101 protein-coding genes, 4 tRNA genes, 2 pseudogenes and 1 riboswitch (2 of these 108 only partly in view) are annotated in these 112,671 nt (G+C 70.8%); of the genes and pseudogenes, 36 read left to right on the top strand and 71 right to left on the bottom strand.

All coding sequences use genetic code 11. The features are described 5' to 3' along the window. The 8 genes from rplC to ABZ386_RS27355 all read right to left on the bottom strand — a co-directional run. Window positions 1-513: the 5' portion of a 50S ribosomal protein L3 gene (rplC, locus tag ABZ386_RS27390; protein ID WP_010036739.1), read on the bottom strand. 132 nt of this gene lie to the left of the window's left edge; 513 of the gene's 645 nt are visible here — the first part of the coding sequence; it begins with the start codon at window positions 511-513; its stop codon lies beyond the left edge, outside the window. Between the two features lie 17 nt (window positions 514-530). Then, entirely contained in the window at window positions 531-839 is a 309-nt protein-coding gene (gene rpsJ, locus ABZ386_RS27385) for a 30S ribosomal protein S10 (RefSeq protein ID WP_003948644.1), read from the bottom strand. Window positions 840-1,805: 966 nt separating this feature from the next. Then, complete coding sequence (locus tag ABZ386_RS27380; RefSeq protein WP_351337614.1) at window positions 1,806-2,099, bottom strand: hypothetical protein; 294 nt, start codon at window positions 2,097-2,099, stop codon at window positions 1,806-1,808. 218 nt (window positions 2,100-2,317) lie between these two features. Then, a complete protein-coding gene (tuf, locus tag ABZ386_RS27375) occupies window positions 2,318-3,511 on the bottom strand; it encodes an elongation factor Tu (RefSeq protein WP_003992342.1) in 1,194 nt (397 codons plus the stop codon). 157 nt (window positions 3,512-3,668) lie between these two features. After that, window positions 3,669-5,795 (bottom strand): elongation factor G, encoded by a 2,127-nt coding sequence (fusA, locus tag ABZ386_RS27370; protein ID WP_114254777.1) that lies wholly within the window; start codon window positions 5,793-5,795, stop codon window positions 3,669-3,671. Between the two features lie 39 nt (window positions 5,796-5,834). Next, entirely contained in the window at window positions 5,835-6,305 is a 471-nt protein-coding gene (gene rpsG, locus ABZ386_RS27365; protein WP_003998848.1) for a 30S ribosomal protein S7, read from the bottom strand. Between the two features lie 2 nt (window positions 6,306-6,307). Continuing rightward, complete coding sequence (rpsL, locus tag ABZ386_RS27360; protein WP_003948652.1) at window positions 6,308-6,679, bottom strand: 30S ribosomal protein S12; 372 nt, start codon at window positions 6,677-6,679, stop codon at window positions 6,308-6,310. A gap of 346 nt (window positions 6,680-7,025) precedes the next feature. Further along, window positions 7,026-7,547 carry a DUF1707 and DUF4190 domain-containing protein gene (locus ABZ386_RS27355; protein WP_351337619.1) on the bottom strand — a complete coding sequence of 174 codons (522 nt, stop codon included), beginning with the start codon at window positions 7,545-7,547 and terminating at the stop codon, window positions 7,026-7,028. A gap of 542 nt (window positions 7,548-8,089) precedes the next feature. Here ABZ386_RS27355 and ABZ386_RS27350 point away from each other — a divergent pair. Together ABZ386_RS27350 and ABZ386_RS27345 are read left to right on the top strand one after the other, a co-directional pair. After that, window positions 8,090-8,494, top strand: coding sequence for a hypothetical protein (locus ABZ386_RS27350; RefSeq protein WP_356614500.1), 405 nt, complete (start codon window positions 8,090-8,092; stop codon window positions 8,492-8,494). Between the two features lie 8 nt (window positions 8,495-8,502). After that, on the top strand, window positions 8,503-8,919 hold the full coding sequence (locus ABZ386_RS27345) for a hypothetical protein (protein ID WP_356614502.1): 417 nt from the start codon (window positions 8,503-8,505) through the stop codon (window positions 8,917-8,919). A 66-nt stretch (window positions 8,920-8,985) separates the two neighbouring features. Here the strand turns inward: ABZ386_RS27345 and ABZ386_RS27340 are convergent, their stop codons facing one another. From ABZ386_RS27340 to ABZ386_RS27290, 11 genes are all read right to left on the bottom strand, one after another. After that, complete coding sequence (locus tag ABZ386_RS27340) at window positions 8,986-12,885, bottom strand: DNA-directed RNA polymerase subunit beta' (RefSeq protein WP_114254774.1); 3,900 nt, start codon at window positions 12,883-12,885, stop codon at window positions 8,986-8,988. 97 nt (window positions 12,886-12,982) lie between these two features. Beyond that, the gene (rpoB, locus tag ABZ386_RS27335; protein ID WP_351337638.1) at window positions 12,983-16,468 is read right to left on the bottom strand and encodes a DNA-directed RNA polymerase subunit beta; all 3,486 of its coding nucleotides are present in this window, start codon (window positions 16,466-16,468) and stop codon (window positions 12,983-12,985) included. A 574-nt stretch (window positions 16,469-17,042) separates the two neighbouring features. Next, window positions 17,043-17,432: a 50S ribosomal protein L7/L12 gene (gene rplL, locus ABZ386_RS27330; protein ID WP_351337640.1), complete on the bottom strand. Its 390-nt coding sequence runs from the start codon at window positions 17,430-17,432 to the stop codon at window positions 17,043-17,045. A 114-nt stretch (window positions 17,433-17,546) separates the two neighbouring features. Then, window positions 17,547-18,077: a 50S ribosomal protein L10 gene (gene rplJ / locus ABZ386_RS27325; RefSeq protein ID WP_114254771.1), complete on the bottom strand. Its 531-nt coding sequence runs from the start codon at window positions 18,075-18,077 to the stop codon at window positions 17,547-17,549. A 312-nt stretch (window positions 18,078-18,389) separates the two neighbouring features. Beyond that, a complete protein-coding gene (locus tag ABZ386_RS27320) occupies window positions 18,390-19,220 on the bottom strand; it encodes a DUF1396 domain-containing protein (RefSeq protein WP_351337643.1) in 831 nt (276 codons plus the stop codon). 93 nt (window positions 19,221-19,313) lie between these two features. Further along, window positions 19,314-20,171 (bottom strand): hypothetical protein, encoded by an 858-nt coding sequence (locus tag ABZ386_RS27315; protein ID WP_358966244.1) that lies wholly within the window; start codon window positions 20,169-20,171, stop codon window positions 19,314-19,316. Between the two features lie 126 nt (window positions 20,172-20,297). Further along, on the bottom strand, window positions 20,298-21,023 hold the full coding sequence (rplA, locus tag ABZ386_RS27310) for a 50S ribosomal protein L1 (RefSeq protein ID WP_351337647.1): 726 nt from the start codon (window positions 21,021-21,023) through the stop codon (window positions 20,298-20,300). A 77-nt stretch (window positions 21,024-21,100) separates the two neighbouring features. After that, window positions 21,101-21,535: a 50S ribosomal protein L11 gene (rplK, locus tag ABZ386_RS27305; protein ID WP_003992325.1), complete on the bottom strand. Its 435-nt coding sequence runs from the start codon at window positions 21,533-21,535 to the stop codon at window positions 21,101-21,103. 198 nt (window positions 21,536-21,733) lie between these two features. After that, window positions 21,734-22,567, bottom strand: a complete 834-nt coding sequence (gene nusG, locus ABZ386_RS27300; RefSeq protein ID WP_351337649.1) for a transcription termination/antitermination protein NusG — start codon at window positions 22,565-22,567, stop codon at window positions 21,734-21,736. Window positions 22,568-22,647: 80 nt separating this feature from the next. Continuing rightward, on the bottom strand, window positions 22,648-22,932 hold the full coding sequence (gene secE, locus ABZ386_RS27295; protein WP_114254766.1) for a preprotein translocase subunit SecE: 285 nt from the start codon (window positions 22,930-22,932) through the stop codon (window positions 22,648-22,650). Window positions 22,933-23,040: 108 nt separating this feature from the next. Beyond that, window positions 23,041-23,113 (bottom strand) — tRNA-Trp (locus ABZ386_RS27290). 306 nt (window positions 23,114-23,419) lie between these two features. On the opposite strand from ABZ386_RS27290, the gene ABZ386_RS27285 reads away from it, so the two are divergent. Together ABZ386_RS27285 and ABZ386_RS27280 are read left to right on the top strand one after the other, a co-directional pair. Beyond that, window positions 23,420-24,646 (top strand): pyridoxal phosphate-dependent aminotransferase, encoded by a 1,227-nt coding sequence (locus ABZ386_RS27285; RefSeq protein WP_351337652.1) that lies wholly within the window; start codon window positions 23,420-23,422, stop codon window positions 24,644-24,646. Window positions 24,647-24,777: 131 nt separating this feature from the next. Beyond that, on the top strand, window positions 24,778-25,809 hold the full coding sequence (locus ABZ386_RS27280) for an adenosine deaminase (protein ID WP_351337655.1): 1,032 nt from the start codon (window positions 24,778-24,780) through the stop codon (window positions 25,807-25,809). Window positions 25,810-26,111: 302 nt separating this feature from the next. Here ABZ386_RS27280 and ABZ386_RS27275 read toward each other — a convergent pair whose 3' ends face one another. From ABZ386_RS27275 to ABZ386_RS27240, 8 genes are all read right to left on the bottom strand, one after another. Further along, window positions 26,112-27,167 carry a UDP-N-acetylmuramate dehydrogenase gene (locus ABZ386_RS27275; RefSeq protein WP_351337658.1) on the bottom strand — a complete coding sequence of 352 codons (1,056 nt, stop codon included), beginning with the start codon at window positions 27,165-27,167 and terminating at the stop codon, window positions 26,112-26,114. A 131-nt stretch (window positions 27,168-27,298) separates the two neighbouring features. After that, entirely contained in the window at window positions 27,299-28,735 is a 1,437-nt protein-coding gene (locus ABZ386_RS27270) for an MFS transporter (protein WP_351337661.1), read from the bottom strand. Between the two features lie 91 nt (window positions 28,736-28,826). Further along, window positions 28,827-29,396 (bottom strand): helix-turn-helix domain-containing protein, encoded by a 570-nt coding sequence (locus ABZ386_RS27265; RefSeq protein WP_351337663.1) that lies wholly within the window; start codon window positions 29,394-29,396, stop codon window positions 28,827-28,829. Between the two features lie 120 nt (window positions 29,397-29,516). Then, on the bottom strand, window positions 29,517-29,945 hold the full coding sequence (locus ABZ386_RS27260) for a MaoC family dehydratase (protein ID WP_114254760.1): 429 nt from the start codon (window positions 29,943-29,945) through the stop codon (window positions 29,517-29,519). 8 nt (window positions 29,946-29,953) lie between these two features. Further along, window positions 29,954-30,406 (bottom strand): MaoC family dehydratase N-terminal domain-containing protein, encoded by a 453-nt coding sequence (locus tag ABZ386_RS27255; protein ID WP_351337666.1) that lies wholly within the window; start codon window positions 30,404-30,406, stop codon window positions 29,954-29,956. 100 nt (window positions 30,407-30,506) lie between these two features. Then, window positions 30,507-30,671, bottom strand: a complete 165-nt coding sequence (gene rpmG, locus ABZ386_RS27250) for a 50S ribosomal protein L33 (RefSeq protein WP_003948671.1) — start codon at window positions 30,669-30,671, stop codon at window positions 30,507-30,509. An 87-nt stretch (window positions 30,672-30,758) separates the two neighbouring features. Further along, window positions 30,759-30,831: transfer RNA gene (locus tag ABZ386_RS27245), tRNA-Met, on the bottom strand. Between the two features lie 45 nt (window positions 30,832-30,876). Next, window positions 30,877-30,949: transfer RNA gene (locus tag ABZ386_RS27240), tRNA-Thr, on the bottom strand. 239 nt (window positions 30,950-31,188) lie between these two features. Between ABZ386_RS27240 and ABZ386_RS27235 the strand changes: the two genes are divergently transcribed. Both ABZ386_RS27235 and ABZ386_RS27230 read left to right on the top strand, forming a co-directional pair. After that, window positions 31,189-32,448 (top strand): amidohydrolase family protein, encoded by a 1,260-nt coding sequence (locus ABZ386_RS27235; protein WP_356614507.1) that lies wholly within the window; start codon window positions 31,189-31,191, stop codon window positions 32,446-32,448. Between the two features lie 66 nt (window positions 32,449-32,514). Then, window positions 32,515-33,171: an NAD(P)H-binding protein gene (locus ABZ386_RS27230; protein ID WP_351337669.1), complete on the top strand. Its 657-nt coding sequence runs from the start codon at window positions 32,515-32,517 to the stop codon at window positions 33,169-33,171. Window positions 33,172-33,226: 55 nt separating this feature from the next. On the opposite strand, the gene ABZ386_RS27225 is transcribed toward ABZ386_RS27230, so the two are convergent. Next, window positions 33,227-33,439, bottom strand: coding sequence for a hypothetical protein (locus tag ABZ386_RS27225; protein ID WP_358966242.1), 213 nt, complete (start codon window positions 33,437-33,439; stop codon window positions 33,227-33,229). Between the two features lie 90 nt (window positions 33,440-33,529). On the opposite strand from ABZ386_RS27225, the pseudogene ABZ386_RS27220 reads away from it, so the two are divergent. Together ABZ386_RS27220 and ABZ386_RS27215 are read left to right on the top strand one after the other, a co-directional pair. Then, window positions 33,530-33,807, top strand: a pseudogene (locus tag ABZ386_RS27220) (carboxypeptidase-like regulatory domain-containing protein); the annotation flags it as partial. 340 nt (window positions 33,808-34,147) lie between these two features. Then, on the top strand, window positions 34,148-35,101 hold the full coding sequence (locus ABZ386_RS27215) for a hypothetical protein (RefSeq protein ID WP_358966239.1): 954 nt from the start codon (window positions 34,148-34,150) through the stop codon (window positions 35,099-35,101). Window positions 35,102-35,108: 7 nt separating this feature from the next. On the opposite strand, the gene ABZ386_RS27210 is transcribed toward ABZ386_RS27215, so the two are convergent. Beyond that, entirely contained in the window at window positions 35,109-35,693 is a 585-nt protein-coding gene (locus ABZ386_RS27210; RefSeq protein ID WP_358966237.1) for a CAP domain-containing protein, read from the bottom strand. Between the two features lie 162 nt (window positions 35,694-35,855). On the opposite strand from ABZ386_RS27210, the gene ABZ386_RS27205 reads away from it, so the two are divergent. Further along, window positions 35,856-36,101, top strand: a complete 246-nt coding sequence (locus ABZ386_RS27205; RefSeq protein ID WP_355721223.1) for a hypothetical protein — start codon at window positions 35,856-35,858, stop codon at window positions 36,099-36,101. 92 nt (window positions 36,102-36,193) lie between these two features. On the opposite strand, the gene ABZ386_RS27200 is transcribed toward ABZ386_RS27205, so the two are convergent. The 3 genes from ABZ386_RS27200 to ABZ386_RS27190 all read right to left on the bottom strand — a co-directional run bounded on the left by ABZ386_RS27200 (window position 36,194) and on the right by ABZ386_RS27190 (window position 39,099). Next, window positions 36,194-36,955 carry an ABC transporter permease gene (locus tag ABZ386_RS27200; RefSeq protein ID WP_358966232.1) on the bottom strand — a complete coding sequence of 254 codons (762 nt, stop codon included), beginning with the start codon at window positions 36,953-36,955 and terminating at the stop codon, window positions 36,194-36,196. Next, window positions 36,952-37,836: an ABC transporter ATP-binding protein gene (locus tag ABZ386_RS27195; RefSeq protein WP_351337681.1), complete on the bottom strand. Its 885-nt coding sequence runs from the start codon at window positions 37,834-37,836 to the stop codon at window positions 36,952-36,954. The genes ABZ386_RS27200 and ABZ386_RS27195 overlap by 4 nt, the downstream gene beginning before the upstream one ends. A gap of 219 nt (window positions 37,837-38,055) precedes the next feature. Next, a complete protein-coding gene (locus tag ABZ386_RS27190; protein WP_114254753.1) occupies window positions 38,056-39,099 on the bottom strand; it encodes a polyprenyl synthetase family protein in 1,044 nt (347 codons plus the stop codon). Between the two features lie 374 nt (window positions 39,100-39,473). Between ABZ386_RS27190 and ABZ386_RS27185 the strand changes: the two genes are divergently transcribed. Continuing rightward, entirely contained in the window at window positions 39,474-40,136 is a 663-nt protein-coding gene (locus ABZ386_RS27185; protein WP_351337684.1) for an HNH endonuclease family protein, read from the top strand. A 187-nt stretch (window positions 40,137-40,323) separates the two neighbouring features. Here the strand turns inward: ABZ386_RS27185 and ABZ386_RS27180 are convergent. Beyond that, a tRNA-Tyr gene (locus ABZ386_RS27180) sits at window positions 40,324-40,405 on the bottom strand. 218 nt (window positions 40,406-40,623) lie between these two features. On the opposite strand from ABZ386_RS27180, the gene ABZ386_RS27175 reads away from it, so the two are divergent. Further along, window positions 40,624-41,112 (top strand): YajQ family cyclic di-GMP-binding protein, encoded by a 489-nt coding sequence (locus ABZ386_RS27175; protein ID WP_031118816.1) that lies wholly within the window; start codon window positions 40,624-40,626, stop codon window positions 41,110-41,112. A gap of 106 nt (window positions 41,113-41,218) precedes the next feature. Here ABZ386_RS27175 and ABZ386_RS27170 read toward each other — a convergent pair whose 3' ends face one another. The 13 genes from ABZ386_RS27170 to ABZ386_RS27110 form a co-directional block, all read right to left on the bottom strand. Next, window positions 41,219-41,485 carry a GlsB/YeaQ/YmgE family stress response membrane protein gene (locus tag ABZ386_RS27170; RefSeq protein ID WP_030234067.1) on the bottom strand — a complete coding sequence of 89 codons (267 nt, stop codon included), beginning with the start codon at window positions 41,483-41,485 and terminating at the stop codon, window positions 41,219-41,221. A gap of 433 nt (window positions 41,486-41,918) precedes the next feature. Then, window positions 41,919-42,311, bottom strand: a complete 393-nt coding sequence (locus ABZ386_RS27165) for a YccF domain-containing protein (protein ID WP_114254750.1) — start codon at window positions 42,309-42,311, stop codon at window positions 41,919-41,921. Further along, entirely contained in the window at window positions 42,308-43,171 is an 864-nt protein-coding gene (gene htpX / locus ABZ386_RS27160) for a zinc metalloprotease HtpX (RefSeq protein ID WP_114254749.1), read from the bottom strand. The genes ABZ386_RS27165 and htpX overlap by 4 nt, the downstream gene beginning before the upstream one ends. A 254-nt stretch (window positions 43,172-43,425) precedes the next feature. Next, window positions 43,426-44,952, bottom strand: coding sequence for an NADH-quinone oxidoreductase subunit N (locus ABZ386_RS27155; protein WP_356502723.1), 1,527 nt, complete (start codon window positions 44,950-44,952; stop codon window positions 43,426-43,428). Next, window positions 44,949-46,523, bottom strand: coding sequence for an NADH-quinone oxidoreductase subunit M (locus ABZ386_RS27150; RefSeq protein WP_351337691.1), 1,575 nt, complete (start codon window positions 46,521-46,523; stop codon window positions 44,949-44,951). The genes ABZ386_RS27155 and ABZ386_RS27150 overlap by 4 nt, the downstream gene beginning before the upstream one ends. 6 nt (window positions 46,524-46,529) lie before the next feature. Beyond that, entirely contained in the window at window positions 46,530-48,524 is a 1,995-nt protein-coding gene (locus tag ABZ386_RS27145; RefSeq protein ID WP_351337693.1) for an NADH-quinone oxidoreductase subunit L, read from the bottom strand. After that, window positions 48,521-48,919: an NADH-quinone oxidoreductase subunit NuoK gene (gene nuoK / locus ABZ386_RS27140; protein WP_351337696.1), complete on the bottom strand. Its 399-nt coding sequence runs from the start codon at window positions 48,917-48,919 to the stop codon at window positions 48,521-48,523. The genes ABZ386_RS27145 and nuoK (ABZ386_RS27140) overlap by 4 nt, the downstream gene beginning before the upstream one ends. Then, window positions 48,919-49,587 carry an NADH-quinone oxidoreductase subunit J gene (locus tag ABZ386_RS27135; RefSeq protein WP_355722489.1) on the bottom strand — a complete coding sequence of 223 codons (669 nt, stop codon included), beginning with the start codon at window positions 49,585-49,587 and terminating at the stop codon, window positions 48,919-48,921. The genes nuoK (ABZ386_RS27140) and ABZ386_RS27135 overlap by 1 nt, the downstream gene beginning before the upstream one ends. Next, window positions 49,584-50,246, bottom strand: coding sequence for an NADH-quinone oxidoreductase subunit I (locus ABZ386_RS27130; protein ID WP_351337701.1), 663 nt, complete (start codon window positions 50,244-50,246; stop codon window positions 49,584-49,586). The genes ABZ386_RS27135 and ABZ386_RS27130 overlap by 4 nt, the downstream gene beginning before the upstream one ends. 2 nt (window positions 50,247-50,248) lie before the next feature. Continuing rightward, window positions 50,249-51,217 carry a complex I subunit 1 family protein gene (locus ABZ386_RS27125; RefSeq protein WP_114254742.1) on the bottom strand — a complete coding sequence of 323 codons (969 nt, stop codon included), beginning with the start codon at window positions 51,215-51,217 and terminating at the stop codon, window positions 50,249-50,251. After that, complete coding sequence (locus ABZ386_RS27120) at window positions 51,214-52,611, bottom strand: NADH-quinone oxidoreductase subunit C (protein WP_358966227.1); 1,398 nt, start codon at window positions 52,609-52,611, stop codon at window positions 51,214-51,216. The genes ABZ386_RS27125 and ABZ386_RS27120 overlap by 4 nt, the downstream gene beginning before the upstream one ends. Further along, the gene (locus ABZ386_RS27115; RefSeq protein ID WP_351337708.1) at window positions 52,608-53,216 is read right to left on the bottom strand and encodes an NADH-quinone oxidoreductase subunit B family protein; all 609 of its coding nucleotides are present in this window, start codon (window positions 53,214-53,216) and stop codon (window positions 52,608-52,610) included. The genes ABZ386_RS27120 and ABZ386_RS27115 overlap by 4 nt, the downstream gene beginning before the upstream one ends. Continuing rightward, window positions 53,207-53,614, bottom strand: coding sequence for an NADH-quinone oxidoreductase subunit A (locus ABZ386_RS27110; protein WP_010041427.1), 408 nt, complete (start codon window positions 53,612-53,614; stop codon window positions 53,207-53,209). Before ABZ386_RS27110 ends, ABZ386_RS27115 begins: the two co-directional genes overlap by 10 nt. A 238-nt stretch (window positions 53,615-53,852) precedes the next feature. On the opposite strand from ABZ386_RS27110, the gene ABZ386_RS27105 reads away from it, so the two are divergent. The 5 genes from ABZ386_RS27105 to ABZ386_RS27085 all read left to right on the top strand — a co-directional run bounded on the left by ABZ386_RS27105 (window position 53,853) and on the right by ABZ386_RS27085 (window position 60,584). Then, the gene (locus ABZ386_RS27105; RefSeq protein ID WP_358966225.1) at window positions 53,853-55,091 is read left to right on the top strand and encodes a sensor domain-containing protein; all 1,239 of its coding nucleotides are present in this window, start codon (window positions 53,853-53,855) and stop codon (window positions 55,089-55,091) included. A gap of 110 nt (window positions 55,092-55,201) precedes the next feature. Beyond that, entirely contained in the window at window positions 55,202-56,563 is a 1,362-nt protein-coding gene (locus ABZ386_RS27100; RefSeq protein ID WP_355719716.1) for a sensor domain-containing protein, read from the top strand. 220 nt (window positions 56,564-56,783) lie between these two features. Further along, a complete protein-coding gene (locus ABZ386_RS27095) occupies window positions 56,784-57,455 on the top strand; it encodes a response regulator transcription factor (RefSeq protein ID WP_351337717.1) in 672 nt (223 codons plus the stop codon). A 158-nt stretch (window positions 57,456-57,613) separates the two neighbouring features. Beyond that, window positions 57,614-59,542, top strand: coding sequence for a 2-oxoacid:acceptor oxidoreductase subunit alpha (locus ABZ386_RS27090; protein ID WP_351337720.1), 1,929 nt, complete (start codon window positions 57,614-57,616; stop codon window positions 59,540-59,542). Beyond that, window positions 59,535-60,584: a 2-oxoacid:ferredoxin oxidoreductase subunit beta gene (locus tag ABZ386_RS27085; RefSeq protein WP_358966222.1), complete on the top strand. Its 1,050-nt coding sequence runs from the start codon at window positions 59,535-59,537 to the stop codon at window positions 60,582-60,584. The genes ABZ386_RS27090 and ABZ386_RS27085 overlap by 8 nt, the downstream gene beginning before the upstream one ends. A gap of 31 nt (window positions 60,585-60,615) precedes the next feature. Here ABZ386_RS27085 and ABZ386_RS27080 read toward each other — a convergent pair whose 3' ends face one another. Further along, window positions 60,616-60,996, bottom strand: coding sequence for a helix-turn-helix domain-containing protein (locus ABZ386_RS27080; RefSeq protein ID WP_114254735.1), 381 nt, complete (start codon window positions 60,994-60,996; stop codon window positions 60,616-60,618). A gap of 90 nt (window positions 60,997-61,086) precedes the next feature. Here ABZ386_RS27080 and ABZ386_RS27075 point away from each other — a divergent pair, with 90 nt between their 5' ends. Then, window positions 61,087-61,941, top strand: coding sequence for an SDR family oxidoreductase (locus ABZ386_RS27075; protein WP_358966220.1), 855 nt, complete (start codon window positions 61,087-61,089; stop codon window positions 61,939-61,941). Between the two features lie 128 nt (window positions 61,942-62,069). Further along, window positions 62,070-62,972, top strand: a pseudogene (gene rarD, locus ABZ386_RS27070) (EamA family transporter RarD); the annotation flags it as partial. On the opposite strand, the gene ABZ386_RS27065 reads toward rarD, so the two are convergent. Next, window positions 62,855-64,318 (bottom strand): MFS transporter, encoded by a 1,464-nt coding sequence (locus ABZ386_RS27065; protein WP_358966217.1) that lies wholly within the window; start codon window positions 64,316-64,318, stop codon window positions 62,855-62,857. The pseudogene rarD and the gene ABZ386_RS27065 sit on opposite strands and share 118 nt — an antisense overlap. A gap of 110 nt (window positions 64,319-64,428) precedes the next feature. Between ABZ386_RS27065 and ABZ386_RS27060 the strand changes: the two genes are divergently transcribed. Further along, a complete protein-coding gene (locus ABZ386_RS27060) occupies window positions 64,429-64,881 on the top strand; it encodes a helix-turn-helix domain-containing protein (RefSeq protein WP_351337731.1) in 453 nt (150 codons plus the stop codon). Here the strand turns inward: ABZ386_RS27060 and ABZ386_RS27055 are convergent. Beyond that, window positions 64,868-65,491: a CGNR zinc finger domain-containing protein gene (locus ABZ386_RS27055; protein ID WP_351337733.1), complete on the bottom strand. Its 624-nt coding sequence runs from the start codon at window positions 65,489-65,491 to the stop codon at window positions 64,868-64,870. The two genes, ABZ386_RS27060 and ABZ386_RS27055, sit on opposite strands and share 14 nt — an antisense overlap. A 21-nt stretch (window positions 65,492-65,512) precedes the next feature. On the opposite strand from ABZ386_RS27055, the gene ABZ386_RS27050 reads away from it, so the two are divergent. Continuing rightward, the gene (locus tag ABZ386_RS27050) at window positions 65,513-65,986 is read left to right on the top strand and encodes a VOC family protein (RefSeq protein ID WP_351337736.1); all 474 of its coding nucleotides are present in this window, start codon (window positions 65,513-65,515) and stop codon (window positions 65,984-65,986) included. A gap of 135 nt (window positions 65,987-66,121) precedes the next feature. Continuing rightward, window positions 66,122-67,072 (top strand): M28 family metallopeptidase, encoded by a 951-nt coding sequence (locus ABZ386_RS27045; protein ID WP_351337739.1) that lies wholly within the window; start codon window positions 66,122-66,124, stop codon window positions 67,070-67,072. Between the two features lie 48 nt (window positions 67,073-67,120). Here the strand turns inward: ABZ386_RS27045 and ABZ386_RS27040 are convergent, their stop codons facing one another. Continuing rightward, window positions 67,121-68,335 carry a tetratricopeptide repeat protein gene (locus ABZ386_RS27040; RefSeq protein WP_358966214.1) on the bottom strand — a complete coding sequence of 405 codons (1,215 nt, stop codon included), beginning with the start codon at window positions 68,333-68,335 and terminating at the stop codon, window positions 67,121-67,123. Window positions 68,336-68,507: 172 nt separating this feature from the next. Between ABZ386_RS27040 and ABZ386_RS27035 the strand changes: the two genes are divergently transcribed. Continuing rightward, on the top strand, window positions 68,508-69,011 hold the full coding sequence (locus ABZ386_RS27035) for a DUF6668 family protein (protein ID WP_351338063.1): 504 nt from the start codon (window positions 68,508-68,510) through the stop codon (window positions 69,009-69,011). 99 nt (window positions 69,012-69,110) lie between these two features. Then, window positions 69,111-69,692, top strand: a complete 582-nt coding sequence (locus ABZ386_RS27030; protein ID WP_351337745.1) for an NAD(P)H-dependent oxidoreductase — start codon at window positions 69,111-69,113, stop codon at window positions 69,690-69,692. Between the two features lie 21 nt (window positions 69,693-69,713). Here the strand turns inward: ABZ386_RS27030 and ABZ386_RS27025 are convergent, their stop codons facing one another. The 4 genes from ABZ386_RS27025 to ABZ386_RS27010 all read right to left on the bottom strand — a co-directional run bounded on the left by ABZ386_RS27025 (window position 69,714) and on the right by ABZ386_RS27010 (window position 74,106). After that, window positions 69,714-70,592, bottom strand: coding sequence for an ABC transporter permease (locus tag ABZ386_RS27025; protein WP_351337748.1), 879 nt, complete (start codon window positions 70,590-70,592; stop codon window positions 69,714-69,716). Beyond that, window positions 70,579-71,559: an ABC transporter ATP-binding protein gene (locus tag ABZ386_RS27020; protein ID WP_358966212.1), complete on the bottom strand. Its 981-nt coding sequence runs from the start codon at window positions 71,557-71,559 to the stop codon at window positions 70,579-70,581. Before ABZ386_RS27020 ends, ABZ386_RS27025 begins: the two co-directional genes overlap by 14 nt. A gap of 35 nt (window positions 71,560-71,594) precedes the next feature. Continuing rightward, the gene (locus tag ABZ386_RS27015; protein ID WP_355724188.1) at window positions 71,595-72,863 is read right to left on the bottom strand and encodes a DUF2092 domain-containing protein; all 1,269 of its coding nucleotides are present in this window, start codon (window positions 72,861-72,863) and stop codon (window positions 71,595-71,597) included. A 232-nt stretch (window positions 72,864-73,095) separates the two neighbouring features. Continuing rightward, window positions 73,096-74,106, bottom strand: coding sequence for a polyprenyl synthetase family protein (locus tag ABZ386_RS27010; protein WP_351337757.1), 1,011 nt, complete (start codon window positions 74,104-74,106; stop codon window positions 73,096-73,098). A 464-nt stretch (window positions 74,107-74,570) separates the two neighbouring features. Beyond that, a riboswitch (cyclic di-AMP (ydaO/yuaA leader) is annotated at window positions 74,571-74,749 on the top strand. 3 nt (window positions 74,750-74,752) lie between these two features. Between ABZ386_RS27010 and ABZ386_RS27005 the strand changes: the two genes are divergently transcribed. After that, window positions 74,753-75,535, top strand: coding sequence for a LysM peptidoglycan-binding domain-containing protein (locus ABZ386_RS27005; RefSeq protein ID WP_358966209.1), 783 nt, complete (start codon window positions 74,753-74,755; stop codon window positions 75,533-75,535). Here ABZ386_RS27005 and ABZ386_RS27000 read toward each other — a convergent pair. Beyond that, a complete protein-coding gene (locus ABZ386_RS27000; RefSeq protein WP_358966207.1) occupies window positions 75,499-76,347 on the bottom strand; it encodes an HAD family hydrolase in 849 nt (282 codons plus the stop codon). The two genes, ABZ386_RS27005 and ABZ386_RS27000, sit on opposite strands and share 37 nt — an antisense overlap. A gap of 195 nt (window positions 76,348-76,542) precedes the next feature. On the opposite strand from ABZ386_RS27000, the gene ABZ386_RS26995 reads away from it, so the two are divergent. The 3 genes from ABZ386_RS26995 (at window position 76,543) to ABZ386_RS26985 (ending at window position 79,881) form a co-directional block, all read left to right on the top strand. After that, on the top strand, window positions 76,543-77,604 hold the full coding sequence (locus ABZ386_RS26995; protein WP_351337765.1) for a GNAT family N-acetyltransferase: 1,062 nt from the start codon (window positions 76,543-76,545) through the stop codon (window positions 77,602-77,604). Window positions 77,605-77,668: 64 nt separating this feature from the next. Further along, complete coding sequence (locus tag ABZ386_RS26990) at window positions 77,669-78,958, top strand: glycosyltransferase (RefSeq protein ID WP_356502699.1); 1,290 nt, start codon at window positions 77,669-77,671, stop codon at window positions 78,956-78,958. A 167-nt stretch (window positions 78,959-79,125) separates the two neighbouring features. After that, window positions 79,126-79,881: a polysaccharide deacetylase family protein gene (locus ABZ386_RS26985; protein WP_358966203.1), complete on the top strand. Its 756-nt coding sequence runs from the start codon at window positions 79,126-79,128 to the stop codon at window positions 79,879-79,881. 6 nt (window positions 79,882-79,887) lie between these two features. Here ABZ386_RS26985 and ABZ386_RS26980 read toward each other — a convergent pair whose 3' ends face one another. From ABZ386_RS26980 to ABZ386_RS26960, 5 genes are all read right to left on the bottom strand, one after another. Further along, window positions 79,888-81,009: a glycosyl hydrolase gene (locus ABZ386_RS26980; protein ID WP_356614530.1), complete on the bottom strand. Its 1,122-nt coding sequence runs from the start codon at window positions 81,007-81,009 to the stop codon at window positions 79,888-79,890. 38 nt (window positions 81,010-81,047) lie between these two features. After that, complete coding sequence (locus tag ABZ386_RS26975; RefSeq protein WP_355724877.1) at window positions 81,048-81,488, bottom strand: hypothetical protein; 441 nt, start codon at window positions 81,486-81,488, stop codon at window positions 81,048-81,050. Beyond that, window positions 81,485-83,380, bottom strand: coding sequence for a glycosyltransferase (locus ABZ386_RS26970; RefSeq protein WP_358966200.1), 1,896 nt, complete (start codon window positions 83,378-83,380; stop codon window positions 81,485-81,487). Before ABZ386_RS26970 ends, ABZ386_RS26975 begins: the two co-directional genes overlap by 4 nt. Before the next feature lie 114 nt (window positions 83,381-83,494). Beyond that, the gene (locus ABZ386_RS26965) at window positions 83,495-85,837 is read right to left on the bottom strand and encodes an oligosaccharide flippase family protein (protein WP_358966197.1); all 2,343 of its coding nucleotides are present in this window, start codon (window positions 85,835-85,837) and stop codon (window positions 83,495-83,497) included. Between the two features lie 4 nt (window positions 85,838-85,841). Beyond that, window positions 85,842-87,089 carry a DegT/DnrJ/EryC1/StrS family aminotransferase gene (locus ABZ386_RS26960; RefSeq protein ID WP_356502691.1) on the bottom strand — a complete coding sequence of 416 codons (1,248 nt, stop codon included), beginning with the start codon at window positions 87,087-87,089 and terminating at the stop codon, window positions 85,842-85,844. Between the two features lie 319 nt (window positions 87,090-87,408). On the opposite strand from ABZ386_RS26960, the gene fahA reads away from it, so the two are divergent. The 8 genes from fahA to ABZ386_RS26920 all read left to right on the top strand — a co-directional run bounded on the left by fahA (window position 87,409) and on the right by ABZ386_RS26920 (window position 97,199). Beyond that, the gene (gene fahA, locus ABZ386_RS26955) at window positions 87,409-88,620 is read left to right on the top strand and encodes a fumarylacetoacetase (RefSeq protein WP_114254715.1); all 1,212 of its coding nucleotides are present in this window, start codon (window positions 87,409-87,411) and stop codon (window positions 88,618-88,620) included. A gap of 457 nt (window positions 88,621-89,077) precedes the next feature. Then, window positions 89,078-90,016, top strand: coding sequence for a M56 family metallopeptidase (locus tag ABZ386_RS26950; protein ID WP_358966319.1), 939 nt, complete (start codon window positions 89,078-89,080; stop codon window positions 90,014-90,016). Window positions 90,017-90,156: 140 nt separating this feature from the next. After that, on the top strand, window positions 90,157-90,945 hold the full coding sequence (locus tag ABZ386_RS26945; RefSeq protein ID WP_358966194.1) for a GntR family transcriptional regulator: 789 nt from the start codon (window positions 90,157-90,159) through the stop codon (window positions 90,943-90,945). A 33-nt stretch (window positions 90,946-90,978) separates the two neighbouring features. Continuing rightward, window positions 90,979-91,206, top strand: coding sequence for a ferredoxin family protein (locus ABZ386_RS26940; RefSeq protein ID WP_003992261.1), 228 nt, complete (start codon window positions 90,979-90,981; stop codon window positions 91,204-91,206). 30 nt (window positions 91,207-91,236) lie between these two features. Further along, window positions 91,237-92,577: an ABC transporter substrate-binding protein gene (locus ABZ386_RS26935; protein WP_358966317.1), complete on the top strand. Its 1,341-nt coding sequence runs from the start codon at window positions 91,237-91,239 to the stop codon at window positions 92,575-92,577. Next, window positions 92,574-93,497, top strand: coding sequence for an ABC transporter permease (locus ABZ386_RS26930; RefSeq protein ID WP_358966190.1), 924 nt, complete (start codon window positions 92,574-92,576; stop codon window positions 93,495-93,497). The genes ABZ386_RS26935 and ABZ386_RS26930 overlap by 4 nt, the downstream gene beginning before the upstream one ends. Continuing rightward, entirely contained in the window at window positions 93,481-94,284 is an 804-nt protein-coding gene (locus ABZ386_RS26925; protein WP_356614536.1) for an ABC transporter ATP-binding protein, read from the top strand. The genes ABZ386_RS26930 and ABZ386_RS26925 overlap by 17 nt, the downstream gene beginning before the upstream one ends. 47 nt (window positions 94,285-94,331) lie before the next feature. After that, window positions 94,332-97,199, top strand: coding sequence for a fumarate reductase/succinate dehydrogenase flavoprotein subunit (locus ABZ386_RS26920; protein WP_358966315.1), 2,868 nt, complete (start codon window positions 94,332-94,334; stop codon window positions 97,197-97,199). A gap of 196 nt (window positions 97,200-97,395) precedes the next feature. Here the strand turns inward: ABZ386_RS26920 and recQ are convergent, their stop codons facing one another. Then, on the bottom strand, window positions 97,396-99,480 hold the full coding sequence (gene recQ / locus ABZ386_RS26915) for a DNA helicase RecQ (RefSeq protein WP_358966187.1): 2,085 nt from the start codon (window positions 99,478-99,480) through the stop codon (window positions 97,396-97,398). A gap of 321 nt (window positions 99,481-99,801) precedes the next feature. Here recQ and ABZ386_RS26910 point away from each other — a divergent pair, with 321 nt between their 5' ends. Beyond that, a complete protein-coding gene (locus ABZ386_RS26910) occupies window positions 99,802-100,320 on the top strand; it encodes a hypothetical protein (protein ID WP_351337790.1) in 519 nt (172 codons plus the stop codon). Between the two features lie 63 nt (window positions 100,321-100,383). On the opposite strand, the gene nuoN is transcribed toward ABZ386_RS26910, so the two are convergent. The 10 genes in view from nuoN to nuoE are tightly spaced (at most 20 nt apart) and all read right to left on the bottom strand, a layout consistent with a single transcriptional unit that may run on beyond the window. Then, window positions 100,384-102,033 carry an NADH-quinone oxidoreductase subunit NuoN gene (nuoN, locus tag ABZ386_RS26905; protein ID WP_351337793.1) on the bottom strand — a complete coding sequence of 550 codons (1,650 nt, stop codon included), beginning with the start codon at window positions 102,031-102,033 and terminating at the stop codon, window positions 100,384-100,386. Further along, complete coding sequence (locus tag ABZ386_RS26900) at window positions 102,030-103,601, bottom strand: NADH-quinone oxidoreductase subunit M (RefSeq protein WP_355721517.1); 1,572 nt, start codon at window positions 103,599-103,601, stop codon at window positions 102,030-102,032. Before ABZ386_RS26900 ends, nuoN begins: the two co-directional genes overlap by 4 nt. A gap of 5 nt (window positions 103,602-103,606) precedes the next feature. Further along, the gene (gene nuoL / locus ABZ386_RS26895; RefSeq protein ID WP_351337799.1) at window positions 103,607-105,571 is read right to left on the bottom strand and encodes an NADH-quinone oxidoreductase subunit L; all 1,965 of its coding nucleotides are present in this window, start codon (window positions 105,569-105,571) and stop codon (window positions 103,607-103,609) included. A 15-nt stretch (window positions 105,572-105,586) separates the two neighbouring features. After that, complete coding sequence (gene nuoK, locus ABZ386_RS26890; protein ID WP_003992252.1) at window positions 105,587-105,886, bottom strand: NADH-quinone oxidoreductase subunit NuoK; 300 nt, start codon at window positions 105,884-105,886, stop codon at window positions 105,587-105,589. Further along, window positions 105,883-106,725: an NADH-quinone oxidoreductase subunit J gene (locus ABZ386_RS26885; RefSeq protein WP_356502683.1), complete on the bottom strand. Its 843-nt coding sequence runs from the start codon at window positions 106,723-106,725 to the stop codon at window positions 105,883-105,885. The genes nuoK (ABZ386_RS26890) and ABZ386_RS26885 overlap by 4 nt, the downstream gene beginning before the upstream one ends. Beyond that, window positions 106,722-107,387 (bottom strand): NADH-quinone oxidoreductase subunit NuoI, encoded by a 666-nt coding sequence (nuoI, locus tag ABZ386_RS26880; RefSeq protein WP_114254704.1) that lies wholly within the window; start codon window positions 107,385-107,387, stop codon window positions 106,722-106,724. Before nuoI ends, ABZ386_RS26885 begins: the two co-directional genes overlap by 4 nt. Next, entirely contained in the window at window positions 107,380-108,756 is a 1,377-nt protein-coding gene (gene nuoH / locus ABZ386_RS26875; RefSeq protein WP_358966184.1) for an NADH-quinone oxidoreductase subunit NuoH, read from the bottom strand. Before nuoH ends, nuoI begins: the two co-directional genes overlap by 8 nt. Window positions 108,757-108,776: 20 nt before the next feature. Continuing rightward, entirely contained in the window at window positions 108,777-111,281 is a 2,505-nt protein-coding gene (locus ABZ386_RS26870) for an NADH-quinone oxidoreductase subunit G (protein WP_356502681.1), read from the bottom strand. Next, window positions 111,278-112,627, bottom strand: a complete 1,350-nt coding sequence (gene nuoF, locus ABZ386_RS26865; RefSeq protein ID WP_351337809.1) for an NADH-quinone oxidoreductase subunit NuoF — start codon at window positions 112,625-112,627, stop codon at window positions 111,278-111,280. The genes ABZ386_RS26870 and nuoF overlap by 4 nt, the downstream gene beginning before the upstream one ends. After that, window positions 112,624-112,671, bottom strand: partial view of an NADH-quinone oxidoreductase subunit NuoE gene (nuoE, locus tag ABZ386_RS26860; RefSeq protein ID WP_351337811.1) — the end only. Its footprint extends 813 nt past the window's final position; the window shows 48 of its 861 coding nt (coding positions 814-861); its start codon lies beyond the right edge, outside the window — the gene reads right to left on this strand; the stop codon is at window positions 112,624-112,626. The genes nuoF and nuoE overlap by 4 nt, the downstream gene beginning before the upstream one ends.

Below are 112,671 nucleotides of genomic sequence, written 5' to 3'. Positions count from 1 at the left end.
GTTGCCCATGCGACCCGCCATGCGGAGGCCCTTGAACACACGGCCCGGGGTGGCGCAGCCACCGATGGAACCGGGGGAGCGGTGCTTGCGCTGGGTGCCGTGTCCGGCGCCGAGGCCACGGAAGTTGTGGCGCTTCATGACACCGGCGAAGCCCTTGCCCTTGCTCTTGCCGGTCACGTCGACCTTCACGCCGGCCTCGAACACCTCAGCGGTGATCTCCTGGCCGAGCGTGTACTCGGAGGCGTCCGCGGTGCGGATCTCGACGAGGTGGCGACGGGGGGTGACGTCGGCCTTGGCGAAGTGGCCCTTGAGGGGCTTGTTCACCTTGCGCGGGTCGATCTCGCCGAAAGCGATCTGGACGGACTCGTAGCCGTCGACATCGTTCGTACGGACCTGGGTGACGACGTTGGGGCCGGCCTTGACGACGGTGACCGGGACGACGCGGTTGTTCGCGTCCCACACCTGCGTCATGCCGAGCTTCTCGCCCAGGATGCCCTTGATCTGCTTAGCCATCTCTCAGATCACCGGCCTCAGAGCTTGATCTCGATGTCGACACCGGCCGGGAGGTCGAGTCGCATCAGAGAGTCAACGGTCTTGGGGGTGGGGTCGAGGATGTCGATCAGGCGCTTGTGCGTGCGCATCTCGAAGTGCTCGCGCGAGTCCTTGTACTTGTGCGGCGACTTGATGACGCAGTACACGTTCTTCTCAGTGGGCAGCGGCACCGGGCCCGCGACCGACGCACCAGTACGCGTCACCGTCTCGACGATCTTCTTCGCCGAGCTGTCGATGACCTCGTGGTCGTAGGCCTTGAGCCGGATGCGGATCTTCTGTCCCGCCATGGCTACTCAGTAGTCCTGTCTCTCTTACGCTCTGGAACCCGGTGGATTCCTTCTGCTGCCTTCGTTCCTCCGACCCACGCGGTCGGGCGTGTCGCGCTCCCGCTGACACGGATGTCCCTTGTTCGAACATCCCTGCGGGATTGCACACGGCCCTTCCGGAACCGCGAGCCGGGGGCGGAAGGCCCACCGGGTGCCTGGCCGGTGCCGCGCCGACGCTTCCCGGAAGATTCCCGTACGTCCGCCCCAGTGCTGCCGTGGTGGCAGTTAGGACGACGAGTACTGTGGGACTCGCTTCCGGTCCTCCCGGCGGGAGGCGCGCAGCATCAACACTCGACCGAGCAACTCGGACAGTCTGCCATATGGGGCAGGGGCGACGCCAATCGAGCCGGAGAGAATACCCCGAGGGTGACGTAGGTCAAACCGGGGACGCGCCCGGCGCACGCCGGAAGACCCGGGCCCGCCGGAGGAGCCGGCGATCACGGGGCCCCGGGAAGTCCTCCTCCAGGATCCAGTAGTCGCCCCCTTCGGTGTCCGCCCGCGCAGCCCCGGTGGCCACGCTCGGGGAGCGAGCGATGAGAAGCAGCTCGCCGTCCGGGGACCGCAGGGCAGAGACGTCGGAGCCCCGGTCAGCCGTACGGACAGCCAGCCTTGTGTCGTCCCGACGGCCACCAGACACATGACGTCTTCGGCCAGGAAGGACCACGCGCCGCGTCGTGGATCTCGAACTCGCCGGTCCGCGGAGCAGCTCCACACGGTCTCCGCGCCTGGGGCGCCGGCCCGCGCGGCGAGGTACGTCTTCCCTCTGCGGAAACCAGTCCCGCGTGCAGCCACCGGTCACTTACAACTCCGCCCGGACGCCTGGTTCTTCGAGAACGTGCCGGCACGACGGGCAGGCCGGTTCGGGCTGGCCGTGAACCGGATTGCCCGGCGCGCGGCGCCGGTCTCGGGCACCGATCGGGTCGCCGTTCAGGCACCGTCCCTCACCGGACTTGGCGCGGGCCGCGGCGTCTTCGGCTCCCTCCGGAGACCCTTCTTGCCGAGTCCCTTCGCCATGGCCGTGAGTTCGACCTTGTTCCGCACCGTCGCATGCACCCACCGCCCCTTGAACCACGGCGGCAACTTGCGGACAGGCACGAAAATCAGCGTGTCGTTGGCGGCGTCCTCAGCCAGGCCCTTGGGCCCCTCCACACGCCGCACGGCGTACAGGGACTTGCACTGCTCGTCGTCGCGGAACGAGAGATTGCCGCCGAGGATCCCCATGCACCCGTCACCCGTCACCCGAGCGCCCCTCGAGATATTCCTCCAGCGCTTTCTTGATGGAGGGTGTCGGTCTTCTGCGAGGTGATCACCAGGCGCACAGCGGCGGCTACCCTGCTGTCCCGGCCGCCCTCCTGAAGAGAAAGGGACCCGCACGACCGAAGTCGTACGGGCCCCTTCGAGCCACTCAGGTCAGTGGACCCTCAAGCCAGTCCGAAGACTCACTTGTTGATCTTGGTGACCTGGCCGGCGCCCACGGTCCGGCCACCCTCACGGATGGCGAACTTCAGGCCCTCCTCCATGGCGACGGGCTGGATGAGCTCCACCTTCATCTCGGTGTTGTCACCCGGCATGACCATCTCGGTGCCCTCGGGGAGGGTCACCACGCCGGTCACGTCCGTCGTACGGAAGTAGAACTGCGGGCGGTAGTTGTTGAAGAACGGCGTGTGGCGGCCACCCTCGTCCTTGGACAGGATGTAGGCCTGCGCCTCGAACTCCGTGTGCGGCGTGACCGAGCCCGGCTTGATGATGACCTGGCCGCGCTCGACGTCCTCGCGCTTGATGCCACGGAGGAGCAGACCGACGTTCTCACCGGCCTGGCCCTCGTCGAGCAGCTTGCGGAACATCTCGATGCCGGTGACCGTGGTGGTGGTCTTCTCCGGCTTGATGCCGATGATGTCGACGGTCTCGTTGACCTTCAGGACACCACGCTCGATACGGCCGGTGACGACCGTACCGCGACCGGTGATCGTGAAGACGTCCTCGATCGGCATGAGGAACGGCTTGTCGACGTCGCGCTCCGGCTCCGGGATCGCGGTGTCGACGGCGTTCATGAGCTCGAGGACGGAGTTGCCCCACTCCTTGTCGCCCTCGAGGGCCTTCAGAGCGGAGACCTTGACGACGGGAACGTCGTCGCCCGGGAACTCGTACTCGGAGAGCAGCTCACGGACCTCGAGCTCGACGAGCTCCAGGATCTCCTCGTCGTCCACCATGTCGGCCTTGTTCAGGGCGACGACGATGTACGGAACGCCGACCTGGCGGGCCAGGAGCACGTGCTCCTTGGTCTGCGGCATCGGGCCGTCGGTGGCGGCGACCACGAGGATGGCGCCGTCCATCTGCGCCGCACCCGTGATCATGTTCTTGATGTAGTCCGCGTGACCGGGGCAGTCGACGTGGGCGTAGTGACGCGTCTCGGTCTGGTACTCGACGTGCGCGATGGAGATGGTGATACCGCGCTGGCGCTCCTCAGGAGCCTTGTCGATCTGGTCGAAGGCCGAGGCCTCGTTCAGGTCCGGGTACGCGTCGTGCAGCACCTTGGTAATGGCGGCCGTGAGGGTCGTCTTACCGTGGTCGATGTGACCGATGGTGCCGATGTTGACGTGCGGCTTAGTCCGCTCGAACTTCGCCTTCGCCACTGGGGTCCTCCTGTGGAGTGGTTCTGGTACGCCTTACTCATCGGCGCCAGGTGATCTTTGCTGGAAAGCCCGGGCCCCTGGGGCACTCTCACCACGATTGCGGCGGAATGCCCCTCAAGGCTCCGGAGTCAAGCCTACGGCGTGTAGACGCGGTGCGTTACTCGCCCTTGGCCTTCGCGATGATCTCCTCGGCGACGTTCCGCGGAACCTCGGCGTAGGAGTCGAACTGCATGGAGTAGCTCGCACGGCCGGACGTCTTGCTGCGCAGGTCGCCGACGTAGCCGAACATCTCCGAAAGGGGCACGAGGCCCTTCACGACGCGGGCACCGGCCCGCTCCTCCATGGCCTGGATCTGACCACGGCGGGAGTTGATGTCGCCGATGACCTCACCCATGTAGTCCTCGGGCGTGGTGACCTCGACGGCCATCATCGGCTCGAGCAGCACGGGGCTGGCCTTGCGCGCGGCCTCCTTGAAGGCCTGCGAACCGGCGATCTTGAACGCGAGCTCGGAGGAGTCGACCTCGTGGTAGGCACCGTCGAGCAGCGTCACGCGGACACCGGTCATCTCGTAACCGGCGAGGATGCCGAACTGCATGGCCTCCTGCGCACCGGCGTCCACCGAAGGGATGTACTCCTTCGGCACACGGCCACCGGTCACCTTGTTGATGAACTCGTACGAGGCGTCGCCGCCCTCGATCGGCTCGATCGCGATGATGACGCGGGCGAACTGGCCGGTACCACCCGTCTGCTTCTTGTGGGTGAACTCGACCTTCTCGACGGCCTTGCGGATCGTCTCGCGGTAGGCGACCTGCGGCTTGCCGACGTTGGCCTCGACCTTGAACTCACGGCGCATGCGGTCGACCAGCACCTCGAGGTGCAGCTCGCCCATACCGCCGATGATGGTCTGGCCGGTCTCCTCGTCCGAGTGGACCTGGAAGGACGGGTCCTCCTCGGCCAGGCGCTGGATCGCGACGCCCAGCTTCTCCTGGTCGCCCTTCGACTTGGGCTCGATGGCGACCTGGATGACCGGCGCCGGGAAGTCCATGGACTCCAGGATCACCGGGTTCTTGTCGTCGGACAGCGTCTCACCGGTGGTGGTCTGCTTCAGGCCCATGACGGCGACGATGTCGCCGGCGCCCACCGACTCGATCTCCTCACGCTTGTTGGCGTGCATGCGGTAGATCTTGCCGATGCGCTCCTTCTTGCCCTTGACGGAGTTGAGCACCTGCGTGCCCGACTCCAGGCGGCCCGAGTAGACCCGGACGAAGGTGAGCTTGCCGAGGTGCGGGTCGCTCATGATCTTGAACGCGAGCGCGGCGAGGGGCTCCTCGTCCGACGGCTTGCGCGCGATGACCTGCTCCGGGTCCTTGACGTCGTGGCCCTCGATGGCCTCGACGTCGAGCGGGGTGGGCAGGTAGCGCACGACCGCGTCGAGCAGGGGCTGGACGCCCTTGTTCTTGAACGCGGTGCCGCAGAACACGGGGGTGACGGTGGTGCCGCCGCCCTTGCCGGACGCGATGGTGATGCGACGGATCGCGGCGTAGAGCTGCTCCACGGTGGGCTCGGTGCCCTCCAGGTACAGCTCCATCAGCTCTTCGTCGTTCTCGGCGACGGCCTCGAGCAGCTTGCCGCGGTACTCCTCGGCAGCCTCGACGTGGGTGTCCGGGATGTCGACGGTGTCGTACATCTCGCCCTTGGTCGCCTCGGCCGACCAGACCAGGGCCTTCATCGTCACGAGGTCGATGACGCCCTTGAAGTCCGCCTCCGCGCCGATCGGCAGCTGCATGACCAGCGGCTGCGCGCCCAGGCGGTCCGAGATCATGTCCACGCAGCGGTGGAACTCGGCGCCGGTACGGTCCAGCTTGTTGACGAAGCAGATGCGCGGCACGCCGTAACGGTCGGCCTGACGCCACACCGTCTCGGACTGCGGCTCGACACCGGCGACACCGTCGAACACCGTCACGGCACCGTCGAGCACGCGCAGGGAGCGCTCCACCTCGACGGTGAAGTCGACGTGCCCCGGCGTGTCGATGATGTTGATGGTGTAGTCGTCGCCCTCGAGCGGCCAGTGACAGGTGGTGGCAGCAGAGGTGATCGTGATGCCACGCTCCTGCTCCTGCTCCATCCAGTCCATGGTGGCAGCGCCGTCGTGGACCTCACCGATCTTGTACGAAACGCCGGTGTAGAACAGGATCCGCTCGGTGGTGGTCGTCTTGCCCGCGTCGATGTGGGCCATGATCCCGATGTTGCGGACCCTGGCCAGGTCAAGCGAAGTGGTAGCCATAAGGCTTCAGTCTTCTCTCGGTCTCGATGGGGTCTGCGACTACCAGCGGTAGTGCGCGAAGGCCTTGTTGGACTCGGCCATCTTGTGCGTGTCCTCGCGCTTCTTCACAGCGGCACCCAGGCCGTTGCTGGCGTCGAGGAGCTCGTTGAGCAGACGCTCGGTCATGGTCTTCTCGCGACGGGCGCGGGAGTAACCGACGAGCCAGCGCAGCGCCAGGGTGTTGGCACGGCCGGGCTTGACCTCGACCGGAACCTGGTAGGTGGCACCACCGACACGGCGGGACTTGACCTCGAGGGTCGGCTTGATGTTCTCGAGAGCGCGCTTCAGCGTGATGACCGGGTCGTTGCCGGTCTTCTCGCGCAGGCCCTCCATGGCGCCGTAGACGATGCGCTCGGCGGTGGAGCGCTTGCCGTTCAGCAGCACCTTGTTGATCAGGGAGGTCACCAGAGGAGAGCCGTAGACCGGGTCGATGATGACCGGACGCTTCGGGGCGGGGCCCTTACGAGGCATTCTTACTTCTCCTTCTTGGCGCCGTAACGGCTGCGGGCCTGCTTGCGGTTCTTGACACCCTGGGTGTCGAGGGAGCCGCGGATGATCTTGTAGCGAACACCCGGCAGGTCCTTCACACGGCCGCCGCGCACGAGCACGATGGAGTGCTCCTGCAGGTTGTGTCCCTCACCCGGAATGTAAGCCGTGACCTCGATGCCGCTGGTCAGACGCACACGCGCGACCTTACGGAGGGCCGAGTTCGGCTTCTTCGGGGTGGTCGTGAACACACGCGTGCAGACGCCACGACGCTGAGGGGAACCCTCGAGTGCGGGCGTCTTGTTCTTCTCGACCTTGTCCTGCCGGCCCTTGCGGACCAGCTGCTGGATCGTAGGCACTACTTCTCCGGTTTCTGTGTGCCGATGGGTACAGCTAACCTGGAACGTCGCCGACCCACGCGGTCGGGTGTGTCGAATCCCGCGGACTCCCGCCGCCAGGCAGAATTAAGCGCAGATTACGGTGGCCGGTATCAGCTCGCCGTGCGGTTTGAAGGCACGCACGGGAGCCAGGGCACACCCCAGGCACAAGGTCTGAGCGTACCTATCGCATTCGCTGCGGTCAAAACAAATGGACGCCGCCCGCATCGCCAGGCGGGACATGTCAAGACCCTGGGCCGTTGTCGATCTTCAATTCAGTGGCGGCCGCCCGATTTGCACACCGTCCTCGCAGGCGGCTCCTGCGGGGTCAGCCGGCCGCGATGGACACCACGGTGAGCAACACCAGGACGAGTGCCCAGCCTGCCGTGGACAACCATCCGAGCACGAGTCCGGTCAGCGCGAGCCCGTCCCCCAGCTCCCCGCGGCTGCGGATCTCGGCCCGCGCCACATGCCCGAGGACGACGGCCGGGATCCCGGTCAGCCCCATGCTCGGCACGCACAGCAGCCCGCACACCGCGGCGGCGACCGCCTTCCCGTTCGTCTGTGCCCGCGGCACCGGCAGGAACGCCGGCGGCACGGACACGGCCGGCACCGACTGCGGCACCGGCCCCTGCGGCAGATCGGCGACGAGCAGCGCCAGCTCCCCCACGGTCCGCGCGGCATACGCCCGCGCCACCCGCTTCTCGAACTCCCCGTGCTCCATCCGCCCCTCGCCGTACCCCGCTCTGAGCACGTCCACGGCCCGCTCCCGATCGGCGTGCGAGGCGAGCATCGACGGCACCCTGGACCCCTGCCAGGGCTGCCAGGACGGATAGGGCGGCTGCGACACGGAGCACCTCCCCGGGGCCGGAGTCCTTCCATGATGCGCCACACCTGGCAAAGATGCCCGTATCGCGCCGCGCTCCGTGACGGCAGGCCGGGCGAATCATGGCTGATTACCTTCCGTCTCCTCCTGCGTACCAGCGCTAGCATCTCACCGGACTTACTCGGTCACCTCAAAAGCTAGTGGGGGAACTTTTGGAGGCGGCGCGTGTTCTGTTCGGTCTGGCAGCACCACTGGTCGTGTCCTGGGAGCGCAAGTGGTTCTCGACTCGCCCCGGAATGACAGTTTGCTCCACAGTGGTGTACGGAAGTTACACGATCGCTCCATACGTGCGGGAACCCAGACCATGGTGCGCGTTGGCAGCAGTCACATTTCTGGCAATCGGCTGCATCCTACTGTCCCGCAACTCCTCCATAGCTGCCGCGGGATTCTCCGTAAAGACGCCGCTTTTCCCGGCACCTATCAGCGCCAGCAAAGGCGCAGGATACATTTCCATAACGCTTGCGATTATTGTCGGCCTATGGACTGCCTGGAGCAAACTCGTTTCAATGGGAAGCGACGTGTTACACAATGACACGCTGGCCGTGATGTTGTCCGCCTTGCTGATCGCTGTATTCGGCGGAGGCGCATTGGTCAAGAAGGCCACTGATCCGGTAGTCGAGGAGGTCTACGCACTCCCGGACGGCCAGAACAGAGACTCCGCTCTGGCACTGATCCGCAGCGGCGGCAGAGTCATCGGCCTCATCGAGCGGGGCCTCCTCTTCGCCTTCCTGGCCGCGGGCCAGCCAGATGCAGCGGCGCTGGTGCTGGCGGCCAAGGCGTTGGCGCGTGCTCCGGTCGATCACGTCAACCACGCATCCAAGTACTTCCTCGTCGGTACGCTGGCCAGCGTCATCGCGGCCTTGGCCATGAGCATCGCTGCACGCGCGGCAGTTGGGCTGCCAATACTCTAGGGGATTCTTTGGAACTCAGGCAGCACCCATTCATTCGGGAGCTAATTTCTCTGGGCCTGCCGTCGACCGACTATGTAGTTGCCGGCAGTGGGCCTCTGCTCGCACACGGCCTTCGCCAAGACATCGGCGATCTCGACATCGTTGCAAGAAATGATGCCTGGAAGATCGCACTCAGCATGGGGGAAGCGATGGTTCCCCCTTCTGGGCACGGTTTGATGGTAGTGCTCTTCGGTGGCCACGTCGAAATCTTCGATCGATGGCTCCCGGGGACACAGGATGCAGACACTTTGATCAGCTCGGCAGAGGTGACAGAGGGAATTCCTTTCTGCCCGCTCGTCGATGTACTTGAGTGGAAGAGAAGGTCCGATCGCCCCAAGGATCGAGAAGATGTCGAACTGATTGAAAACTACATGGGAACCGTTTGAGGGTGCCGAGAAACGCCGAAGGGCGGTCACCCCGCAGGATGACCGCCCTCGGATCAAGCGACTCGCTTACTGGTTGTACGGACCGTAGTCGTAGTCCTCCAGCGGCACGGCCTGGCCGGAGCCCGTGCCGAACGGCGAGTAGTCGATGTCGTCGTAGCCGACGGCCGAGTACATCGCGGCCTTGGCCTCCTCGGTCGGCTCGACCCGGATGTTGCGGTAGCGGGACAGACCCGTACCGGCCGGGATGAGCTTACCGATGATGACGTTCTCCTTGAGGCCGATCAGGGAGTCGGACTTGGCGTTGATCGCCGCGTCCGTGAGGACCCTGGTCGTCTCCTGGAAGGACGCCGCCGACAGCCAGGACTCCGTGGCCAGCGAGGCCTTGGTGATACCCATGAGCTGCGGACGACCGGAGGCCGGGTGACCGCCCTCCTGGACCACACGACGGTTCTCGTGCTCGAACTTCGAGCGCTCGACCAGCTCGCCGGGCAGCAGCTCGGCGTCGCCGGACTCGATGATCGTCACGCGGCGCAGCATCTGCCGGATGATGATCTCGATGTGCTTGTCGTGGATCGACACACCCTGCGAGTTGTAGACCTTCTGGACCTCGCCGACCAGGTGGACCTGGACGGCACGCTGGCCCAGGATGCGCAGCACGTCGTGCGGGTTGGTGGCACCCACGGTGAGCTTCTGGCCCACCTCGACGTGCTCGCCCTCGCTGACCAGGAGTCGGGCGCGCTTCGAGATCGGGTACGCCGTCTCGTCGCTGCCGTCGTCCGGCGTGATGACGATCTTCTTGGTCTTCTCGGTCTCCTCGATCCGGACGCGGCCGGAGGCCTCGGAGATCGGGGCGACACCCTTCGGGGTACGGGCCTCGAAGAGCTCGACGACACGCGGCAGACCCTGGGTGATGTCGTCACCGGCCACACCGCCGGTGTGGAAGGTACGCATCGTCAGCTGGGTACCGGGCTCACCGATGGACTGGGCGGCGATGATGCCGACCGCCTCACCGATGTCGACCAGCTTGCCGGTGGCCAGCGAACGGCCGTAGCACATCGCGCAGGTGCCGACGGCGGACTCGCAGGTCAGGACCGAGCGGGTCTTGACCTCCTCGACGCCGCGCTGCACGAGCTCCTCGATGAGGACGTCGCCCAGGTCGGTACCGGCCGGGGCCAGCACCTGCCCGTCCACGACGATGTCCTCGGCGAGGCAGCGCGCGTACACGGAGGTCTCGACGTTCTCCGTCTTGATCAGCGCGCCCTCGGCGTTCCGGTCGGCGATCTTCAGACGCAGACCGCGCTCGGTGCCGCAGTCCTCCTCGCGAATGATGACGTCCTGGGAGACGTCGACCAGACGACGCGTGAGGTAACCCGAGTCGGCGGTACGCAGAGCGGTGTCCGCCAGACCCTTACGGGCACCGTGCGTGGAGATGAAGTACTCCAGCACGGACAGACCCTCGCGGAACGAGGCCTTGATGGGCCGCGGGATCGTCTCGTTCTTCGCGTTCGACACCAGACCACGCATACCGGCGATCTGACGCATCTGCATCATGTTGCCTCGTGCACCCGAGTTCACCATCATGAAGATCGGGTTGGTCTTCGGGAAGTTGTCGTTCATCGCCTCGGCGACCTCGTTGGTCGCCTTGGTCCAGATCGCGATGAGCTCCTGCGTGCGCTCGTCCTTGGTGATCAGACCGCGCTCGTACTGCTTCTGGACCTTCTCGTCCTGCGCCTCGTACCCGCGGACGATCTCCTTCTTCGCCTCGGGAACGACGACGTCGGAGATGGCGACGGTGACGCCGGAACGGGTCGCCCAGTAGAAGCCGGCCGCCTTCAGGTTGTCGAGCGTCGCCGCCACGATGACCTTCGGGTAGCGCTCGGCGAGGTCGTTGACGATCTCGGAGAGCTGCTTCTTGCCGACCTCGTAGTCGACGAACGGGTAGTCCTCGGGCAGCAGCTCGTTGAAGAGCGCACGGCCCAGCGTGGTGTTCAGCCGGAAGCTGTCACCCTGCTGCCACTCGGGCTCGCCCTCCTCGCGCGCCGGCGGGGTCCAGCCGCGCGGCGGGATGGTGCCGACCGGGAAGCGGACGTCGATCCTCGACTGGAGCGACAGCTCGCCCGCGTCGAAGGCCATGATCGCCTCGGCGACCGAGGCGAAGGAACGACCCTCGCCCTTCAGCTCGCGCATCTCACCGTCGGTGGTGAGGAAGAACAGACCGAGGACCATGTCCTGGGTCGGCATCGTCACCGGACGGCCGTCGGCGGGCTTGAGGATGTTGTTCGAGGACAGCATCAGGATGCGGGCCTCGGCCTGCGCCTCCGCGGAGAGCGGCAGGTGGACGGCCATCTGGTCACCGTCGAAGTCCGCGTTGAACGCGGTGCAGACGAGCGGGTGGATCTGGATGGCCTTGCCCTCGACCAGCTGCGGCTCGAAGGCCTGGATGCCGAGGCGGTGCAGCGTGGGCGCACGGTTCAGCAGAACCGGGTGCTCCGCGATGACCTCTTCCAGCACGTCGTACACGACCGTGCGGCCGCGCTCGACCATGCGCTTGGCGCTCTTGATGTTCTGCGCGTGGTTCAGGTCGACCAGGCGCTTCATCACGAACGGCTTGAAGAGCTCCAGCGCCATCGCCTTCGGCAGACCGCACTGGTGCAGCTTCAGCTGCGGACCGACGACGATCACGGAACGCGCGGAGTAGTCCACACGCTTACCGAGCAGGTTCTGACGGAAGCGACCCTGCTTACCCTTCAGCATGTCGCTGAGGGACTTCAGCGGGCGGTTACCCGGACCGGTGACCGGGCGACCACGACGACCGTTGTCGAAGAGGGCGTCAACAGCCTCCTGAAGCATGCGCTTCTCGTTGTTGACGATGATCTCCGGAGCACCCAGGTCCAGCAGGCGCTTCAGACGGTTGTTCCGGTTGATCACACGGCGGTACAGGTCGTTCAGGTCGGAGGTCGCGAAGCGGCCACCGTCCAGCTGCACCATCGGACGCAGGTCCGGCGGGATGACCGGCACGCAGTCGAGCACCATGCCCTTGGGGCTGTTGCTGGTCTGCAGGAACGCGGAGACGACCTTCAGGCGCTTGAGCGCACGGGTCTTCTTCTGGCCCTTGCCGGTGCGAATGATCTCGCGGAGCTTCTCGGCCTCCTCGTCGAGGTCGAAGGACTCCAGGCGCTTCTGCAGCGCCGCGGCACCCATCGAACCGTCGAAGTACGTGCCGAAGCGGTCACGCAGCTCGCGGTAGAGCAGCTCGTCGCCCTCCAGGTCCTGGACCTTGAGGTTCTTGAAGCGGTTCCACACCTCGTCGAGACGGTCGATCTCGCGCTGCGCACGGTCGCGCAGCTGCTTCATCTCGCGCTCGGCACCCTCACGCACCTTGCGGCGCACGTCGGCCTTGGCGCCCTCGGCCTCCAGCTCGGCTAGGTCGGTCTCGAGCTTCTTTGCGCGGGCCTCCAGGTCGGCGTCGCGGCGCTGCTCGATCTGCTGGCGCTCGACGGAGACGTGGGCCTCCAGCGAGGGCAGGTCACGCGTACGGCGCTCCTCGTCGACGTACGTGATCATGTACGCCGCGAAGTAGATGACCTTCTCCAGGTCCTTCGGGGCGAGGTCGAGCAGGTAGCCCAGACGCGACGGGACGCCCTTGAAGTACCAGATGTGCGTGACGGGAGCGGCCAGCTCGATGTGGCCCATCCGCTCACGACGCACCTTGGCGCGAGTCACCTCGACACCGCAGCGCTCACAGATGATGCCCTTGAAGCGGACGCGCTTGTACTTGCCGCAGTAGCACTCCCAGTCCCGGGTCGGACCGAAGATCTTCTCGCAGAAGAGTCCGTCCTTTTCGGGCTTGAGCGTGCGGTAGTTGATGGTCTCGGGCTTCTTGACCTCGCCGTGGCTCCACTGACGGATGTCGTCAGCGGTGGCCAGGCCGATCCGGAGCTCGTCGAAGAAGTTGACGTCGAGCACTATGCGTCAATCCCTCTCAGGGTTGTAAGTCTGTGGTCTGAAACGGGGGTCCTGGGGCCGGCGGACCTTGGGTTTCCCAAGGTCCGCCGAACTCCCGTCAGACCTCTTCGACGCTGCTCGGCTCGCGCCGGGACAGGTCGATGCCGAGCTCCTCCGCAGCGCGGAAGACGTCCTCGTCGGTGTCACGCATCTCGATGGACATACCGTCGCTGGACAGCACCTCCACGTTCAGGCAGAGAGACTGCATCTCCTTGATGAGCACCTTGAAGGACTCGGGGATGCCGGGCTCGGGGATGTTCTCGCCCTTGACGATGGCCTCGTAGACCTTCACGCGGCCGGTGACGTCGTCGGACTTGATGGTCAGCAGCTCCTGGAGGGCGTAAGCGGCGCCGTACGCCTCCAGCGCCCACACCTCCATCTCACCGAAGCGCTGGCCACCGAACTGGGCCTTACCACCCAGCGGCTGCTGGGTGATCATGGAGTAGGGGCCGGTCGAGCGGGCGTGCAGCTTGTCGTCGACCAGGTGGTGCAGCTTGAGGATGTACATGTAGCCGACCGAGATCGGCTCCGGGAAGGGCTCACCGGAACGGCCGTCGAACAGCCGCGCCTTGCCGGACGGGAGCACCATGCGCTCGCCGTCGCGGTTCGGGATGGTGTGCTCCAGCAGACCGGCCAGCTCGTCCTCGCGGGCACCGTCGAAGACCGGCGTCGCGACGTTGGTCCGCGGCGGGACCTGGTCGGCGTCGATGGCCTGCAGACGCTGCGCCCAGTCGTCGGCGAGACCGGAGACGTCCCAGCCCTGGCTGGCGAGCCAGCCGAGGTGGATCTCCAGCACCTGTCCCGGGTTCATTCGGGACGGCACACCGAGCGGGTTGAGGATGATGTCGACCGGGGTGCCGTCCTCCAGGAACGGCATGTCCTCGATCGGCAGGATCTTCGAGATGACGCCCTTGTTGCCGTGGCGGCCGGCGAGCTTGTCACCGTCGGTGATCTTGCGCTTCTGCGCGACGTAGACGCGCACCAGCTGGTTCACACCGGGGGGAAGCTCGTCGCCCTCCTCGCGGTCGAAGACGCGGACGCCGATGACCTTGCCGGTCTCGCCGTGCGGCACCTTCAGCGAGGTGTCACGGACCTCACGGGCCTTCTCACCGAAGATCGCGCGCAGCAGGCGCTCCTCCGGGGTCAGCTCGGTCTCACCCTTGGGGGTCACCTTGCCGACGAGGATGTCGCCGGCGATGACCTCGGCACCGATGCGGATGATGCCGCGCTCGTCGAGGTCGGCGAGGACCTCCTCGGAGACGTTCGGGATGTCCCGGGTGATCTCCTCGGGGCCGAGCTTGGTGTCACGGGCGTCGACCTCGTGCTCCTCGATGTGGATCGAGGAGAGGACGTCGTCCTGCACGAGGCGCTGCGACAGGATGATCGCGTCCTCGTAGTTGTGACCCTCCCACGGCATGAACGCCACGAGCAGGTTCTTGCCCAGCGCCATCTCGCCGTTCTGGGTGGCCGGACCGTCGGCCAGGACCTGGCCCTCGATGATCCGGTCGCCCTCGTTGACGATGACCTTCTGGTTGACCGAGGTGCCCTGGTTGGAGCGGGCGAACTTGGCCAGGCGGTACGTGATGTACGTGCCGTCGTCGTTGGCGGTGGTGATGTAGTCCGCGGAGACCTCCTGGACCACACCGGGCTTCTCGGCCTTGACCACGTCGCCGGCGTCGACCGCGGAGCGGTACTCCATGCCGGTGCCGACGAGCGGGGACTCGGACTTAATCAGCGGCACGGCCTGACGCATCATGTTCGCGCCCATGAGGGCACGGTTGGCGTCGTCGTGCTCGAGGAAGGGGATCATGGCGGTCGCGACCGACACCATCTGGCGCGGCGAGACGTCCATGTAGTCCACGTCCTCGGGGCCGACGTAGTCGACCTCGCCGCCCTTGCGGCGGACGAGCACGCGGGCCTCGGCGAAGCGGAGGTCGTCCGTCAGCGGCGCGTTGGCCTGCGCGATGACGAAGCGGTCCTCCTCGTCGGCCGTGAGGTAGTCGACCTGGTCGGTGACCTGGCCCTCGAACACCTTGCGGTACGGGGTCTCGACGAAACCGAACGCGTTCACGCGGCCGTAGGTGGCGAGCGAGCCGATCAGACCGATGTTCGGGCCTTCGGGGGTCTCGATCGGGCACATGCGGCCGTAGTGCGACGGGTGCACGTCACGGACCTCGAAGCCGGCCCGCTCACGGGACAGACCACCCGGGCCGAGCGCGGACAGACGCCGCTTGTGCGTCAGACCCGACAGCGGGTTGTTCTGGTCCATGAACTGGGACAGCTGGCTGGTGCCGAAGAACTCCTTGATGGAGGCGACGACCGGCCGGATGTTGATCAGGGTCTGCGGCGTGATCGCCTCGACGTCCTGGGTCGTCATCCGCTCGCGGACGACACGCTCCATACGCGCCAGACCCGTACGGACCTGGTTCTGGATGAGCTCGCCGACGCTGCGCAGGCGGCGGTTGCCGAAGTGGTCGATGTCGTCGGTCTCGACGACCACGGACGTGCCGTTGTCCCCGACCGTCTCGGTCTCGCCGGCGTGCAGCTTCACCAGGTACTTGATCGTCGCGATGATGTCCTCGACGGTCAGGATCCCGGCGTCCAGCGGGGTGTCCGTGCCCAGCTTCTTGTTGACCTTGTAGCGGCCGACCTTGGCCAGGTCGTAGCGCTTGGGGTTGAAGTACAGGTTCTCGAGCAGCGTCTGCGCGGCCTCACGCGTGGGGGGCTCGCCCGGACGCAGCTTGCGGTAGATGTCGAGCAGCGCGTCGTCCTGGCCCTGGGTGTGGTCCTTCTCCAGGGTGGCGCGCATGGACTCGTACTCGCCGAACTCCTCGAGGATCTGCTCGGTGGTCCAGCCGAGCGCCTTGAGCAGGACGGTGACGGACTGCTTGCGCTTGCGGTCGATGCGGACACCGACCATGTCGCGCTTGTCGATCTCCATCTCCAGCCAGGCACCCCGGGACGGGATGATCTTGGCGGAGAAGATGTCCTTGTCGGACGTCTTGTCGATGGAGGAGTCGAAGTAGACACCGGGGGAACGGACCAGCTGCGACACCACGACACGCTCGGTGCCGTTGATGACGAAGGTGCCCTTGTTCGTCATGAGCGGGAAGTCGCCCATGAAGACCGTCTGGGACTTGATCTCGCCGGTCTCGTTGTTGGTGAACTCAGCGGTGACGAAGAGCGGGGCCGCGTACGTGAAGTCGCGCTCCTTGCACTCGTCGATCGAGTTCTTCGGCGGCTCGAAGCGGTGGTCCCGGAACGTCAGCGACATCGACCCGCTGAAGTCCTCGATCGGGGAGATCTCCTCGAAGATCTCCTCGAGCCCGGACTTGGTGGGGACGTCCTGACCGTTCTCCAGAGCCTCCTCGACCCGACTCTGCCAGGCCGTGTTGCCGAGCAGCCAGTCGAAGCTCTCGGTCTGCAGCGCGAGCAGGTTGGGAACCTCGAGAGGCTCCTTGATCTTTGCAAAAGAGATGCGCAGCGGGGCGGTGCTGGCGCCGTTGTTCGTATTCGCGGTCGAGGCGTTGCGCGAGGCGGCCAAGAGGGGGTCCTTCCGAGGGCTCGGACTCACTACGCGCGTACCGGCCCCTCTCCCGTACACGGAGACAAGCTGTGCCGACAGGACCGAAAGGCCTGGTCAGACGTGGTCTTGTCTCGATGCTCGGGCGAGGGCAGACCCCTGGTGACGGGCAGGGGACAGCTAACAGGCAGCGCAAAGGGTCAGTGTAGCCACTCGGCACACTGATGTCCAGTGCGGGTTCTGGAACCCGTGTTCACCCTCGTTGTTCCACTCCTGCGACAAGGCCCTGCCCTCAACGCACGTTGATACTGCCCTCTTCGTCGCCGATCCATGCCTCGGATTCGGATCCTTGTGACGACGCGTCCTGAGAATTGCGCGCTGCGTGCGGTTCGTCAAGGCCCCCCTGCCCGAACCGGGGCCGTCCCAGAGACACGACGAAGATCACCATACCCCCCGCCACAGAGGGTGCAAGGCAACCGTGGCCGGACCCCTGAAACGCCGAGAAGCGACCACCCGGATGGATGATCGCTCCTCGGCGCTTACGCGTTACACGTCCTGGTGGACGTGTCGTGGATCCTGGCGGATCCGGGAGGTCTTACTTGACCTCGACGGAGGCACCGGCGCCCTCGAGGGCCTCCTTGGCCTTGTCGGCGGCCTCCTTGTTGACCTTCTCCAGAACCGGCTTCGGCGCACCGTCGACCAGGTCCTTGGCCTCCTTCAGGCCCAGGGAGGTGAGCTCACGCACGACCTTGATGACCTGGATCTTCTTGTCACCGGCGCCGGCGAGGATGACGTCGAACTCGTCCTTCTCCTCCGGGGCCTCGGCACCGGCGGCGGCACCGGCGCCACCGGCCATGACGACCGGGGCGGCCGCGGCGGCGGTGACGTCGAACTTCTCCTCGAACGCCTTCACGAACTCGGAGAGCTCGATGAGGGTCATCTCCTCGAACTGCGCGAGCAGGTCTTCCTGGCTGAGCTTCGCCATGATGGCGGTCCTTCCACTAAATCGGCAGGTGCCGGATGTACATGTGAGGCGGGCGTACGTGTGGCCCGCTACGGTCGCCGCGTTCAGGCAGCGGCGGCCGGGATGCGAGCCGAGTTACTCGGCACCGCCCTGCTCGTCCTGCTTGGCACGGAGCGCGTCCACGGTGCGGACGAGCTTCGACGGCAGCGCCTGGAAGACAGAGGCAGCCTGCGACTGCTTGCCCTTCATGGCACCGGCCAGCTTGGAGAGCAGAACCTCGCGGGACTCGAGGTCCGCAAGCTTCTTGATCTCATCTGCGGACAACGCCTTGCCGTCAAGGACGCCGCCCTTGATGACCAGGTTGGGGTTGTCCTTGGCGAAGTCACGGAGACCCTTCGCCGCCTCGACCGGGTCACCGGTCACGAAGGCGACGGCCGACGAACCCGTGAAGAGGTCGTCGATCGCGGTGATCCCGGCCTCGTTGGCCGCAATCTTGGTCAGCGTGTTCTTCGCCACACGGTACTGAGCGTTCTCACCGAGTGAACGGCGCAGCTGCTGGAGCTGAGCCACGGTGAGACCGGTGTACGCGGTAACGACGGCGCCGTTGGAGTTGCGGAACTTGTCCCGCATCTCCTCGACGGCATCGACCTTGTCAGGCCTCGCCATGAGCCTCGGCCTCCTTCCGGGTGATTCGGACCGCGCGGACCCGAAGGAGGACTGGGGAAAACGAAACGCCCCGGCGCAAGCGCACGGGGCGTAGCTCGACCGGTTTCACGCACGCACGGGGCGGCGGACTCCGGGAGCTTCTCCTGTGTCACCTGCGCGGGTCGTCCGCCGTTCAGCGGATCCTTCGGCCACCGCGCCCTCGTCCGAGCGCGCGGTAACGACCAGCGGTCTTTGGCTTCTGTAGGAGGGTACGGGAACGAATCGCTGTCAAGCAAATCCGCCCGTACGACCGACCAGAGAGAAGCAGACGGATCAGCTCTCGTCGAGGCCCTTGAACAGGTCGGCGAGGTCGGCGACGTCCTTGGCGGGCGGGGCCTTGATCTCCACCGGCTTGTTGTAGTCGAGGAAGGTGATGGTCATGTCGAGCGGGCCCTTGTCGGTGTCGCCCTTGGTGCGGAACTGCTTGGTGTGGTCGTCACCGTCGATCCACATGTCCATCGTGAGCTTGTCGATGCCCATCTTCTCGTACTGCTTGATGCTCTTCTCGCGCCGCTCGCGGGTCTCCGCGTCGTCCTTCTTGAGGGAGGCGCGGAGGTCGGCGAGGGTGACCGTGCCCGTGTAGTGGGTCGTCTCGACGCCGTCGACCTTCTCGGAGCCGACCTTCTTCACGTCCTTGGCGCCCGTGAGGAACGTGGACTCGGCGGCCGGGTTCTGCTCGGCCTGGCTGGTGGAGCCCAGCTGGTCCAGTTCCTTGCCGGCGTCGGAGCCGGACAGGTCGAACTTCATCCAGGTCTTGCCGTCCATCTCCTTGGCCATCTCGGCTCCCCCACCGATGTACATGGCCTTGTCGACGAGACGGATCTCGGTCTCACCGGCGGTGGCCGTCTGGCCGGACGCCGAGACCTTCATGCTCATGGCGATCGTGGGCTTCAGGCGCATCGACGCCTCGCCCTTGACCTTGCCGGACTCCGGCGCCGTACCGCTCATGCGGTAGTGGAGGGACGTGATGTCCTCCGTGTTCTTCGCCGCCTTGGCGACGGCGGCGGCGGGCGTCATCTCCGGCGACTGCTCGGATCCGCAGCCGACGACGCCGGCGGCGAGGACCAGGGCACCCAGGCCGGCGACAGGTATGTGCTTCTTCATTGATTCCCCCCAAGGAATGCATGCTTGCTGCACAGCAAGGCCGTGAGCCTATCCCAGAGGGGCACAGGTGATCTATCCGCATTCTCCGGGAGGTCAGGGCGTACCGGTCCGCTTCCGCATCAGGTCCTCGAAGTCGCCGGTGTCGGACAGCGGGGGCCGCTCGGCCCGGACCCGCACGCCGTAGTCGCCGTAATGGGCGGTCTGGGTCATCAGGCCCGTCGTCGCCCGGGCCTTCTCCACCTTCTTGACGAGCAGGTTCCGCTGGTCGATCCAGATGTCGACGGTCTCGGTGGTGACGCCGGCCTCGGTGAGCTGCTTCCGCAGGGCGGTGTCGGTGACGTCCGTCGCCTCGACGGTGCCGGACCAGTGCGTGGCGGGCCGGCCGCGCACGGTCTCCTCGCCGACCTTCCTGACGTCCCCGGAGGCCAGCAGGAGTTTCACGGACTGGTTGGGCGTGCTGGTACGCATCCGGTCCCCGAGGTGCGCCCCGGAGCCGCCCGTGAGTGCGTCCAGGTCGTCGTACGCGTACCGGATCCAGTTCTTGCCGCCGGTCTGCTCGGCGAACTTCTCGCCCATGCGTGCGTAGTAGGCGTCGGGCAGGTAGCGGGCCTCCATCGAGGTGCTGCCGAGCCGGCGCATGGTGTCGGCGATCGTGCCGCCGGTGTACGTGATGGTCAGGGTGCCGGTGATGCCGTCGGTCCAGCCGAGGGTGCCGTCGGCGGTCATGGACATCAGCGAGCCCATGGTCGTCGTGGACTCGACCCGGGCGGATCCGGCCCGCTCGGTGGCGCGCTCGGCGGAGCGCAGGACGGCCCGGTGGCTGCCGCTCGGGGCGCGGTCGTCCGCGCGGGGGCGGTCTCCGGGGTCCGGGGAGGTGCAGGCGGCCGGTCCCGCCAGCGCGGTCACCAGCGCGAGCACCAGCCCCGCTCGGCGCACGGTCGTGCCCTGCATACGTCCCCCGTTCCCATCCGGTTCCCGCACGTTAACCCAGGCAGCGGACGCGCGTACCGGAAAAGGGGACGGGCCCCGCACCTGTGAGAGGTGCGGGGCCCGTGACCGGTTGGGTGAGCCTGAGGCTCAGACCGCGGCCGGGTCCTCCTCGACGAGGAGGTTGCGGGTGCGGTTCGGGTCGACCGGAATGCCGGGGCCCATCGTGGTGGTGATGGCGGCCTTCTTGATGTAGCGACCCTTGGCGGCGGACGGCTTCAGACGGAGGATCTCCTCCAGCGCCGCGCCGTAGTTCTCCACCAGCTTGGTGTCGTCGAACGACGTCTTGCCGATGATGAAGTGCAGGTTCGAGTGCTTGTCGACGCGGAACTCGATCTTGCCGCCCTTGATCTCGGTGACGGCCTTGGCGGTGTCGGGGGTGACGGTGCCGGTCTTCGGGTTCGGCATCAGACCACGCGGACCGAGCACGCGGCCGAGGCGGCCGACCTTGCCCATGAGGTCCGGGGTGGCGACGACGGCGTCGAAGTCCAGACGGCCCTTCGACACCTCGTCGATCAGCTCGTCGGCGCCGACGATGTCGGCGCCCGCGGCACGCGCGGCCTCGGCACGGTCGCCGGTCGCGAAGACCAGGACCCGGGCGGTCTTACCGGTGCCGTGCGGGAGGTTCACGGTGCCACGGACCATCTGGTCGGCCTTGCGCGGGTCGACACCCAGGCGGAAGGCGACCTCGACGGTGCCGTCGAACTTGGTCGTGGAGGTCTCCTTGGCGAGACGGACGGCCTCGAGCGGGGCGTAGAGCTTCTCCCGGTCGACCTTGGCGTCCGCAGCGCGAAGGGACTTGCTGCGCTTGCTCACTACTGCTCCTGTGGATTCTTAGGAGTCGTGGTCCGGGCCGAGCAGGCCCTGCCACTTCTGCTGATGGAGGTTGGGGCTCAGCCCTCGACCGTGACGCCCATGGAACGGGCGGTGCCGGCGATGATCTTCTCGGCGGCGTCCAGGTCGTTGGCGTTGAGGTCGGGCATCTTCGTGGTGGCGATCTCGCGGACCTGGTCACGCGTGATCTTCGCGACCTTGGTCTTGTGCGGCTCGCCGGAGCCCTTCTCGATGCCCGCGGCCTTCAGGATCATCTTGGCGGCCGGCGGGGTCTTGGTGATGAAGGTGAAGGAGCGGTCCTCGTAGACCGTGATCTCCACCGGGATGACCCAGCCACGCTGCGACTCGGTCGCGGCGTTGTAGGCCTTGCAGAACTCCATGATGTTGACGCCGTGCTGACCCAGCGCGGGGCCGACCGGCGGGGCCGGGTTGGCGGCACCGGCCTGGATCTGGAGCTTGATGAGCCCCGTGACCTTCTTCTTCTTGGGAGGCATAGCTCTCCGGGTCCTTTCGATTCGGGTCCTGCCCACGCCCGGGGACCACCCGGATGCAGGCATACCGCACAACGATAACGGGTATAGATGCGCGGCCAAAAACCGAGCAGGTCAGACAAGCGCCGGAGCGTTCGCCTGACCTGCGCGGAAGCGGTGGGTCCGGAAGAGAACCAGTTTCTGGATCTGGTTCTTCCGGAGCTAGTTCTTCTGGATCTGGTCGAAGGAGAGCTCGACCGGCGTCTCGCGGCCGAAGATCTCGACGAGGCCCTTGACCTTCTTCGAGTCGGGGTTGATCTCGTTGATGGTCGCCTGCAGCGTGGCGAACGGGCCGTCGGTGACGGTGACCGAGTCGCCGACCTCGAAGTCCAGCACCTGGACCTCGACCTTGCGCTGCGGAGCCGGCTTGCCCTCGGCCTCGGCGGCCTCGCGGGCGGCCTTCTCCTCGGCCTCCGGGGCGAGCATCTTGACGATCTCGTCCAGGGTCAGCGGGTACGGGTCGTAGGCGTTGCCCACGAAGCCGGTGACGCCGGGGGTGTTGCGGACGACGCCCCAGGACTCGTTCGTCAGGTCCATGCGGACCAGGACGTAGCCCGGGAGCTTGTTCTGCTTGATCGTCTTGCGGTCGCCGTTCTTGATCTGGACGACCTCTTCCTGCGGCACCTCGGCCTGGAAGATGTAGTCCTCGACGTTCAGCGAGACGGCGCGCTGCTCCAGGTTGGTCTTCACGCGGTTCTCGTAGCCGGCGTAGGTGTGGATCACGTACCACTCGCCGGGCAGGACGCGCAGTTCCTCGCGGAGCTTCTCGATCGGGTCGCGGTCGTCCTCGGGCTCTTCCTCGGCCTCGTCCGCGACCTCTGCGTCGGTCTCGGCCTCGGTCTCCGCCTCGGCGGCGTCGTCGTCCGCGACGGCGTCGGCAGCCTCGACCTCGGCGGAGGTCTCGGTGTCCTCGCTGTCCGCGCCCTCGACGGTGTCGAGCTCGTCCTCGACGGACTCGACAGGCTCGATGGCGTCGTTCACGTTCGGGTCAGACACGGTGGCTGCTTCTTCCTGGATACATAGGGGTGGAACATGCGAAAGGAGCGCCGGGTACCTCGGCGCTCTTCGCTGGCGACTCAGCCGAACACGTACTTGGCGGCGTTGCTGAGCCCATAGTCAATCACGGTGACCAGGCCGATCATGATGACGACGAAGATGATCACCACGGTCGTGTACGTCGAGAGCTGGTTGCGGGTCGGCCAGACGACCTTGCGCAGCTCGGCGACGATCTGGCGGTAGAAGAGGGCAAGCCGCTTCAGCGGGCCCTTCTTGCCGCGCTTGCCGCCCTTGCGGGTCTTCTTGGACTCCGGCGCCTCGTCCTGGGCATCAGGCATGTCGATGGAGCCCACGGCGTCCGTCACTCGTCCTCACCTGATTCCGGGTCGTGGCCGTGCCGCGCCCGGTCTGAGCCGCACGGCGGTGCATTGCTGTACGTACATGCGCACACATCCTGGCGAAGGTGTGTGTAGCAGGGCCGGAGGGACTTGAACCCCCAACCGCTGGTTTTGGAGACCAGTGCTCTACCAATTGAGCTACGACCCTTTGTGTGTCCCCCAACGTACCGCATCCGTCCGGATGCTTGGTGTGCACCGAACGGGCGCGGCCTGCGGGAGGCCAACGAGGTGAGAGTGTACGTGGTCTGCGGCCGGTCGTCGAACAGATAGGACCGCGGGAAGGGCACGTTGGCGGAAGATCGCCTGCCGGGAGGGCTTCGCAACCCGGGATATCGACTGAAGATCGACCTGGCGGCGCGGGGGATCCGGACTGTTGTTCAGGGGTTTGCCCGGCGTTGTTCAGTCTGTGAAACCCCCGTGCCGCCCGCGTTTCCTGTCTGAAACGATGGGGCCCATGAGCGCTGCAACCCCTCCCACCGAGCGCCGGGTCTCCGCCCGAGTCGGCGCGATCTCCGAGTCCGCCACCCTCGCCGTGGACGCCAAGGCCAAGGCCCTCAAGGCCGCCGGGCGGCCGGTGATCGGCTTCGGCGCCGGTGAGCCCGACTTCCCGACCCCGGACTACATCGTCGAGGCCGCGATCGAGGCCTGCAAGAACCCGAAGTTCCACCGCTACACGCCCGCGGGCGGTCTGCCCGAGCTGAAGGCCGCGATCGCCGCGAAGACGCTGCGCGACTCGGGCTACGAGGTCGACGCCTCGCAGATCCTCGTCACCAACGGTGGCAAGCAGGCCATCTACGAGGCCTTCGCCGCGATCCTCGACCCGGGCGACGAGGTCATCGTGCCCGCGCCGTACTGGACGACCTACCCGGAGTCGATCCGCCTGGCCGGGGGTGTCCCGGTGGAGGTCGTCGCGGACGAGACGACCGGCTACCGGGTGACCGTCGAGCAGCTGGAGGCGGCCCGTACGGAGAAGACGAAGGTCGTGCTCTTCGTCTCGCCGTCGAACCCGACCGGCGCGGTCTACAGCGAGCAGGAGACCGAGGCGATCGGCCACTGGGCGGTCGAGCACGGCCTGTGGGTGCTGACCGACGAGATCTACGAGCACCTGGTCTACGGCGGTGCCTCCGCGGTGTCGCTGCCGGCGGTGCTGCCCGAGCTGCGCGACAAGTGCATCGTGGTGAACGGCGTCGCGAAGACGTACGCGATGACCGGCTGGCGCGTCGGGTGGATCATCGGCCCCAAGGACGTCGTCAAGGCGGCGACGAACCTCCAGTCGCACGCCACGTCCAACGTCTCCAACGTCGCCCAGGCCGCGGCGCTGGCCGCGGTCTCCGGTGACCTGGACGCCGTCGCGAAGATGCGTGAGGCCTTCGACCGGCGCCGCAAGACGATCGTGCGGATGCTGAACGAGATCGACGGCGTGGTCTGCCCGGAGCCGGAGGGCGCGTTCTACGCGTACCCGTCGGTGAAGGCGCTGGTCGGCAAGGAGATCCGGGGCAAGCGGCCCAAGGACACGGTCGAGCTGGCCGCGCTGATCCTGGAGGAGGCCGAGGTCGCGGTGGTGCCGGGTGAGGCGTTCGGTACGCCGGGGTACCTGCGGCTGTCGTACGCGCTGGGCGACGAGGACCTCGTCGAGGGCGTGAGCCGGATCCAGAAGCTGCTGGCGGAGGCGCGGGACTGACGTCCGCTTCGCCGGCCCCCGGGCCTGGGGCACATACCGGATTCGGTATGTGCCCCAATTGTTTGTGCGAGCAAGACCACTAAAGGGGAAACCGCTACCGGGACGGCTGAGGCGTACGGCAGGATCCTGGGATGGAGCGTGTACGTGATGTCTCTGAGCTGCCGAAAGCCCATCTGCACCTGCACTTCACCGGGTCGATGCGGCCCTCGACGGTGCTGGAACTGGCCGACAAGTACGGCGTCCGGTTGCCTGATGCGCTGAGTGAGGCGCTGACCAGCGGGGAGCCGCCGAGTCTGCGGGCGACGGACGAGCGGGGCTGGTTCCGCTTTCAGCGGCTGTACGACGCGGCGCGCTCGTGCCTGCGGGAGCCGGAGGACATCCAGCGGCTGGTGCGGGAGGCCGCGGAGGAGGATCTGCGGGACGGGTCGGGGTGGCTGGAGATCCAGGTCGACCCGACGTCTTACGCGCCGCGGCTGGGGGGTCTGATCCCGGCGCTGGAGGTCATCCTGGACGCGGTGGAGACGACGTCGCGGGAGACGGGGCTCGGGATGCGGGTGCTGGTCGCGGCGAACCGGATGAAGCATCCGCTGGACGCGCGGACACTGGCGCGGCTGGCGGTGCGGTACGCGGACCGGGGCGTCGTCGGGTTCGGGCTGTCGAACGACGAGCGGCGGGGCATGGCGCGGGACTTCGACCGGGCGTTCGGGATCGCCCGGGAGGCCGGGCTGCTGTCGGCGCCGCACGGGGGTGAGCTGGCGGGGCCGTCGTCGGTGCGTGACTGTCTGGACGACCTGGGGGCGAACCGGGTGGGGCACGGGGTGCGGGCGGCGGAGGATCCCCGGCTGATGAAGCGGCTGGCCGACCGGCAGGTGACCTGCGAGGTGTGCCCGGCGTCGAACGTGGCGCTGGGGGTGTACGAGAAGCCGGAGGACGTGCCGCTGCGGACGCTGTTCGAGGCGGGGGTGCCGTTGGCGCTGGGCGCGGACGATCCGTTGCTGTTCGGGTCGCGGCTGGCGGCGCAGTACGAGATCGCGCGGGTCCATCACGGCTTCACGGACGCGGAGCTGGCGGAGCTGGCCCGGCAGTCGGTACGGGGGTCGGCGGCGCCGGAGGGGGTGAAGGAGGAGCTGCTGGCGGGGGTGGATGCGTGGCTGGTGTCGTAGCGCGTGCCGGGGCATGCCTTGCGGCTGTGTGGGGGTGCGCGCCTTCGCCTTCTCGCCGGGGGTGGGTCGGGGCCGCGCCGGGGGGTGTCCGTCCTCGGAACGGCGCGATCGACTTGCGTACCGACTGACTGTCCGTTGACGCGCCAACCGCTGCGGGCGGACACCCCCCGACACGTCCCCTTGCGTCGTACGGCGGCTGCCGGTCCGCTTAGCTGCGGGCAATCGTGCCGCTAAGGGCGGCACGGGTGGGCGCAGCGGCACCTCGTCGCGCCGAGCTGCGCAACGCCCCGGCCCCAGCACACCTACAGGCTGACCCCGACCGTCACCGGCTCGTTGACCAGCGTGATTCCGAACGCCTCGCGCACACCGGCCACGACCTCACGGGCCAGGGCGAGGAGATCCTCCGTCGTCGCGGCTCCCCGGTTCGTCAGCGCCAGCGTGTGCTTCGTGGAGATCCGGGCCGGACCGTCGCCGTAGCCCTTCTCGAAGCCGGCCTTGTCGATCAGCCAGGCCGCGGAGGTCTTGGTACGGCCCTCGCCGGCCGGGTAGGCGGGCGGTTCCACCCCGTCGCCGAGCCGGTCGTGCACGCGGGCACGGAACGTCTGGAAGTCCGCGTCCGTGAGGATCGGGTTGGTGAAGAACGACCCGGCCGACCAGGTGTCGTGGTCCTCGGGGTCCAGGACCATGCCCTTGCCGGCGCGCAGCTTGAGCACCGTGTCACGGGCCGAGGCGAGCGGGACGCGGTCGCCGGCTTCGACACCGAGGGCACGGGCCGTCTCGGCGTACCGGAGGGGGGCGGAGAGGCCGTCGGCGTCCTCCAGGGCGAAGCGGACGCGCAGGACCACGTACCGCTCGGGGTCGGACTTGAAGCGGCTGTGGCGGTAGGAGAAGGCGCAGTCCTCATTGGCCAGGGTGACCGTCTCGCCGGTGCGGCGGTCGTACGCGACGACCTCGGTGATCGTGGAGGACACCTCCTGGCCGTACGCCCCGACGTTCTGGATGGGGGTCGCGCCGGCCGAGCCGGGGATGCCGGCCAGGCACTCGATGCCGGCCAGGCCCGCCTCGACCGTGCGGGCGACGGCGTCGGTCCACACTTCTCCGGCCGCGAGCTCCAGCTTCGTGCCGTCGAGGGAGAAGCCCTTGGTGGCGATGACGAGGGCCGTGCCGTCGAAGCCCTTGTCGCCGATGACCAGGTTCGAGCCGCCGCCGATGAGCAGCAGCGGGGTGCCCGTCTCGTCGGCTTCGCGGACGACGGCGATCACCTCGTCGTCCGTCGTCGCGGTGATCAGCCGGGTCGCGGGGCCGCCCAGCCGGAAGGTGGTCAGCGGGGCGAGGGGGGCGTCGTGGAGTTCCTGCACGGGCTCAAGAGTACGAGACGGCACTGACGGCGCCGGGCACGCGTGCGTGCGGCCCTGCTCGCGGGGAGCGGGGCCGCACGCGCGCGTGGCGGCTTCCAGGGCAGGCGGCGGAGCCTCGTGCCGTCTTTCGGTCAGCGGGAGGCCGTCTCCAGTACCGGTGCCGGTTTCGCCGGGACCTGTCGGTGTTCCGTGCGGCGGCGGGTGGGGATCAGCAGGGCCGCGACGCCCGCGAGGGCGACCACCGCGGAGCCCGTCACCAGGGCGGGTCGCATGCCGTCGACGAAGGTCTGGCCGGTCTCGTAGCCGCCCTGGGCCGCGAAGATCGACGCCATGACGGCGATGCCGAGCGCTCCCCCGACCTCGCGCAGGGCGTTGTTGGCCCCCGAGGCGATGCCCTGCTCGTGGGGCCGGACGCTGGACATCACCAGGTGCGAGGCGGGCGCGAAGAACAGGGCCATGCCGATGCCGCTGACGATCAGGGCGGGCAGCTGGGCCGCGTAGGAGGCGTCGGCCGTGGCCACGACCGCCATGTAGCCGAGGCCCAGGGCCTGGAGGAAGAGGCCCGTCGCGACGACAGGGCGGCCGCCGACGCGGTCGGCCAGGATGCCGGCGATCGGGGCGACGAGCATGGGCATGCCGGTCCAGGGCAGCATCCTGAGCCCCGCCTCGGTGGGCGAGTAGCCGAGGACGCCCTGCATGTACTGGCTGAGCAGGAAGATCGAGCCGAACATGCCGAGGAACATCAGCAGGCTCGCCGCGTTGATGCCGGAGAAGGCCCGGGAGCGGAACAGCCGCATCGGGAGCATGGGGTTCTTGGCGCGGGTGCTGTAGAGGACGAAGCCGGCGAGCAGCGCGGAGCCCGCGAACAGGCCCGTCAGGACCAGGCCGCCGGTCCAGCCGTCGGCGGGGCCGCGGACCAGGCCGTAGACGATGCCGAACAGTCCGCCGCTGGCGAGGAGGGTGCCGGGGATGTCGAGCGGGGCTCCGGTGCCGTGGGACTCGGCGAGGCGGAGGCGGGCCAGGGGCAGCAGGGCCAGACCGAGCGGGACGTTCAGCCAGAAGATCCACTGCCAGGAGATGTGTTCGGTGAGGGTGCCGCCGACCAGCGGTCCGGAGGCGACGGCGAGTCCGTTGACGGCTCCCCAGATGCCGTAGGCCATGCCCCGCTTGGCGGCGGGCACGGCCGCGGTCAGCAGGGTGAGCGTCAGCGGCATCATCACCGCGGCTCCGGCGCCCTGGACCGCGCGGGCGGCGATGAGGGAGTCGATGCCGGGCGCCAGGGCCGCCGCGGCCGATGCCCCGGTGAAGACGGCGAGTCCGGCCATGAAGAGCCGGCGGCGGCCGAAGCGGTCGCCGAGGGCCGCGCCGAACATCAGCAGCACGGCGAAGGTGAGCGTGTAGGCGCTCACGGTCCATTCCAGGTCGTGCAGGCCCCCGCCGAGGTCCTCGCGGATGGAGGGCAGGGCGGTGGTGACGACGAGGTTGTCCAGGGCCGCCATGAATCCGGCGACGCTGGTGATGACGAGGGCCCAGGCGGCTCCCCCGCGGCGTGCGGTGTGCTGTGACATTGCTCCCCCAGAGCTTGATCCCATAACTGCTTAGTTATTGATCACTAACTTTCTCGATCATGAAAAGGCGCGGTCTCCTCACCCGCCCTCGTCAGTGCTCCAGCCGGCCCTTGGTGCGCGCCGAGGGGTACAGCCCCTCCCAGACGCGGTGCTCGGGCGGGAAGCCCATGCCGACCAGGCAGTTGACGAGCATCCCGTAGGCCAGGAAGGTCGTCGTCTCGTTGACGTCGGCGCCCAGCGGCAGATGGACGGTGTCCCACAGCCGCATCCAGCCGGCGCGCACCGACTCGCCGAACTCGTGGTCGCCCTCCTGCTCGGCGGCCGCGACGGCGACGTACATCTGCATCTGCATCATCAGCTGTTCCGGGTGCTCGGCGATGACCCTGGTGTACGCGTTCGCCATGGCGTGCAGGGCCTCTTCGCCGTGCAGGCCCTCGGAGGCCTCCGCGAAGGTGCGGATGGTGTCCTCCACGCAGCGCTCCGCCGCCGCCAGGAACATCGCCTTCTTGCCCGGGAAGAGCCGGAAGAGATACGGCTGCGAGACGCCGACGCGCCGGGCGATCGCCTCGGTCGACGTGCCGTGGTAGCCGCCGCGGGCGAACTCGGCCGCCGCCGCGCGGATGACGCTCTCACGCCGCTCTTCCGCACTCATCCTGACCATGCGGCTAAGTTAGTACTCAATCACTAACTAAGTCAAGCGCAGGTCCAGCGCCCTCCGCCCGACGAGTAAGGGGCGCCCCGCAAGGGAGAGCGCCCCTTACCTCGTACCTCGCGTCCGGTCTCAGGCCAGCCGTACGACCGCCCGCGACATGCCCAGCACCTTCTGCCCGGCACTGGTCGCCGTGAGGTCCACGCGGACCGTGTTGTCGTCGAGCTTGGCCGCGACCTTGCCGCTGACCTCGATCTCGGCACCCTTGTCGTCGTTGGGCACGACGACCGGCTTGGTGAAGCGGACGCCGTACTCGACGACCGCGCCGGGGTCGCCGGCCCAGTCGGTGACCACGCGGATCGCCTCGGCCATGGTGAACATGCCGTGCGCGATGACGTCCGGCAGGCCGACCTCCTTGGCGAACTTCTCGTTCCAGTGGATCGGGTTGAAGTCGCCGGAGGCGCCCGCGTACTGGACGAGGGTCGCGCGGGTCACGGGGAAGGTCTGCGCGGGCAGTTCGGTGCCGACCTCGACGTCGGAGTAGGAGATCTTCGCCGTCATGGGATCGCTCACGCCTCCTCGGCCGCGCGGGCCACGAGCTTGGTCCAGGCGGTCACGACGTGCTCGCCGGCCTCGTCGTGGACCTCGCCGCGGATGTCCAGGATGTCGTTGCCCGCAAGGGACTTGACCGACTCGATGGTCGAGGTGACCGTGAGCCGGTCGCCGGCGCGGACCGGGCGGCGGTAGGAGAACTTCTGGTCGCCGTGCACCACCCGGCTGTAGTCCAGGCCGAGCTGGGGGTCCTGGACGACCTGGCCGGCCGCCTTGAAGGTGATCGAGAACACGAAGGTCGGCGGGGCGATGACGTCCGGGTGACCGAGCGCCTTGGCGGCCTCCGCGTCCGTGTACGCCGGGTTGGCGTCCCCGACCGCTTCGGCGAACTCACGGATCTTCTCCCGGCCCACCTCGTACGGCTCGGTGGGCGGGTACGTCCGCCCCACGAAGGACTGGTCGAGCGCCATGGCCCGGCACCTCCTGGTTGCGCTACTGAACGGTACGGGTCATTCAACGACGCGAGGCCGCCCCCGATCACTCGGGAGCGGCCTCGCGTACGAGCCTGTTTTATCGCGTTTCGCGGTGCGCGGTGTGCGCGTTGCAACGCGGGCAGTGCTTCTTCATCTCAAGACGGTCCGGGTTGTTACGCCGGTTCTTCTTGGTGATGTAGTTCCGCTCCTTGCACTCCACGCAGGCCAGCGTGATCTTCGGGCGGACGTCGGTGGCAGCCACGTGAGTGCTCCTAAGACGAACGGATGGACATTTAACGCAAGAAGAGTAGCCGATCGAAGGACCGACCCCGCAATCGGCTACTGAGAGTAGCGGTGACCGGACTTGAACCGGTGACACAGCGATTATGAGCCGCTTGCTCTACCGACTGAGCTACACCGCTTTGATGTGGTCGGTCCCGCCTCGCGACGGGAGCCGTTCACACCAGAGCCCCAAAACGGAATCGAACCGTTGACCTTCTCCTTACCATGGAGACGCTCTGCCGACTGAGCTATTGGGGCGAGCGATGAAGACATTACACGCTCCGCCGCCGTTCACCCAAATCCGTTTCGAGGGCCCCGCCCCGCGCGCCCGGACCGTCCTCCCAGGCGTCCCGTGCGTGCCTCCCGCTACCGCACGGCGGACCACGCCGGTACGACTATTGCGCTCCTCCCCGCGACGGGCGGGAGGCCGTCCTAGGCTCGACTCACTCTGAGTGATCATGCGTCCTCGCGTGCGCAGCCCGAGCCCCTGGAGCGCGATGCCCGACAGCCAGCCGCAGCCACCACCGCCCCCGTCGTCCTCGCCGGGTCCGGCCGACGCGTCCTCGCTGCTGCTGTGCGGGGCGCGGCTCACCGACGGCAGGACGGTGGACGTACGGCTGGGCGGTGGGCATATCGAGGCCGTCGGCACGGCCGGCAGCCTGGCGGCGGGCGGCACGCGCGCGTGCGGGGCCCGGGTGGACCTCAGCGGCTACCTGCTTCTGCCGGCCCCGGCCGAGCCGCACGCGCACGCCGACACGGCCCTGTCGGCCGACGCCGAGGGACCGGTCTCGTACGAGCCCCAGGACGTCCAGCGCCGGGCGACCGAGGCCGCGCTGCTCCAGCTCGGGCACGGGGCGACGGCGGTGCGGGCGCACGTGCGCGTGGGGGACGTCCAGGGGCTGGGCGCGCTGGCGGCGGTGCTGCAGGCACGGCGGGCACTGCGGGGGCTCGCGGAGCTGACGACGGTGGCGGTGCCCCGGGTGCTGACCGGGGTGGCCGGGGCGGACGGGCTGGCGGTGCTGCGGGACGCGGTGAAGATGGGCGCCTCGGTAGTGGGCGGCCGGCCCGACCTCGACCCGGATCCGGCGGGGTACGTGGAGGCGGTGCTGGAGGTGGCCTCCGAGCACGGCTGCCCCGTCGACCTGCACACGGACGCGGGGGATCCGGCGCGGCTGGCCCGGCTCGCCGCCATGGCGGGCGGGCTGCGTCCCGGGGTGACGCTCAGCCCGTGCGGCGACCTCGGCAGGCTCCCGTCCGAGGTGGCCTCGCGGACGGCCGACCAGCTCGCGGCGGCCGGGGTGGCGGTGGTGTGCCTGCCGCAGGGCGGTTGCGGCGGTGTCGACCGGCGGGGGGCGGCTCCGGTGCGGCTGCTGCGCGCGGCCGGGGTGCGGGTGGCCGCCGGGAGCGGAGCGCTGCGCGACGTGTCGAACCCGGTGGGGCGCGGCGACCCGCTGGAGGCGGCGTTCCTGCTGGCCTCGCGCTACGGGCTGGCGCCCGAGGAGGCGTACGACGCGGTGAGCTCCTCGGCGCGGGCGGTGCTGGGACTGCCCGAGGTGCGGGTGGAGGCGGGGTTCCCGGCCGAGCTGCTCGCGGTGCGCGGGGACCGGCTGGCGGGGGCGCTTTCGCTGGCGTACAGCAGAGTGGTCGTGCACCGGGGGCGCGTGGTGGCGCGGACCAGCGCGGTGCGGGAGTACTGCAGTTCGGCGGCTTCGGTGGAGCTGGGGCTGCCGCGGCAGGGGCGGGGCGAGGTGTCGTAGGGCCCGTGGCAGGGTGTGGCCCAAGTCGTGCGGCGGACGGGGCTGTCCGGGCGTACGGTCGAAGGCATGCGCATTGTCATCGCTGGTGGTCATGGTCAGATCGCGTTGCGGCTGGAGCGGTTGCTCGCCGCGCGCGGGGACGAGGTGGCGGGGATCATCCGCAAGGCCGAGCAGGCCGACGATCTGCGGCAGGCCGGTGCCGAACCGGTCGTGCTCGACCTGGAGTCGGCGTCCGTGGACGAGGTCGCGGAGCGGCTGCGGGGTGCCGACGCGGCGGTCTTCGCGGCGGGCGCGGGCCCGGGCAGCGGGGCGGCCCGCAAGGACACGGTGGACAAGGCCGCTGCGGTCCTCTTCGCGGACGCGGCGGTGCGGGCGGGTGTGCGGCGCTTCCTGATCGTGTCGTCCATGGGCGCCGACCCGGAGCACGAGGGCGACGAGATCTTCGACGTGTACCTGCGCGCCAAGGGCGAGGCGGACGCGTATGTGCGCGGCCTGGACGCCCTGGACTGGACGATCCTGCGCCCCGGGCAGCTCACCGACGACGCCGGCACCGGCCTGGTCCGCCTGGAGGCGCACACGGGCCGCGGGCCGATCCCCCGCGAGGACGTGGCCGCCGTCCTGGCCGAGCTGGTGGACACCCCCGCGACGGCCGGGCTCACCCTGGAACTGATCAGCGGGTCCGCGCCGGTGTCGGTGGCGGTGAAGTCCGTGGCGGGGAACTGAGCCTTCCGGCACGGCGGTTGGCGGCGGGCTCCGGCTCCGGAGGCCGTCGGGACGTTCAGAACAGGGGCAGTTGGCCCGGGAACTCCGGTACCGCGTAGCCGTCCAGGGACGGTTGCTCCGGGGCGGGGCGGGCCTGGCGGCGGGAGCCCGGGCACGAGGTGAGTTCGCCGTGCTCGCGGGCGCCGGGCGGGTCGTGGCGCGCGTACCGCCCGGCGACGACGGCGATCTCTCGGCGGCACTCGGGGCAGGCTCTGCGGCGGGAGGACATGGGGTCAGTGTGCCGCGCGGGCGGCCCTGGCATGCCTCTCCCCCGGCCCCTGGGGGATGCGGTTGCTCAAGTCAGTGGGCCTGGCTCGGTCGGGTCGAGCTCGAGCTGCGCTCCGGCGCGCAGGTGCGGGGCACGGTGCGCGGCGGGGGCGCCCGCTGGGCGACGCGCGGGTGACGCTGGTGGACGCGGCGGGCAACGTCGTCGCCACGCCCCGGACCGGCCTCGACGGGGCGTACGCCTTCTCCGACCTGGACACCGGCGCGTACACGGTCATCGCGACCGGTCACCCGCCGCGGACGGCGTCGGTGACGGTCTCGGGCACCGGCGTGGACGACCACGACATCGAACTCACCCACGCGAACGACTAGGCGCCGGCCGGCGGGGTGGCCGGGAGGGCGCGTCTCATCCCACCGCCCCGGCCGGCCCCGCGGGGCATGTCGAGTCGGGGCTCGGTCCACCGCCCGGGCAGGGGCACGCCGGGGCGTGCTCGGTCGCCTTTCCTTTTGTCATCTCGGCCGTCTGTGTGTCTTTTGCCGGGGGCGGGTGTTCCCGTCGCTTCGCATACCCGGGTCCCAGATGATCGTTCCCATGGGATCTCGTATGTCCGAGGTGGAACTCCCACCTCTTTTCTGCCCCCTGGAATCCGCCATTCATCCGCGTGTCAGGAAGGTCGAAAAACGCGCCGAGGAGTGGATCCGCAACAGCGGAATGTGCGCAACCGAAGAGGAAAAAGCCTGGGTCATCGCCACGCACAGCGCCGACTTCTACGCGCGGTTCGCCCCGGGCGCCGACGACGACCGGCTGCTGGCGACGGCCCTGTGGGTGTACTGGGGTTTCGGCTTCGACGACGCACGCTGCGACAGCGGGCCGCTCAGCACCCGCCCGGCGCAGTTCAACGAGCTGGCCTGCCGGGTGCAGCGGGCGTGCGAGAGCGAGACGGCGTCCGGCGAGGACCGGTACATCGGCGCCCTGCAGGACATCCTGCGCCGCTTCCGGTCGCTCGCCACGCCCACACAGGTGACCCGGTTCACGCACGCGCACCGCGCCTGGCTGTCGGGCGTGGCCTGGCAGGTCGGCAACCAGGCGCTGGGCCGGATGCCGGGTCTGGACGACTTCCTGACGATGCGGGCGCTGGCGGCGGGCGGATACCCGACCATGGCGATGCTGGAGATCGCCAACGGCGCCGAGGTGCCCGACCGTGACCTGTACCGCCCGGCGGTCCGCGCGCTGACGGAGATGGCCGTCATGGTGGCCTCGCTCGACAACGACCAGCACTCCCTGCGCAAGGAGCTGACCCGGGACCAGACCGACCAGAACATCTACGCGGTCCTGATGCGGGAGCGGGACCTCTCCCTGCAGCAGGCGGTGGAGGCGGCGACCGGGCTGCGGGACCGCATCCTGCTCCGGTTCCTCCACCTGCACGACCGCGTCCGCCCGACGGCCGGCCAGGAACTCGCCACCTATCTGCAGGGGCTGCGGTACGGCATCCGCGGCAACAACGAGTGGGGACAGCGCGTGCCCCGTTACCTCAGCCTCGGCCACTGGCCCGACGCGATGGAGGACGCCGCGCTGACCTGGGCCAAGGAGCCGTCCGACACCCGGCCGGGCCCGCTGGAGGGCGCCCCCGGCATCGCCTGGTGGTGGGACGAGGACCTGGCCTGAGCCCGCCTCAGTGGCCGGTGGCCAGGTCCAGGGTCCACCAGGGACCCCCGCCGCCGTCCGCGACACCGACCCCCGCGTGGGTGTAACGGCAGGTGAGGATGATGTCCCGGTGCGGGGCGCTGTCCATCCAGGTGCGGACGGCGGCCTGCGGCGTGGCGACGCCCGCGGCGATGGTCTCGGCGGTGTGGCGGGGGTGGTAGCCGGCGGCCCGCATCCGGGCGGCCGGGCCGCTGCCGTCGGTTCCGGTGTGGGTGAGGCGCTGCCTGCGGGCCATGTCGGCGCTGTGCGCCTGCGCGGCGCGGTTGAGGGACGCCCGCAGCCGCACCGGCCCGCAGCCTGCCCGGGTCCGGTACCGGTTGACGGCGGCGACGACCTCGGCGGCCGTGCCGTCGCGGGAGTACGCGGTGCCGTCACGGGGCTCCTGGGACTCCTCGGGCTCGCGGGACTCCCAAGACCGCGGCGGCTCCTGGAAAGGGCGGGGCGCGGGCCACAGGGGAGCCTCGTAATGCGGCGGCGGAGTCGGTACGGGCGGCCCGGCCCAGGCGAGGAGAGCGCCTCCCAGGGCGAGAGCCGCCCTGCGCATCCCGGTCATCTTTTCTCTCTTCTTGATATTTATTTCCGCTGTTGTGTCCAGCCGTTCCTTCGGGGGAAAACGGCATTTCCCGGCAGGTCCGGGCGGCCTGGATGGCTAGGCTGGATCCGCTCATCCATTCTTTCCCGCTCTTCCCTTTCCTTTCTCTCCCGGAGGTTTCTCATGTCGCTGCGGGTTCGCCGCATCGCTGTCATTTCGCTCGCCGCGCTGGCTCTCACCGCGGGCGGGACGGCGGCGGCCGCCGGCGCCTCGGCACAGCCGGCGGCCACCACCATCGGCAACCCCAGCCCGGACGGGTTCGGCGGCGGCCACGGCGGCCACCACGACCGGCCGCTGCACTTCGGGCCGTTCGAGTTCCCCCGCTACGGCTCCGTCTCCGGCGGCTTCTCCTGGGGCGTGCGGGACTAGCGGAGACCGATCGCGCTGAGGGCCGCCCCTGGCGGCCCTCAGTCATGTGCGCGGGGCGGGCCCTCATTCATGTGCGCGGCCGACCGGCCGGCTCAGCGCTTCAGCGTGGTCGCGCTGGCGACGAGGACCAGGACCACACAGCCCAGGATGAGCAGCGCGTCGCGGACGAACACCCCGGTGACGCCGGTGTGCGTGGCGGCCTCGCCGGCGGCCTGGACGGCGTACGTCATCGGCATGGCCTTGGCCACGGCCGACAGGGCGCCGTGCATCTCGTCACGCGGCACGAACAGGCCGCACACCAGGAACTGCGGCAGCACCCCGGCCGGCAGGAACTGCACCGCCTGGAACTCGTTGCGCGCGAAGGCGCTCACCAGCAGCCCCAGCGCCAGCCCCAGCAGCGCGCCGAGCATGGCGATGACCATCAGCAGATAGGCGGGGCCCTTGATGTCCAGGCCGAGCGGGCCGAGGGACAGCAGTGTGGAGAGCACCGCCTGCAGCAGGGCCAGGAAGGCGAAGGCGAGGCTGTAGCCGAAGACGATGTCCAGTCGCCGTACGGGCATCGTCAGCAGCCGCTCGGCGGTGCCGGTGGTGCGTTCCCGCAGCGTGGACACGGACGCCACCAGGTACATCACGATGACCGGGAAGATGCCGAAGACCTGCGGCCCGACCCGCTCGAACGTGGCCTCCGAGTCGTGGAACATCAGCTTCAGCAGCACCATGAGCATGCACGGGATGCCCAGCAGCAGTGCGGTGCTGCCCTTGTCGCGGGAGACCTGCTGGAGCACCCGGACCGCGGTCGCGCCGGTGATCGTCGGCGAGAACGGCAGCCGCTCGGCCAGCCCGAGGCCGCTCACCGCGCCGTGTCCGCGGCGAAGTAGGCCCGTTCCGCTTCGGGGGCGCCGCCCTGGTCGAGGAGGCCCGGCAGCGCGGGCAGCAGGCTCTGCGCGGCGGCCCGCCGCCGGGCACGCTCCTCCGCCTCGGTCGCGGCCTGCACCAGGTGCATGAACGCCTCTTCCACGTCGTCGCAGCCGGTGTGCTCCAGCAGCGTCTCCCGGTCGGCACCGGCCAGCAGCCGACCGGAGCGCATCAGCAGCAGCCGGTCGCAGCGGTCGGCCTCGTCCATGACATGGCTGGAGACCAGCAGCGTCGTGCCCTCCTCGGCCAGCCGCTGGAACACCAGCCACAGCTCCCGGCGCACCATCGGGTCCAGGCCGACGGTCGGCTCGTCCATCACGAGCAGGTCGGGCTTGTTCAGCAGCGCCACGGCCAGCGACACCCGCGAGTACTGGCCACCCGACAGCCGTGCGACCAGCTTGTCCGCGTACGAGGCCAGGTCGACCTCCTTCACCACCCGGACCACCGCGTCCTCGCGGCGCCAGCCCCGCATGCCGAGGGCGGCGGCGAAGTAGCGCAGGTTCTCCAGCACGGTCAGGTCCGCGTAGACCGACGGCGCCTGGGTGACGTAGCCGACGCGGGTGCGCAACTGCGGGGCGCCGGCCGCGTAGCCGAGGACCTGGACATGGCCCGCCGTGGTCTGCTGCACGCCGACCACGGACCGCAGCAGCGTCGTCTTCCCGCAGCCGCTCGGCCCGAGCAGGCCGACGATGCAGCCCCGGGGGACGGTGAAGCTGACGTCCTGCAGGACCGTGTGGCGGCCGCGGACCACCCGCAGTCCGTAGGCGGCCACGGCGGGAAGGTCCCCCGGCGGCGCTGTGCTCGTCTCGGTCTGCTGCACGGCTCCACTGTGTTTCGTCACGATCGGTTCCGCTCGGAGCGGCCACGGCGCGGCCGGGGCCGCACCGGTGGGTTGTGGCCATCGGCCAGGACGTGGATCACGGCCATGGGCCGCCGCACAGACAACGGCCCACCCGGACCGAAGTCACGGCTTTTGTCCCCGACTGCCCGAGGTGGCCGTACTTGTGGCGCCCCAGGGCCGGACGGGCAGGGGCCGGCGTCAGGACTCCCGGTGGGTCATCGCCCAGGCGATGTCCCGCAGTTGCCGGTAGGTGTCGGGGGTCGGTCGCGCCCACGACAGTGCCCGCAGCGCGGCCGACACCTGGCGGCGGGCCTCCTGCTCGGCGGCCTCGCGGCCACCGGCCTCCTCGACGAGCTCGCGCGCCAGGGCGACGTCCCGCTCGTCCAGGGGGTGCGTGGCGGCGTACAGCGTGCGCAGCCGCTCGGCCGCCGTGCCCTCGCCGCTCAGTGCCGCCACGACGGGCAGGGACTTCTTGCGCGCCGCGAGGTCCGCGCCCACCGGCTTGCCGCTGCGGGCCGTGCGGCCCCAGATGCCGAGGATGTCGTCGGCGCACTGGAAGGCCACGCCCAGTCGCCGCCCGAACTCCCGGAGTCCTCGCACCCGTTCGCCGTCCGCTCCGGCCAGGATGCCGCCGAGAGCGCACGAACACCCGATCAGCGAACCGGTCTTGCCCTCCGCCATGGCGAGGTACTGGGCCACCGACACCTTGGGCGCCGTCTCGAACGTCACATCACGGCTCTGTCCCTCGACCAGCTCCAGCAGGGCCGTGACCAGCTCCTTCACCGCTTCCGCCGCCCGCGCCTGGGCCACGTCCGCGAGCACCCGCATCGCCGACACGAGCAGGGCGTCGCCGGTCAGCACCGCCGCCGGGGTGCCGAACACGGACCAGGCGGCCGGACGGTGGCGGCGCAGGGCGTCGCCGTCGATGACGTCGTCGTGCAGCAGGGTGAAGTCGTGCACCAACTCCACGGCGACCGCGCCCGGTACGGCGAGTTCCGGGCTGCCGCCGACCGCCGCGGCGGACAGCAGGGCCAGGGCCGGGCGGACCGACTTGCCCGTGCGGGACGCCGTCGCCATCGGGCTGCCGTCGGCCTCGCACCAGCCGCGGTGGTACCCCGCCACCCGGCTCTCGGCCGCCGGCAGTGCCGCCACGGCCGACCGGAGGGCCGGGTTCAGCAGGTCGTCGACCCAGCCCAGACGAGGAAACGTGCCGACCGGGGCCGGGTCGGTGATCTGCGCCATTACTGCTCCTCAGGACTCGAACAGGGACCGCGTACGGCAGGGACTGCCGGGCGCGCACCCGCCTCAGTCAATCGGTGGCCCCGCGCCCCGGAGAAGCCGCAGCGCACCGCCCGCCCAAAGATCACTTGGCCGGACGAGCCCTACTACGGTGCATCTAGCCGACAATCAGCCCATGCCACCGGGGAGTTGCGGGCCGGACCACGACAGCGGAGGTCAGGCCGCTCCTGGGGCAGGTGGGAGCACACGGACGCAGCCGCCGACGTCAACCTCCGGCTGACGCCCGACATCTGGGGCATCGTTTCTGCATACGACCGCCGAGTGATCTTCGTGCGCGTCCGACGGGCCCGGCGGCGCCGGTCGCCGATGCTGCTCGCGTGATCGTTTCCCTGGCACGAGCCTGTGCTGCCGCCCTGCTCGGCACCGCCTGCACCTTCGCCCTGTCCTGTCCCGCGCACGCCGCGAAATCCCTGCCGCTGGACCAAGCCGTCGCCGCCCTGCCTCAGGCCGCCGAGTCCCGGGACGGCTACGAGCGGACCAGCTTCACGTACTGGAACGCCGGCGCCAACCCCGACGACGGGTGCGACACCCGCAACGAGGTGCTGATCGCCGAGGCGGTCGAACCGCCCTCCACCGGCCCGGGATGCAAGCTGAAGGGCGGCACCTGGTCGTCCTACTACGACGCCCGCCAGGTGACCTCGGCCGCGGCCATGGACGTCGACCACATGGTGCCGCTGCCGGAGGCGTGGGACTCCGGCGCCTCCCAGTGGACGGCCGCCCGCCGCGAGGCCTACGCCAACGACCTCGCGGACCCGCGCACCCTGGTGGCCGTCTCCGCCGCCGCGCACCGCAGCAAGGCCGACCAGGACCCCGCCCAGTGGCTGCCGTCCAACACCAAGGCCACGTGCCGGTACATCGTCGAGTGGACGGCCGTGAAGCTGCGCTGGAGCCTCACCGCGGACACCGAGGAGCGCGAGTCCCTCGCCCGCCTCGCCGAGGCTTGCCCGGACACGACCGTGACGTATACGCCGGCGCCGTAGCCCCGGGTGTCTGAGTGATCATGCTCACCCCCGGGGGAGGCCTGGGGGGCACGCACTGATCAACCGTGGGATACGGGCGAGGTGAGACATGTCCACGCCCCGTCCGCGGCGAATCGAACGAGGCTGGACAACAAGAAACCCCCTCTGACCAGGTAAGTAACCTGATCAGAGGGGGTTTCCCTCAGCGTGGCGGCGCCAGGATTCGAACCTGGGAAGGCTGAGCCGGCAGATTTACAGTCTGCTCCCTTTGGCCGCTCGGGCACACCGCCGGGGTTGCTGCCCGGCGAGCCGCTTTCGGCGGCGCTCCGTGGCAACGACGTAAACAATACCCGATGTGGAGGGGTGCTTCGCCACCCGATTGATCGGCGCCCGGAGGGCGGGGGGTGGCTAGGCTTGTCCGGATGCGGCCAGGGACCTGAACGGGCCCGGCGGCCGCCACGTACGCCGGTACGCACGACACGCACCCCGATACAAGGAGCCACAGGACATGGCCGACTCCAGTTTCGACATCGTCTCGAAGGTCGAGCGGCAGGAGGTCGACAACGCCCTCAACCAGGCCGCCAAGGAGATCTCGCAGCGCTACGACTTCAAGGGCGTGGGCGCCTCGATCGCGTGGTCCGGCGAGAAGATCCTCATGGAGGCGAACTCCGAGGAGCGGGTGAAGGCTGTCCTCGACGTCTTCCAGTCCAAGCTGATCAAGCGTGGCATCTCGCTGAAGGCCCTGGACGCGGGTGAGCCCCAGCTCTCCGGCAAGGAGTACAAGATCTTCGCGTCCATCAAGGAGGGCATCTCCCAGGAGAACGCGAAGAAGGTGGCGAAGACCATCCGCGACGAGGGCCCGAAGGGCGTCAAGGCGCAGGTGCAGGGCGAGGAACTGCGGGTCAGCTCCAAGAGCCGTGACGATCTGCAGGCCGTCATCGCCCTGCTGAAGGGCAAGGACTTCGACTTCGCGATGCAGTTCGTGAACTACCGGTAGGACCGCTCGGGTCCCCTGGGGTTCCACGCTCTGCACGGTACGAGGAAGGGTGGGCGCCTGTCGGTGCCCACCCTTCTCGCCTGCTGGCTGCGGTCCGTGCGCGCGGTCAATCGCGCGAGTGGCCGAACAGGAGGCGGTAGGCGATCAGGAGGACGAGCGATCCGCCGATCGCCGCGGCCCAGGTGGTGCCGTCGTAGAAGTCCTTGGTGATCGGGTGGTCCATCCAGCGGGCCGATATCCAGCCGCCGATGAACGCGCCCGCGATGCCGATCAGGGTCGTGCCGATGAGGCCGCCCGGGTCGCGCCCCGGCAGCAGGAACTTCGCGATGGCTCCGGCCAACAGTCCCAGGATGATCCAGCTGATGATGGTCATGCCGTGAACCTGCCCTTTCACGCTGTGCCCGCACTGTCCCGGCCCTGTGATCTTGCTCCCGGCGGGCCGTGCTCGTGCGTCGTACGTCGGGCGTCCCGTGTGCGTCGTCCTTGCCGCGCGCGGTCACGCCGTCTTGCTGGGGAGGACGTCCCGGGGGTGCCCGCCGGTTGCGCTGATCACGGGGTGTGGCGCGTGGCAGCGGTTCGTCCCGGGCCCGGCCCTGGCGGCCGGCGTCGGTCAGGGGCCTCTCACTCCGTCTGGGCGCGCGTGCGGAAGTACGGCCCGGTCGGCGCGTGTTGCGGGTCCTGGCTGTCACTCGGGTCGGCAACTGCTCGGTCGCGGTCATGGGTTCATCATGCGGGCCGGCGCCGGAAGCCGGGCGGGCCTGTGGACAAGCGCCCGATTGTGGAAACCGGGCTGCCTCGGCTCGGCGTCAGCGCACCGCGAACGGCTCGTCCGTCCGCACGATGTCGCGGCCCAGCGGGAGCAGCGAGACCGGGATGAGCTTGAAGTTGGCGATGCCCAGCGGGATGCCGATGATCGTGACGCACAGGGCGATGCCGGTGGCGATGTGGCCGAGGGTCAGCCACCAGCCCGCGAGCACCAGCCACAGCACGTTGCCGACGCAGGACGGGGCGCCCGCGTCCCGGCGCTCGACCGTCGTGTACCCGAAGGGCCACAGGGCGTAGACGCCGATGCGGAACGCCGCGATGCCGAACGGGATGCCGATGATGGTGATGCAGAGGAGCAGGCCCGCGAGCATGTAGGCGAGGAACAGCCAGAAGCCGCTGAAGACGAGCCATATGACGTTCAGGATGGTCTTCATTGGTTGCCACCTGCCATCTTCTCGAGCCGGGCGATGCGGTCCGCCATCGGCGGGTGTGTGGAGAACATCTTCGAGAGGCCCTGGCCGGGCCGGAACGGGTTGGCGATCATCATGTGGCTGGCGGTCTCGATACGGGGCTCGGGCGGCAGCGGGAGCTGCTTCGTGCCCAGTTCGAGCTTGCGCAGGGCGCTGGCCAGGGCGAGCGGGTCGCCCGTGAGCTGGGCACCGGAGGCGTCCGCCTGGTACTCCCGGGAGCGGCTGATGGCGAGTTGGATGAGGGAGGCGGCGAGCGGGCCCAGGAGCATGATCAGCAGCATGCCGAGCAGGCCGGGGCCGTCGTCGTCGTCGGAGCGCCCGATCGGGATCAGCCAGGCGAAGTTGACCAGGAACATGATCACCGAGGCGAGGGCGCCGGCGACCGACGAGATGAGGATGTCGCGGTTGTAGACGTGACTGAGCTCGTGGCCGATGACGCCGCGCAGCTCGCGCTCGTCCAGGAGACGCAGGATGCCGTCGGTGCAGCACACGGCGGCGTTGCGTGGATTGCGGCCCGTCGCGAAGGCGTTGGGCGCCTCCGTCGGGGAGATGTACAGGCGCGGCATGGGCTGGCGGGCCTGCGTGGACAGCTCGCGGACCATGCGGTAGAGCCCCGGGGCCTCGAACTCGCTCACCGGGCGGGCGCGCATCGCGCGGAGCGCCAGCTTGTCGCTGTTCCAGTACGCGTACGCGTTGGTGCCCAGCGCTACCAGGACGGCGATGACGAGCCCCATGCGGCCGAAGAAGCTGCCGATGACGATGATGAGTGCGGACAGTCCTCCGAGGAGGACTGCTGTCCTGAGCCCGTTGTGCCGGCGGTGCACGGTACGCCCTCCAAGTGGTGCGGCAGGGGGACCCTTGCTTGCTGCGGTGCCACTGGTGCCGTGGTGTCACGTCCAGTGGACCCTCCCGTACTGGTCAACGCCAGGCGGGAGGTACGAGTTCCCTTGTGCGCGCGGGGCCGGCCGTGGACCGTACGGGTGACGGCCGCGGACGCGCCACGCACGCGTGCGGGGCCGAGTGCCCACACGCGCGTGGCGAAAGCGTGCCCGGTGTGGCTGCCGGGGTCTGACCGGGGTCAGAAGAGGCCGGTGTCGGTGAAGCGCAGGACCAGCTGGGGTGCTCCGGACAGGGCGATGCCGAGGACGCCGGTCAGGGCGATCGCGGCGGTGAGGGGGGCGGGAACGCGGTGCTTCGCGGCCTCGCCCTCGGGGGCGGCGCGGAAGAGCAGGGCCGTCCACTGGAGGTAGTAGAACAGCGCGATGACGACGTTCACGGCCATGACCACGGCCAGCCAGCCGAGGCCGGCGTCGACGGCCGCCGAGAAGACGGTGACCTTGGCGAAGAGGCCGATGACGCCCGGGGGCAGACCGGCGAGGCAGAGCAGGAAGAACGCCAGGAGCAGCGCGGACAGCGGGCTCGACGCGTAGAGGCCGCGGTAGTCGGAGACGCGGTTGAGGGACTTCGTCCGGCCGACGAGCGCGGCCACGGCGAAGGCGCCGAGGTTCACCGCGCCGTACATCAGGGCGTAGGCGACGGTGGAGCCGATGGACTTCTCGGCGTCCCCGGAGTACGCGGCGGCCGCGATCGGCACCAGCAGGTAGCCGGCCTGGCCGACGGAGGACCAGGCGAGCAGGCGTACCGCGCTGTACGCGCGCGTGGCCTGCTGGCGGAGGGCTCCGACGTTGCCGACGGTCATGGTGAGCGCGGCCAGGGCGGCCAGGGCCGGGCCCCAGACGTCGGCGTATGACGGGAGGGCCACGACCGTGACGAGGATCAGGCCGCTGAAGCCGACCGCCTTGCCGATGACCGACAGATAGGCGGCGATCGGCAGGGGCGCGCCCACGTAGGTGTCGGGGACCCAGAAGTGGAAGGGCACGGCGGCGGTCTTGAAGGCGAAGCCGACGAGAGTGAGGACGACGCCGGTGTCCGCGAGCGTGGTGAGCTGGCCGTCGACGCCCTGGATGCGGTCGGCGACCTGGGTCAGGTAGAGCGTGCCGGTGGAGGCGTACAGGAAGCTGATGCCCATGAGGCTGACCGCGGTGGCGGTGACCGAGGACAGGAAGAACTTCAGGGCCGCTTCGGAGGACCGCCGGTCGCCGTACTTCAGGCCGACCAGCGCGAAGGCGGGCAGGGACGCGACCTCCAGGGCGACGATCAGGGTGGCGAGGTCGCGGGAGGCGGGCAGGAGGGCGGCGCCGGCCGCGGAGGACAGCAGCAGGAACCAGTACTCCCCCTCCGGCAGCGCCTTCCGGGCGTCCTTCAGGGCGGTGACCGACAGCAGGGCGGCGAGGAGGGCGCCGCCGAGGACCAGGAACTGGATGACCAGGGTGAACCGGTCGGCCGTGTAGCTGCACACGGCGGCGTCGCCGGTCAGGCAGAAGGTGCTGCGGTCGCCGTCCAGGAGGGGCAGCAGCAGCAGCGTGGCGGCGGCCAGGCCCGCCACCGACGCCCAGCCGAGGAGCGCCTTGCGGTGCTCGGCGACGAACAGGTCGGCGACCAGGACGGCGAGTGCGACGACCGCCGCGATGGTGGGCGGCGCGACGGCGAGCCAGTCGACGGACTGGACGAGCGAGGCGGCCAGGGGCTGGGCCGGGGAGCTCATCGGGTGCCTCCTGCGAGGAGCTGCTGGACGGCCGGGTCGCTCAGGCCGAGGAGGGCCTTGGGCCACAGGCCAGCGACGACGGTGAGGACGACGAGCGGGGTCCAGGCCGCGAACTCGTAACTGCGGACGTCGGCGAGCCGGGGGGCGTCCTGGGGCAGGGCGCCCATGCAGACGCGGCGGACCACGACCAGCAGGTACGCGGCCGTCAGCAGCGTCCCGAACGCGCCGATCGCCATGAAGGTGAGGAAGGCCGGGCGGCTGAGGCCCTCGGCCGGCTGGAACGCACCGAACAGGGCGAGCATCTCGCCCCAGAAGCCGGCCAGGCCCGGCAGGCCGAGCGAGGCCACGGCGGCGAAGGCGAGGAGGCCGCCGAGGCGCGGGGCCTTGCCGTACAGGGCGGCGCCGGTCTCCTCGGCGAGGGTGTCGAGGTCGGTGGTGCCGGTGCGGTCCTTCAGGGCGCCGACCAGGAAGAAGAGCAGGCCGGTGATGAGGCCGTGGGCGATGTTGGCGAAGAGGGCGCCGTTCACGCCGGTCGGGGTCATCGTGGCGATGCCGAGCAGGACGAAGCCCATGTGGCCGACGGAGGAGTAGGCGATGAGGCGCTTGAGGTCGCCCTTCGCGCCCTGCTTGGCGAGGGCGAGGCAGGCGAGGGATCCGTAGATGATGCCGACGACGGCCAGGGCGGCGAGGTAGGGCGCGAAGGTGCGGAAGCCGTCCGGCGCGATGGGGAGCAGGATCCGGACGAATCCGTACGTACCCATCTTCAGCAGGACGCCGGCCAGCAGGACTGAGCCGACGGTCGGGGCGGCGGTGTGGGCGTCGGGCAGCCAGCTGTGCAGCGGCCACATCGGCGTCTTCACGGCGAGCCCGATCCCGATCGCCAGAACGGCGATGACCTGCACCGATGTGGTCAGCGACCGGCCGTTGTCAGTGGCGAGTGCCATCATGTCGAACGTGCCCGCCTTGAGCCCGATCAGGAGCAGGCCGAGCAGCATGACCACGGATCCGAGCAGCGTGTAGAGGATGAACCGCCACGCGGCCTGGCTCCGGCCCTCGCCGCCCCAGCGGGCGATGAGGAAGTACATCGGTATGAGGACCATCTCGAAGGCGAGGAAGAACAGCAGCAGGTCGAGGACGGCGAAGGTCGCCAGCGTGCCGGACTCGAGGACGAGCAGCAGCGCGACGAAGGCCTTCGGGGTCGGACCCGCAGGCATCTTGAAGTACGAGTAGAGCGCGCAGAGGAAGGTCAGCAGCGCGGTCAGGACCAGAAGGGGGAGGGAGATGCCGTCGATGCCGAGGTGGATGCGTACGTCGAGCGCGGGGATCCAGCTGATGTCGGTGCTGGCCTGCATCTTCGACGGCTGGTCGTGGTCGAAGCCGAGCGCGAGGACGATCGCCGCGATGAGGACCGCGCCGGTGACGGTGACGCCGTGCCGGAGCACGGCCTGTTCGGGTGACTTCCCCTTCAGCCCGGGCGGGGCCGGCAGGAGAGCCGCGGCGGCGCCGAGGAGCGGGCCGACGACGACGAATGCCAGAAGGAACTGCATCACGGACTCGTTGATATCGATCACGCCTGCTCACGCTCCCGTGGCGACGAGGACGACGGCGACCGCGAGGACGACGGTGCCGGCGAGCAGCGCGCTCACATAGGTCTGGACGTTGCCGGTCTGGGCGCGCCGTACGGCGGTGCCGAGCCAGCGGGGCAGCGCGCCCGCACCGCGCACGTAGGTCTCGACGACCTCGCGGTCGAGGAACCGGACGAGGCTCGCCCCGGCCTGGACCGGGCGGACGAAGAGGGCCGTGTACAGGGCGTCCAGGTGGAAGCCGGCGGCCGCGTGCCGGTGCAGGGGGCCGAGCAGCAGCCGTCCCGGGTCCGCGGGGTCGGGTGCGTAGGCGATGTCGCCGTAGGCGGGCTCGTGGCTGGCGATGGCCTCGGCCTCGACCTGGGCGGCGTCGCCCTCGGGGTGGGCCGCGACCGCGCCGAGCGGGACGCGGGCGGTGAGCGCGGTGGTGTGCCGCCAGGCGGCGTAGGTGACGATGCCGCCGACCAGGGCCACGCCCGTGCCGAGCACGGAGGTGGTCAGGGTCGGGCTGAGGTCACGGCCGTCGAACCAGTCGGGCAGCAGGCGGAACGCGAACCCGCCGAGGGCCAGGGAGGGGACGGCGAGCACCCACAGCACGACGGTCATCGTCAGCGGCTGCCTGCCGTGGTCGGGGGCTTCAGCGCCCCGGCCCCGGAAGGCCAGCAGCCACAGGCGCATCGCGTAGGCGGCGGTGAGCACGGCCGTGAGCAGGCCGGCGACGAGGACGATCCAGCCCGCTGCGGCGGGGGCGTGCTCGGTGTGCCCGGTGACGACGTGCTCGGCGACGCCGAGGACGGCCTCCTTGGAGAAGAAGCCGCTGAACGGCGGGATCGCGGCGAGCGCGAGGAGCGCCACGGTCATCGTCCAGTAGGCGTCGGGGATCCGGTCGCGCAGGTTCCGCATGCGGGACATCGCGGCGAGGGAGTTGGTGCCGGCGGCGTGGATGATCACGCCGGCCGCGAGGAACAGCAGCGCCTTGAAGGCGCCGTGGGACAGGAGGTGGAAGACGGCGGCTCCGCGGTCGCCGACGGCGAGGGCGCCGGACATGTAGCCGAGCTGGCCGATCGTCGAGTAGGCGAGGACGCGCTTGATGTCGTCCTGGGCGAGCGCGGCGAGCGCCGAGCCGGCCATCGTGACGGCGGCCATGACGGCGAGGACGATCATCGCGGCCTGGGAGGCCTCGAAGAGCGGGAGGAGACGGGCGATGAAGTAGACACCGGCGGCGACCATCGTCGCGGCGTGGATCAGCGCGGAGACGGGGGTCGGGCCCGCCATCGCGTCGGGGAGCCAGGTGTGCAGCGGGAACTGCGCCGACTTGCCCGCCACGCCCGCGAGGAGGAGCAGGGCGATGAGGGTCGGGTGGTCGAGCGAGCCGCTCGCGACGGCGCCGAGGACCCTGGTGATGCGGAAGGAGCCGGCGTCGGTGGCCAGGGCGAACAGGCCGATGAGGAAGGGGACGTCGCCCAGCTTGGTGACCAGGAATGCCTTGAGGGAGGCGGCGCGTGCCTCCGGGGTCTCCCAGTAGTGGCCGACCAGGAAGTAGGAGCAGATGCCCATGACTTCCCAGCCGACCAGCAGCACCATCAGGTCGCCGGAGTAGACGACCAGCAGCATCGCGGAGGTGAACAGGGAGACGAGGGCGGCGTACGAGGGGTAGCGCGGATCGTCGCGCAGGTAGCCCGTCGAGTAGATCTGCACGCAGGAGGCGACCAGGCCGACCAGGACGGCGACGAGGGCGGCGAAGCCGTCGACGTGCAGGGCGAGTTCGACCGGGACGGAGCCGGTGGGGGTGAGTTCCGTGGCCGCGTCGACGGCCGCGTCGCCGCCCTGGCGCACGGCGACCAGCGCGGCGAGCACCAGGGCGGTGAGCGTCGGCAGGACGGCGAGCGGGCGGACGAAGCCGGGGGCCGTGCGGCCCAGGAGCAGGCCGGCGACGGCGCCGAGGAACGGAAGGAGGGGGACGAGGACGGCGAGGGTGGTCGTGGTCACGCGGTGGCCTCAGCCTTCTGGGCCTCGCCGGACTGCTCGGCCGCGAGGGCGTCGCTGTCGGGGCCGTCGGGGTCGTGCCGCTCGGAGGTGTCGCGGAGCTTGTCGATGTCCGCGGTGCCGCGGTTGCGGTGGACGGCGAGGACGATCGCCAGGCCGATGCCGATCTCGGCGGCGGCGATGGCGATGGTGAACAGGGTCAGGGCCTGGCCGGAGTGCAGGGTCTCCTCGGCGGTCCTGCTGAGCCAGACGTCGAAGGCGACCAGGTTGAGGTTGACGGCGTTGAGCATCAGCTCGACCGACATCAGGACCAGGATCGCGTTGCGGCGGGCGAGGACGCCGTACAGGCCCGTGCAGAAGAGGAGGGCGGAGAGCACGGCGGGATAGGCGAGGTGCATCAGCGGGTCCCTTCCGTATCGCGCCGAGTGTCACGCCGGGTGTCCGCGTCGGACGGGGTGGTGGCGTCGGACGGGGTGGTGGCGTCGGCCTTGGCCTTGCGGGACAGGACGATCGCGCCGACCAGGGCGGCGAGGAGGAGGACGGAGAGGGCCTCGAAGGGGAGGACCCAGTTCTGGAAGAGGCTCGCGCCGGTGGCCTCGGTGGAGCCGGCGGCGGGGCCGCCCAGGTCGATCCAGGTGGTGCGGAAGGCGTCGACGACGACCCAGACCAGGGCGGCAGCGGCGGCGACGGCCACGGTCAGGGCGGCCCAGCGGTTGCCGGAGTCCGCGTCCGGGGAGCGGCCGATGGGGGCCCGGGTCAGCATCAGGCCGAACAGGAGGAGGACGACGACGGAACCGACGTAGATGAGGACCTGCACCCAGGCGATGAACTCGGCGGTGAGCAGGAGGTACTCGACGGCCAGGCCGCCGAGGGTCACCACCAGCCAGAGGGCGGCGTGCACGAGCTGCCGGGTGGTGACCGTGACGATCGCGGCGCCGAAGGTGACCAGGCCGACGAGGAGGAAGGCGATCTCGACGCCGGTCGGGGAGAGGAAGCCGTGGGTCTCGGCGGCGGCCGTGGTGGTCGGGCCCGTCGCGAGGATGCCGGCGGTTGCGGCGAGGGTCATTCCCGTCCCTCCTGCCCCGTGGGGCGGTCCGGCCTCGGCTGGTCCGTCTGCTGCTTGGAGGCGCCGTGCGGGCGGGTGGGGCGCTCGGCTGCCCGGGCCTGCTCGTCGGCGTGCGGTTCGGTGACCGGTGGGGTCTGCTGGGCGGCCAGCTTCTCGGCGGCCTTGCGGGCGGCGGCGAGTTCCTTCGGCTCCTCCGCGCCGGGGTCGAGGGCCGGCGGGGCCGGGACGGTCCACATCCACTCGCGGAGCTTGTCGCGCTCGTGGGTGAGGTCGCGGATGTCGGTCTCGGCGTACTCGAACTCCGGGGACCAGAACAGGGCGTCGAAAGGACAGACCTCGATGCAGATACCGCAGTACATGCACAGGGAGAAGTCGATGGCGAAGCGGTCGAGGACGTTGCGGCTGCGTTCACGGCCGCCCGGGGTCGCCGGCGGGACGGTCTCCTTGTGGGAGTCGATGTAGATGCACCAGTCCGGGCACTCGCGGGCGCACAGCATGCAGACCGTGCAGTTCTCCTCGAACAGGCCGATCACGCCGCGGGTGCGGGGCGGGAGGTCGGGCTGGGCGTCCGGGTACTGCGCGGTGACGGACTTCTTCGTCATCGTGCGGAGGGTGACGGCCAGGCCCTTGGCCAGGCCGCTTCCTGGAATGGGGGCCATGGTTACTGGATCACCACCTTGACGATGCCGGTGAGGGCGATCTGGGCGAGGGCGAGGGGGACGAGGAGCGTCCAGGCGAGCTTCTGGAGCTGGTCCTCGCGCAGGCGCGGGTAGGTGACGCGCAGCCAGATCACGAGGAAGGCGAGGACGGCGGTCTTCAGCAGGGTCCAGACCCAGCCGAGGCCGTCGGCGCCCCAGGGGCCGTGCCAGCCGCCCAGGAAGAGGACGGTGGTCAGACCGCACAGGACGACGATCCCGGCGTACTCGGCGAGGAGGAACAGGGCGAAGCGGAGGCCGGTGTACTCGGTGTACGCGCCGAAGATGATCTCCGAGTCGGCGACGGGCATGTCGAAGGGCGGGCGCTGGAGTTCGGCGAGGCCGGCCACGAAGAAGACGATCGCGCCGACGATCTGCCAGGGCAGCCACCACCACTCGAAGGCGTCGAGGATGCCGGGGAGCGAGACGGTGCCGGCCGCCATCGCCACCGAGGCGGCGGTGAGCAGCATCGGCAGTTCGTAGGCGAGGAGCTGGGCGGCGGTGCGCAGGCCGCCGAGGAGGGAGAACTTGTTCGCGGACGCCCAGCCGGCCATGAGCGAGCCGAGGACGCCGACGCCCATGACGGCCAGCACGAAGAAGACACCCGCGTCGATGACCTGGCCGACGGCTCCCTCGTCGGGGCCGATGGGGATGGCGAGCAGGACGAGGAGGTAGGGCAGGAGGGCGACGGCGGGCGCCAGTTGGAAGATGCGGCGGTCGGCGCCGGCCGGGACGACGTCCTCCTTCTGCGCGAACTTCACGCCGTCGGCGATCAGCTGGGCCCAGCCGTGGAAGCCGCCGGCGTACATGGGGCCGAGGCGGCCCTGCATGTGGGCCATGACCTTGTGTTCGGTCTGGCCGATGATCAGGGGGAAGGTGAGGAAGACGACGAAGACGATCAGGAGTCGCAGGGCGACGTCGAGCACGTCGTTCACCGCGGGCCTCCTGTGGGGTCGGTGGGTTCCGTGGGACCTGAGGGGTTTTCGGGGTCGTCGTCCGCGGGCTTCCGGGTGTTCTCCGGGGCCGGGTTCTCCGACGTTCCCGGGCTCTCCGAGGTCTTCGGGGTCTTCGGGGTCTCCGGGGACGGTTCGGGTTCCGGTTCGTCGAAGGCCGGGCGGGCGTGGTGCCAGGGGGCGTCCGAGCTGCGCGGCGTACGCGGGGCGCCGACCGACTGGCTGTCACGGCGCCTGTCGGAGCCGTTGTCGCTGTCGCTGTCGCCCTGGTCGGACGCGCCGCGTTGACTCGCGCTGCCCTCCGACGCGCTGCGCGCCCGGCGCGGGCCGGCCGGGCTGTCCGGCCGTGTCCGCTGGGACGCCGAGCCTTCGCTCGCACTCCGCGCACGGCGCGGCCCCACCGACGGAGTCGAGTCCCCGGCCTGGGCAGCCGAGGCCCCGGCCTCCGGGGTCGAGGGTGCAGCCTCCGCGGTCGAAGCCCCGGTCTCCACGGTCGAGGGCCCGCTGTCCCCGGCCGACGACTCAGGCCCGGTTGCCCCGGCAGCGGTCTGGCTAGCCGAGCCCCCCGCCGCCGAACGCGCGCGACGCGGCGCGGTCGGGGACGGCGTGGCCGTGCCACCGGCAACGGCATCACCGGCGACGGCGTCACCGGCAGCAGCGCCACCGGCAGTGGTCTGGCTCGCCGAGCCCTCCGATGCCGTGCGTGTCCGCCGTACCGGGCGCTCGCCCGCGGGGCGGGCCGTGCGGGGCGGGCGGTCGCCGGCCGCGCGGGCCGCGCCGCGGGCCGGGCGGGCGGGGGCCGGGGGGAGTTGGCCCTTCAGGGGGCCCCATTCGTTCGGGTCGGGGACGCCGGGCGGGAGCATCTGGCGGCGCTTGGGGCCGCCGTGTTCCGACTCGCCGGGTTCCTTCGCGCCGGGCCAGGCCTTGGCGACGCGGGCGGCCAGGACGAAGGCCTTGCGCAGGGGGTGGCCTTCGAAGTTCTCGGGCAGGAGCAGGTGGTCCAGCGCCGGGTGGCCTTCGAAGGTGACGCCGAACATCTCGTGCGTCTCGCGTTCGTGCCAGGCGGCGCCCGCGTAGACACCGACGGCCGAGGGCAGGGCGGGCGCCTCGTGCGGGACGGTGGTGCGCAGGAGGAGACGGCGCAGCGGGGACAGGGCGGCGACGTGTGCCGTGACGCGGAAGCCCGTGCCCGGTTCGTCGACCGCGCTCAGCCAGTCGAAGTAGGTGCAGCCCAGCCGGTCGCGGGCGGTCTCCAGGGCGGAGATCCAGGTCGCCGGGGGGACGTCGACCGTCAGGATCTCGTAGGACTCCTCGGCCGTGGCGTCCGGGCCGAAGAGTTCCCCGGCGTCGGCAGGCAGCCAGCCGACCGCGGTCATCGCCCCTCCCCCGGCTTCTGGCCGGAGGCCGGCGGCTGCACCAGGCCGCTCTGCAGCGCCGCCGCAGACGGGCGGGCGGTGCCGTACCGCTCCCCCAGCGACTCGCGGGCGATCTTCTCCTGGAGCTTGAGGATGCCCTGGAGCAGTGCCTCGGGCCGGGGCGGGCAGCCGGGGACGTAGACGTCGACGGGGATGATCTGGTCGACGCCCTTGGTGACGGAGTAGGAGTCCCAGTAGGGGCCGCCGCAGTTGCTGCACGCGCCGAAGGAGATGACGTACTTGGGTTCCGGCATCTGCTCGTAGAGGCGCTTCACCGCCGGCGCCATCTTGTCGGTGACCGTGCCGGAGACGACCATCAGGTCGGCCTGGCGGGGGCCCGGCGCGAACGGGATGACACCGAGACGGATGAAGTCGTGGCGGGCCATCGACGCGGCGATGAACTCGATGGCGCAGCAGGCGAGGCCGAAGTTGAAGACCCAGAGCGAGTAGCGGCGGCCCCAGTTGAGGATCACCTTCATCGGCTCGGGCGCGAGGCGCGCGAGGGCGCCGAGCCGCTTCGGCTCGGGAAGCAGCACGGGCTCGGTACCGGCGGGGGTCACGTCCATGCCAGGACGCCCTTCTTGTATGCGTAGAGCAGGCCCACGGCCAGGAAGCCGAGGAAGATGAACATCTCGACCAGGGTCGTCGCGCCGTAGCCGGGGGCGGCGAAGACGGTCGCCCAGGGGAACAGGAAGATCGAGTCGACGGCGAAGATCACGTAGAGGAAGGCGTAGACGTAGTAGCGGACCTGGGTGTGGGCCCAGCCCTCGCCGACGGGGTCGACGCCGCACTCGTACGTCAGGAGCTTCTCGGGCGTGGGGACGACGGGCCGCAGCAGGCGGCCGGCTCCGAAGGCGACGGCGACGAACAGCACGCCGACGACGGCGAGCAGTCCGACGACCGAATAGGACTGGAAGTAGTCCGCCGCGACGACGGTCGTGGTGACGACGGTCGGTTCCGGCACGTCCGTCCCTCGCTCCCTGAAACTCGGACTGGATCCTGTGACGAGACCGCGGCGCCCCGGTCCGGCCGGGAACACGGACGCCGCTGTTCGACGATCTGTACGCACGGGAGTCTAGGCCCTGATAAAGGCAGGGTAAGCAGCCCGTCACGCCCCGGCACGCGGGGGTGGGGTTTTCCTCAGGCGATCCTGGCGGCGCACCTCATGGCGCGGCCGCCCGCCGCCGGGCACGCTAACGCATATGACCCAACGCATCCCGCCCGCGGGCACCGGTCCGGCCATGACGGCGGCCGGGCCGGACGACCGTCCGCCGCCGGCCCGTCTCGCCTACGACCTGCACACCTGGAAGGAGATCGCGCACCTCCTGGCGAACCTTCCGGCCTCGCTGCTCGGATTCACCTACGTCGTCACGATGCTGGCCACCGGTTTCGGGCTGACCGTCACGGTGGTCGGCTTCCCGCTGCTCGCGGCCGGGCTCGTGGGCGCGCGGCAGCTGGGCAGGCTGGAGCGGGCACGGGCCAGGGCGCTGCTCGGGGTGCGGGTGGACGAGCCGAGCCGGCTGCGGCTGCGCGGCGGGGGCGGTTTCTTCCAGCGGTTGTGGATGCAGCTGAAGGACCCGGTGGGCTGGCGCACGGTCCTGTACGAGTTCATCCGGCTGCCGTGGGGGGTCCTCACCTTCACCATCACGCTGACCTCGCTGTTCGTGCTGTGGCCGGTGCTGCCGTTCATCGCGCGGGGACTGACCAACGCCGACCGGGCCATGGTCCGCGCGCTGCTGTCGCCCTCCGACGAGCTGGAGCGGCGCATCGCCGAGCTGGAGTCGGACCGGGGGGTCGTGGTCGACACGGCGGCGGCCGACCTGCGGCGCATCGAGCGGGATCTGCACGACGGGGCGCAGGCCCGGCTGGTGGCGTTGGCCATGGGTCTCGGCCTGGCCAAGGAGAAGGTGCTGGAGGACCCCGACGCGGCGGCCGCGATGGTCGAGGAGGCGCACGGCGAGGTGAAGCTGGCGCTCCAGGAGCTGCGGGACCTGGCCCGCGGGATCCACCCGGCGGTGCTGACCGACCGCGGCCTGGACGCGGCGCTGTCCTCGGTCGCCTCGCGCTGCACGGTGCCGGTGAAGGTGACGGTCGACCTGCCCGCGCGGCCCGCCGCGGCCATCGAGGGCATCGCCTACTTCACCGTCTCGGAGCTGCTGCAGAACGTCAGCAAGCACAGCCGGGCGAAGTCGGCGTCGGTGGAGGTGTGGCGGACGGCCGACCGGCTGCTCATCCAGGTGTGGGACGACGGCCGCGGGGGCGCGCGCCTCGACGGCGGTACGGGGATGAAGGGCCTGGCCGACCGGCTGGACGCCGTGGACGGCCTGTTCGTCCTGGAGTCGCCCGAGGGCGGCCCGACGACGGTCACGGCGGAACTGCCCTGGCGCGACCGCACGGACGCCCAGCCGGCGTCCGCGAACGGGCCCGGGATCCGGAGGTAGGGAAAACCCCCCGTCCAAGACGCCGACGGACTCCATGGTCCGCCGACCTGCGGCGGAGCAGGGTGGAGGTACGAGGGAACAGCCGCAGGACGAGGAGAAGGACGACGCCGATGGCCACGGAGTACGGACAGGGGTACGGGCTCGACAGCGGGCCCGGGTTCCCCGCGAGCACCGAACGGCGGCACCGGCTGCCCGCCGCGCTGCGGGCGCCCGTCGAGGGCCGCACCTGGCGCGAGCTCGGATATGTGCTGCTCAGCCTGCCGATCAGCATCCTGCTGTTCACCTACGCGGTCACGATGGTGTCGCTCGGGGCGGGCCTGCTGGTGACGTTCCTCGGCATACCGGTGCTGGCGGCGGCGCTCGCCGGCTGCCGCGGGCTGGGGGCGCTGGAGCGGATGCGGGCGCGGGCGCTGCTGGGCCTGGAGGTGGCCGAGCCGGAGCCGCTGCGGATGAAGAAGCCGGGCGTCATGGCGTGGATGGGTGCCGTCCTCAAGAGCGGCGCCTCGTGGCGGGCCCTGCTGTACTCGGTGCTGCACCTGCCCTGGGCGGTGTTCTCGTTCGTCGTCTCCGTGAACGTCTGGGCGCTGGGCTGGGGGCTGCTGACGTACCCGCTGTGGTTCTGGGTGTTCCCGACGTACGCCGGTCAGGACGGGATCCAGCTGTACGGCGACGAGACGCACCGGGTCTACCTCGACAACCCCTTCGAGATCACGGTGACCGCGCTGGTGGGTCTGCTGCTGACGATCGCCACGCCGTGGATCGTGCGGGCGCTGACGATGGTGGACCGGCTGCTGGTGCACGGGCTGCTCGGGCCGTCGCGGCTGGCCTCGCGGGTGGTGGAGCTGGAGTCGGACCGGGGGGTCGTGGTGGACACGGCCGCGGCGGATCTGCGGCGCATCGAGCGGGATCTGCACGACGGGGCGCAGGCCCGGCTGGTGGCGCTGGCCATGGATCTGGGTCTGGCGAAGGAGAAGCTCCACGAGGATCCGCAGGCGGCCCAGCGGATGGTGGACGAGGCGCACGGCGAGGTGAAGACGGCGCTGCAGGAGCTGCGGGACCTGGCCCGGGGCATCCACCCGGCGGTGCTGACCGACCGCGGCCTGGACGCGGCGCTGTCGTCGGTGGCGTCGCGCTGCACGGTGCCGGTGCAGGTCGAGGTCGATCTGGCGGAGCGGCCCGCGCCGGCGATCGAGGGGATCGCGTACTTCACGGTCTCGGAGCTGCTGCAGAACGTCAGCAAGCACGCGCGGGCGACCTGGGCGGGCGTGGAGGTCTGGCGGACGGAGAACCGGCTGATGCTGCAGGTCGTGGACAACGGCGTGGGCGGGGCGGACACGTCCCGGGGGTCCGGCCTCGCGGGGCTGGCGGAGCGGCTCGACGCGGTGGACGGGATTTTGGTGGTGGACTCGCCGGCGGGCGGTCCGACCCGGGTGACGGCGGAGCTGCCGTGGCGGGGGGAGCACGTGCGGTGATCCGGACGGCGGCCCGGCTCCCGGGCATGCGGTAACCGGCCGGGGGGCACCGCCCTCCGGCCCTTTCGGTGCCCGCCACCACCCGAATCGGTCGGTCGAGAAACCGGTCCCGCCCCCATGGACCGCCCGGGCCTGAAATGCTGGACCCGTCGCACGGGTGGGCGCGCAGCCGTCGTGGGCTGTGGACGGGCGGCGTCGGGCTGTGGGGGGCCGAAAGATCGTGGAGGACAGGGTGCGGGTGGTCATCGCCGAGGATTCCGTGCTGCTCAGGGAGGGCCTGACCCGGCTGCTGACCGACCGCGGGCACGAGGTCGTCGCCGGGGTCGGTGACGGCGAGGCGCTGATCAAGACCATCACGGAGCTGGACGCCCAGGGCGAGCTGCCGGACGTGGTCGTGGCCGACGTGCGGATGCCGCCGACGCACACCGACGAGGGGGTCCGGGCGGCGGTGCAGCTGCGCAAGGCGCATCCGGGGCTCGGCGTGCTCGTGCTGTCGCAGTACGTGGAGGAGCGCTACGCCACGGAGCTGCTCGCCGCGTCCAGCCGGGGCGTCGGCTACCTGCTGAAGGACCGGGTGGCCGAGGTGCGGGAGTTCGTGGACGCGGTGGTGCGGGTGGCCGGGGGCGGGACGGCCCTGGACCCGGAGGTCGTCGCGCAGCTGCTGGGCCGCAGCCGCAAACAGGACGTGCTGGCGGGGCTCACCCCGCGGGAGCGCGAGGTGCTGGGGCTGATGGCCGAGGGGCGGACGAACTCGGCGATCGCCCGGCAGCTGGTGGTGAGCGACGGGGCGGTCGAGAAGCACGTCAGCAACATCTTCCTCAAGCTGGGGCTGTCCCCGAGCGAGGGCGACCACCGCCGGGTCCTGGCCGTGCTGACGTACCTGAATTCGTGAAACTCCTGACATGTGTGTCAGGGCGCTCGAACGTCTCAAAGTCGTGTCCAACATGCGAATGACCCGAAGAACGCGACCCTTGCGGTCGTAGGGTTGATCCTGGGAGGGCCTGCGGGAAGGCCTGTCCCGGACAGCGTCCTCGAGGGAGGTCCAGTTCAGTGACCAGCCAGGTCAGTAGCCCAGCGGAGCAGGCCGACGGAGCAGTCGTAGGAGAGCAGCGCAAAGCGGCGGGCGCGAAGGACGTCCGGCGCCTCGACCGGGTGATCATCAGGTTCGCGGGGGACTCGGGTGACGGTATGCAGCTCACCGGTGACCGCTTCACCTCGGAGACCGCGTCGTTCGGCAACGACCTGTCGACGCTGCCGAACTTCCCGGCCGAGATCAGGGCGCCCGCCGGGACCCTGCCGGGTGTGTCGTCCTTCCAGCTGCACTTCGCCGACCACGACATCCTCACGCCCGGCGACGCGCCGAACGTACTGGTGGCGATGAACCCGGCCGCCCTGAAGGCGAACATCGGGGACCTGCCGCGCGGCGCGGAGGTGATCGTCAACACGGACGAGTTCACGAAGCGGGCGATGCAGAAGGTCGGCTACGCGACGTCCCCGCTGGAGGACGGGTCGCTGGACGGCTACCACCTGCACCCGGTGCCGCTGACCACGCTCACGGTCGAGGCGCTCAAGGAGTTCGACCTCAGCCGCAAGGAGGCCGAGCGCAGCAAGAACATGTTCGCGCTGGGCCTGCTGAGCTGGATGTACCACCGGCCCACGGAGGGCACGGAGAAGTTCCTGCGGTCGAAGTTCGCCAAGAAACCCGACATCGCGGCGGCGAACATCGCCGCGTTCCGGGCCGGCTGGAACTTCGGCGAGACGACGGAGGACTTCGCGGTCTCCTACGAGGTCGCGCCGGCGGCGACGGCGTTCCCGCCGGGCGTCTACCGCAACATCTCCGGCAACCTGGCCCTGTCGTACGGCCTGATCGCCGCCTCGCAGCAGGCGGATCTGCCGCTGTACCTGGGCTCGTACCCGATCACCCCGGCGTCGGACATCCTGCACGAGCTGAGCAAGCACAAGAACTTCGGGGTGCGGACGTTCCAGGCGGAGGACGAGATCGCCGGGATCGGGGCGGCGCTGGGCGCGGCCTTCGGCGGTTCGCTGGCGGTGACGACGACGAGCGGCCCGGGTGTGGCGCTGAAGTCCGAGACGATCGGCCTCGCGGTCTCGCTGGAGCTGCCGCTGCTGATCGTGGACATCCAGCGCGGCGGCCCGTCGACAGGCCTGCCCACCAAGACCGAGCAGGCGGACCTGCTGCAGGCGATGTTCGGGCGCAACGGCGAGGCCCCGGTGCCGGTGGTGGCGCCGCGGACACCGGCGGACTGCTTCGACGCCGCGCTGGAGGCGGCGCGGATCGCGCTGACGTACCGCACGCCGGTGTTCCTGCTCTCCGACGGCTATCTGGCCAACGGCTCGGAGCCCTGGCGGATCCCGGACCTGGAGGAACTGCCCGACTTGAGGGTGCAGTTCGCGCAGGGCCCGAACCACACGCTCGACGACGGCACCGAGGTGTTCTGGCCGTACAAGCGGGACCCGCAGACGCTGGCCCGCCCGTGGGCGATCCCGGGCACGCCGGGCCTGGAGCACCGGATCGGCGGCATCGAGAAGGAGGACGGCACGGGCAACATCTCCTACGCCCCGGCCAACCACGACTTCATGGTGCGCACCCGGCAGGCGAAGGTCGACGGCATCGACGTCCCGGACGTCCAGGTCGACGACCCGGACGGCGCCCGGACCCTCGTCCTCGGCTGGGGTTCGACGTACGGGCCGATCACGGCGGCCGTGCGGCGGCTGCGCAGAGCCGGGGAGTCCATCGCGCAGGCCCATCTGCGCCACCTGAACCCCTTCCCGCGGAATCTGGGCTCCGTGCTGGAGCGTTACGACAAGGTGGTGATCCCCGAGATGAACCTCGGGCAGCTCGCCACGCTCATCCGGGCGAAGTACCTGGTCGACGCCCACTCGTACAACCAGGTCAACGGCATGCCGTTCAAGGCGGAGCAGCTCGCCTCGGCTCTGAAGGAGGCCATCGATGACTGAGGCACTGAAGCTGGTCCCCAAGGCCGAGGCCAAGCAGTCGATGAAGGACTTCAAGTCCGATCAGGAAGTGCGCTGGTGCCCCGGCTGCGGCGACTACGCCATCCTCGCCGCGGTGCAGGGCTTCATGCCCGAGCTGGGGCTGGCGAAGGAGAACATCGTCTTCGTCTCGGGCATCGGCTGCTCGTCGCGCTTCCCGTATTACATGAACACGTACGGGATGCACTCCATCCACGGCCGCGCCCCGGCCATCGCCACGGGCCTGGCCAGCTCCCGCCGGGACCTGTCGGTGTGGGTCGTCACGGGTGACGGCGACGCGCTGTCCATCGGCGGCAACCACCTGATCCACGCGCTGCGCCGCAACGTCAACCTCAAGATCCTGCTGTTCAACAACCGGATCTACGGTCTGACCAAGGGCCAGTACTCGCCGACCTCCGAGGTCGGGAAGATCACAAAGTCGACGCCGATGGGCTCGCTGGACGCGCCGTTCAACCCGGTGTCGCTGGCGATCGGCGCGGAGGCGTCGTTCGTGGCGCGGACGGTGGACTCCGACCGCAAGCACCTGACGGAGGTGCTGCGCCAGGCCTCCGCGCACCAGGGCACGGCGCTGATCGAGATCTACCAGAACTGCAACATCTTCAACGACGGCGCCTTCGACGCCCTGAAGGACAAGCAGCAGGCCGAGGAGGCCGTGATCCGGCTGGAGCACGGCGAGCCGATCCGGTTCGGCGCCGACCTGGCCAAGGGCGTCGTACGGGACCGGCTGACCGGGGACCTGAAGGTGGTCGCCGTGACGCCGGAGAACGAGGCGGAGGTCCTCGTCCACGACGCGCACTCGGCGTCCCCGACCACGGCGTTCGCGCTGTCCCGGCTCGCCGACCCGGACACCCTGCACCACACCCCGATCGGCGTGTTCCGCTCGGTCGACCGGCCCGTCTACGACACGCAGATGGCCGACCAGCTGGACAGCGCGATCGAGCAGCACGGCAAGGGCGACCTGGCGGCGCTGCTGGCGGGCGGCGACACCTGGACGGTCGTCGGCTGACCTGCCGCAGGACCTGAGGGGCCCGGGACCGCTAGGAGGCGGCCCGGGCCTCGTCGTATGCCCGGCGTGCCCGCTCCACGTCGTCCATGCGGTCGCGCGTCCACTGCGCGAGGGCCCGCACCTGCTCGGCGGCCTCGCGGCCCAGCTCGGTGAGGGAGTAGTCGACGCGGGGCGGGATGACAGGTCGGGCGTCGCGGTGGACCAGCCCGTCCCGTTCCAGGGTCTGGAGGGTCTGGGTGAGCATCTTCTCGCTCACGCCGCGGCCCCCGTACGTGCCGATCGCCCGGCGCAGCTCGCTGAACCGGTACGGGCGGTCCAGGAGCTGGATCAGCACGAGCACGCCCCAGCGGCTGGTGACGTGCTCCAGGACGAGCCGGTACGGGCACAGCGCCTCGGTTTCACTTACTGCCATGCCAGTACCTTACTTCAAAGTGGGTACTTTCCAAGAGTTAGCGCTTCTCCTACGTTAGTGCCATCGCACCCCACAAGGAGAGTTCTCACCATGAGCATCGTCGTCACCGGAGCCACCGGACACCTCGGCCGCCACGTCGTGGAGCAACTGCTGGAGAAGGTCCCCGCCGAGCAGATCACCGCGGTCGTGCGCAACGCGGAGAAGGCCGCCGACTTCGCGGACCGCGGTGTGAAGATCGCGCTGGCCGACTACAACGCCCCCGCCTCCTTCGACGGCCTCTTCTCCGCCGATGACAAGGTGCTGCTGGTCTCCGGCAACGAGTTCGACAAGGGCCGCGTGCAGCAGCACAAGGTCGTCATCGACGCCGCCAAGGCGGCCGGTGTCGCCCTGCTCGCCTACACCAGCGCCCCGGGCACCCTGTCCGCCGCGCTCGCCGACGACCACCGCGGCACCGAGGAGATCCTGCTGGACTCCGGCGTGCCCTACACGCTGCTGCGCAACGGCTGGTACCACGAGAACTACACCGAGAACCTCGCCCCGGTACTGGAGCACAACGCGGTCGTCGCCGCCGCGGGCGAGGGCAAGGTCTCCTCGGCCTCCCGCGCCGACTACGCCGCCGCCGCCGTCGCCGTGCTCACCGGCGAGGGCCACGAGAACAAGACGTACGAGCTGGGCGGCGACACCCCGTGGAGCTTCACCGAGTACGCGGCCGAGCTGAGCCGGCAGACCGGCAAGGAGATCGCCTACAACGCGGTCTCCCCCGAGGTCCTGGTCGGCATCCTGACCGGCGCGGGCCTGCCGGAGCCGTTCGCTCAGATCCTCGCGGGCGTCGACGCCTCCATCGAGAAGGGCGAGCTGGTCGTCTCCACCGGTGACCTGTCCCGTCTGACCGGCCGCCCGACCACCCCGTTCTCCGAGGCCATCGCCGCCGCGCTCAAGGGCTGAACTCCCCCGGCGGGCCCTTGAGCCACCCCACCCCCGGCTGTCATGACCGTATGCCGATACGGGCATGACAGCCGGGGGTACGCGGCGTTACCGTCGTGAACGCGGACGCGACGTGTGGAGGAGGGCCCGTGACCGGCAAGCCGAGGGGTGAGCGGCACATAGGACTGCTGAACGGCTTCGCGGCCTACGGGATGTGGGGGCTGGTGCCCCTGTTCTGGCCCCTGCTGAAGCCCGCCGGCGCGGTGGAGATCCTGGCCCACCGGATGGTGTGGTCGCTGGTCTTCGTGGGCGCCGCCCTGCTGGTGCTGCGCCGCTGGGCCTGGGCCGGCGAGCTGCTGCGGCAGCCCCGCAAGCTGGGGCTGATCACGATCGCCGCGGCGGTCATCACCGTCAACTGGGGCCTGTACATCTGGGCCGTGAACTCCGGGCACGTCGTCGAGGCCTCGCTCGGGTACTTCATCAACCCGCTGGTCACCATCGCGATGGGCGTGCTGCTGCTGAAGGAGCGGCTGCGGCCCGTGCAGTGGGCGGCGGTCGCGACCGGCTGCGTCGCGGTCGTCGTGCTGACCGTCGGCTACGGCCGGCCCCCGTGGATCTCCCTCTGCCTCGCCTTCTCCTTCGCCACGTACGGCCTGGTGAAGAAGAAGGTGAACCTCGGCGGCGTCGAGTCGCTCGCCGCCGAGACCGCGATCCAGTTCCTGCCCGCGCTCGCCTACCTGGCGTGGCTCACCGCGCGGGGCGGCTCCACCTTCGCCGCCGAGGGCGCGGGGCACGCGGCCCTGCTCGCCTCGGCCGGCATCGTCACCGCGCTCCCCCTGGTCTGCTTCGGCGCCGCCGCCATCCGCGTGCCCCTGTCCACCATCGGCCTGCTGCAGTACCTGACGCCGGTCTTCCAGTTCCTGCTCGGCATCCTCTACTTCCACGAGGAGATGCCGCCCGAGCGCTGGGCCGGCTTCGCGCTGGTGTGGCTGGCGTTGACGCTGCTCACCTGGGACGCGCTGCGCACCGCCCGCCGGGCCTCCCGCGCGCTCACCACCGAGATCAGCGCGCCCAGCGCGACCAGGACGACCGGCACGGTCAGCGCCGCGCGGAAGGCCGACAGCGTGGCCTCGGGGCCGGACCCGGTGGACGCCAAGCCGTAGACCGCGGTCACCGCCGAGATGCCGATCGCGGAGCCGAACTGCGTGGCGGTGGTCAGCAGCCCGCCGGCCAGGCCCTGCTCCGACCCGGTGACGCCGTCCGTCGCCGCGATCGTCAGCGGCCCGTAGGCCAGGGCGAAGGCGAGGCCGGACAGCAGCAGCGTCGGGAACATCATCGCGTAGGACCAGTCCATGCCGACCGGCAGGAACAGTGCGTAGGCGGCCACGGCCAGGACGAAACCGCCGAGGATCACCCGGGCGTTGCCGAAGCGGGCGACCAGCCGCGGGGTGAGCGTCGGCGCGAGGACGGCGTCGATGCCCATGACGAGCAGGGCGAGGGCCGTCTGGAGGGACGACCAGCCGCGCAGTTCCTGAAGGTAGAGCGTGACGACGAACTGGAAGCCGAAGAAGGCGCCGAGGAAGAGCAGCGCCCCCAGGTCGGCGCGCACGACCGGGCCCTGGCGCAGGATGCCGAGGCGGACGAGCGGGTCGGGGCAGCGCCGTTCGACCACGACGAAGGCCCAGGCCGAGAGCAGCGCCGCGACCCCGGCGGCCACGGTGAGCGGCCAGTCGTGCAGGCCGTGCTCCAGGCGTACGACGGTGTAGGCGGCCAGCAGCATGGCGCCCGCTGCGGTGATCGCGCCGGGCACGTCGAAGGTGCGCCGGCGGGCCGGCGGGGCGTCCAGCCGGGGGATGAGGCGGACGGCGGGGACGAGCAGGGCGGCGGCCATCAGCACGGGCGCGAAGAACACCCAGCGCCAGCCGATCTCGGTGAGCAGGCCGCCGATCACCAGGCCGAGGGAGAAGCCGGCCGCGCCCGTCCCGGCGAAGACCAGCAGGGCCTTGTTGCGCTGCGGGCCCTCCTCGTACGACGTGGTGATCAGGGAGAGCGCGGCCGGGGTCATGAACGCGGCGGCGACGCCGGTGACGAACCGGGCGACGATCAGCATCCAGCCCTCGGTCGCGAAGCCGCCGAGCCCCGAGAAGGCGAGGAAGACGGTCAGCCAGAGCAGGAACATCCGCCGCCGGCCGAGCAGGTCGGCGGCTCTGCCGCCCAGCAGGGTGAAGCCGGCGTAGCCGAGGACGTAGGCGCTCATCACCCAGGCCGCGGTGCCGGTGGTCAGGCCGAGGTCGGAGCGGACGGCCGGGATCGCCACCGCCATCATCGCGACGTCGATGCCTTCGAGGAAGATCGTTCCGCACAGGACGAGCAGCAGCGCCCAGGCACGCGTGCCCATGAGTCAACACTCCTCTGGTAGGGATCGGTTACGCAAGCGAGGGCCAGTTATGCAAGGGAGCGCCGGTTCCCTCTTGTAACCACGACCACCCTGCGGCAGCATCGGCAGACATGGAAGAAGGCACTTCGAAGTCACCGAGTTACTGCGAGAGCACCGTCGACTACGGCGACACCGACCCCTTCCAGTGGGACACCCGCGAGGACTGCCAGGTCCGGCAGATCCTCGACCGGATCGCCGACAAGTGGTCGCTGCTGGTCATCGCGCTGCTGGCGAACCGGCGGCTGCGCTTCACCGAGCTGCGCCGGGAGATCGACGGGGTCAGCCAGCGCATGCTGACGGTGACCCTGCGCTCGCTGGAGCGCGACGGCCTGGTGAAGCGGACGGTGCACCCGGTGGTCCCGCCGCGGGTCGACTACGAGCTGACCTCCCTCGGCCGGACGCTGCACACCACGATCCAGTCCCTGGTGACCTGGACGGAGGAGCACCAGGACGAGATCGCGGCGGCCCGGACCGCGTACGACACGCGGGAGGCCCGGGCCGCACAGGCCGCTACGGCCTCCTAGGCACCTGGCGGGCCCGGTGCGCCCGCGCCTTCTCGCGGTTGCCGCAGTGCTCCATCGCGCACCAGCGGCGGCGGCCCGGGCGGGAGGTGTCGACGAAGAGCAGGAAGCAGTTGTGCGCGCCGCACTCGCGGACGCGGTGGGCGTGGGGGCCGGTGAACAGGTCGATGGCGTCGCGGGCGACCGTGGAGAGCAGCTGCCTGCCGGTGGCGCCCGGGGCCCAGGCGCGGCTGCCGTCCGGGGCGAAACGGGCGACGAGCGCGGGTTCGGCCGCGGCGGCGTTGACGGCGTCCAGATGGGCGGTCCGCAGCGGGCGGTCGTGGGCGCGGTCGGCGGCGAGCAGGAACACGGCGTCCCGCAGGGCGCGTGCGCGCGCCAGTTCCCCGGCGGACACGGTGAGGTCCAGTCCGGCCGGCAGACGGCTGCGTGCGGCCCAGGCGACCAGGTCGGCCGGCTCGTGCAGCACCTCCCAGCGCGCGAAGGCGCCGGGGCCGCCGGTCGTCGTCAGCTCCAGGCACAGGGCGCCCGGGTCGAAGCGGTAGGGCTTCCCCTCGGACGAGACCAGCGTCAGCCCCGGGGGCTCGTTCGGCGTTTTGGCCGCGCGTCCACTCACCTAACCAGTATAAGTGGTTACATGACGCAGACACCGGCATCGGATGCCCCCGTCCACTGGAAGGTCGTCATCGACGCGAACGACCCGCACGCGCAGGCCGGCTTCTGGGCCGCCGCCCTGCGGTACGAGGTCGAGGACAACAGCGCCCTCATCGAGAGGCTGCTCGGCTTCGGCGCCCTGCCGGAGGAGGCCACGGTCGCGTTCCGGGGCCGCCGCGCCTTCCGGGACCTGATCGCCGTACGGCACCCCGAGGACCCGTTCGAGGAGGAGAGCGGGACCGGGCTCGGGCGGCGGCTGCTGTTCCAGCGGGTGCCGGAGGCCAAGACGGTGAAGAACCGGCTCCACCTCGATCTGCACCCGGGCGAGGGGCGCCGCGACGAGGAGGTCGCCCGGCTGGAGGGGCTCGGGGCGAGCGTGCTGCGGCGGGTGAAGGAACAGGGCGGCGAGTGGGTCCTGATGGCGGACCCGGAGGGGAACGAGTTCTGCGTGCAGTGACGCTGTCCGGCAACGCCCTGGCCGGATCACAGTCTTGACGGAGAGTCAGTAACAGCTTCACCATCCAGGCACCCCATTCACTGTGGGCTGCCTGTGGACACCCCACGGGCTTCCCAAGGAACTCGGAGCCCCCACATGAAGCTCTCCGTTTCCGCGCGTGCCGTGGCGGCAGGCGGCCTGGCGACAGCCTTGCTCCTGGCCGGCGGCGCCGTGGCGGACGCCGCGTCCTCCGCTCCCTCCAGAGCGGCGGCCGCGCCGGACATACCCCTGGCGGGCGTCAAGGCCCACCTCTCCCAGCTCCAGTCCATAGCCACCGCCAACGGCGGCAACCGCGCGCACGGCCGCCCCGGCTACAAGGCCTCGCTCGACTACCTGAAGGCCAAGCTGGACGCGGCCGGATACACCACCACCGTCCAGCAGTTCACCACCTCCGGCCGCACCGGCTACAACCTGGTCGCCGACTGGCCGGGCGGCGACCCGAACCAGGTCGTGATGGCCGGCTCGCACCTCGACAGCGTCTCCTCCGGGCCCGGCATCAACGACAACGGTTCCGGCTCGGCCGCCGTCCTGGAGACCGCGCTCGCCGTGTCCCGGGCGCAGTACAAGCCCGCCAAGCACCTGCGGTTCGCCTGGTGGGGCGCGGAGGAACTCGGCCTGGTCGGCTCCCGCCACTACGTCAACCGGCTGGCCACCGGCGACCGTTCGAGGATCAGCGCCTATCTGAACTTCGACATGATCGGCTCCCCGAACCCCGGGTACTTCGTCTACGACGACGACCCGGCGATCGAGAAGACCTTCAAGGACTACTTCACCGGCATCGGCGTCCCGACCGAGATCGAGACCGAGGGCGACGGCCGCTCCGACCACGCGCCCTTCAAGAGCGCGGGCGTGCCGGTGGGCGGTCTGTTCACCGGGGCCGGCCGGACGAAGACGGCGGCGCAGGCGGCCAAGTGGGGCGGTACGGCCGGGCAGGCCTTCGACCGCTGCTACCACTCCTCCTGCGACACCACCGCCAACATCAACGACACGGCCCTGAACCGCAACAGCGACGCCCTCGCCCACGCGGTGTGGGAACTGTCGGAGTAGCCACCGCGGCTACTGGACGCGGGCGCGTTCGGTGAGGCGGCCCACGCGCTACTGGACGCGGGCGCGCTCGGTGAGGCGGCCCATGCGGGCGCGGGCCGACTCCAGTTCCTCGATCTCCTCGGCGGCCGGGCCGTCCTCGGCGGCGAGTTCCGTCCACAGGCCGATCAGGCCGCGCCCCAGCTCCAGCCCGAGCGCCGGGTCGCGCACCGCGCGCCAGGCGGTCGCCGCGCTGCGCACGTTGCCGTAGGCGCCCTCCGCGTCGCCGCCGCGGCGGTGGGCACCGGCCAGGTCGAGCGACAAGTGGAAGGCACGGAGCGGGTCGCCCGCCAAGTAGGCGATGTACGCGGCCAGTTCGCGCAGCCGGAGCACCTCGGGGTGCTCCGGCCCCAGCGTCCCCGACGCCTGGGCGACGGTCTGGTCCGCCAGCCCGGCCGCCACGTCGATCCGGCCCTCCTTCACGGCCTCGTTGATCCGCCCGACCGGCTCCGCGAGGAGCGCGGGGGCGGTGGGGTCGCCCGGGGCGGTGAGGGGTTCGTCGCCGAGCACGGCCTCCGCGACGGCGTCGAAGCCGCGGGCGGGGGTGGGCCTGGCCTCGGCCTCGGCGGCTGCCAGGGCGGCCGCGTCGGGGAGCGGCTCACGCCGTGGGGCCGGTGCGGCCTCGGGGACGGGCAGCGGCCGCGCGTCCATGGGCGGGGGCGGGCCGAACTCGCCGGTGGGGGGCGCGACGGTCCCCGGGGGCGTGGCCGAAGCCGGCGGCGCGTCCTCCGGTACGGCCCGCAGCCGGAACGTGGCCGGCTCGTCCGCCGGCTGCGGCTCGGGCACCGCCCGCAGCGGAAACGTCGGGGCCGCGCCGCCGGACTCCGGTTCGGGCCACAGGACGTGGGTGGCGCTGTCGCTCCGCGGGGGCTCCTGCTCCGCCGGGGCCGTGCGCACCGGCTCGGCCGTGAAGCGGCTGGAGCCGTCCGGGTCGACCTGGAGCGGGACGACGTAGCCGATGCGCTCGTCGCGGACCGTGGCGAGCACGGGGTGGCCGGTGGCGAGGGCGAGGTGGTGGAGGCGGTTCAGGACGGCCTGCTGGATCTCCTCGCCGGGGCCCGCGAAGACCGGGACCCCGCCGACGGACGCGGCGTCGGACGCCCCGCCCGCGCCCTCTCCGGTGTCCGCTGTGCCCCAGGGGACATGGACGTCGATCGGCGCAGCCGGGGTCGCCGCGCGTGCGGCCTGCTTCTGTTCCCGCTTCTTCTCGCGGCTGAGTCGAGCCATCGTCCCCTCACTCGGCGTCGTACACCTACTGTCGAGTGTGTCCGCTCGCCCCCGTTTCTCACGTCACCGCGGTGTCACAGGCTCGTCCCAAGGGCCACCGGCACCGGTGTCGATCGTTCCGGATGGCATGGGGACCGGGAGCACCAGGGAGGAGAAGGGCATGCACACAGGCATGCACACAGGCATGCGACAGGGGCCGGAGATCTGGATCCGCGGCCCGGTGACCAGGCCAGGGCCAGGATCGCCGGAGCCCGCCCACGCCCATGCCGCGACACGGCGTTTCTCCTGGGTCGGCACGCACGGCGGCGCCGGCGTCTCCACCCTCGCCGCGGTCTACGGCGGGCATGACAGCGGCCGCGCCTGGCCCGGGCCAGGCGAGCCCACGTCGGTGCTGCTGGTCGCCCGGACGCACGCGGCCGGGCTCGACACGGCCGCCGGTGCCGTCGAGGTCTTCCGGCGCGGCCAGGCCCCGCCGGGGCTCGACCTCGACGCCGTCGTCCTCGTGGCGGACGCCCCGGGCCGGCTGCCGCGCCCGCTCGCCCAGCGGGTCAAGTCCCTGGAGTCGGTCATCGACGTGTACCGGGTGCCGTGGGTGCCGGCCTGGCGGCTCGGCGAACTGGGCCGGCCGCCGCGCGAGACGGAGCCCCTGCTCCGGCTGACGGGGGCGGCGCGCTGATCACCGGAGTTGAGGGTCACCCCTGGCGGACTTTGCTTGCATGTGCATATGATGCAGGCGCCTGTAATTGACGTACGCCGAGCATTCAGGGGGATCCCCATGACCCGCCGCTTCCTCTTCGTCCTGGGCAGCGCCCGTGCCGACGGCAACACCGAGCTGCTGGCCCGCCGGGCCGCCGAGCAGCTGCCGCCGGACGTCGAACAGCAGTGGATCGACCTCACCGAACATCCCGTGCCGGACTTCGAGGACCTGCGGCACGACAGCGACCACGTCCGGCCGACCGAGGGCAACGTGGCCCTGCTGCTCGACGCCACGCTCGCGGCCACGGACATCGTGATCGCCTCGCCCCTGTACTGGTACTCGGTCTCCGCGCACACCAAGCGCTACCTGGACTACTGGTCGGGCTGGCTGCGCACGCCCGGCCTCGACTTCAAGGACACCATGGCCGGGCGCACCCTGTGGGGCGTCGCCGCCCTCGCGCACCGGGAGCAGGTGGTCGCCGACCCGCTGGTGGGGACGCTCAACAACTCGGCCGCGTACATGGGGATGCGCTTCGGCGGCGTGCTGCTCGGCAACGGCAGCAAGCCCGGCGACGTGCTGAACGACACCGAGGCACTGGCCCGCGCGAAGACGTTCTTCGCCCAGGAGCCCCCGCTCGCCCGGTTCCTGTACGAGGAGTGAGTTCCCGTACCTGCCGGGGCCTTAGGCGGTGATGTCCTTCGCCGTGAAGCGCGCCCACGCCGCCGAGCCGAACACCGCCGCGTACAGGGCCTGCAGTCCGAGGTTCCTGGCGAGTTCGTCCCAGTAGACCGGCTCGCGCATCAGGTCGGCGAAGGACAGCCAGTAGTGCGAGAAGAAGTACGGCTGGAGCGCGTGCAGTTGCGGGATCTGGTCCAGGATCTGGACCGTGATCAGCAGGCCCACCGTCGTCGCCATGGCCGCGATGCCGCTGTTGGTCAGCGTCGAGACGAACAGGCCGAGCGCCGCGACGCCGATCAGTGACGCGGCGACGGCCAGGGCGATCAGCAGGGCTCTGCCCAGGCCCTCGGCGAAGCTGATCTGCGTACCGGAGATGGTCGTCAGGTCACCGAGGGGGAACAGGAGCGCGCCGACCGTCAGGGCCGAGACGGCGACCACGAGCGTGGCGGCCAGGCAGAACAGGACGACCGTCGCGTACTTGGTGAGCAGCAGACGGCTGCGGCCGGCCGGGGCGACCAGCAGATAGCGCAGCGTGCCGGCGTTCGCCTCGCCGGCGATCGCGTCGCCCGCGACGACACCGACCGCCATGGGCAGGAAGAACGGGAGGGTGGCGGCCAGGGCGGTGAAGACCAGGAACAGGCCGTTGTTGGTGATCTGCGAGATGAAGGCCGGTCCTCCGCCGCCCCCGCCACCGGGCGAGGAACCGTCACCCGTCTCGATCTTGACGGCGATGCCGACCAGGATCGGCACGCCCGCCAGGACCGCCAGCAGCGCGAGGGTGCGCCAGCGGCGGAAGGTGGTGGTGAGCTCGTTGCGCAGCAGCCCGAAGGTCCACAGCGGACTTACCGGCCGTACGCTCTGGGCGACTTCAGCCCGCGACATCGAATCCCTCCCCCGTCAGCGCCACGAACGCGTCCTCCAGCGAGGCCCGTTCGACCGTGAAGCCGCGCACCCGGACCCCGGCGGTGACCAGCGCGGCGTTCACCTCGGCCAGGTCGCGGTCCGGTGGCTCGCCGGTCACCCGGTCGTCGGTGACGGCGATGTCCGCGACACCCTGCTCCTTCAGCACCCGGGCCGCCTCCGCCGGGTCGGGCGTGGTCACCACCAGTCGGCCCCGCGCCCCGGCCGCCAGCTCGGCGACCGGGCCCTGCGTGATCAGCCGGCCCCGCGCCATCACGGCCGCGTGTGTGCAGACCTGCTCGATCTCGTCGAGCAGGTGGGAGGAGAGGAAGACGGTCGTGCCGTCGGAGGCCAGCTCCCGTATCAGGGTGCGGATCTCGCGCATGCCCTGCGGGTCGAGGCCGTTGGTCGGCTCGTCGAGGACGAGCAGCCGGCGCGGCTGGAGCAGCGCGGCCGCGAGGCCCAGGCGCTGTTTCATGCCCAGCGAGTAGGCCTTGGCCTTCTTGCCCGCGGCGGCCGTGAGGCCCACGCGGTCCAGGGCGGCGGCGACCCGGGCGCGCCGGGTGCGGGGATCGGCGGCCGGGTCGGCGGAGTCGTAGCGGATCAGGTTGTCGCGGCCGGAGAGGAAGCCGTAGAGGGCCGGGCCCTCGATGAGGGCGCCGACGTGCGGGAGCACGGCGCGAGTGGCGGGGGGCATGGGCTGCCCGAGGACCCGCGCCGTGCCGGAGGTGGGCTCGATGAGGCCCATCAGCATGCGGATGGTGGTGGTCTTGCCGGAGCCGTTGGGGCCGAGGAAGCCGAAGACGCTGCCCGCCGGGACGGTCAGGTCGAGACCGTCGACGGCGAGCTGTCCGCCGCGGTAGCGCTTGGTGAGCGCGCGGGTGGCGATGACCGGTTCCCCGGCCTGCTCGCCCCGCTGCTCCGGCTCCGTGGCGGACGGTTCGCCCATCGGCTTCCTCGTTCTCTCTGCGCTGCGCTGCGGGACTACTTCGCGGCGTCGGCCGCCTTCACGAGCGCGTCCTTGGTGACCATGCCGACGTAGACCTTGCCGTCGTCCGTCATCAGGGCGTTGACCAGTCGGGTCGAGAAGACCGTGCCCGAGCCGAACTTGCCGGTGACCTTGTCGCCGAGCGAGTCGAGGAAGCCGCCGAAGTCGCCGCCGCCCGCCTTGCCGGAGGGCATGCCCTCGCCGCCGGTGTCGAAGACGGCTATGGAGTTCCAGCCCTCGCCGATGGTCTTCATGCCGTCGGGGCCCTTGCCGTGGCCCTCCCCGGCCTTCGGGGCGTGCTCGCGCGCCTCGCCCTTGCCGAAGCCCAGCCCCAGGCCCTCGCCGAAGCCCTCCTCGGACGCCTTGCCGGACGCCTTGCCGGAGTCCTTCTCCTCGGTGACCTTCGCGCCCTTGGGCGGTGTGAAGTCGAAGGTCGACGCGGCCGGCTCGGCGAAGCTCACCTGCGTGAAGCCCGCGTCGACGACGGCGGCACCGCCGCCCGCCGGGGTCAGCGTGAACTTCAGCGGCAGGCCCGTCTCGGAGTCCACGGCCACCGTGATCGCGCCGACCGTCGAGCCGGACTGCTTGGGCTTGACGACCAGCTTGTAGGCGTCCCGGCCGGCGACCTGCGCGGTGCCGTCCACGGTCACGGAGGTCGTGTCGCCGACGGCCTTCAGGGCCTCCTCGGCGAAGTCCTTCGGCAGGGCCGGCGGCTGCTGCTCCCGGTCGCCCTTCGGGCTCTCGGAGACGGTGCCGTGGTAGACCTCGTTGGACTTGCTGTCGTAGCCCCAGACGTCCTTGCCGTTGTGGATGAGGCTGTACTCCGCGGCGTTCTCCAGCAGCGACAGCTTCTGCTTCTCGGGGCCGTCGGCGGCGACGCGCAGGGTGTGCGTGCCGGAGGCCAGTTCGGTGAGCTTGGCCGTCGGGTCGGCGGAGGAGCCGCCCTCGCCCTGGCCGGCGGCGCCGGACATCAGGCTGGACTCCAGGCCGCCGAGGTTCGGCAGACCGAGGTCCGTGCTGATCTTCACCGTGCCGGAGAGCTGCTCGACGTCCGACTTGGCGATCTTCTCGATGAGCTGCTGTGCGGTGATCTTCGGGAGGTCGGGGTCGCCGGAGTCGGCGAGTGCGGGGACCAGGCCGATCGTCGCGGCGGCCACCCCCATCACCGTGACCGGGACGACGTACCGAGCGGCTTTGCGGCGCCCGGAGCGCTGCTCGTCGACCTCCCCGGCGATCGTGTTGTCGTCGGATGCGTACGGTGCCATGTGTGCCCTACCTCCGTGGTCGGCGGCGGCTGTCCGTGTCGTCCACGCACTCGTCCCTGAGCCGCCATTCTCACCCGAACTGGTGAGGAGTGGTGTGTTCCGTGGTTTCCATCTGACCAAATCGGCCAGGGAGATACGTCAGACCCCGGACTCAACTCCACGTACTGCTGCGGTATGACACGAGGGGGCGGCTTCTCCCCCGACCCGTAGGGGTCGTGCGGGGATCGCCCGGCTAACCGGCCCGGTGCACCACCGCGTCGCACAGCTCCACCAGCGCCGTCTTCGCGGCACATTCGGGCAGCGGGGCCAGCGCCGAGCGGGCGTCCTCGGCGTAACGGACGGTGTCCCGGCGGGCCTGCTCCAGCGCCGGGTGGGCGCGCAGCAGGCGCAGCGCCTCGGCGTGCCGGGCGTCGTCGGTGAGGTCGGAGTCCAGCAGCTCGCACAGGGCGATGTCCTCGGCGAGCCCGAGCCGGGCGGCCCGCTCGCGCAGCCGCAGCACGGGGAGCGTGGGGATGCCCTCGCGCAGGTCGGTGCCGGGGGTCTTGCCGGACTCGTGGGAGTCGGAGGCGATGTCCAGGACGTCGTCCGCGAGCTGGAAGGCGACGCCGAGCCGCTCGCCGTACTGGGTCAGGACGTCCACGACCGTCTCGTCGGCGCCGGACATCATCGCGCCGAACCGGCAGGAGACCGCCACCAGCGAGCCCGTCTTGCCGCCCAGCACGTCCAGGTAGTGCTCGACCGGGTCCCGGCCGTCCTGCGGACCGGCCGTCTCCAGGATCTGCCCGGTCACCAGCCGCTCGAACGCCTCGGCCTGCACGCGCACGGCCTCGGGACCGAGGTCGGCCAGGATGTGCGAGGCGCGGGCGAAGAGGAAGTCGCCGGTGAGGACCGCGACGGAGTTGCCCCAGCGGGCGTTCGCGCTCGCGACGCCGCGGCGCACGGCGGCCTCGTCCATCACGTCGTCGTGGTACAGCGTGGCGAGGTGGGTCAGCTCCACGACGACGGCCGAGGGCACGATCCCGGGCGCGTACCGGTCACCGAACTGGGCGGAGAGCATCACGAGCAGCGGCCGGAACCGCTTGCCGCCGGCCCGCACCAGATGCTGGGCGGCCTCCGTGATGAAGGGCACCTCGCTCTTGGTGGCCTCGAGCAAGCCTTCCTCGACAGCCGCCAACCCGGCCTGGACATCGGCTTCCAGAGCCTGGTCCCGCACGCTCAGCCCGAACGGCCCGACGTCGGTCACGAGGGGTCTCCTGTCTGCTGGTGTCTGCCGGTGATCAAACGGATTGTCGATAGGTCGCTGCCATCACTCGAGTCAGCGTATCCGGTCACGTTTCGATCACCTCCAGCGCCCATGGTTACAGGCCGGGCGGCAGCAGACATTTATCGACTTTCCCGGAAGTAACCGCTCATATGCGATTTGCCGTAATAGAGAAGCAAATTCCCCTTGCGGGGCATTGCGCCCCGGGTCGCGATCAGTGAGTTGAATCACTTCGCCCCCTCGGCGGCCACACCCCGACACCGTCCCGTACCCCCATCCGCGGAAAGCAAGTTGAGCCTTGGCTCCCGCAAAGGATCAAGCGCCTCATATCCCCCCGATCAAGGTCACCGGAGTCGATATGTGACGCCGGTGCTTGTTCCCGGCATGTGCTCTCGCATACGTTCCGGGCTTGTCCGGCGGACGCCGAATCCTGCCGCCGCCCGGACTCCCCACACACACCGACTCACTCACGCAGGGCAGGAGCGGGGGACCCAGGTAAGTCGCCGGTCCATGACAAGGAACGGCTCGGGGTGAAGCCGCGCACGGCAGCACAGCGCCGTACGCGGCCGGGCACCTCCCGGCCCGAACCCGACAGCTCACCTCGCAGGCGCCGGAGAGGAACATCGCCATGCCCGGACGAGGTAAGCACCGTCGCCCCAGAACCAGCCCGCTCACCCGAGGTGTCGTCGCCGCCGGCACCGGCGGAGCGGCCCTGACCCTCCCGCTGCTCGGCGCGACGCAGGCCAGCGCCGCCCAGCCGGCCCAGAGCGCCCCCGCCGCCCAGACCGCACCCCAGGCGGCCCAGCCCGCCAAGTCCCTCACGTACACCGTGACCAAGGGCGACACGCTCTACCGCATCGCGGACAAGTACGACGTCTCGGGCGGCTGGAAGCAGCTCTACAAGGACAACCGCGCCGCCGTCGGCGACGACCCGAGGCTGATCCACCCGGGCCTGAAGCTGAAGGTGAAGACGGCGAAGGCGGCCGCCGGGCCGAAGGCCGCCACCCAGAAGAAGGCGACGCAGTCCTCCGCCCCGGCCGAGCCGGCCGACGGCGTCACCAAGGCCACCCCGGCCGCCGCGAAGACCTACGCGAACAACCTCGACGGCTGGATCCGCGAGGCGCTGGACATCATGGCCCAGCGGGGCATCCCGGGGTCGTACGACGGCATCTACCGCAACATCATGCGCGAGTCGTCCGGCAACCCCCAGGCGATCAACAACTGGGACTCCAACGCCGCCAAGGGCACGCCCTCCAAGGGCCTGCTCCAGGTCATCGACCCGACCTTCGCCGCCTACCACGTGCCCGGCACCCCCTACGACCCGTACGACCCGGTCGCCAACATCACGGCGGCCTGCAACTACGCGGCCGACCGCTACGGCTCGATCGACAACGTCTTCGGCCCGTACTGAGCCGACCCGCCCAGCAGTCGCTCGAGGACGACGGCGATGCCGTCGTCCTCGTTCGACAGGGTGACCTCGTCGGCCACGGCCTTGAGTTCGGGATGGGCGTTGGCCATCGCGACGCCGTGGGCGGCCCAGTCGAACATCGGGATGTCGTTGGGCATGTCACCGAAGGCGATGGTGTCCGCCGGCCGCAGCCCCAGGTGATCGGCGGCCAGCGCCAGGCCCGTCGCCTTGGTGACACCGCACGGCTGGAGCTCGACCGTGCCGGGCCCCGACATCGTCACCGTCGCCAGTGAGCCGACCACCGAGCGGGCCGTCGCCGCCAGCTCGTCGTCCGTCAGGTAGGGGTGGCGCAGCAGCACCTTGCTGATGGGCTCGTCCCACAGCTCGTCGCGCCGGTCGACCCGTACCGCGGGCAGGGTCGGATGCGGCATGAGATAGCCCGGCTCGATCAGCGTGAGCCCGTCGACCCCGTCCTGGTCGACCGCCGCGTACACCTGCCCCACCTCCGCCTCGATCTTGCCGAGGGCGGTCTCCGCCAGCTCCCGGTCCAGGGTGATGGACCACAGCAGCCGGTCCGCGCCGGCGTCGTACACCTGCGCGCCCTGCCCGCACACCGCGAGCCCCGTGCAGCGCAGGTCGTCCAGGAGCGGCCGCACTCTCGGCGCCGGCCGGCCCGTCACCACGAGGTGCTGGGCACCGGCGTCCGCCACCCGCGCGAGCGCGGCGAGGGACCGGTCGGACAGGGTGTCGTCGCCGCGCAGCAGCGTCCCGTCCAGGTCGGTGGCGATGAGTGAATATGCGATGGGTGCGGCCATGATCAGAGAATACGGACAGCGCGCCCTTTCGTTTCATCGCACGGCGCACGCCGATTGCCCGGTTGAAGGCCTCTGCACCAGTTGGCAACAACATGGTCCGCTACCTACCGTCGGGGCCGTCTCGGGCGGTACCTTCCAAGTGTCCAGGGGGGACTTGATCGGGGGGTCAGGTTGAGCAGTGGGCGCATTCACGTGATGGGGCCCGGGGAGCTCGGCGAAGGGGAAAAGGAGCGCTGGCGCGCACTGCGCGCCGCCTCGGAGGCACCGCGCAACCCTTTCATGGAACCGGAGTTCACCGACGCCGTCGGCCGGGTGAGGCCGCAGGCCCGGGTCGCGGTCGTGTACGAGGGGCGGGAGCCCGCCGGGTTCCTGCCGTACGAGCGCGGGCCGTTGGGGCAGGGCCGGGCGATCGGACTCGGCGTCTCGGACGTCCAGGGGGCGATCCTGCGGCCGGGTCTGGCGCTGGAGACCGGTGAACTGCTGCGGGCCTGCGCGCTGTCGAGCTTCGCCTTCGACAACCTGGAGGCCGAGCAGCGGCTGTTCGTCCGGTACGCGGCGGAGGAGCACGCCGGTTACGTCATCGACGTGGAGAAGGGCTACGAGACGTACGAGTCGGCGCTGCGCGCCCAGTCGCCGAAGTTCCTGAAGACCACCCTGGCCAAGGAGCGCAGGCTGGGCCGGCAGGTCGGCGAGGTGCGGTTCGTGTTCGACGAGCGCGACCCGGCCGCGCTGCGCACGCTCATGGAGTGGAAGTCCGCGCAGTACCGCCGGACGGGCCGCCGCGACCGGTTCGCCCAGGAGTGGATCACGCGGCTCGTCGGGCAGCTGGCCCGGACCCGGGCGCCGGAGTGCGGCGGCACCCTGTCCGTGCTGTACGCCGGCGACCGGCCCGTCGCCGCGCACTTCGGGCTGCGGTCGGCGTCGGTGCTGGCCTGCTGGTTCCCGGCGTACGACCCGGAGTTCGCGAGGTACTCGCCGGGTCTGGTGCTGCACCTGCGCATGGCCGAGGCGGCGGCCGCCGAGGGCATCGGCCTGCTCGATCTGGGGCGGGGCGCCGCCGAGTACAAGGAGGCGCTGAAGACGGGCGAACGGCCCGTGTACGAGGGCGCGGCGACCCGGCCGGGGGCGGGCGCGGCGCTGCACTGGCTGAGCCGCGAGCCGGCGCGCCGCGCGCACAGCTTCGTCCGCGGCCGGCCGCGGCTCGCGGCGCTGGCGGCGCGGACCCTGAAGGGCGCGGCTCGGCTGCGCGGTGCCTAGAGGAAACCGAAGCCGAAGTCGCTACCCGGCACAGTTCGTACCTGACGACGAGGGGGGAGGGCGCATGGCCCGTTCGGCGCGTGCGCAGGAGGAGATACGGCGCTTCCTGGACATCGGGGCGGTGCAGGTCGCGGAGCTGGACCTCGACGGTGACGAGGCGGTGCTCAGACCGGGTCCGGGCAGCCCGCCGGTGACGCACGGGGAGGTGTTCGTGCTGGTCAGACGGCAGGGCCGGCCCGTGGGCACGCTGCTCGGGCGGGTGCCGGAGGGGGCGGACGCCAGGGCGGTGCTCGCGGCGCGGGCGCGGGCGGAGTGCCCGCCGGGTGCGGTCGAGGGCCCCGGGGAGCCGCCGTTCACGAGTGTCGTCGTCGCCACCCGGGAGCGCGCGGGGCAGCTCGCCCGCGCGCTGGACTCGCTGCTGGCGCAGGACCATCCGCGGTTCGAGATCGTCGTCGTCGACAACGCGCCCGTGACGGGCGAGACGCGGCAGCTGGTCGAGCGGAAGTACGCCGAGCGCGTGCGGTACGTGTGCGAGCCGGTGCCCGGTCTGGCGGTCGCCCACAACACCGGCCTCGCGGCCGTGGCGGGCGAGGTGGTCGCCTTCACCGACGACGACGTGGTCGCCGACCCGCGCTGGCTGACCGAGCTGACCGCGCCCTTCGCCGCCGACGCCGGACTCGGGTGCAGCACCGGGCTGATCCTGCCCGCGCGGCTGACGACCCCGGCCCAGGTGCTGCTGGAGAGCCACGGCGGCTTCGCGAAAGGCTTCACTCCAAGGACGTACGACCCGGCGCACCCGCCGGTCGACGAGCCGCTGTTCCCGTTCACGGCGGGGCGGTTCGGCTCGGGTGCCAACATGGCGTTCCGTACGCGGGTCCTGCGCTCCGTCGGCGGTTTCGACCCGGCCACCGGTGCCGGGACGGCCGCCCGGGGCGGCGACGACCTCTACGGCTTCGTCCGCGTCCTGGCCGACGGGCACCGGCTGCGGTACACGCCGTACGCCCTGGTGTGGCACCACCACCGGGAGACCTGGCGGGACCTGGAGACGCAGGCGTACGGCTACGGCGCCGGGCTCACGGCGTATCTCACCGCGGTGCTGGTGAACCGGCCCGCGCTGCTGCCGGCGTTCCTCGCGAGGCTGCCCCGCGGCCTCGTCCACGCCCGCGCGCTGACCGCCGTGCGCGAGACGGAGGGGACGGGCGGCGGGGGCATGCCGGGCGATCACGACGTGCGGACGCATCCCTGGCCGCGGCGGCTGTCGCGGCTGCAGCGCCGGGGGATGGTGTACGGGCCTGTCGGCTATGTGCGGGCGCGGAGGGCGCTGCGCCGGACTGGTGTTCAGGGGGCGGGATGAAGACATCGGCACGCGAACGGGGCGAGGGGCAGGGGGACGGCAGAGGCCGGGCGGAACGGGGGGCGCCGGACGGTGAGGGCCCGATATCCCCGGGGCGTTCAGCGGCTCCGGTGAGCCGGGCTGACGTCCGCGCTCCGGCCATCCCCGTGTTCCTGTACCACTCCGTGATGGACGACCCGCCGGACTGGATCGCGGAGTTCACGGTCACGCCGCGGCAGTTCGCGGCGCATCTCGACGCCGTCGTGCGCAGCGGGCGCACGCCCGTCACGATCAGCGCGATCGCCGACCATCTGGCCGGGCGGGCGCCGCTGCCGGCCCGGCCGGTGCTGCTCACCTTCGACGACGGCTTCGCCGATCTGCCCGGCCCCACCGCCGAGGCGCTGGCCGAACGCGCGCTGCCCGCCACCGCCTACCTCACCACCGGCGCCATCGCCCCGGGCGGCCGCAGTCTGCTGCCGCCCGCCCCGATGATGACCCTGGCCCGGGCGGCGGAGCTGGAACGTTACGGCATGGAGATCGGCAGCCACACGGTCACCCACGCCCAGCTCGACACGCTGTCCGCGAAGGACCTGGCGTACGAACTGCGCACCTCGAAGGCCGTGCTGGAGGACGCCCTCGGGCACGAGGTCCGCCATCTCGCCTACCCGCACGGCTACAACAGCCCGCGGGTGCGGGCCATGTCGGCCCGGGCCGGCTACGAGACGGCGACCGCCGTACGCCACGCGCTCAGCTCCGACCGCGACGAGCGGTACCGCATCGCCCGGCTCATCGTCCGGCGCACCCACACCGTCGCCGACGTCGAGAACTGGCTGGCGGGCGCGGGCGCCCGGGTCGCGCCGTACCGGGACGGGCCGAAGACGATCGCGTGGCGGTGGTACCGGCGGGCCCGCGCGATGGCGCACGGGCCCGAGTTCGCGGGCTGACCGGGCCTACTTCAGGGGCTGGTTGAGGTACGGGTCGGCGACCGCCTTGCGCAGGCTGTCCCAGGCCGCGTCGTTCGCCAGCGCGAGGTTGCAGTGCGGTCCGGGGTCGCGGTAGTTCCACTGGAGGGCGGCCTTGACGCCCTCCAGGCCCTTCAGCACCCCGGGCACCTGCGCGTACCACTCGGCCTGCCGCTGCGGGCGGGCCGAGTCCGCGGCCGTGCCGAACTCGGAGAGCATCAGCGGCTTGTCGTCGGAGATGTTCTGCCGGATCCAGTCGTGCGTGGCGTTCTGGGTCTGGGCGAAGGTGAGCCAGCCCGCGTCGTGGCAGCGGTAGTAGTTGTACTGGTTGTAGCCGATCCAGTCGACGTAGTCGTCGCCGGGATACATCTTCTTGATCACGTCGGCGTGGTCGAGGTACCCGGTGGTGATCCACGTCCACACGACGTTGTCGACGCCCAGCTCGCGGAACCGGTCGTGGATGTGCCGGTACGCCCGGACGAAGTCGGCGGGCGTGCCGTTGGCCGGGGTGCGGGTGTCCATCTCCAGGTCGAAGGAGAGGAACACCTTCTTGCCGTAGTCCTTGATGCGCCGGGCCTGGACGTCGATGACCCGCTCGTCCAGCTCGCCGGCCGCGATCTGCTTCCAGGTCGGCTGCTGCTTCTTCGTGCCGCCCCACCACTTGCTCTCCCAGGACAGCAGCAGCAGGTGGTCCCGGCCGACGCGCTGCTCCTCCGGGGTGAGCAGCTGGCCCTCGCGGCGGGTGCCCTCGGCCAGGGACATGTCGTGGTACGTGTACACGATGTCGAGCGCGCGGCCCACGCGCTTCTCGTAGGCGCGCACCTTCTCGGGCAGGTCGTCCCGCTCGTGCGGCACGAACGCGCCGAACCAGGCGCCGCAGGGCGGTTCCAGCAGGGCCGTGGGGCGGCAGTCGGCGCCGGCCCCGGCGGCTCCCTGTTCCGGTCCGGAGGCGTTCCGGAGGGCGAGTACGGCGACCAGGACCGCGCTGACGACCGTGGCGGAAGTGATCAGCAGGCGGCGCCGGCTCGAGGCGAAGGGGCCGGCGGCCCGCTCCTGTTCTCCGGGTGGCTTCCTGCGGTGCTGTCCGGTCGTGAGCGGGTCGCGGCGCAAGGGGCGGTGGCTAAAGGGACGGTGGGGACGGTTGAACCTCACTGAGCAGAACCCTTCGGTGTCCTCGGCGTCGTCCTGGGCGGCGGGGAGGCGCGCAGCGGCGGACAGAACGCGGCGAGCGTGGTCAGCAGCGTCAGCGTCAGCAGCACCCGCTGTGCGCTGAAGGTGTGCGTGGCGATCAGCACGGTGGCGACGAGCATCACGGCGCCGATGCTCAGGAACAGCACCAGCATCAGCCGTTCCAGCAGGTCGGAGTGGCGGGCGAAGTCCGGGTCCCGGCGCTCTACGGGCCCTTCGGCGGGCCGTGCTCCCAGCGCGGGGGCGCAGACCCTCACCACGGCCGCGCCCGGGCCCGCCGCCAGGAAGAGCACGACCGCGGCGCCCCGCAGCGGCGATCCGCCGGGCAGGGCGAGCGCGGCGAGCGCCAGCCAGCCGCCGAACGGCGGTGCCATCCTGACCACGAGCTCCTGCGGTGTCATCGCTCCGCTCCCCCCGCCTGCTTCAGTTCGTAGAGCCATCCGGCGCTGTTCTCCGCCACGAGCCGGAACCGCGGCGAGACGTCGACGGACGTCCGGATGCGGTCCAACTGCGCCCCGGTGAGCTGCCCGTTCATCTCGGAGTTGGCCAACTGCCCCTGTGTGAGGAGGAAGTAGGCCCGGGCCGGCCGCTCGATGCCGGCCATGTCGCTGGCGAGGGTGGCGGCCGGGTCGCGGACGATCCGGTCGACGTGACTGCGGGCGTCGTCCAGGAACCAGTAGTGGTCGATGCTCCAGTAGGAGGCGTACGCGTGCGGGTAGTTGCGGTTGGCCGCCACCACGAGCGACCCCTCGGGCGCCTGGTCGAAGAGCTGCCGTACGAGGGCCACCTCCTGGGGCGGGAAGTAGTTGATCCGGTCCTTGCCCGAGTAGCTCGGCACGAACGCCAGGGTCCCGAGGAGCAGGGCGGCCGACGGCACCCACGCGACCAGCCGCCACCAGCGGCCTTTCGCGGGCGGCGCCTGTCGGCCGCCGGCCTCCTGCGCGGCGGCGTCGGCGGCCAGGGTGCGGACCTTGGGCAGGATCGCGGCGGCGGCGAAGAAGGCGGCGCCGGGCAGCATGAACAGCAGCACCCGGAAGATCATCTCGCTGCCGTAGCTGCTCGCCGCGAACATCGGCAGCGGGGCGGCAGCGACCAGCAGCAGGGGCCGGGCCCGGTGACGCAGCACCCGCTGGCGCAGGACGCCGACGGCCGCGAGCAGCAGCACGGAGCCGGACAGCAGCCGGGCCGCCCAGGACGTCGCGATCGCGCCGGCGCCGGTCGGGGTGGCGCCGTAGCCGGTCTCGACGTTGGCGCCGACGTCGCCGACGGAGCGGATCATGTCGGGCATCGCCGCGGACAGGAAGGGCAGCGCGGCCGTGAGGCACCAGGCCAGGAAGATCACGACCGTGGTGACCACCGGGACCCAGTCGCGGTAGCGGCGGCTCAGGCCCAGGGCGAGCAGGCAGACGACCAGCATGCCCGGGGTGAGCTGGTGGGAGATGACGATCGCCGTGATCATGACGGTGATCACCACCGTCCACACGGCCTGTCGCGGTCGCCCTCGCCGCACGGCGGTCCGGCCGAAGCGGCGCAGCACCACGGCCAGGACGCCCACGTGCAGCGCGTACGCCACGGACTGGGGCGAGAAGTAGTCCTGCCCGACCCAGTTGGCGACGTAGAAGAGCCAGACCGCCGTCCAGATCAGCCGCCGGTCCTCGGTGAAGGTGCGGTAGATCAGCAGCAGCGGGAGCAGCAGCATCAGGCTGGAGACCAGGGGCCACCAGGCCATGAACATCGCCGCCGACTCCACGCCCAGCAGCCGCACCAGGGCGGCCTGGGCGGCGAAAAAGCCGGGCCACTGGTCGTACACCGCCATGTCGCCGACCTGGTCGGCCGTCTGCAACCCGCCGGCCGTCAGCAGGTGGTCGATGACCGCCTCGTGCTTCCACGCCCAGGCGTACAGCGGGGTCGGGTAGACCACGGCCTGCGTGGCCCGCTCCATCACCAGCAGCCCGAGGACGTACGCCGCCGCCCAGGCACCCGGGCGGCGCGGATCGCGGACCGTGCACCAGAAGCCGGCCGTGAGCACCACGAGTCCGGCCCAGAACGCCGGGTGCAGCGCGGTGACCAGCCCGTAGTCGTCGAGCCGGGAGACGTCGGTGTGCCGCACGGCGTACACCCACAGCGCCATCGCGACGAGCAGCGGCACCCCGGGCCAGGTGAGAGCGCGGCGCCGGGACCAGGCGGGGGGCAGGTCGGACAGATCCGTCACGGGCTCGTGGGCGGGGCTCGACGACTCCGAGGAGGAGGGGCTGGAGGACTGGCTGGAGGTCTCGGGGTCGCTGCCGGGCATGTCCGCGCCGTCCTGTGCGGGTGTGGGCTCTGGCGTGGATCTCTCCCGTGGAGTTGCTGGCGGACGCACGGCGGTTCCCCCCTGGCGGTTCGGCTCTGTTCGGCTCTGGGTCGGTCAGTCGCTGGATCGGCCGTTCGGTTGTCTGCGATGCGGTGGCCCCCAGGCCGTCGCGGCACGGCGGCAGAGCGGCAGGAGCAGGACGGTTGCGGCAAGGACGACGAGCAGGGGCGGCGCGACCGGTGCGAGCGCCTCGCGCCACACCCAGCCGCCGACCGCGACGAGATACAGAACCCCCCAGCGCCCCGCCCACGACAGTCGCCGGCCCGCGCTCGCGAGCAGCAGCCACAGCGGCACGAGGCACAGCAGCAGGCAGACCGGCGGTGCCCAGCGCAGCAGCGGCTCGGGGCCGTCGAGCCCCACCGCGTCCGCGAGGAAGCCGGCCGTCTTCTCGTACAACGCGCCGTCCACCGGCCGCGGTTCCCGACCGAGGGCGACCGGTGCGGCGTACAGGGCGAACAGCGCGGCGTACAGCGCCGTGCCCGGCAGCCACGCCTCGCGCCGGGTGCACAGGGTGACCGCGGCGGCGAACACCACGAGCAGCAGGCCGCCCGCCGTGAGCGACGGCAGCGGCAGACCCTCCAGCAACCGGCGCCCCGTCAGCGGCGTTTCGGAGGCGCCGTCGAGCCAGGGCAGGTCGCGCAGCGGCGCCCAGAAGAAGACGGCGGCGACCCCGAGCAGGCTCCACAGGGCGCCTCGCAGCCGCCGCTCCCGCGTCCGGTCGTCGGCCCCGGCCGGTTCCTCGCGCAGGAGCGTGCCCTCCCGCGCCGCCCCGGGGCCCTGTCGGTCCTCGGCCGCGTCCGCCATCGCCTCCGCGGCGACCTGCTCGGCACCGGTCCCCTTCTCCCCCGCTTCCGCTTCCGGGTGGTGCGGCCGGACGATCAGCGCCAGGGTGTCCGCCTGCAGCGCCTCCCGCTCGTATCCGGGGCGGCCGATGAACAGCGTGACCGTGTCCTCGTCGCCGTCCTTGGGCTGGTAGGCGGCCCGGCGGGCCCAGGCCGTGCCGTACCCGGCCGTGGTGTTCAGCCGCGCCCAGCGGGTGCCGTAGGAGGGGGCGGCGGGCGTACGGACGCCGGGCGCGCCGTCGTTGTGGCGCAGCGCCGCGCGCAGTCCGACCGCGGAGACGACGGCGATCAGCGTCATGCTCAGCAGCACCGCCCAGCCGGCGCCCGCGATCCCGGCCGGCGTGAACAGCACGGCCGCGCTGCCCAGCACCAGGGCGCACATGGCGCCTTGGAGCGCGGCCAGCACACCCGTACGCCCCTGGACGCGCAGTACGCCGATGTACAGCTCCACCACCACCCGGGGCAGCGCGCCGAGGGCGAGCAGCCGCAGCACGGTCGAGCCGTGCTCGGCGTAGTCCGGGCTGAACGGCGTGAGGATGTACGGGGCGAACAGGACGAGCACCAGCACGACCGGGACCAGCAGCAGCGTCATGCGCCGCAGGGCCCCTTTGACGCCGTCGGCGAGTTGGCGCGGGTCATGCGAGGCGTGCGCGGTGAGCGAGGAGGCCATGTTGATGGCCATGAACTCCATCGTGCCGCCGACGGTGTACGCCACGTAGAAGTAGCCGTTCTCCGCGGCGCTGAAGCGGACCGCGACCATCACCGGCAGCAGGTTGATCATGGCCAGGCTGAACAGGGCGCCCAGCGAGTCACCGGCCAGGAAGCGGCCCATCTCCCGGACTTTCGGGGGGTCCTTGTCGCGGTCGGCGGCGGCCTGGCGCGGGATGAGCCGGCGGAAGATCAGCCAGCCGAGCGGCAGGGTGGAGAAGGCGATCGCCACCGCCCAGGAGACGAAGATGCCGAGGACGGGCAGCGTGCCGGCGAAGACGGCCAGCAGGGCCAGCTTCCCGACCGAGAACACCGCGTTCCCCGCCGGGACCCACTCGGCCTTGCGCAGCCCGGTGAGCACCCCGTCCTGGAGGGTGAGCAGCGCCCAGGCCACGCACGCCGCGACGAACACCGCCCCCGCCATGGGCGTGCTCAGCGGCGCGTACGACGCGCCCCACGCGTCGAGCGTCAGCAGGAAGACGGCCGCGGCGAGCGCCACGACCAGCGAACTCGCCGCGTACGTGCCCCACACCAGGCGTCCGGTCTCCCGCCCCGCGCGCGGGACGAAGCGGACGACGGCCCCGATCATCGTCGTCGCCGTGATGCTGGCGAGCAGTCGCATCGCGGCGATCGCGGCGGAGCCCTGGCCGACGGCCTCCTCGGAGTAGTAGCGGGCGGCCACCAGCCAGAACCCCAGGCCCAGCACGGCGGACACGCCGGTGCTGAGCATGAGGAAGTAGGCGTTCTTGAACAGCGAGTCGTGGCTGTGCTCGCCGTCGGCAGGCTTCGGTCCGCCGCCGCTCTCGGCGCGCGCGGCGGCGGGCTCGTGCACCTGGATCTCAGCCACGGGACTAACCCAGCCCTCCCGGTGTCGGCCTGCTCCGGGACAGCTCTCCCGGTGCTTCGACCGGTCGTGCCCCCGACCGCTCCAGCACCTCGACGACCGTCCGCGCCCGCAGCGGGTCCACGGGCAGCGCGTGCCGCGCGAACCAGCGGGCCGCCTCCGGGGCCGGCGAGGGGTCGGTGAACTCCGCGCCAGCGTAGTCGTCCAGGGGCGGGTCGTAGAGGTAGCCGACGACCACGCCCCGCCGCGCCAGGGCGGCCATGGCCGCGTCCCGGTCCGCCACGAACAGCGGGACGCGGAACAGCGGCTGCGTCCCGTACGCCGCCCTCGGTTTGGCCCAGGGCGTGGACAGCAGCAGCTCGGTGCCCGCCCGGCAGGCGTCCAGCACGTCGTCCAGGTCGTCGAGCTTGTGTCCGATGCGCCGCAGCCGCAGCCGGCCGGACCGCAGGCGGTAGTCGTGCATGTCGACGCGCACCCACGGGTGGTGCGCGTCGAGCCCCGGCGCCCGGCGGGCGGCCCGCGCGAGTTCGTCCGGGCGCAGCGGCATCCGGATCTCCTCGCGGTCCGCCAGCCCCAGCAGCCGGACCGCCGCCCAGGCGGCGCGCCGCAGCCGCAGCCCGCGCACCGCCGCCTCCGCGTACGGCCGGACCGCGAAGGCCAGTTCGGAGCTCAGCCGACCCGGAACGAGCAACTCCGAGCAGGTTCTCTCCACCGCGTCCCGCAGCCCCGGGTCGGCGAGCGACAGCATGCCCCCGGCCTTGGCGCCCACATGCTTGGACAGGCTGAACACGGAGGCCTCACCCCACGCCCCGACCGGCCGGTCGCCGACCCGGCTGCCGATCGCGTGCGCCGCGTCCTCGAACAGCGGGATGCCCAGCGCGTCGCACTTCTGCCGCAGGCGCGGCGCCGGATCCGGGTTCCCGTACAGGTTCGTCGTGAGCACGGCCGACACCGAGCCCCAGACCTCCTCGGGGACGGCATCGATGTCGATCGACGCGTCGAGCGGGTTCAACGGCGCCTGCACCGGGCGCAGTCCGGCCGCGAGCACGACGAAGAAGATCACGTCGTCGTTGACCGGCGACATCAGTACCCGGCCGCCGGGCGGGCACCAGTGGCGCAGCGCCACGTACAGCCCGAGACGGCACGACGGTACGTACACACATTCCCGGCCGAGCCGGACGCGCATGGCTTCTTCCAGCCGCTTCGGCTGTACGCCACGCCGCACCGAACCCGGACCGGCCTCCCCAATGGCCATCCGCCCCCCTGGTGTGCCGTCGGAACGCCCCCTCCCCGAGGCCTTCCGGCACCCGCCCAGAGTCGCCCCGTTCGCACCGCTCCGTCAAGATTGCGTCGCGTCCTGTGGATAACTTCCGGCACGTACGCATGTGCGGTCCCGCCCGCCGCGCCGGTCGGGGTCGTGCGGGCCCGTCCGATCGCACCCTGGCCCACCTGCCCCGTTCGCCCGTCCGAGCCTCCTCGGACTCTGCCCGGGACCGCCGTGTCACCCGTAACGTGTGGCACAACCACGAACACGTGGCGACGACATGGCACACCCGAAAGCGAGGCAGCACCCGATGCCCCCCTTCGATGTCCCCGAGGGCGATCCCTTCGGTCCGCACAACCTGCCGTACGGCGTGTTCTCCCTGCCCGGCTCCTCGCACCGGACCGTGGGCGTCCGGCTCGGCGACCACGTCCTGGACGCCGGCGCGGCGGCCCACGCCCTCGGCTCCCCGTACGCCTCCCTGCTGGCCCGGCCGTCCCTCAACCCGCTGCTGGCCGCGGGGCGCACGGCCTGGTCGGACGTGCGCCGGGCGCTGACGGCCTGGGTGACCGTGCCGTCCCACCGCGAGACCGTCGAGCCGCTGTTCCACCCCCTGTCCGCCGTGACCCTGCACCTGCCGTTCGAGGTCGCGGACTACGTCGACTTCTACGCGTCCGAGAACCACGCCCGGAACGTCGGGCAGATCTTCCGGCCCGACGCCGAGGACTCCCTCACCCCCAACTGGAAGCACCTGCCGATCGGCTACCACGGCCGCTCCGGCACGGTCGTCGTCTCGGGCACGGACGTCGTACGCCCCTCGGGCCAGCGCAAGGCGCCCACCGACGCGGCTCCCGTCTTCGGCCCGTCCGTGCGCCTGGACATCGAGGCGGAGGTCGGCTTCGTCGTCGGCGTGCCGTCCCGGATGGGCGAGCCGGTGGCCCTCGCGGACTTCCGCGAGCACGTCTTCGGGCTGTGCCTGCTGAACGACTGGTCCGCCCGCGACATCCAGGCCTGGGAGTACGTCCCCCTCGGCCCGTTCCTCGGCAAGTCCTTCGCCACGTCCGTGTCGGCGTGGATCACCCCGCTGGACGCCCTGGAGGAGTCCCGGGTGGCCCCGCCGGCCCGGACGCACGGGCTGCTGCCCTACCTCGACGACGGCGACGAGGAACCCGGCGGCTACGACCTGCGGATCAGCGTCGCCGTCAACGGCCACGTCGTCTCCGAGCCGCCCTTCTCCACCATGTACTGGACGGCCGCCCAGCAGCTGGCCCACATGACCGTCAACGGCGCCTCCCTGCGCACCGGCGACCTGTACGGCTCGGGCACGGTCAGCGGCCCGGCGGACCGCGAGCGCGGCTCCCTCCTCGAACTGACCTGGAACGGCCGCGACCCGCTCGAACTCCCCGACGGCAAGCGGACGTTCCTGGAGGACGGCGACGTGGTGACCCTCTCGGCCTGGGCGCCGGGCCCGGACGGCGTGCGGGTCGGGCTGGGCGAGGTGACGGGGCGGGTGGTCCCGGCCTGACCCCGCTGGACGGCCCGGGTCCGGCCGGCAGTCGCCCCTTCCGGAACTCCCGATCGCGTTCGGCCCCTGACGCACACCGCCCGGCCCGTCATACTGTGCGTCGGGCGGTGTGCTCGCACGGGCGCGGTACACGGCACGTTCGCCGCGCTCACCGCGTTCCCTGGTGCGCTCGGCAGCCGCGTCCTCGGTGGATACGGCAACGGCTTCACCGGTGTGTACGACGCCTGCGTCCTCGGGGCGCAGGGCGACGGCATCACCGGTGCACCCCGCTGCCGCGCCACCGGCGGACACGGCAGTCGTGGCAACGGCAGTCGTGGGAACGGCCACCGGGTCACCGGCAGTCGTGTCACCGGCCACCGGGTCACCGGCAGTCGTGTCACCGGTGCGGGCTGCGACCGCCCTCCACCGCACGACCCGTAGCCGCCCTTCTTCCGACCAGGAACCGGAGTCCGTGGCCATGACCGTCTGCCTGCTCCTGCTGAGCGTTGTCGCCGTGACGGCCGCCGTACCCGTGCCCCGTGCGCTGACCCGGGCCACCTGGCCCGAGCGGGAACCGGTGGTCGCGCTGTGGGTGTGGCAGTGCCTGGTCGCCACGGTCCTGCTGTGCTGCGTGACGGCGCTCTCCCTGGGCGCCGCCGCCGTCTTCGGCACCGTCCGCGCCCAGCTCTTCGCCCCGGCCCCGCCCGCCGTGACCGCCGCGTACGACCTGTCCACGGCCCCGCCGTGGGCCGCCGCGCTCACCCTGCTGCTGGCCTGCGGTGCCGCCTGGACGACCGCGATGCTCGCGCGGGAACTCGTCGAGGCACGCAGGCGCCGCGCCCAGGCCCGCGCCCACCTGCGCGAACGCGCCCCCGACCTGCCGGCCGGCCTGCCCGCCGCGAAGGGGCCCCTGCTGGTCCTGGAGGACGAGTACCCGGACGCCTGGTGGCTGCCCGGGAGCCCGCCCCAGCTGATCGTCACCACGGGCGCCCTGCACCGCCTCACCGGCCACCAGCTCGACGCCGTCCTCACCCACGAGCGCGGCCACGCCCGCGCCCGCCACGACTGGCTGCTGCACCTGTCCACCGCCCTGGCCACCGGATTCCCCCGCATCCCGCTGTTCGCCCACTTCTGCGACCAGACCCACCGCCTGGTCGAACTCGCCGCCGACGACACGGCCTCCCGCCGCTGCGGCCACCTGACCACGGCCCTGGCCCTGATCGAGCTCAACCAGCACCGGGGCGTGCTGTCCTGCGCCTCCAGCCACCGCCTGCTGGGCGAGCGGGTCGACCGGCTCCTGGAACCGCCGCCCCGGCTCGGCCGCCGGCACCGCACCCTGACGACCACGACCGCCGCGCTGGTGCCGCTGCTGCCCCTGCTGATCGCGTTCGCCCCGGGGCTGACGGCGCTGTCGTAGCCGCACCGGCCCGGCGGCCGGTGGCGGAACTGCCGGCGGACACCGCGAAAACCCAGGTCAGCCAGGGAACCGGCCGCCCGCCCGGTGGCGCAACATTTCCGCAACACCCCTTTTCCTATCGGATAGGTATGGTTCGATCCATGCCGACCGACCGCATCCGAGACCACGCCGGGCAGGGCGCCGCGACCACCGTCGCCGCCCACCGCGCGCGGCGCCGGCTGCGCGCCGACCGGGCCCGGCAACTGGCCGACCTGCTCCGCCGGCAGCTGCTCAGCGGCGACTTCGCCGAGGGCGTCCTGCCCCACGAGTCGGCTCTCGCGGCCGACTACGGCACCAGCCGCAACACGGTCCGCGAGGCTCTCGACCTGCTGCGGGCCGAAGGGCTGGTGGAACGCCAGCCGGGTGTCGGCACCGTGGTCGTGGCCCGCAAGTACCCCCACGGCCTCGACCGTCTGATGGGCCTCGCGGAAACCCTGCGCGAACACGGCCACGTCACCAACGAGGTCCGCACCATGGGCCCCGCCCCGGCGCCCGCGCCCGTCGCCGCACGCCTCGGACTCGCGCCCGGCACGGACGTCCTCTACATCGAACGCCTGCGCCGCCTCAACAGCCTGCCCCTGTCCCTCGACCTCACCTACATCCCCCTCGACATCGGCGCGGGACTGCTCGGCGCCGACCTGGAGAACACCGACGTCTTCCGCCTGCTGGAAGCCGTCACCGGCCATCGCCTCGGCCACGCCGAGATCACCCTGGAAGCGGTCAGCGCGGACACCCACTCGGCCGCCGTGCTGGAGGCTCCGCGCGGCGCCGCCGTCCTCATGCTGGAACGCCTCACCCACCTCGCCGACGGCCGCCCCGTCGACCTGGAGTTCATCCGGTTCCGCGGCGACCGCATCACCATGAGCGGCCTGCTGCACCGGTCCGTCTGACCCACCCGCTCGCGCACACTCCTGGAGACAGCCATGCCCTTGGCGCCCCAGCGGGCCGACGTGCCCGTGACCATCGACGAGTCGAAGTGCATCGACGGCTGCACGCTCTGCGTGGACATGTGCCCGCTGGACTCCCTCGCCATCGACGAGCGCAACGGCAAGGCCTACATGCATGTCGACGAGTGCTGGTACTGCGGCCCGTGCGCGGCGCGCTGCCCCACCGGAGCCGTCACCGTCAACATGCCCTATCTGCTCCGGTGAGAGGCCCGAACCGTCATGTCCCGAACCACCCTGAAACGCACGGCGGTCGCCGGCTCCGCGGTCGTCCTCCTGCTCCCGCTCAGCGCCTGCGGCGGTGACGCCGAGGCCGGCAGCGGCTCCACGGTCACCGTCGGCTACCAGTCCCGGACGATCAACACCGTCACCGCGGGCACCCTGCTGCGCTCCCTCGGCTCCTTCGAGAAGCAGTTGAACGCCCTGCACGACGGCGTCCGCTACAAGGTGAGCTGGCAGGACTACGCCACCGGCGCCCCGATCACCGCCCAGATGACCGCCGGGAAGATCGACATCGGCTCGATGGGCGACTTCCCGCTGCTCATCAACGCGGCCCGCGGCAAGCAGCTCAACCGCCCCACCCGGCTGGTGTCGGTCACCGGCTACAACCTGCGCGGCGGCCTCAACACCATCGTCACCGCGCCCGGTTCGAAGCTGGCCTCGCTGGCGGACCTGACGGGCAGGAAGGTCTCCACCAGCGTCGGATCGGCCGCCGACGGCACCCTCGTACGGGCCCTGCGGCGCGCCGGCATCGACCCGGAACGCGGCATCGAGAAGCTCAACCAGCAGCCCGCCGTAGGCGCCTCGGCCCTCTCCGCGGGCAGTACGGACGCGCTGTCGCAGTTCGTCGCCTGGCCCGGCCTGCTCACCTACCAGGGCAAGGCGAAGGCGCTCTACGACGGCGCCCGGCTGAACCTGCCGACCTTCCACGGCGTCACCGCCCGGGAGGACTTCGCCGAGCGGCGCCCGGCCGTGCTGGAGGCGTTCCTGAAGGCGCAGGCGGAGGCGACCGACTACCTGAACGAGCACCCGGTGGACGCCGCCGAGAAGGTCGCGAAGGCGACGGGCCTGCCCGCCGAGGTCGTCTACCTCTACAACGGCGCTCACGGCATCGCCACCTTCGACCCGGCGATCAAGCCCCGGCTCGTGGCCGCCCTGAAGCAGGACGTGTCGATCCTGAAGTCGGCCAGGCTGACCGGCGACGTGGACGTCGACTCCTTCGTCGACGACCGGTACGTGAAGAAGGCCCTGGGACCGGCGGCGTACGCCGACCGGCTGGCCGCGCGGCCCGCACCGGCCGCGAGCGAGGCCTGGCCCAAGGGCGCCTCGAAAACCGTCACCTTCAACTCCCCCTCCGCACTGCTGCGCTACGTCGCCGGACACCGCGACGCCCTGCGCGCCGCCTACGTCCCCGACACCACCACCGGCACGCTCTGGTTCGCCGACAAGGCCGTGTGGGTGGCCGACGGCGGAAAGCTGCTGCCCTTCGTCGCTCCCGACACCGCGCGGGCCTACGTCGCCGGGCACGCCGGGGCGCGGGTCGTCTCCTACACCGACGCCCTGGAGCGGGCCTCATGAGGCGGTATGCGCTCCGCCTGGTCTCGCCGGCCGCCGCCCTCGGCCTGTGGCAGGCGCTGACCAGCTGGAACGTCGATCTGTGGCTGCGGTTCTCGCAGTTCCCGACGGTCGCCGACGTGGCCCGGGCCTTCGCCGCCCGGCTGTCCGGGCCGGACTACTGGACGGACCTCACCGACAGCCTCACCCGGATCCTCACCGGTTTCCTGCTGGCCGCCGTCCTGGGCGTGGCCACGGGCGTGCTCGTGGCGCGCTCGCGTCTCGCCGAGGACCTGCTCGGCCCGGTGCTGGAGGTGATCCGCCCGGTCCCGGCCATCGCCCTGGTTCCCGTCGCGATCCTGCTGTTCCCCTCCAACGAGCAGGGCATCGTCTTCATCACCTGCACCGCCGCCTTCTTCCCCGTCCTGGTCTCCACCCGGCACGCCGTGCGCGCGCTGACCCCCGTGTGGGAGGAGGCGGTGCTCACCATGGGCGGCGGACGGTGGCGGATCCTCTGCTCGGTCGTCCTGCCGGGCGCGCTGCCCGGCGTCTTCGGCGGTCTGTCCGTCGGCATCGGCGTCTCGTGGATCTGCGTGATCTCCGCCGAGATGATCTCCGGCCAGTACGGCGTCGGCTACCGCACCTGGCAGGACTACACCGTCGTCGACTACCCGGGCGTCTTCGTCGGCATGGCCACCATCGGCGTGCTCGGCTGGCTCACCTCCACGGCCGTGGAACTGCTGGGCCGCCGCCTCACGCGCTGGCTGCCGCGCACCGCCTACGAGACCGGTGCCCGGGCTCCCAGGTCCGCGCGGTCGGGCGGGGCCCGGCAGCCCGCCGGGTCCGGGCAGCCTGCTGGATCCGGTCAGCCCGCGCCGGCCGCGTCCACCGCCCTGCCCGACGGGGCCCGAGCCGAGGAGACACGTGATGAGCACCTCGTCTGAGACCGTGCTGAGCACCTCGCCCGGGACGGAAGCCGTCACCGCCGGAGCGCCGGTGCGCGGCACCCGGCTCGCCCTCGCCGGCGCCTCCCTCGGCCGCCCCGGCGCTCCCGCCCTGGACGGCGTCGACCTGGACGTCGCATCCGGCGAGATCCTCACCGTCGTCGGCCCGTCCGGCTGCGGCAAGTCGACCCTGCTGCGCACCCTGGCGGGCCTGCTCGCGCCGCTGGCCGGGCAGCTCACCCAGGACGGCCACCCGCTGACCGGCCCCGCGGCCGACCGCGCCCTGGTCTTCCAGGAGGACGCCCTGCTCCCCTGGCGCACCCTGCGCGCCAACGTCGAACTGCCGCTCGCCATCCGGGGCGTGCCCCGCGCCGAACGCCGGGCACAGGCCCAGGCCTGGCTGGAGCGGGTCGGACTCGGCCCGCAGGCCGGGCAGTTGCCGCACCGGGTCTCCGGCGGGCAGCGCCAGCGCGCCCAGCTGGCCCGCGCCCTGGCCGCACGCCCGCGCGCCGTCCTCATGGACGAGCCGTTCGGAGCGCTCGACGCGCAGACCCGCGCCGGCATGCAGGACCTGCTGGTGGAAGTGCTCCAGGGCACCGGCGCCACCGTCGTCTTCGTCACCCACGACGTGGACGAGGCGCTGTTCCTCGGCGACCGCGTCGCGCTGCTCGCCGCGGGCGGCCTCGCCGCCGTCCGGGACGTGCCCCGCCCCCGCGACCGGAGCGCGCACGACGACCCCGCGCGCCTGGCCCTGCGGCGCGACGTCCTCACCTCGCTCGGTACGTGAAAGGCACCCCGGTGACCACCTCCGTGAACCCCCCGGCGGACCCTGTCCTGGCCGTCCCCGCCCTCGCCGACGCCGAGGAGCTGACCTGCGACGTCCTCGTCATCGGCGGCGGCACCGCCGGCACCATGGCGGCCCTGACCGCCGCCGAGCACGGCGCGGACGTCCTGCTGCTGGAGAAGGCCCACGTCCGCCACTCCGGCGCGCTCGCCATGGGCATGGACGGCGTCAACAACGCGGTCATCCCCGGCCGCGCCGAACCGGACGACTACGTCGCCGAGATCACCCGCGCCAACGACGGCATCGTCGACCAGTCCACCGTCCGCCAGACCGCCACCCGCGGCTTCGCGATGGTGCAGCGGCTGGAGTCGTACGGCGTGAAGTTCGAGAAGGACGAGCACGGCGACTACGCGGTCCGCCAGGTGCACCGCTCCGGCTCCTATGTGCTGCCCATGCCGGAGGGCAAGGACGTCAAGAAGGTCCTCTACCGGCAGCTGCGGCGGCGCGAGATGCGGGAGCGGATCCGCATCGAGAACCGGGTGATGCCGGTGCGTGTCCTCACGGCGCGGGGGCGCGCTGTCGGGGCGGCCGGCTTCAACACCCGCACCGGGCAGTTCGTCCAGGTCCGCGCGGGCGCGGTCATCCTCGCCACCGGCGCCTGCGGCCGCCTCGGCCTGCCCGCCTCCGGCTACCTCTACGGCACCTACGAGAATCCCACCAACGCCGGTGACGGCTACGCCATGGCCTACCACGCCGGCGCCGAGCTCACCGGTATCGAGTGCTTCCAGATCAACCCGCTGATCAAGGACTACAACGGCCCGGCCTGCGCCTACGTCGCCAACCCCTTCGGCGGCTACCAGGTCAACCGGCACGGCGAACGCTTCGTCGACTCCGACTACTGGTCGGGCCAGATGATGGCCGAGTTCGCGGCGGAGGTGGCGTCCGACCGGGGCCCGGTCTACCTCAAGCTGAGCCACCTCCCCGAGGAGTCCGTCTCGGCCCTGGAGACGATCCTGCACTCCACCGAACGCCCCACCCGCGGCACCTTCCACTCCGGCCGCGGCCACGACTACCGCACCCACGACGTCGAGATGCACATCTCCGAGATCGGCCTCTGCGGCGGGCACTCCGCCTCCGGCGTCCGCGTGGACGACCACGCCCGCACCACCGTGCCCCGCCTGTACGCGGCAGGCGACCTGGCCTGTGTGCCGCACAACTACATGATCGGCGCGTTCGTCTTCGGTGACCTCGCGGGCGCGGACGCGTCCCGGTACACGGCCTACGAAGGGGAGCTGCCGGCCGACCAGCTGCGCGAGGCGCACGAGTTGATCTACCGCCCGCTGCGCAACCCCGACGGCCCGCCGCAGCCCCAGGTCGAATACAAGCTGCGCCGTTTCGTGAACGACTACGTCGCCCCGCCCAAGTCCGGTGCCCGGCTGTCGCTGGCCCTGGAGGCGTTCGAGCGGATGCGCGCCGACATCGCGGCGATGGGCGCCCGCACCCCGCACGAACTGATGCGCTGCGCCGAGGTCACCTTCATCCGCGACTGCGCGGAGATGGCCGCGCGCTCCTCCCTGGCCCGCACGGAGTCCCGCTGGGGTCTCTACCACGACCGGCTCGACCACCCCCGGCGTGACGACGCGTCCTGGTTCCATCACCTCGATCTGCACAAGTCCCCCTCTGGTGCGATGGAGTTCACGGCTCGTCCCGTGGCTCCCTATCTCGTTCCGGTCGACGGTTTCGATCCGGTCGGCGGCGCGTCCCGTCACCTCGGCGAGGTGCACGCCGAGGACGTCACGACGGCGGGGTCGCGCGATGTGGCACCGGTCGCGGCCCGGGCCGGGGTCGCGGAACCGGCCGAGGGAGCAGAGCCGGCCGAGGGCGCGGAGCCGGAGCGGACCGCGACGCCGCGCACCTCACCCACGTCTCCTCCCGGCGAGCGGTCCTCCGCCCGCCTCCTCGAACTCGTCGCCCTCGCCGACGAGGAACCCGAGCTCGACGCCCTCCGGCCGTACCTGACCGACCCCGCGCCCGCCATCCGGCGCGAGGCGGTCGCGGTGCTCACCGAGACGCTGCCGCCGGGGACGGGGCCCGCCCTCGCCACCGCCCTGCGGGACGACGCCGCCGAGGTCCGTGCCGCCGCGGCCGCGTCCCTGCGCGAGCTCGTCGAGACACTCCCGCCCGAGCCCGGTCTGCGCGACGGCCTCGCCGCCGCCCTCGCCGAGCCCGACCCCGTGGTCCGCGCCGCCGCGCTGGACGTCCTGCGCGCCCTGCGCCTCGGGGACACGGGTCTGTTCGCGGCCTCCCTGACCGACTCGGACATCGCCGTCCGGATCGAGGCCGTGCGCGCCCTGGTGTCGGTCGACGCCGCCGAAGCGCTGGCGGGCGCGGCGGCCGCCGACCCGTCCCGCGAGGTCCGGGTGGCGTTCGCCAAGGGGCTGGCCACGGTGGGGGCGGAGCGGCTGGGTGCCGGAGCGCTCCCGCGTGAGGACGACACGGTCGAGGCCGCCACGAGCGAGGCCGGCCAGATCGAGACCCGCCAGATCGAGACCCACACGATTGTGAACGCCCTCGCCGGGCTCCTCGACGACCCCGACGCCCTCGTCCGCGCGGCGGCCTACGGAGCACTGGGCACGACCGGTTGCCCGGGACCCCTCACCGCACGTGCCGTCGCCGCCCTGTCCGAGTCGGCCTGGCAGGTGCGGGCCGGTGCCGCCACGGCGCTGTCCGTCGCCGACCCGGACGTGGCCGTCCCCGCGCTCGCCAAGGCCCTGGCGGACTCCAACGCCGATGTCCGCAAGGCCGCCGTCCTGGCCCTGACCCGGCACGGAGCCTCCGCGGAGGCCCGGGCGGCCCTGGCCACGGCGACGACGGACTCCGACGCGGATGTCAGGGCGTACGCGGCGCGGGCGCTGTGACCTGACCCCCTCTCGGGCCGATGCACCCCGGCCGAGCCAGGAACCAGACGATCCGGCCGGGGGCCTGTCGAGCCACACGACCCGGCCGGGGTCCTGCCGAACCCGCGACCCGGCCGCCGCTGTGCCGAGCCACACGCCCCGGCCGAAGCCCGGCCCGGCCGCAAGGCCCGGCCGCAAGGCCCAGCCGCAGCCCGGCCTATATCCAGTCGTCGGGCTCCGGCTCCGCGTCCATCTCGGGCCAGTAGTCCGGCCCGCCGGTGTCCTGGCCGGGTCCACGACCCGGGGTCGGACCGGCCTCCGAAGCCGGGTCGGCCGCCGCAGCCGGGTCGGTCACCGGAGCCGCCCCGGGCCGTCCGCCCAAGGACGCCAGCACCTCCAGCACACCCTCCCCATACGTCGCGAGCTTCTTCTCGCCGACCCCGCTGATCCCGCCGAGTTCACGCACCGACGTCGGCCACACGGTGGCGATCTCCCTGAGCGTGGCGTCGTGGAAGATCACGTAGGCGGGGACGCCCTGCTCGCGGGCCTGCTCGGCGCGCCAGGCGCGCAGGGCCTCGAACGCCGGCAGCAGTTCCTCGGGCAGCTCGGCCGCGGCCGTCCTGGCCTTGCGCTCGCTCCGCCCGGAGCCGGAGGACGAGGAACCCGACCGGGAGGTCACCGGCTTCTTCGGCTCCTTGCGCAGCGGCACCTCGCGCTCCCGCCGCAGCACCGCCCCGCTGGCCTCGGTCAGCACCAGCGTGCCGTACTCGCCCTCGACCGCGAGCAGCCCTTGAGCCAGCAACTGCCGTATGACGCCCCGCCATTCGCCCTCGGTCAGGTCCTCGCCGATGCCGAAGACCGACAGCTGGTCGTGGTCGAACTGGATGACCTTGGCGGTGCGCTTGCCCAGCAGGATGTCGACGATCTGCACCGCGCCGAACTTCTGCCCGCGCTCCCGCTGCAGCCGTACCACCGTCGACAGGACCTTCTGCGCCGCGACCGTGCCGTCCCAGGTCTCCGGCGGGGTCAGGCAGGTGTCGCAGTTGCCGCAGTCGGCCGGGTCCGGGTCCTGGCCGAAGTAGGCGAGGAGCTGGCCCCGGCGGCACTGGGCCGTCTCGCACAGCGCCAGCATCGAGTCCAGGTGGGCCTGGGCCCGGCGCCGGAAGGCCTCGTCGCCCTCCCCGGACTGGATCAGCTTGCGCTGCTGTATGACGTCGTTCAGCCCGTAGGCCATCCAGGCCGTCGACGGCAGGCCGTCCCGCCCGGCCCGGCCCGTCTCCTGGTAGTAGCCCTCGACCGACTTGGGCAGGTCGAGGTGGGCGACGAAGCGGACGTCCGGCTTGTCGATGCCCATGCCGAAGGCGATGGTCGCCACCACGACCAGGCCCTCCTCCCGCAGGAAGCGGGACTGGTGGGCCGCGCGCGTCCCCGCGTCCAGGCCCGCGTGGTAGGGCACCGCCTCGATGCCGTTGCGGCTGAGGAACTCGGCGGTCTTCTCCACCGAGTTGCGCGACAGGCAGTAGACGATGCCCGCGTCGCCCGCGTGCTCCTCGCGCAGGAAGGCCAGCAGCTGCTTCTTCGGGTCGGCCTTGGGCACGATCCGGTACTGGATGTTGGGCCGGTCGAAGCTCGCCACGAAGTGACGGGCCGACGGCATGTTCAGCCGCTCGGTGATCTCCTGGTGCGTCGCACGCGTGGCCGTCGCCGTGAGCGCGATGCGCGGCACGTCCGGCCAGCGCTCGCCGAGCAGCGACAGCGCCAGGTAGTCGGGCCGGAAGTCGTGGCCCCACTGGGAGACGCAGTGCGCCTCGTCGATCGCGAAGACGGAGATCTTGCCGCGCGAGAGCAGATCGAGCGTGTTCTCCAGCCGCAGCCGCTCCGGCGCCAGGTACAGCAGGTCCAGCTCGCCGGCGAGGAACTCGGCCTCCACCATCCGGCGCTCGTCGAAGTCCTGCGTGGAGTTCATGAACCCGGCCCGCACGCCCAGTGCCCGCAGCGCGTCCACCTGGTCCTGCATCAGGGCGATGAGCGGGGAGACGACCACGCCCGTACCGGGCCTGACCAGGGACGGGATCTGGTAGCACAGCGACTTGCCGCCGCCGGTCGGCATGAGCACGACGGCGTCGCCGCCCGCGACCACGTGCTCGATGACCGCTTCCTGCTCGCCGCGGAAGGCCCCGTAACCGAAGACCCGGTGCAGCGCGGTCAGCGCCTCGCTCGCGTCGGCACCGAGGGGCCCGGCGGGGCCGCTGCCCGCACCGGCACCGGCCCCCGTCTCGGTCACCGCGTCCAGTTCCGTCATCACACTCGTCCCGCCCGTAGCGCCCATCGTTCCGTCCCCCGTGCGTCGCGCCTCGACCACTGCGTCCACCATAGGCGTCCGCACCGACAGCCCCGGAGTTATCCACAGGTCCCGCCCGGTGAGTGCGACGTGCCCACACTCGCGTTCGACTCAGCCCAACGGACGGCCCGCCTGGCACGCCCCCACCGGCGGGGCGATGCTGCTGACGCGGGCCGGGTGGGGATCACACCCCCTGTCCGCGCTTTCCCCCACCGGGCGCCAGCGCGCCCTCACGACGGGCGCCCTCCCGCGGGCGCCCCTCTCCGCAAGGAGCGACTCGACATGTCCCCCCTCAAGGCCGCCTGCGCCCTCGCCCTGACCACCGCGCTCGCCCTCACCGCCGCTCCCGCCCAGGCCGCCGGACACGGCCACGACTCGGAGCCCGAGCTCGTGCAGACCTACGCCGCCACGCGCCACTACCAGCACGTGAAGCGCGCGGTCAGAGACGACTACCTCCCCGCCGGCCCGTGCACCGCCCTGCCCGGAGAGGGCGCCATGGGCTACCACTACATCAAGCAGCGGCTCATCAACTCCACCGATCCGGTGAAGCCCGCCGCGGTCGTCTACCACAAGGACAAGCAGGGCCGGCTGCGCGCCGGAGCCGTGGAGTGGATCGTCCGTGACGCCGACCAGAAGGTGGAGACGGACTGGGACCGCCCGGTGATGTTCGGCGACCGGCACTTCGACGGGCCGGAGGAGATCCCCGGTCTGGGCGTCGTCTACACGCTGCACGCCTGGATCTTCAAGGACAACCCCAGGGGCGTGTTCCACCCCTGGAACCCCAGGGTGCAGTGCCCCTGACCCGTACACGCGAAGGGACCCGGCCCTCCGAGGAGAGACCGGGTCCCACACGCACGCGGGGCGTCAGCGGACGAACACGCCCGCCTGCCCCGCCAGGTCCAGGAAGTACTGCGGCGCCACACCGAGCACCAGCGTGACCGCCACACCCACCCCGATCGCCGTCATCGTCAGCGGCGACGGCACGGCCACCGTCGGGCCCTCGGGCCGCGGCTCGCTGAAGAACATCAGCACGATGACGCGGATGTAGAAGAACGCCGCGATCGCCGACGAGATCACACCGATGACGACGAGCGGGGCGGCCCCGCCCTCCGCCGCCGCCTTGAACACGGCGAACTTCCCGGCGAAGCCGGACGTCAGCGGAATGCCCGCGAAGGCCAGCAGGAACACCGCGAACACCGCCGCCACCAGCGGGGACCTGCGTCCGAGCCCCGCCCACTTGGACAGGTGCGTCGCCTCACCGCCCGCGTCACGCACGAGCGTGACCACCGCGAAGGCGCCGATCGTCACGAACGAGTAGGCCGCCAGGTAGAACAGCACCGACGAGACGCCGTCGGGCGTGGTCGCGATGACACCCGCGAGGATGAACCCGGCGTGCGCGATCGACGAGTACGCCAGCAGCCGCTTGATGTCGGTCTGCGTGATCGCGACGATCGCACCGCCCAGCATGGTGACGATCGCCACGGCCCACATCACCGGCCGCCAGTCCCAGCGCAGCCCCGGCAGGACGACGTACAGCACCCGCAGCAGCGCGCCGAACGCCGCCACCTTCGTCGCCGCCGCCATGAAGCCGGTCACCGGGGTCGGCGCGCCCTGGTACACGTCCGGCGTCCACATGTGGAACGGCACCGCGCCCACCTTGAACAGCAGGCCCATCACCAGCAGCGCGGCGCCGACCAGCAGCAGCGCGTCGTTGCCCATGGTGTCGGCGAGCGCCGGGTTGACGTCCTGCACGGTGCCGTCGACGACCTGCGCGATCGTCGCGTACGACATCGAGCCCGCGTAGCCGTACAGCAGCGCGATGCCGAACAGGGTGAACGCGGAGGCGAAGGCGCCGAGCAGGAAGTACTTGACCGCCGCCTCCTGCGACATCAGCCGCTTGCGGCGGGCCAGGGCGCACAGCAGGTACAGCGGGAGGGAGAAGACCTCCAGCGCCACGAACAGCGTCAGCAGGTCGTTGGCCGCCGGGAAGATCAGCATGCCGGCGACGGCGAACAGCAGCAGCGGGAACACCTCGGTGGTGGTGAACCCGGCCTTGACCGCCGCCTTCTCGCTCTCGCTGCCCGGCACGGACGCGGCCTGCGCGGCGAAGGAGTCGACCCGGTTGCCGTGCACCACCGGGTCCAGGCGCCGCTCGGCGAAGGTGAACAGGCCGACCAGGGCCGCCAGCAGGATCGTGCCCTGGAGGAAGAGGGCCGGTCCGTCGACCGCGATCGCGCCCATCGCCGCGATGCGTGCCTTGGTCGTGCCGTATCCGTCGGCCGCGAGGGCGACGACCGCGGCGAAGGCGGCCGCGAGCGCGACGACGGACACGAACATCTGGACGTAGTAACGGGATTTGCGCGGTACGAACGCCTCGATCAGGATCCCGATGATCGCCGCACCGACGACGATCAGGGTGGGCGCCAGCTGTCCGTACTCGAACTTCGGCGCGTCGATCTTGGTGATCGGCTCGGCCGCGTTTGTCCACAGGCTGTGGACGGCTGTTGCGCTCACTTGGCCGCCTCCACCTCGGGCTGGGGGTCCTTCTTCTGTACGTCGGACATGGTCTGCTTGACCGCCGGGTCGATGATCTGCGTGACGGGCTTCGGGTAGACGCCCAGGAAGATCAGCAGGACGATCAGCGGGGCGACCACCACGAGTTCCCGCACCTTGAGATCCGGCATCGCACTGACCTGCGGTTTCACCGGGCCCGTCATCGTCCGCTGGTAGAGGACGAGGGTGTAGAGCGCGGCGAGGACGATGCCGAAGGTGGCGATGATGCCGATCACCGGGTAGCGCGTGAACGTGCCGACCAGGACCAGGAACTCACTCACGAACGGCGCGAGACCCGGCAGGGAGAGCGTCGCGAGGCTGCCGATCAGGAACGTGCCGGCGAGCACCGGGGCGACCTTCTGCACTCCGCCGTAGTCGGCGATGAGCCGCGAGCCGCGCCGGGAGATCAGGAAGCCCGCGACCAGCATCAGCGCGGCCGTCGAGATGCCGTGGTTGATCATGTAGAGCGTCGCCCCGGACTGGCCCTGGCTGGTCATCGCGAAGATGCCCATGATGATGAAGCCGAAGTGGGAGATCGACGCGTAGGCGATCAGCCGCTTGATGTCGCGCTGGCCTACCGCGAGCAGCGCCCCGTAGATGATGCTGATCAGGGCGAGGACGAGGATCGCGGGCGTCGCCCACTGGCTGGCCTCCGGGAAGAGCTGGAGGCAGAAGCGGAGCATCGCGAAGGTGCCGACCTTGTCGACGACCGCCGTGATGAGGACCGCGACGGGAGCCGTGGACTCCTGCATCGCGTTGGGCAGCCAGGTGTGCAGCGGCCACAGCGGCGCCTTCACCGCGAAGGCGAAGAAGAAGCCCAGGAACAGCCACCGCTCGGTGCTGGTCGCCATGTCCAGCGAGCCGTTGGCCCGGGCCTCGGCGATCTCCTGGAGCGAGAAGTTCCCGGCGACCACGTACAGGCCGATCACCGCGGCCAGCATGATCAGGCCGCCGACCAGGTTGTAGAGGAGGAACTTCACCGCGGCGTAGGAGCGTTGCGTCGCCGCCGCCTTCTCGCCGTGCTCGTGGGCACGGTCCCCGAAGCCGCCGATGAGGAAGTACATCGGGATGAGCATGGCTTCGAAGAAGATGTAGAAGAGGAAGACGTCGGTGGCCTCGAAGGAGAGGATCACCATCGCCTCGACGGCCAGGATCAGGGCGAAGAAGCCCTGCGTCGGCCGCCACCGGCTGCTGCCGGTCTCCAGCGGGTCGGCGTCGTGCCAGCCCGCGAGGATGATGAACGGGATCAGCAGCGCCGTGAGCCCGATCAGCGCCACCCCGATGCCGTCCACGCCCAGTTCGTAGCGGACGCCGAAGTCGGCGATCCAGGCGTGGGACTCGGTGAGCTGGTAGCGGTCGCCGTCCGGGTCGAAGCGGACCAGGACGACGATCGCCAGGACGAGCGTGGCGAGCGAGAAGAGCAGCGCCAGCCACTTGGCGGCGGTGCGCCGCGCGGCCGGTACGGCGGCCGTGGCGATCGCCCCGACGGCCGGGAGCGCCGCTGTCGCTGTCAGCAGAGGAAAGGACATCGGTATCAGACCGCCCTCATCAGCAGGGTCGCGGCGACGATGACCGCCGCGCCGCCGAACATCGAGACCGCGTAGGAGCGGGCGAAGCCGTTCTGCAGCCTGCGCATCCGCCCGGAGAGGCCGCCGACCGAGGCCGCCGTGCCGTTGACGACGCCGTCGACCAGGGTGTGGTCGACGTAGACCAGGGACCGCGTGAGGTGCTCGCCGCCGCGGACCAGGACGACGTGGTTGAAGTCGTCCTGGAGCAGGTCGCGCCGGGCGGCCCGGGTGAGCAGCGAGCCGCGCGGGGCGACGGCCGGGACCGGGCGGCGGCCGTACTGCGACCAGGCGAGGGCGACGCCTAGGACCATGACGGCGACCGTGGACAGCGTGACCGTGAGGGCGCTGATCGGCGGGTGGCCGTGGTCGTGGCCGGTGATCGGCTCCAGCCAGTGCATGAAGCGGTCGCCGATGCTGAAGAACGCGCCGCCGGCCACCGACCCGACGGCCAGCACGATCATGGGGATCGTCATGACCTTGGGCGACTCGTGCGGGTGCGGCGGGGTGTACTCGCCGCGCGTCTCGGCGGCGGGCTCCACGTCCGGCTCGGCCGGGGACGGCGTCGGGGCGTGGCGCCAGCGCTCCTCGCCGAAGAAGGTCATCAGCATCACGCGCGTCATGTAGTACGCCGTGATGGCCGCGCCGAGCAGGGCGCAGGCCCCGAGGATCCAGCCCTCGGTACCGCCCTTGGCGAACGCCGCCTCGATGATCTTGTCCTTGGAGAAGAAGCCGGACAGGCCCGGGAAGCCGATGATCGCCAGGTAGCCGAGGCCGAAGGTGACGAAGGTGACCGGCATGTACTTGCGCAGGCCGCCGTACCTGCGCATGTCGACCTCGTCGTTCATGCCGTGCATGACCGAACCGGCGCCGAGGAACAGCCCGGCCTTGAAGAAGCCGTGCGTCACCAGGTGCATGATCGCGAAGACGTAGCCGATGGGGCCGAGGCCCGCGGCGAGGATCATGTAGCCGATCTGCGACATGGTCGAGCCGGCCAGGGCCTTCTTGATGTCGTCCTTCGCGCAACCGACGATCGCACCGAACAGGAGCGTGACCGCGCCGACGATCGTGACGACCAACTGCGCGTCGGGTGCGCCGTTGAAGATGGCTCCGGAGCGGACGATCAGGTAGACGCCCGCGGTCACCATCGTCGCGGCGTGGATGAGGGCCGAGACCGGGGTGGGGCCCTCCATCGCGTCCCCGAGCCAGGACTGCAGCGGCACCTGGGCGGACTTGCCGCAGGCGGCGAGCAGCAGCATCAGGGCGATCGCGGTCAGCTTGTCCTCACCGGCGGCACCGGCGAGTCCGGCCTCCCCGTGGCTGCCGAGCACCGGCCCGAAGGCGAAGGTCCCGAACCACAGGAACATCAGCATGATCGCGATGGACAGGCCCATGTCGCCGACGCGGTTGACCAGGAAGGCCTTCTTCGCGGCCGTGGCGGCGCTGGGCTTGTGCTGCCAGAAGCCGATCAGCAGGTAGGAGGCGAGACCGACGCCCTCCCAGCCGACGTACAGCAGCAGGTAGTTGTCGGCGAGGACGAGGATCAGCATCGCCGCGAGGAACAGGTTCAGATAGCCGAAGAAGCGGCGGCGCCGCTCGTCGTGCTCCATGTAGCCGACGGAGTACAGGTGGATCAGCGATCCGACGCCCGTGATCAGCAGCACGAACGTCATGGACAGCTGGTCCAGGCGGAAGGCGACGTCCGCCTGGAAGCCCTCGACCGGGATCCAGCTGAACAGGTGCTGGCCCATGACGCGGTGTTCGGCGTCCTGGCCCAGCATGTCGGTGAACAGGACGAGACCGAGCACGAAGGAGACGGCCGCGAGCAGCGTGCCGATCCAGTGGCCGACGGCGTCCAGTCGGCGTCCGCCGCACAGCAGGACCGCCGCTCCGAGCAGGGGCGCCGCCACCAGCAGCGCAATGAGGTTCTCCACGATTCTTCCGACCCCTTACAGCTTCATCAGGCTGGCGTCGTCGACCGAGGCCGAGTGGCGGGCGCGGAACAGCGACACGATGATCGCGAGCCCGACCACGACCTCCGCGGCGGCGACGACCATCGTGAAGAAGGCGATGATCTGGCCGTCGAGGTTGCCGTGCATCCGGGAGAAGGCGACGAACGCGAGGTTGCAGGCGTTGAGCATGAGCTCGATGCACATGAACACCACGATCGCGTTGCGCCTGATCAGCACGCCGGTGGCGCCGATCGTGAACAGCAGGGCCGCGAGATAGAGGTAGTTGACGGGGTTCACTTCGACGCCTCCTCGGGCCGCTTGAACGTGGCCGGCTCGATGGCCTTCCGCTCCAGGCGCTCCTCGGCACGCTGCTCCAGGGCCTTGAGGTCGTTGAGCGCCTCCTGCGACACGTCCCGGACCTGGCCCCGCTCGCGCAGGGTCTTGCTGACCGTGAGGTCGGAGGGGGTGCCGTCGGGCAGCAGGCCCGCGATGTCGACCGCGTTGTGCCGGGCGTAGACACCAGGGGCCGGCAGGGGCGGCAGTTGCTTGCCCGCGCGGACCCGCTCCTCGGAGAGTTCGCGCTGCGTCTTGGCGCGCTCGGTGCGCTCGCGGTGGGTGAGCACCATGGCGCCGACGGCGGCCGTGATGAGCAGGGCGCCGGTGATCTCGAACGCGAAGACGTACCGGGTGAAGAGGAGGGCGGCGATGCCCTCCACGTTGCCGCCGGCGTTCGCCTGGCCGATGCCGTTGAACTCCTTCAGGGAGGCGTTGCCGATCCCGGCGATCAGCAGGACGCCGAAGCCGAGTCCGCACAGCAGGGCGAGCCAGCGCTGGCCCTTGATGGTCTCCTTCAGGGAGTCCGCCGCGGTGACGCCGACGAGCATCACCACGAACAGGAACAGCATCATGATCGCGCCGGTGTAGACGACGATCTGGACGACGCCCAGGAAGTAGGCGCCGTTGGCGAGGTAGAACACCGCCAGGATGATCATGGTCCCGGCGAGGCAGAGGGCGCTGTGCACGGCCCTCTTCATGAGGATGGTGCACAGGGCGCCGATCACCGCGACCGTGCCGAGGATCCAGAACTGGACGGCCTCTCCGGTGGAGGTGGAGTAGGCGGCGAGCTGGGTGGTCATCGGCCGATCACCTTCTCCGACGCCGGTTCCGTCCCGCCGAAGGTCGAGTCGGCCTCCTGCACCACCTCGCCCTTGGAGTGGGCGACCTGGCGCTCCGTACCGGGGGCGGCCTCGGTCACCAGGCCCCGGTAGTAGTCCTGTTCGTCCGTGCCCGGGTAGATGGCGTGGGGCGTGTCGACCATGCCCTCCTCAAGACCGGCGAGCAGCTGCTCCTTGGTGTAGATGAGGTTGGCGCGGCTGGAGTCGGCCAGCTCGAACTCGTTCGTCATCGTCAGCGCGCGCGTGGGGCACGCCTCGATGCACAGGCCGCACAGGATGCAGCGGGCGTAGTTGATCTGGTAGACGCGGCCGTACCGCTCGCCCGGCGAGTAGCGCTCCTCGTCGGTGTTGTCCGCGCCCTCGACGTAGATGGCGTCGGCGGGGCAGGCCCAGGCGCACAGCTCGCAGCCGACGCACTTCTCCAGGCCGTCCGGATGGCGGTTGAGCTGGTGCCGTCCGTGGAAGCGGGGAGCCGTGGTCTTCTGCTGCTCCGGGTACTGCTCGGTCAGCCGCTTCTTGAACATGGCCTTGAAGGTCACGCCGAAGCCGGCCACCGGGTTCATGAAACCGGGCTTGGTGTCCTTCGGTTCCTCGGCCTGTGAACGCTCGAGTTCCTCAGCCATCGGACGCCTCCTTTCCATCCGTAGATCCGCCCAGAGGTCCGTCACTCTGAGTATCGAGGCCACCACTGACAATCAGCTCCCGCTCACGGCGCGAGCGGCGTCGCGGGACGGGCGGAAGTTCCTGCCCCGGCAGGGGCGGTACGGGGAATCCGCCCGCCATCGGGTCGAAGGCGGCCGGGGTCTCGGCCGGCGGTTCGGCCTGCTTCGCCTTCTCGCGGAACATGTCGGCGACGAAGGAGAGCAGCAGCACGGCGAGGACGCCGCCGCCGACGTAGAGGGCGATGTCGGCGAAGTCGTAGCCCTCGTTCCGGAAGGCGCGGACGCTCGCGACGAGCATCAGCCACACCAGCGAGACCGGGATGAGGACCTTCCAGCCGAGCTTCATCAGCTGGTCGTAGCGGACGCGCGGGAGGGTGCCGCGGATCCAGATGAACATGAACAGCAGCAGCTGCACCTTGACGGTGAACCACAGCAGCGGCCACCAGCCGTGGTTGGCGCCCTCCCAGAAGGTGCTGATGGGCCAGGGAGCCCGCCAGCCGCCGAGGAAGAGCGTGGTGGCGACGGCCGAGACGGTCACCATGTTGACGTACTCGGCGAGCATGAACATCGCGAACTTGATCGACGAGTACTCGGTGTTGAAGCCGCCGACCAGGTCGCCCTCGGACTCCGGCATGTCGAAGGGGGCGCGGTTGGTCTCGCCGACCATCGTGACGATGTAGATGACGAAGGAGACCGGCAGCAGCAGGATGTACCAGCGGTCGGTCTGCTGCTCGACGATCGTCGACGTCGACATCGACCCCGAGTAGAGGAACACGGAGGCGAAGGCGGCGCCCATCGCGATCTCGTAGGAGATCATCTGCGCGCAGGAGCGCAGGCCGCCCAGCAGCGGGTAGGTAGAGCCGGAGCTCCAGCCCGCCAGCACGATGCCGTAGATGCCGACCGAGGCGACCGCGAGGATGTAGAGCATCGCGATCGGCAGGTCGGTGAGCTGCATCGTGGTGCGGTGGCCGAAGATCGAGATCTCGTTGCCGGCCGGGCCGAAGGGGATCACCGCGATCGCCATGAAGGCCGGGATGGCCGCGACGATCGGCGCGAGGACGTACACCGCCTTGTCCGCGCGCTTGACGACGACGTCCTCCTTCAGCATCAGCTTGATGCCGTCGGCGAGCGACTGGAGCATGCCCCAGGGGCCGTGCCGGTTGGGGCCGATGCGCAGCTGCATCCAGGCGACGACCTTGCGCTCCATGACGATGGAGACGAGCACGGTCACCATCAGGAAGGCGAAGCAGAACACCGCCTTGATGACGACCAGCCACCAGGGGTCGGTGCCGAACATCGAGAGGTCTTCAGCGGCGAGGTACGGACTCATGCCTCCACCTCCTTGGGCGCTCATGCCTCCACCTCCTTGGGGGCCTCGCCGGCGAGCGTCGCCGGGCCGATGCGGACGAGGGAGCCGGGCCGCGCCCCGGTGTCGGAGGCGACGCCACCGCCGGTGGAGTTGAGCGGCAGCCACACCACCCGGTCGGGCATGTCACTGATCTGCAGCGGCAGTTCGACGACGCCCTGGGGACCCGTCACCGCCAGGAGGTCGCCGTCCTTGACGCCCGCCTCGGCCGCCGTGGGGGCCGACACCCGCGCGCGTGCGGCGTGCCGGGTTCCGGCGAGTGCCTCGTCGCCCTGCTGGAGGACGCCCTGGTCGAGCAGCAGCCGGTGTCCGGCGAGCACGGCTTCCCCCGCGGCCGGCCGGGGCAGCGGGCCCGCGGTCTCCAGGGGTTCGCCGGCTCGCGGGCCGTCCCAGGCGCCGAGCCGGTCGATCTCGGCCCGTACGGTGCGCAGGTCCGGCAGCCCCAGGTGGACGTCCATGGCGTCCGCGAGCATCTGCAGCACGCGCGCGTCGCCGGGCGCGAGGCGGCGGGTCATCTGGTCGGGCTTGAGCGCCGCCTCGAAGAAGCGGACGCGGCCTTCCCAGTTGAGGAAGGTGCCGGCCTTCTCGGCGACCGCGGCGACGGGCAGGACCACGTCGGCCTTGCGGGAGATCTCACTGGGCCGCAGTTCGAGCGAGACCAGGAAGCCGACCTCGTCGAGCGCGGCACGCGCGCGTGCCGGGTCGGGCAGGTCGGCGATCTCCACGCCCGCCACCAGCAGGGCCTGGAGTTCACCGGTCGCGGCGGCCTCCACGATCTGGCCGGTGTCGCGGCCGTAGCGGTGCGGCAGGCCGGCGACGCCCCAGACGGCGGCGACCTCGTCCCGCGCGCGCGGGTCGGTGGCCGGACGCCCGCCCGGCAGCAGCGACGGCAGCGCACCCGCCTCGACGGCGCCGCGCTCCCCGGCCCGGCGCGGGATCCACACCAGCCGGGCGCCGGTCGCGGCGGCGGCGCGGACGGCGGCCGTCAGACCACCGGCCACCGCGGCCAGCCGCTCGCCGACGACGATCACCGCGCCCTCGGCGCGCAGCGCCTCGGCGGCGGCAGCGCCGTCACCCTCCAGACCGACGTTGCTCGCGAGCGCGTCCAGCCACTCGGTCTCGGTGCCGGGAGCCGCCGGCAGCAGCGTGCCGCCGGCCTTCTCCAGACCCCGGGTGGCGTGCGTGGCGAGCGAGAAGGTCCGCTGCCCGTGCTTGCGCCAGGCCTTGCGGAGCCGCAGGAAGACGCCGGGCGCCTCCTCCTCGGCCTCGAACCCGACCAGCAGGACGGCCGGTGCCTTCTCCAGCGCGGTGTACGTGACGCCCGTCCCGTCGAGGTCCCGGCCGCGTCCGGCGACCTGGGCGGCGAGGAAGTCGGCCTCCTCGCCGCTGTGCACGCGCGCGCGGAAGTCGATGTCGTTGGTGTCGAGCGCCACGCGCGCGAACTTGCTGTACGCGTAGGCGTCCTCGACGGTGAGGCGGCCGCCGGTCAGCACGCCGGTGCGGCCCCGGGAGGCCAGCAGCCCCTGGGCCGCGATCTGCAGCGCCTCGGGCCAGGAGGCCGGTTCCAGCTCGCCCTCGGCGTTGCGCACCAGGGGCGTCTCCAACCGGTCGCGCTGCTGGGCGTACCGGAAGGCGAACCGCCCCTTGTCGCAGATCCACTCCTCGTTGACCTCGGGGTCGAGGGCCGCGAGCCGCCGCATCACCTTGCCGCGCCGGTGGTCGGTGCGGGTGGCGCAGCCCCCGGAGCAGTGCTCGCACACCGACGGGGAGGAGACCAGGTCGAAGGGGCGGGAGCGGAATCGGTACGCCGCCGAGGTCAGCGCTCCCACGGGGCAGATCTGGATGGTGTTGCCGGAGAAGTACGACTCGAACGGGTCGCCCTCGCCGGTGCCGACCTGCTGGAGCGCGCCCCGCTCGACCAGCTCGATCATCGGGTCGCCCGCGACCTGGTTGGAGAACCGGGTGCAGCGGGCGCACAGCACGCACCGCTCACGGTCGAGCAGCACCTGCGTGGAGATCGGGACGGGCTTCTCGTAGGTCCGCTTGCGGCCGTCGAAGCGGGACTCGGCGTCACCGTGCGACATGGCCTGGTTCTGCAGCGGGCACTCGCCGCCCTTGTCGCAGACGGGGCAGTCCAGGGGGTGGTTGATGAGCAGGAGCTCCATCACACCCTTCTGGGCCTTCTCCGCGACCGGCGAGGTCAGGTGCGTCTTCACCACCATCCCGTCGGTGCAGGTGATGGTGCAGGAGGCCATGGGCTTGCGCTGGCCCTCGACCTCGACGATGCACTGGCGGCAGGCGCCGGCCGGGTCCAGGAGGGGGTGGTCGCAGAACCGGGGGATCTCGATGCCGAGCTGCTCGGCGGCCCGGATGACCAGGGTGCCCTTGGGCACGCTGATCTCGACGCCGTCGATCGTCAGCGTCACGAGGTCCTCGGGCGGGACCGCCGCCTCTCCCCCACCCGCGGGAGCGTTGGTGGTCACGGTCATGCGTTCACCTCCGTGCGGTCGGCCCAGGCCGTCGACTTGGCCGGGTCGAAGGGGCAGCCCCGGCCCGTGATGTGCTGCTCGTACTCCTCGCGGAAGTACTTGAGCGAGGAGAAGATCGGCGAGGCGGCGCCGTCGCCGAGGGCGCAGAAGGACTTGCCGTTGATGTTGTCGGCGATGTCGTTCAGCTTCTCGAGGTCGGACATCTGTCCCTTGCCGGCCTCGATGTCGCGCAGCAGCTGCACGAGCCAGTAGGTCCCTTCGCGGCAGGGCGTGCACTTGCCGCAGGACTCGTGGGCGTAGAACTCGGTCCAGCGCGTGACGGCACGGACCACGCAGGTCGTCTCGTCGAAGCACTGCAGGGCTTTCGTGCCGAGCATGGAACCCGCGGCGCCCACTCCTTCGTAATCAAGAGGGACGTCGAGGTGCTCGTCGGTGAACATCGGGGTCGAGGAGCCGCCCGGCGTCCAGAACTTGAGGCGGTGCCCGGGCCGCATGCCGCCGCTCATGTCGAGGAGCTGGCGGAGCGTGATCCCGAGCGGCGCCTCGTACTGACCGGGATTGGCGACATGGCCGGAGAGGGAGTAGAGCGTGAAGCCGGGCGACTTCTCACTCCCCATCGACCGGAACCATTCCTTGCCCCGATGCATGATCGCGGGAACCGAAGCGATCGACTCGACGTTGTTCACCACAGTCGGGCACGCATAGAGGCCCGCGACAGCAGGGAAGGGGGGACGGAGCCGCGGTTGACCCCGGCGGCCTTCGAGCGAGTCGAGCAGTGCGGTCTCCTCACCGCAGATGTACGCGCCCGCGCCCGCGTGCACGGTGATGTCGAGGTCGAGTCCGCTGCCCAGGATGTTCTCGCCGAGGAAGCCCGCCTCGTACGCCTCGCGCACGGCAGAGTGCAACCGCCGCAGCACTGGGACGACTTCACCACGCAGATAGATGAAGGCATGCGAAGACCTGATGGCGTAACACGCGATGATCATGCCCTCGATGAGGCTGTGCGGGTTCGCGAAGAGGAGCGGGATGTCCTTGCACGTCCCCGGCTCCGACTCGTCGGCGTTGACAACTAGATAGTGCGGCTTTCCATCTCCCTGAGGGATGAACTGCCACTTCATCCCGGTGGGGAATCCCGCGCCGCCGCGCCCGCGCAGACCGGACTCCTTGACGTACGCGATCACGTCGTCCGGCGACATGGCGAGCGCCTTGCGAAGCCCCTCGTAGCCGTCGTGCCTTCGGTACACGTCCAGCGTCCAGGACCTGTCCTCGTCCCAGAAGGCCGACAGCACCGGTGCGAGCAGCTTCTCGGGGCTCATGTCTTTCAGCTCGGGTGCCAAGGTCATCACTCCCCCTCCTCGGCGACAGGCCCGGCCGGGTGGGCGGGGTCGGA

The sequence above is a fragment of the Streptomyces sp. NPDC006140 genome, assembly GCF_040628815.1.
Taxonomy (GTDB): domain Bacteria; phylum Actinomycetota; class Actinomycetes; order Streptomycetales; family Streptomycetaceae; genus Streptomyces.
This window is presented reverse-complemented; position numbering and strand designations above follow the sequence as displayed.

Bases quoted from the DNA above. Each gene is read 5' to 3' on its own strand.
- fusA (WP_114254777.1), bottom strand. From the start codon at position 5,795: ATGGCTACCACTTCGCTTGACCTGGCCAGGGTCCGCAACATCGGGATC.
- ABZ386_RS27035 (WP_351338063.1), top strand. From the start codon at position 68,508: ATGCACACAGGCATGCGACAGGGGCCGGAGATCTGGATCCGCGGCCCG.
- ABZ386_RS27270 (WP_351337661.1), bottom strand. From the start codon at position 28,735: ATGTCACAGCACACCGCACGCCGCGGGGGAGCCGCCTGGGCCCTCGTC.
- ABZ386_RS26885 (WP_356502683.1), bottom strand. From the start codon at position 106,725: ATGACCACCCAGCTCGCCGCCTACTCCACCTCCACCGGAGAGGCCGTC.
- ABZ386_RS27235 (WP_356614507.1), top strand. From the start codon at position 31,189: ATGCCCGACAGCCAGCCGCAGCCACCACCGCCCCCGTCGTCCTCGCCG.
- ABZ386_RS27190 (WP_114254753.1), bottom strand. From the start codon at position 39,099: ATGGCGCAGATCACCGACCCGGCCCCGGTCGGCACGTTTCCTCGTCTG.
- ABZ386_RS26995 (WP_351337765.1), top strand. From the start codon at position 76,543: ATGGGGCCCGGGGAGCTCGGCGAAGGGGAAAAGGAGCGCTGGCGCGCA.
- ABZ386_RS27230 (WP_351337669.1), top strand. From the start codon at position 32,515: ATGCGCATTGTCATCGCTGGTGGTCATGGTCAGATCGCGTTGCGGCTG.
- ABZ386_RS26870 (WP_356502681.1), bottom strand. From the start codon at position 111,281: ATGACCGTGACCACCAACGCTCCCGCGGGTGGGGGAGAGGCGGCGGTC.
- ABZ386_RS26985 (WP_358966203.1), top strand. From the start codon at position 79,126: ATGGACGACCCGCCGGACTGGATCGCGGAGTTCACGGTCACGCCGCGG.
- ABZ386_RS26925 (WP_356614536.1), top strand. From the start codon at position 93,481: ATGAGCACCTCGTCTGAGACCGTGCTGAGCACCTCGCCCGGGACGGAA.
- ABZ386_RS27315 (WP_358966244.1), bottom strand. From the start codon at position 20,171: ATGCAGGGCACGACCGTGCGCCGAGCGGGGCTGGTGCTCGCGCTGGTG.
- ABZ386_RS27000 (WP_358966207.1), bottom strand. From the start codon at position 76,347: ATGGCCGCACCCATCGCATATTCACTCATCGCCACCGACCTGGACGGG.
- nuoI (WP_114254704.1), bottom strand. From the start codon at position 107,387: ATGGCTGAGGAACTCGAGCGTTCACAGGCCGAGGAACCGAAGGACACC.
- fahA (WP_114254715.1), top strand. From the start codon at position 87,409: ATGCCCCCCTTCGATGTCCCCGAGGGCGATCCCTTCGGTCCGCACAAC.
- ABZ386_RS27350 (WP_356614500.1), top strand. From the start codon at position 8,090: ATGGGAAGCGACGTGTTACACAATGACACGCTGGCCGTGATGTTGTCC.
- rplL (WP_351337640.1), bottom strand. From the start codon at position 17,432: ATGGCGAAGCTCAGCCAGGAAGACCTGCTCGCGCAGTTCGAGGAGATG.
- ABZ386_RS27025 (WP_351337748.1), bottom strand. From the start codon at position 70,592: ATGTCGCGGGCTGAAGTCGCCCAGAGCGTACGGCCGGTAAGTCCGCTG.
- ABZ386_RS26950 (WP_358966319.1), top strand. From the start codon at position 89,078: ATGACCGTCTGCCTGCTCCTGCTGAGCGTTGTCGCCGTGACGGCCGCC.
- ABZ386_RS27040 (WP_358966214.1), bottom strand. From the start codon at position 68,335: ATGGCTCGACTCAGCCGCGAGAAGAAGCGGGAACAGAAGCAGGCCGCA.
- ABZ386_RS27065 (WP_358966217.1), bottom strand. From the start codon at position 64,318: ATGGGCACGCGTGCCTGGGCGCTGCTGCTCGTCCTGTGCGGAACGATC.
- ABZ386_RS26975 (WP_355724877.1), bottom strand. From the start codon at position 81,488: ATGACACCGCAGGAGCTCGTGGTCAGGATGGCACCGCCGTTCGGCGGC.
- ABZ386_RS27115 (WP_351337708.1), bottom strand. From the start codon at position 53,216: ATGGACGTGACCCCCGCCGGTACCGAGCCCGTGCTGCTTCCCGAGCCG.
- ABZ386_RS27020 (WP_358966212.1), bottom strand. From the start codon at position 71,559: ATGGGCGAACCGTCCGCCACGGAGCCGGAGCAGCGGGGCGAGCAGGCC.
- ABZ386_RS27205 (WP_355721223.1), top strand. From the start codon at position 35,856: ATGTCGCTGCGGGTTCGCCGCATCGCTGTCATTTCGCTCGCCGCGCTG.
- ABZ386_RS27155 (WP_356502723.1), bottom strand. From the start codon at position 44,952: ATGAGCTCCCCGGCCCAGCCCCTGGCCGCCTCGCTCGTCCAGTCCGTC.
- ABZ386_RS27215 (WP_358966239.1), top strand. From the start codon at position 34,148: ATGTGCGCAACCGAAGAGGAAAAAGCCTGGGTCATCGCCACGCACAGC.
- ABZ386_RS26945 (WP_358966194.1), top strand. From the start codon at position 90,157: ATGCCGACCGACCGCATCCGAGACCACGCCGGGCAGGGCGCCGCGACC.
- ABZ386_RS27380 (WP_351337614.1), bottom strand. From the start codon at position 2,099: ATGGGGATCCTCGGCGGCAATCTCTCGTTCCGCGACGACGAGCAGTGC.
- ABZ386_RS27030 (WP_351337745.1), top strand. From the start codon at position 69,111: ATGACCCGCCGCTTCCTCTTCGTCCTGGGCAGCGCCCGTGCCGACGGC.
- rpsJ (WP_003948644.1), bottom strand. From the start codon at position 839: ATGGCGGGACAGAAGATCCGCATCCGGCTCAAGGCCTACGACCACGAG.
- ABZ386_RS26900 (WP_355721517.1), bottom strand. From the start codon at position 103,601: ATGTCCTTTCCTCTGCTGACAGCGACAGCGGCGCTCCCGGCCGTCGGG.
- ABZ386_RS27175 (WP_031118816.1), top strand. From the start codon at position 40,624: ATGGCCGACTCCAGTTTCGACATCGTCTCGAAGGTCGAGCGGCAGGAG.
- ABZ386_RS27120 (WP_358966227.1), bottom strand. From the start codon at position 52,611: ATGACCGCGGTCGGCTGGCTGCCTGCCGACGCCGGGGAACTCTTCGGC.
- nuoH (WP_358966184.1), bottom strand. From the start codon at position 108,756: ATGAGTCCGTACCTCGCCGCTGAAGACCTCTCGATGTTCGGCACCGAC.
- recQ (WP_358966187.1), bottom strand. From the start codon at position 99,480: ATGACGGAACTGGACGCGGTGACCGAGACGGGGGCCGGTGCCGGTGCG.
- ABZ386_RS27285 (WP_351337652.1), top strand. From the start codon at position 23,420: ATGAGCGCTGCAACCCCTCCCACCGAGCGCCGGGTCTCCGCCCGAGTC.
- ABZ386_RS27265 (WP_351337663.1), bottom strand. From the start codon at position 29,396: ATGGTCAGGATGAGTGCGGAAGAGCGGCGTGAGAGCGTCATCCGCGCG.
- nuoK (WP_351337696.1), bottom strand. From the start codon at position 48,919: ATGCACCTCGCCTATCCCGCCGTGCTCTCCGCCCTCCTCTTCTGCACG.
- rplJ (WP_114254771.1), bottom strand. From the start codon at position 18,077: ATGGCGAGGCCTGACAAGGTCGATGCCGTCGAGGAGATGCGGGACAAG.
- ABZ386_RS27135 (WP_355722489.1), bottom strand. From the start codon at position 49,587: ATGACCCTCGCCGCAACCGCCGGCATCCTCGCGACGGGCCCGACCACC.
- ABZ386_RS26910 (WP_351337790.1), top strand. From the start codon at position 99,802: ATGTCCCCCCTCAAGGCCGCCTGCGCCCTCGCCCTGACCACCGCGCTC.
- ABZ386_RS27165 (WP_114254750.1), bottom strand. From the start codon at position 42,311: ATGAAGACCATCCTGAACGTCATATGGCTCGTCTTCAGCGGCTTCTGG.
- ABZ386_RS26960 (WP_356502691.1), bottom strand. From the start codon at position 87,089: ATGGCCATTGGGGAGGCCGGTCCGGGTTCGGTGCGGCGTGGCGTACAG.
- ABZ386_RS27130 (WP_351337701.1), bottom strand. From the start codon at position 50,246: ATGGCCCCCATTCCAGGAAGCGGCCTGGCCAAGGGCCTGGCCGTCACC.
- ABZ386_RS26930 (WP_358966190.1), top strand. From the start codon at position 92,574: ATGAGGCGGTATGCGCTCCGCCTGGTCTCGCCGGCCGCCGCCCTCGGC.
- ABZ386_RS27280 (WP_351337655.1), top strand. From the start codon at position 24,778: ATGGAGCGTGTACGTGATGTCTCTGAGCTGCCGAAAGCCCATCTGCAC.
- ABZ386_RS27260 (WP_114254760.1), bottom strand. From the start codon at position 29,945: ATGACGGCGAAGATCTCCTACTCCGACGTCGAGGTCGGCACCGAACTG.
- ABZ386_RS27050 (WP_351337736.1), top strand. From the start codon at position 65,513: ATGACGCAGACACCGGCATCGGATGCCCCCGTCCACTGGAAGGTCGTC.
- ABZ386_RS27045 (WP_351337739.1), top strand. From the start codon at position 66,122: ATGAAGCTCTCCGTTTCCGCGCGTGCCGTGGCGGCAGGCGGCCTGGCG.
- ABZ386_RS27015 (WP_355724188.1), bottom strand. From the start codon at position 72,863: ATGGCACCGTACGCATCCGACGACAACACGATCGCCGGGGAGGTCGAC.
- ABZ386_RS27060 (WP_351337731.1), top strand. From the start codon at position 64,429: ATGGAAGAAGGCACTTCGAAGTCACCGAGTTACTGCGAGAGCACCGTC.
- ABZ386_RS27005 (WP_358966209.1), top strand. From the start codon at position 74,753: ATGCCCGGACGAGGTAAGCACCGTCGCCCCAGAACCAGCCCGCTCACC.
- ABZ386_RS27170 (WP_030234067.1), bottom strand. From the start codon at position 41,485: ATGACCATCATCAGCTGGATCATCCTGGGACTGTTGGCCGGAGCCATC.
- ABZ386_RS27085 (WP_358966222.1), top strand. From the start codon at position 59,535: ATGACTGAGGCACTGAAGCTGGTCCCCAAGGCCGAGGCCAAGCAGTCG.
- ABZ386_RS27100 (WP_355719716.1), top strand. From the start codon at position 55,202: ATGGCCACGGAGTACGGACAGGGGTACGGGCTCGACAGCGGGCCCGGG.
- ABZ386_RS27080 (WP_114254735.1), bottom strand. From the start codon at position 60,996: ATGGCAGTAAGTGAAACCGAGGCGCTGTGCCCGTACCGGCTCGTCCTG.
- ABZ386_RS27075 (WP_358966220.1), top strand. From the start codon at position 61,087: ATGAGCATCGTCGTCACCGGAGCCACCGGACACCTCGGCCGCCACGTC.
- ABZ386_RS27225 (WP_358966242.1), bottom strand. From the start codon at position 33,439: ATGTCCTCCCGCCGCAGAGCCTGCCCCGAGTGCCGCCGAGAGATCGCC.
- ABZ386_RS26940 (WP_003992261.1), top strand. From the start codon at position 90,979: ATGCCCTTGGCGCCCCAGCGGGCCGACGTGCCCGTGACCATCGACGAG.
- rplK (WP_003992325.1), bottom strand. From the start codon at position 21,535: ATGCCTCCCAAGAAGAAGAAGGTCACGGGGCTCATCAAGCTCCAGATC.
- ABZ386_RS27210 (WP_358966237.1), bottom strand. From the start codon at position 35,693: ATGACCGGGATGCGCAGGGCGGCTCTCGCCCTGGGAGGCGCTCTCCTC.
- rpsG (WP_003998848.1), bottom strand. From the start codon at position 6,305: ATGCCTCGTAAGGGCCCCGCCCCGAAGCGTCCGGTCATCATCGACCCG.
- ABZ386_RS27320 (WP_351337643.1), bottom strand. From the start codon at position 19,220: ATGAAGAAGCACATACCTGTCGCCGGCCTGGGTGCCCTGGTCCTCGCC.
- ABZ386_RS27255 (WP_351337666.1), bottom strand. From the start codon at position 30,406: ATGGCGCTCGACCAGTCCTTCGTGGGGCGGACGTACCCGCCCACCGAG.
- ABZ386_RS27105 (WP_358966225.1), top strand. From the start codon at position 53,853: ATGACCCAACGCATCCCGCCCGCGGGCACCGGTCCGGCCATGACGGCG.
- ABZ386_RS26990 (WP_356502699.1), top strand. From the start codon at position 77,669: ATGGCCCGTTCGGCGCGTGCGCAGGAGGAGATACGGCGCTTCCTGGAC.
- ABZ386_RS26970 (WP_358966200.1), bottom strand. From the start codon at position 83,380: ATGCCCGGCAGCGACCCCGAGACCTCCAGCCAGTCCTCCAGCCCCTCC.